Origin of the sequence: Mesorhizobium sp. B2-1-3 (genome assembly GCF_006442495.1) — a bacterium.
Classification (GTDB): Bacteria; Pseudomonadota; Alphaproteobacteria; order Rhizobiales; family Rhizobiaceae; genus Mesorhizobium.
Genome location: NZ_VFWL01000020.1, coordinates 1 through 111,702 on the forward strand (window position 1 = coordinate 1; position 111,702 = coordinate 111,702).

The following is a 111,702-nucleotide window of genomic DNA, read 5'->3' on the forward strand; positions in this document are numbered from 1 at the left end:
CCAAAGCCGACGCAGAGGGTCAAAAACAAATCCCGCAAAACCAAACACAATCCGCCCGCCAGAACCATACAAGCCAAAGCGACCAGGGGGCGGGCAAGCCGGGCCACCGCACAAAAGACAGACCTGTCGCCGAAAATAATCCAGCCGGCAAAGCAATGGCGTCCGCAGTGTAAGCCGTCAACATCTGGACCTGAACCGGCGGGTGGGTTTGTCCAACCGCCGGCATAGGTGGTTCAACTCTTGATTTCGATCCGCTTTGCCTGCGCTTGCGCTTTCGCGGTCTTCGGCAATGTAACCGTTAGGACGCCGTTCCTGAAGCGCGCTTCGACATTGTCTTGCTCTACCTCGATGCCGAGCGGAATGCGGCGCTCGAAACGGCCGTAATAGCGCTCGGAGAACTGGCGCTCCTTGTCCTCGCTCTCGGACCGCTTTTCGCCCTTCAGGGTCAGCACGTCGTCATCGAGCAGGACCTCGATGTCCTTTTCCTCCATGCCGGGCACTTCGGCCGTGACACGGACCTCCTTTCCAGTGTCGGAGATCTCGACGCTCGGCCAGCGTCCGCCGTTCGCGGCAACGGAAGGCAAGGATGGCAGACCGGAGCCGAAACCGCGGAAAACATCGTCGAAAAGACGGTTCACCTCGCGGTGCAACGACATGAACGGATCACGTTCGCCATCGCGCAGAAGGCTGGGCACCTGGCCTCGTTCCCGGCCAAAAGGAATGAGATCACGTACGCTCATTGTCTTTCTCCTCTTTGCTTGCGTCTCCACCACCGGGCGACCGGCGTCCGGTTGGTGGAAGCCCTGACCCGAATTGCCTCACGCGGCCTGTTTTTCCACTTGCACGGGCTTTGCCGCGGATTTTTCCTTGGCTTTGGCCATGCTGGTGCCGATCTCGATCTTGCGCGGTTTCATCTCTTCGGGAATCTCACGCTGAAGATCGACGGTCAGGAGACCGTTGACGAGGCCGGCGCCGGTCACCTTCACATGGTCGGCAAGTTCGAAGCGTCGCTCAAACGGCCGTCCGGCGATGCCGCGATGCAGGTATTCGCCATTGTCCTCTCCGGCACGCTCGCCGGCGATGACGAGCATGTTGGGTTCATGCACGATGCTCAATTCGTCTTGACCGAAGCCGGCTACCGCCATGGTGATGCGGTAGGCGTCGTCACCGGTCCTGGAGATGTCGTAGGGCGGCCAGTTGTCGACGTTCGCCGTGCGGCTGGCATTCTCCAGCAGGTCGAAAATGCGGTCGAAGCCTATGCTCGACCGATAGAGCGGTGAAAAGTCGAAAGCGGTTCTCATAGCCATATCCTCCTTCGCTGAGCAACATGGGTACGAGGAGTGCCAAGGATGCGGCACTCCTTGACCTGCCGGCCCTTCCGGCGCCGGCGGAATCGATCTGGGAACTGACGGGCGTGGCGTCAAGAGGCCTGATCGAACGTCTCGTCGAGATTCCGGCGGCCCTTGACGCGGCCTGAACGGCTGACCATCTCGATCACGGATGGACGGTCGCCGGTGACGCCATCCGATTGCTTACTCGCAAAAAGACGTCAAAAAACGGAGGAAGTGATGAACGATATTCGGTTTCCCCAGCCGATTACCCTCGAATTGTCGGACGCCCCGCGCAAGGTCGCCAGCAGCTTCGAGGCTCTGGAATGCCTGGATCAACAATGGCCGAAATGGGCGCGCGGACCAAGCTGGCGCGCCGCCGGCCGTGCATGCCGTGATGCGCTGGATGGCTGGCGCAGCGGGCGTGCCGCCTACAAGGCCTTCTTGAAGGCGGCCAAGCGAGCCGGCCTGACGAGGGGCCGCTCCGCTTCGCCCCAGCAATTCCGTTCCGCGGCGATGTCAAGGACGGCCCAGCCGATGGCTGTCAGAGCAGGATGACACGAATCCCATCACTCATCCTGCTCGGGAACTCTGATTTTAGGTATGCTCAATCGAGCCTTTGAGCGCGCCGCGTTGCAGGCGACGCGCTTCAGGTTTTTTGATCCGCTCAATGTGATCCGCTCAATGGATGGCAACGATGCCGTCAACGGCGCGCCATTCCGACGGTGTGATTAGACGATGATGTGCGACGCGCACGGAATGCAGCGCGCCGTCCAGTTCGCTTTCCCAATAGCCAAGGAAGCCCTTCAGCTCCGGGAAATCGGGAGCGAGGTCGTATTCCTGCCAGACATAGAGCTGCAGCAGGTTGGGGTAGTCAGGCATATGATAGTGAATCTCGGCCGTGGTCAGGCCGTAGCCATCCATCTGCAGGCGGAATTCTCTGCTGACCGCAGTCACCATATGTTTCTCCTTTCGCTTACGACCTTATGCATTCATCCTGGCGAAGTCGTGCCGGAATTCATCCGGCGTGGACCGCGGCGCCGGCACGTCGATGTCGAGCTTGCAGAAGGCCTCCATGATGTGGTCGAAGGAAACCGGCCGCTCGACTCCCGGCGGCAGGCGCAGTTCCGGCATCGACTCCACCGCGCAGGCATCCGAGGCCCAAGACGACAGGATCGCCCGCTTTTCCCAGAGGTCGAGCGCGTCGTCTTCCAATACCTCGTCAGGATGTTTGAAGTGCCTCGCCGGCGAAAGCAGCCGGTCAAGCGAGGTGTCGGGCGTGTCAGTCAGGGAAGGCATGATCGGCGGAAATTTATGTCGGTCCATCGCTGTCCTCCGTCTGCAAAAACTCCTCGATAGCGTCCAGTTTCCGGCTGTGCTTCGGCAGCGCCGGCCAGGATAATCTTGTTGGCTCTTCACCAAAATTCAAGCGGTGAAATCGTCGACCTGGCGAGAATCCCTGCATGATAACAACGCGTTGGCACTCTCATGCGACGAGTGCCAAAATTTTTGCGCGGACCTCTTGAAACCGGAAAATTCCAAAACTAGCTCGATATGCGCGCGCGATGCCTGAACAAGGGTCGCGGCACCTCTTGCCGGGCCGATATTGCCGGTCCGGCGCGGAGGAACCTCAAAAACTGTTTGTCCTTGAAGGAGAACGACATGACGTTCCGCCCATTGCACGACCGTATCCTGGTCCGCCGCATCGAAGCCGAGGAGAAAACGGCTGGCGGCATTATCATTCCCGACACAGCCAAGGAAAAGCCGCAGGAAGGCGAGGTGATCGCCGCCGGCCCCGGCGCCCGCAACGAAGCCGGGCAGCTACAGCCGCTCGACGTCAGGGTGGGTGACCGCATTCTGTTCGGCAAATGGTCCGGCACCGAGATCAAGCTCGGCGGCCAAGACCTGATCATCATGAAGGAAAGCGATGTGATGGGCGTGATCGAGCAGACCGCGACCGTGAAGAAGGCCGCCTGACGGCTTCTTGCCAGGTTACCAGTCAACGAAAGCTGCCTAAATTGAAGGAGTGATCCAATGGCTGCCAAGGAAGTGAAGTTCCATACCGAAGCCCGCGAGAAGATGCTGCGCGGCGTCGACATTCTGGCCAATGCGGTGAAGGTGACGCTCGGTCCCAAAGGCCGCAACGTCGTTATCGACAAATCCTTCGGCGCGCCGCGCATCACCAAGGATGGTGTGACGGTGGCCAAGGAGATCGAACTGGAAGACAAGTTCGAAAACATGGGCGCGCAGATGGTGCGCGAAGTCGCTTCGAAGACCAACGACATCGCCGGCGACGGCACCACAACCGCGACCGTTCTGGCCCAAGCCATTGTCAAGGAAGGCGCCAAGGCCGTCGCCTCGGGCATGAATCCGATGGATTTGAAACGCGGCATCGACAAGGCCGTGGAGGCGATCGTTGCCGAACTGAAGGCCAACGCTCGCAAGGTGACGAAAAACGATGAGATCGCCCAGGTCGGCACCATTTCGGCCAATGGCGATCCCGAGATCGGCCGGTTCCTCGCCGAGGCGATGGAGAAGGTCGGCAATGAAGGTGTCATCACGGTGGAGGAGGCCAAGACCGCCGAGACCGAACTGGAGGTGGTCGAAGGCATGCAGTTCGACCGCGGCTATCTCAGCCCGTACTTCATCACCAACCAGGACAAGATGCGCGTCGAACTTGAAGAGCCCTATGTGCTGATCCACGAGAAGAAACTGTCCAACCTGCAAGCCATGCTCCCCGTCCTCGAGGCGGTCGTGCAGTCGGGCAAGCCGCTGCTGATCATCGCCGAGGACGTGGAAGGGGAGGCGCTCGCCACGCTGGTCGTGAACAAATTGCGCGGCGGCCTGAAGGTCGCGGCCGTCAAGGCGCCTGGCTTCGGTGATCGCCGCAAGGCGATGCTGGAGGATATCGCCATCCTCACCGGCGGCACGGCGATCAGCGAGGATCTCGGCATCAAGCTCGAGAACGTCACGCTGCAGATGCTGGGCCGCGCCAAGAAGGTGGTGATCGAAAAAGAAAACACCACCATCGTCGACGGCGTTGGCCGCAAGGAAGAGATCCAGGGCCGCATCGCCCAGATCAAAGCGCAGATCGAGGAGACCACCTCCGACTACGACCGCGAGAAATTGCAGGAGCGGCTGGCGAAGCTCGCCGGTGGCGTCGCCGTCATCCGTGTCGGCGGTTCGACGGAAGTCGAGGTGAAGGAGCGCAAGGACCGTGTCGACGACGCGCTGCATGCGACCCGTGCGGCGGTCGAGGAAGGCGTGCTCCCGGGCGGCGGCGTCGCGCTGCTCCGGGCCGCCAAGGCGCTCGATGCCTTGCCGATCGACAATGCCGACCAGAGGACCGGTGTCGAGATCGTGCGGCGTGCGATCGAGACCCCGGTGCGCCAGATCGCGGAGAACGCCGGCGCCGAGGGCTCGATCATCGTCGGCAAGCTGCGCGAGAAGAGCGAGTTCGGCTGGGGCTGGAACGCCCAGACCAACGAGTTCGGCGATCTCTACGGCCAAGGCGTCATCGATCCGGCAAAGGTCGTGCGCACCGCGCTTCAGGATGCCGCTTCCGTCGCTGGCCTGCTGGTCACCACTGAGGCGATGGTGGCCGAGAAGCCAAAGAAGGAGGCCGCGACCCCTGCCATGCCCGCCGGCGCGGGCATGGACTTCTAGGACGCCGGGAGGCCGCCCGCTCCCAGAAGTGGGAGCGGGCGCTTCCCGGGGAAAGTTTGGAGAGAGACCACTATGACCGGTATCGGTTCCGTTCCGGCGCCCACGCATCCGGCAAACGAATTTCTCGCCTACGAGGCAGAATGCAGGAGCGTGCTGGGGCCATTGTTGATGCGCGTTCTCGACATGGCCGAGTCCGCAGGCTGGAGCCGCCGTACGGCGGCGTCGACGCTGATGTTCCTGGCCGCGCAGCATGTGTCGGCAGCCTCGGAAGGCTCCGGCGGCTCAACCAGGGATGGAGGACGCGATCATCGGAGCCCCACAGCAAACGATGGACCGATGTCCGGTTGGGAAGAGGACCGACATGATCGTGGGCCAATTGCGTGAATGCCTGAAAACGTTGAGGTGGAAAGCGGCAGACCTCGTCGACGAGCTTGGTTGCCCGCAAAGCCAGGTCGCCGCCTGGCTCGATGGGCGGGCGCTTCCGCCGCTTTCCGTCCTTGCCTGGCTCGAGGCGCTCGCCAGGGCGCATAGAGCGCTACCGGCGCCTGGCCGAGGCTCGCCAGTGCTCAAGCCAAGCCCGGTCGAGCCAGCCGAGATCAGGCTCGCGGCTGCCGGAAATCCGACGACACCGGCGCACCCGCCCTATCCGCGCCGACCTGTCTTCTCGCACCAGGCTGCCCGACATGCTTCGGTTCGTTTGCCATCGAATGGAGGTTTAAATCATGGCACAGATGCGCTTTGAAGAACCCGTGACCATCTTGGTCGGAATGGGGCTTCCGGTGACGATCGAGACTGCGATGGAAGCATATGCCATGCTGCAGGACTGGCCCGTTGCCAGCCGGAACGGCGCCCATGCCGTCGCCCTCAACGCTTGCAAAGCCGGCATTGCCGGCGAGATCGATGCGGAAACCGTGCGGGCGACCTTGATCGCCTTCGCGCGCCGCAATGACATTCTGGTGCCGAATATGATCTCGCCTGCCAGTATCGCATCCGGTAGCCGCGCCGTGCGAGCGGATTGAGTATCTATTTGCGACCTATCGGTGAGCGCCCCGGCGATCCAAAATGATCGGCCCGTCAGCCTCGAGCTGGCGGGCTGTCTCGTCGCCTCAGGCCGTTTCGACGAGACGCGAGCGTTTCTTCTCGGCGGCCGCCAGCAACTCGACGAAGGCGCGGACCTTGGCTGGCCGGAACCGGGCCGGAGGGAAAACGGCATGGATGCCGCCGGCAGGCAACATCCAGTCGGCAAATACCGGCACGAGACGTCCCTCGGCGATATCGTCGCCGACACTGTAGTCGGGAAATACGCCCAATCCGATACCGGCGAGCACGCAGGCAAGAGCCGCCGGGCTCTTGTCGCACATGATGACCGGGTTGAGTTCGGTCAACACCGTTTCTCCCTCTCTTGAAAACAGCCATTGGCCGATGCCGCGCAGCTGGGCGTTGCCGACCCAGGCAAGCGATCTTGCCTGGCGCGGGGCGACATCGGGCGGCAGGCTTGCGGCGAAGGTCGGGTTCGCCACCACGACCTGCTGTATCGTGCCCAGGCGCCGCGCCTGATTGGACGAATCCGCAAGCCAGCCGACGCGGATGCCGAGGTCGATCTGCTCGTCCACCAGATTGCTGACGGCGTCATCGAAAATCGCCTCGACGCGCATATGCGGATAAGTTCGGAGATAGGCGGCCATGACCGGCGCAACGATCTTCGTGCCCCCATAGTCGAGCGGCGCGGTCAGCCTCAGCATTCCCTTGGGTTCGACTGCCCCGTGCGAGATCTCGCCATAGGCCGCTTCGGCTTCGCGCAGGATGATCATCGCGCGGTCGTAGAAGAGGCGACCCTCCTCGGTCGGCGTGACACGCCGCGTCGTGCGCCGCATGAGCGTCGCGCACAATTCCTGTTCAAGCCTGCCGATCTGGTGGCTGACCACGGCCTTGGCCACGCCAAGCCGGTCCGCCGCCGTGGTGAACGAGCCTGTCTCCATCACCGTGGTGAAATAGACAAGCCGATTGAGATTGAGGAGTTCGGTCACATGCTTTGTCTGATTAGATCAGACAGTTTGTATTATTGGGCACCATTTATTGCAAGACCATCACCTGCCACATGTAAGCCAAGACATTTGGCGGACGGGGCAGCTAATGCCACCGCAACGGAGACCGGGCGACCGTGGGCAATCCAGAAGTGACCTACCTTTTCGATCCGCTCTGCGGCTGGTGTTATGGCGCAAGCCCGATGCTCGAAAAACTGTCCGCCAGCGGCGTGCGCATCGAGCTCTTGCCGACCGGCCTGTTTTCGGGGGCAGGCGCCCGGCCGATGGATGGCGGTTTTGCCGCCCATGCCTGGGCGAACGACCAGCGCATCGAGCGCTTGACCGGACAGGTTTTCACGCAGGGCTATCGGGACAACGTGCTGAATGTTCGCGGCACGTTGCTGGATTCCCATGCCGCGACCCTCGCGATCACCGCGGCGGGCCTGGAAGATCCCGAGCGCCGGCTCGCCGCGCTGAAGGCGATCCAGAACGCGCGCTATGTCGATGGGCGCGATATCGTCACGGTCGGCGGTGTCGCCGAGGTGCTCGCCGCCGCCGGCATGGCCGATGCCGGCGAACTGGTGAAGGCGCCAACCGAAGGATTGCTGACAGCTCACCGCGAACTGGTCGGCCGAGGCCGCGCGCTGTTCCAGCGCTTGCATTCCAATGGCGTGCCTTCGCTCGCCATCATCAGCAACGATGCGCCGCGCCTCATCGGTTCGAACGCGCTGTTCGGCAGTTTCGACAATCTCTTCGCTCATATCGCGGCCGCGTGATCCCCAACCGACCTCCAACAAGGAATGGAAAAAGACATGGCAAAAGTCGCTCTCATCGGCGCATCGGGCGCAGTCGGTTCGCGCCTGCTCAAGGAACTCTCCGGCCGTGGCCACACAGTCACCGGCATCGCCCGCAATCCTGAAAAAATCGCGGCGCTGCCTGGCGTGACGGCCAGGAAGGGCGATGTCTTCGACATGGAAGGCCTGGCCAAGCTGATCCGCGGCCATGATGTGGTGATCAGTTCGGTGCATTTCCTCGACAGCGATGCCGACACGCTGATCGCCGCGGTGCGAGCCTCCGGCGTGAAGCGCTACCTGGTCGTCGGCGGTGCGGGCAGCCTTGAGGTCGCGCCCGGCAAGCGGCTGGTCGACACGCCCGAATTTCCCGACATCTACAAGGCCGAGGCGCAGAAGGGCGCCGACTTCCTCGACAAGCTGAAGACCATCGATGACCTCGATTGGACGTTCCTGTCGCCATCCGCCATGTTCATCCCGGGCGAGCGGACCGGCAAGTTCCGCCTCGGCAAGGACACGCTTCTGGCTTCGGACAAGGGCAGCAGCATTTCCTTCGAGGATTACGCCATCGCGATGGTCGACGAGATCGAGAAGCCCGCCCACATAAAGCAGCGCTTCACCGTCGGTTATTGACTAGGCAGGCCAGGCCAGCTGCTTCTTGTCCACCAACATTCTAAACGTCGCCCGTCATCGTCGCTCGCAGCCATGCCGTGATGGCATCGAGGTCGATCGGTTTCGTCGTGTCGACGTCGAAGAGCGGGCCGCGCCGCAGCGGTTCGGCGCGCCTGGCGAGTTCGATCAGTTCGGGGATATAGGCCGCGCCTGGATGGCCGGGGAGACGCTGGCCGAGCCGGGCGCCGTAACGCTCGGCAAGGACTTCGCCGGGCGCATGGCACCAGATTTCGACGGTCTGTTCGACCCCGGCATTCCTGAGATGATCCTCGAGCAGCTCGCGCGGCTGGAAACCGAACCAGGCGTCGACGATGAATGTGGAGCCCGCTGGGGCTTCGCCGACGACTGACCAGATCGCCTGATAGCTGGCGCGGCCGAGCGTGCGGTTGAAGGCGCGGTCGCCGCCGCCGAGCACCTCGAGAAACGGATTCTTGATTGTGTCGAGCGCAAGCAACGGCCATCCCATGCGGTCGGCGATGCCGCGCGACACCGTGCTCTTGCCGCTGGCCGGGATGCCGTTGACCAGCACGGCGCGCCTTGCCGCGCCGGCTTGCACAAAATGCCGGCCAAAAATCGGCGCTGTCGCCATGTCTGTTCCGGCCAGCGCCTGCAATCCTGCCCCGATCACGCCGGCCTCGTCGCCGAGCTGCGCCGGCTCGACCGGGCACTGGTACCACGGCGCCAGGGCCGGCGCGCGGCCGAGCGCCTTGTGTGCCGCCCAGCCAAGACCGCCGCCGAGCAGGACGACACCGGGGTCGAACATGGCGACGCTGGTATCGATGGCGGCACGCAAAGGCATTGCCCAGGCTTCGAGTATAGCGCGCGCCTGGACGTCTCCGGCGGCGTCGCGGGCAAAGAGCTGGTCGACCGAAAGGTCGGGACGCAAGCCGGCCCGTGCGATGTGACGGCCAAGCGCGGTGCCCGAACTGGTGGTCTCGACACAACCGCGCCGGCCGCAGGCGCAGATCTCGCCATTGACGTCGACGGTGATGTGGCCGAGCTGCCCTGCCGTTGCCCGGCCACGCATGATCCGCCGATCTTGAGCGACGGCCCCGCCAATGCCCGTGCCGATGGTGAACATGGCGACGTCGTGATGGCCCCGGCCGGCGCCGAGCGCCATCTCGGCGACCAGTGCCATGTTGCAGTCATTGTCGATGACGACGGGCTTGCCGGCCATGTCTTCCAGGCGCTGCGCCAGCGAGACGGAGGCCAGATTGACATAGCCGCCGGACAGGACCGCGCGGCGATCCGCATCGACGCGACCGGGAACACCGATGCCGATGGCCGAAACCTCCGATGCATCGAGCCGGCGCACCATCCCGGCGATCCGCGAGAGCACAGCCTGCGGGTCTGGCGCGCTCTTTTCGGACAGACGTTCGAGGATTTCGCCGGTGCCCGAAATGCGGGCGGCCCGCAGATTGGTGCCGCCTATATCTATCCCTATGCTGAGAGGCATGATGTCCTGCAGGTGCCGGTGATCCAAGGCAGATATCAGGCGGCGGCCTTGCGCCGGTGATACCCGATCACCGCCTGGATCTCACGCAATCGCGGCACCGCGATGGTCTTAAGCCTTTCGCGCTGAATGTCACGATCGAGCGAGATGCAGTCCTTCCACAGCGAGCGGCCGGCGATGACGCCGGAGGCGCCGTTCTGCATGGCAATCTCGACCTGGCCGAGGAAGGTGGCGTGGTTGACGCCGGCCGAAAGCACCGCCCACGGCACCTCGCCAGCCATTCTGGTGATGTTGGCGCAGGCTTCCGGCGTTCCGGGATACGGAAGCTTCAGCACCTTTGCCCCGCACTCCAGCGATATCCTTGTGCCTTCCTCGACGAGCCAGGGGGTCTTCGCCGCATAATCTTCCGGGCTTTCGTCTTCGAGCTGATAGGTCAGGAATTCGACGACGAGCAACAAATCTTCCTGCCCGAAATCGGCGATGCATTGGCGCAGGATGGCGATGTTGTGCTCATTCGCTTCGGGCTTGTCGGCCCGCAGATACACCATGATCTTGCCGCCCGTGCCACCCAGTTCGCGCACGCGGCGCGCATCGATGCCGGGGACAAGGCGCGACAGGCGATAGCCTTCAGGCGAGACGTCGAAACCCGAGGCGTCGAGGCCGATAAGCAGCGCGGTATCGCGGTTCAGCACGCCCTCCTCGACAACCCGCGGCACCGCGCAGAGCGGGTCGAGCAGCACGCAGGACGCGGCACTTGCAAGGTAGCGCGTGATGTCGGCCTTGGTGTCGCCGAGCATGTCGTTGGTGATCCTGGCCTGTTCGGCCGGATCCGACGCCAGCAAGGTGCGCATGCCGCCGCGCTGGTCGCAGGCGATGGCCAGCATGGCCCCGTCCTTGCCGCATATCTGCTGATAGCCGCGCAGCTCCGCGGTGGTCATCTTTGTCATGGTCTCTGTCCGATGTTGGCGCTCTCTGGCCGAGGGCGCGGATCCCGTGGAAACAAGAATGTTCAGTTTTTGCCCGCCTGCCGGCAGGGGAGAATTGCCGTCTTGATGCGCCGTCCATTGCCCGGAAAAGCACACCTTGCCGGCGCCTGGGCAGGACGGCCTCAAGTTGCGAGTTCGCCGGATTTGCGCGATAACTCCCATCGGCGTATACGTGTGTAACACGTTGCTGAAAGGAATTGCAAGCTGGCTGTCCCTCCCATTCAGGATGCGACCGCATCGCGCACGATGCTGCACACGGTCGCCAAACTGCATTACGAGGCGGAGATGTCGCAGGTCGATATCGCGCGGCAGCTTGGCGTCTCCACCGCGACCATATCGCGCCTCTTGCAGCGGGCGCGGGCGGAAGGGATCGTCCGTATCGAGGTTCTCGATCTGGCGGCACCTGAGGAGATCACCGGACAGCTAATCGATAGGCTAGGCCTGCGTGACGCAGCGGTGGTCGAGACGCCGGCCGCAGGCGCGCTGACGGCGCTGGCCGGCCCGCTCGGCGGCCTTCTCAAGCAGGCGCAATTGGTGGCCGGCTCCGTGGTCGCCATCGGCTGGGGGCGCGCGGTGCGCGAGGTGATCCGCGCCGGCCTGCCGCGCATTCCGGGCGTGCTGACCGTTGCCGCCACCGGCGGCATGCAGCAGCACGCGGCGCATTTTCAGGTCAACGAATTCGTCCGCCTCGCCGCCGAGGAGTTCGGCGGGACACCGCACTTCATTCATGCGCCCTATCTGCCTTCCAGTGAATTGCGTGAAGTCTTCCTTGGTGATGCCGCCATCAGCGATGCCGTCGCGCTGTGGGACAGGACCGATGTGGCGATCGTCGGCATCGGCCTGCCGCATGCCATCAATGCACCCGAGGCGAGCGCCGCCACGCCGAGCGAGCAGGCGCTGGTCCATGCGGCCGGCGATGTCCTTCGGCATTATTTCGATGCCGATGGCGCGCTGATCGCCTGGGAAGGAGAGGGCCGGATGATCGCTATGTCGCCGGCGCAGCTCCGCGCCGTGCCGCTGGTGATCGGTGTCGCGGCGTCGCCGGAAAAGGCGACGGCCATCATCGGCGCCGCTCGCGCTCAGCTGATCAACGCCGTGATAACGGATACGAAGACGGCGCAAGCCATCCTCGCTACCCTGCCGCCGCGATAGTGCCGCCCGCCGCCCCGCCGCCGCATTCCAGTTCGCGAGGGCGATTTTACGAAATCGGTTGTGCCGCCGAGAAGTCGAGGCAATAGTTCGGCGGGACTTTGTGGAGCAGTCGGATGTTGCGTGAAAAATCCGGCGTTGCGACCCGGAAAACCGAGTTGCAATTTATTTCTGCAAAGTGTTACAAGTTTGTGAACTTGGCGTGCAATGCATGCCGGGTGCTGTGGTTCTCTGACCTCGCGGAGGCGAGGAAGTGACCGTGGCTATCGTGCCGGTCGGCTGGACCGGCTGACATATCGACTGGAGGGCGCTTGGGAGGAGCTGCCCGCGAAAAGCAAACAGGCGTTCCCGGCCGTCTTGTCCCAAGCGGACGACGGCCATTCGATGTCACTTGCAACGGCAGATCTGCCAACACAATGAGGAGGATGTCATGAAGAAGATCGTTGCCGCGCTTGCGGCTCTCGCCGTCAGCGCGACGGTGCTTATCGCGCCCGCGCAGGCGCAGGACAAGAAATACACCATCGCGCTCGTTCCGGGCCTGACCACCGACGGTTTCTACATCACCATGCGCAAGGGCGCCCAGGCCGCGGCCGACGCCCTTGGCGTGAACCTGGTCTTCCAGGGCGCTCCTGAGTTCAATCCGGTCACCCAGGTGCCGGTGCTCGACGCGGTCATCGCCAAGAAGCCGGACGCGATCCTGATCGCGCCTACCGACAAGGTCCAGCTGGTCGAGCCGCTGCGCAAGGCCAATGACGCAGGCATTCCGGTCATCACCGTGGATACGTTCATCGGCACCGGCGCCTATCAGACCGGAGCGGGTGACGCCGATTTCCCGCTGGCCTACATCGCTTCGGACAATGTGCTGGGCGGCGAAATCGCGGCGCGGGCGCTTGCCAAGGCCGTCGGCGACAAGGGCAAGGTCTACGTCTCCAACGTCAAGCCCGGCATCTCGACCACCGACCAGCGCGAGGAAGGCTTCAAGAAGGAGATGGCCAACCATCCCGGCATCACCGTTCTCGAGACCCAGTTCAATGACGACGACGCCAACAAGGCGGCCTCGCAGCTGCAGGCGGTGTTCGCGCGCAACCCCGACCTCGTCGGCGTGTTCGGCGCCAATCTGTTCTCGGCGCTGGGCGCCGCCAATGGCGTCAAGCAGGCAGGGCAGACGGGCACCGTCAAAGTGGTTGCCTTCGATGCTCCGACCAGCATCGTCGACAACATCAACACCGGCCTTGTGGATGTGGCGATCGCCCAGCATCCCGCAGAGATCGGCTATTTCGGCGTCGTCTCGGCCTATGCCCACCTGACCGGCCAATCCATCCCGGTCACGATCGGCACCGGCTTCACGATCATGGACAAGTCCAACATCGCCGATCCGAACATCTCGAAGTATCTCTACTCCGAGTAAGTCCGGACCAGCTTGGCTCTTCCCGGTGCGCCGGGAGGAGCCTGTGCCGGTCCCGCCAGGGCGGGACCTGTTTGAAGGCAGCCGCGCCGCGGAGTACTCATGACCTCGACATCACCAGCACAGCCAGCCGAGAAGCATGTCGCCCCCCAGGCTGACCACGGCGATCCCGCCAGGAGCTGGATCGCACGCATCGCCGAGGGGCGCGCCTGGCTGTTTCTCGCCGGCCTGATCATCTGTTTCGAGATCTGGTCGCGGAGCGCCTTCGGCGCCACTTTCGTGCTCAATCCGTTCAATCTGCAATCCATCGCGATTTTCGCCGTGGCGCCGCTGCTTTTGGCGACCGGGCAGACCTTCGTCATCATATCAGGCGGCATCGACCTTTCGCTCGGCTTCATCATGGGCCTTGCCGCGGTCATCGCCGCGCATGCCACCAACATGGCGGGCGCCGCCATTCCGTTGCCGTTGGCCATGCTGGCCGGCATCCTTGCCGCGGTGATCGTGGCCGGCGTGCCCGGCGTCATCAACGGCTTGCTGATCTCGCGGCTCAGGGTTCCGCCCTTCATCGGCACGCTCGGCATGTTCGGCGTCGCCCGCGGTGTCGCCTTCCTGCTTGCCGGCGGCACGACAGTGCCGGTACAGAATTCCTGGTTCGCACTGCTCGGCAACGGCAAGTTCCATGGCGTGCCCTATCTGGTGATGATCGCTGCTGTCTTCGTCGTCGTGATGCACTATCTGCTCAGCCAGACCCGTTTCGGCCAGCACAATTACGCCATCGGCGCCAATGTGCAGGCGGCGCGCCGCGCCGGCATCGACATCAGGGGCCACATCCTGCGGCTCTACGTGCTGTCGGCAATGTGCGCCGGCCTTGGCGGCGCGCTTTATGCCGCGCGCTTCACGGCGGGGGCAGCGCAGGCCGGCGAACCGCTGCTGCTCGACAGCGTCGCGGCGGTGGTGATCGGCGGCGCCAGCCTGTTCGGCGGCTCCGGCACCATCTTCGGCACCGTCGCCGGCGCGCTGGTGATCGCGGTCATCCAATACGGGCTGGTCTTCGTCAATGTGGAGCCGTTCTGGCAGTTCATCGCCGTCGGCGTCGTCATCATCATTTCCGTTCTCATCGACCAGGCGCAGCGCCGGTTCAGTGGAGCCCGTCAGGATGAATAGCACCGAGCCCCTCCTCGAAGTCCGGAACCTTTCCAAGCACTTCGGTGCGGTACGGGCGCTCAACGATTTCTCCATGGCCGTGCGGCCGGGCGAAGTGGTGGCGCTTGCCGGCGACAATGGCGCCGGCAAGACGACCCTGATCAAGGCAATATCGGGCGTGTTCCAGCCGACGGGCGGAGAAATCCTGCTCAGAGGTCAGCCGGTGGCTTTCGCCACGCCGCAGGAGGCGCGCGAAAAGGGCATCGAGACGATCTACCAGGATCTCGCGCTGGCCGACAATCTGTCGATCGGTGCCAACATCTTCCTCGGCCGCGAACCGATGCGCAAGGCGTTCGGCTTCCTGCCGGTGCTCGACCGCAAGGCCATGGCCGAGGCCGCCAGGGAGACGATGAAGCGGCTGGACTTTCACGTCAGCCGGTTGAACGCGCCGGTCAGCAATTTCTCCGGCGGCCAGCGGCAGGCCGTGGCCATCGGCCGCGCCGTCTACTGGGACGCGCAGATCCTGATCATGGATGAACCGACGGCCGCGCTCGGCGTGCCGGAGCAGCGCAAGGTGATTTCGCTCATCCATCAGCTCAAGGCGCAAGGGCGCGGCGTGATCTTCATCTCGCATAATCTGCAGGACATCTTCGCCGTTTCCGATCGCATCGTCGTGCTGCGGCGTGGGATCCAGGCCGGCGAGCGCAAGATTTCCGAGACCAACCATGACGAGGTCGTCAGGCTGATGGTCGGCGGCTAAGGCCGTCGGTTGCTAGCCGGCATCGCGGTTGGTCAGCGCGATGTGGCAGCAGCCGCTGCCGTGGCCGGGCGTCCAGGTGATATTGTCGAAACGCACGCCGGTCGCCTCGAACAGGCCACGGTCGAAGGCGCCGGCGATGCGGCAGAGCGTCGCGAGTTTTTCCTCGCCGACGCCGGCCTCGACCCAAGCATCCTTGAGGGGGCAGCGTTTCACCTTGAAGGCGATGCGGTCGGGCCCGCGTTCGACATCGGTCGGATACATCCGGCCGTCATCCGGGCTGACCGACAGGAAAGCTTCGCCGATTGAGCGCGCGTCGTTGGGACCGAATGCGGCGAAGGCGGCTGCTGCCACTTCCTTGCCGCGCTGCTCGATGGTCCGGGTCATTATCGCCTCGGCTCTTTCGGCGCCCAGCTCTCCGGTCAACTCATCCAGGAACAGGCGATAGAGGTCGGCCCGGTTGCGGAAAGCGGAATCGAGTTCGCGCGACAGTTTCTCGGCTCTGGCTTCGGGGTCGATCATGATGCTTCCTGCGTGGTTCTTCTGAGCTTTGGTGCGGCTGCCACGAGCGCCTTGCCGATAGCCGATCGCGGCGCATCGATGACGGCGCGGGCATCGCCGCTCTCGGCAATCCGCCCGCCGTCGAGAAGGATGACGCGGTGGGCGACGGCCCTGACGACGCCGAGATCATGCGAAATGAAGAGATAAGCGATCCGTTCCTGGCGTTGCAGGTCGAGCAAAAGATCGAGGATCTGTCCGCGCACCGAAACATCGAGTGCCGACACCGCTTCGTCGAGCACGATCAGCGAGGGTTTCGTGGCCATGGCGCGGGCAATCGCCACCCGCTGCCGCTGGCCGCCCGAGATTTCGTGGATGGCGCGAGAGGCGAGCTCCGCCGTAAGCCCGACGCGCTCCAGCAGGGCGGCGATACGGCGCGGGCGCTCGGAACGGGAGGCGACGCCGTGGATGCGCAAAGGGTCGTCAAGCACGCGCGCCACCGTGGCGCGCGGATTGAAGGCGGCAAGCGGATCCTGGAACACCATCTGCAAGCGAGCGCGACGCGCACGCAAGCTGGCGCCGCCCAGAGCCAGGAAATCATGGCCTTCAAACTCGATCCGGCCGGCATCCGGCTCGATCAGCCGCAACACCAGCCGGGCGATCGTCGACTTGCCGCTGCCGGAGGGTCCGGCCAGCGCCAGCGTCTCGCCGGGCCCGATTTCGAAAGAAACGTCGTCGGCCGCGGTAACTGTCTTGCCGCCACGGCGGTAATGCCTGGTAAGGTTGGAAACCGCCAGCACAGGGGCGCTCATGCCATCACACCGTGGTGCAGCGGTTCGGCGTCGAGGCCGATATGGGCCTCGAGCAGCGCGCGCGTGTAGGCTTCAGTTGGCGCACTGACGATCTGTTGCGTGGCGCCAAGTTCGATCAATTCGCCATGCCGGAACACCGCAATGCGGTCCGCCAGCTCGGCGGCCAGCGCAATGTCGTGACTGATGAACAGCAGCGTCATGCCGTCTTCTTCCACCAGCCGCCGGATCAGTGCGACGATCTCGGCCTGCACGATGGTGTCGAGCGCGCTGGTCGCCTCGTCGGCGATCAAAAGTCTCGGGCCGGCTGCGATCGCGGCTGCAATCGCCACACGCTGCTTCTGGCCGCCGGACAGCTGATGCGGATAGGCGCGCAGGGCGGAGTCCGGGTCGGGCAGGCGGACGCGTTCGAGCAGGTCCTTCGCCTTGGCGTATGCCTGAGGCCATGTGAGACCGAGATGGGTCCGGGAGACTTCGGCGATCTGTTTGCCCACGGTCATGACAGGATCGAGGCTGGCGGACGGGTCTTGAAAGATGAAGCCGATATCGCGGCCGAGGAGGGGTGTGGGGCTTGGTTTGGAAGTGGTCTTTTGGACGCTGCGTTCTATGAGGCCCCCCTCTGTCCTGCCGGACATCTCCCCCTCAAGGGGGGAGATTGCACCTTCATCTCGGCCTTCGCCAATCCCCAATGGTGCAGGGGAGCCATCGGCGAAGCTGCCAATCTCCCCCCTTGAGGGGGAGATGTCCGGCAGGACAGAGGGGGGTGCCTTCGCACCCAACGCCGGCAAAACCCAATCGATACGTCCGTCAATCCTGGCGCTCGCCTGCAACAACCCCGCAATCGCCAAAGCCAGAGTACTTTTGCCCGAACCGCTTTCGCCGATCACGGCCAGCCGCTCGCCAGCCTTGATGTCGAGGCTGATGTCTCTCAGCGCCACCACCTCGCCGTCGTCACGGCGGTAGGTCACCGCGAGGTTGCGGATCGAAGCCAGCGCGGTCACGACAGGCCTCTTCTGACCGCCGTGGTTTCAACGATGCCTTCACCGGCGAGATAGACGCCGAGCACCGTCAGGACCAGCGCTATGCCGGGCGCGATCGACAGGAAGGGCGCGGTGCGCAGCACCGCGCGGCCCTCCGCTATCATGCCGCCCCAGGTGACCCGATTGGGGTCGCCAAGGCCGAGGAAGGACAAAGCCGCCTCGGTGAGGATCGCCGCTGCCACGATCACCGAGGACAGCGCCAGCACCGGCGGCAAGGCATTGGGCAGCACCTCGCGAAAGGCGATTTCCAGCGGATGCATGCCGATGACGCGCGCGCCGGCGACGTAGTCGCGCTCGCGGATCGACAGCACTTCCGCGCGGGCCACGCGCGCGGGCCCGGTCCAGGTGCCGAGCGCTATTGCCGCCACGACGACGCCGAGCGAAGGGCCGACCACGCTGACGAAGGCTAGCGCCAGCAGAAAGCCCGGCACGGTCTGGAAGGCATCGGTGACGCGCATCAGCACCTCGTCGGTGAGGCCGCCGGCAAACCCGGCCACCGTGCCCACCATCGAGCCGATGGCCAGTGCGGCGGCGGCTGCCGCAAGGCCGACGGCAAGCGATGTGCGGGCGCCGTGGAAAAGCTCGGCCAGCACGTCGCGGCCGAGGCGATCCGTGCCGAGCGGCAGCGACCAGTCCTGGAAGGGCGGCAGCAGCGCCGGGCCGGCGATGGCTTGCGGGTCGCCCGGAAACAGCAGCGGCGCCGACAGGGCCGTGACGCACAATGCCGCCAGGAGGATGGCGCCGGCGACCGCCTCCGGCGTGCGCAGAAAGCGGCGGAGCGTGCTCATGTGCCGGCCTCGCTGGCGCCGACGCGCGGGTCGAGAAAGGCATAGGCGACATCGACGAGAAGATTGATGACGATGACCAGGACGGCGCTGACGAGAATGATGCCGAGCAGCAAGGGCGTGTCGCGCGCGGCCACTGCCTCCTGCGCCAGCCGACCCAGACCGGGCACGGCAAAAACACTCTCGATGACGACGCTACCGCCCAGCATCTGCGCCGACTGCAGGCCGAGCATCGTGACCAATGGCAGCAGCGCATTGCGGGCGACATGGGCAAGCACGATGCGGGGGAGCGACAAGCCCCTGGCGCGGGCGGCCAGCACAAAATCCTGCCGCCAGACCTCGGTCATGCCGGCACGCATCATCCGCAAATAGAGCGCCAGGTAGATGAAGCCGAGGCCTGAGACCGGCAGGACGAGATGGATGGCGATGTCGGCGGCGCGGTCGAGGCCGGCCTTGCCGGAGGCGATGGTCTCGATGCCGCCGATCGGCAGCCAGCGCAGGTCGACAGCGAAGACGACGATCAGCACCAGGCCGAGCCAGAAACCCGGCACCGCGTAGAGCGCCAGCGAACCGATGGAGAGAAAACGGTCGCGAAAACTGCCCGGCCTGGCGCCGGCATAGATGCCCAGCGCCGAGCCGAGGCCGAAGGAAAGCGCGGTGGCGCTGCCCATCAACCACAGCGTGGTCGGCAGGCGCTCGAGGATCACGTCGCGGATCGGCCGCGAAAAGGTGACGGACTGGCCGAGATCGAGATGCAGCAGCGCCCAGAGATAGTTGGCGAGCCGCGTCAGCTCCGACTGGTCGAGGCCCCAGCGATGGCGCAACAGCTCGATCATGCCGGCATCGCCGCCGGTAGAGACGATATAGGCATCGACCGCGTCGCCCGGGGCGGCCTCGAGCAGCAGGAACGTGCCGATGACGACGATCAAAAGCACGAAGACGCTGCCGACGAGGCGACGGCGGAGGAGCGTGAGGGCGCGGTTCATGCGGCCCTCGATGGGTTGGCGATACGTTGGTTAGGACCGCGCCTGGGCACCCCCCTCTGTCCTGCCGGACATCTCCCCCGCAAGGGGGGAGATTGGCTGTCATTTTTGGCTTCGCCAATCCCCAACATCGGAAAATTCGCGGGACAGACAAGTTGCCAATCTCCCCCCTTGAGGGGGAGATGTCCGGCAGGACAGAGGGGGGCCTCGTAGAACTCAACGCCTACGATGATTTCGCAAACGTTCATCCGCGAAATACTGTCACGATTCCAGATATGTGTCCGCCCAGTTCGATACCGCCCAGCGCGGATTGTTGGCGATGTTGCCGACCGTGTCGCGCGCGACGCTGATGAAGCTCCATTCGGCGACGTTGATCAGCGGCAGGTCGGCGGCCACCTCTTTCTGGAACTCCTTGTAAAGATTGGTGCGGGCCGATGTATCGAGCGTCTCGGACGCCTTGGCGATGAGCGCGTCCAGCGCATCGTTCTTGTAGCCGCCCTGGTTGGAGAACGGCACGCCGTCCGGAATGCCGCTTTGCACCAGGATGGTGGTCGAGATCGCCGGGTCGCCGCGGAACACCGGCGGGCCGACGGCGAGGTCGAAAGCGTGGTCGGTGTAGACGGCCTTGATATGCGCGGCGGAATCGTTGTTGACGAGCTGGGCGTCGATGCCGATGGCGGCGAGCGCCTGGCGCAGATAGTCGCCGAACTGCTTGGTTTCGTTGAAATAGGGAGCCGGCAACAGTTTCAGCGAAAAGCGTTTGCCGTCGGCGCCCTTCTTGTAACCCGCCTCGTCGAGCAGCGCATTGGCCTTGGCGACGTCGAAGGCATAGGTCGGGACGTCGGCGGTATAGAACTGCGGGTCGTTCTTCGGCACCGGGCCGGTGGCGGTGGCGGCATAGCCGAGGAACACCGTCTTGACGACGAAATCCTTGTCGATGGCATGCGCGATCGCCTGGCGCACCTTCAGGTCGGCGAGCTCCTTGCGACGGTGATTGATCTCGACGACGAGCTGGTAGGTCAGTCCCTCATAGCCCTTGGTGATCACCTTCAGGCCCGGCACTTTCGAGATGCGGTCAAGATCGGCCAGCGGCACGGCGGAGAAGGCGGCGAGCTGGATCTCTCCGGCCTCCAGCGCGCTCGCCGCCGAAGTGCGATCGGGCAACACCTGGTAGATGATCTCGTCGAGATAGGGTTCGTCCTTGCCCCAATAATCCGTGTTCTTCGTCAGCCGGTAGTATTGGCCGGCCTTGTATTCGGCGAACTTGAACGGGCCGGTGCCGATGGGCGCGTTGTTCGCCGGATTGTCCTCGATCTTGCCGACTTCGTAGATGTGCTTCGGCACCACGCTGCTCAGCGCCGGCAGAGCGTTGCGGATCAGCTGGAAGGGCGTCGGCTTGGCGAATTTGAACACGGCGGTCAATTCGTCAGGGGTATCGACCGCAGCCAGGTCCTTGAACACGGTGCGGCCGAGATTCTGCAGCGGCTTCCAGATCTGCAGCGCCGAGAAGGCGACGTCGGCCGAGGTGAACGGCTTGCCGTCATGCCATTTGACCCCCTCGCGCAGTTTGAAGGTCGCCGACAGCCCGTCGGCGGCACCTTCCCAACTGACCGCCAGCCGTGGCGCAAGCCCGTCCTTGCCGTCGAAGGAGGCCTCGGCCAGCGTTTCGACGATCTTGCTGGAGATGAAGAAGACGCCGTTGGAGGCGACGATGGCCGGGTTGAGGTTGCGCGGCTCGGAATCGGCCGCAAGCACCAGGCGGCCACCCTTCTTCGGCGTCTGCGCCGAGCTCAAGGCCGGCATCGCGGTGGAGGCCAGAAGCATGGCAGAGCCCGCAAGCACCGTGCGGCGTGAAATCCTGAACTCCGACATCATCCCTATTCCCCCTCTATCTCATATCTTCCATGGAGGCCTTTCGGGCGTTTCCATGCACGTTTGATTATGGGCCTTGCCGTGGCTTTCGCCAGAGACGGAATTGGCGCATCGTGGCGTGGCTTTGAAATTTTTGTTCGCTGGACCAGTTACGGGAGAGTGGTCGATAGACCTGGCTTGGTAAGACCAGATCAGGTGATGCGCCTCAAATGACTGGCATCGGTGATGCGCGCCCAGCCGGGCGACCTGTTTCTGGCTGGACCAGATACACCAAAATGGTGCAGATTTGACCCCGAAGTCGGGAGATCGGGATCAGGCGGCCGGCAGTCCAGCCGATCCGCGCGGACATTCAGGGAGAGAGACAATGAACATAGCTCCGGGGAAGAGTGCCGTCGGCGACATCCCATTCGACCACGCCAGGGTCGATGGCCTGATGGAAGAGGCCGATATCGACGTTCTGCTCGCGACATCCAAGCACAACACCCAATATCTGCTCGGCGGCTACAAGTTCATCTTCTTCGCCGCCATGGATGCGATCGGCCACAGCCGGTACCTGCCGATCGTGATCTACGAAAAAGGCGGACCGGACCACGCCGCTTATATCGGCAACCGCATGGAGGGTGGCGAACACCAGAACCACCCGTTCTGGACGCCGACGCTGCATGCCGCCTGCTGGGGCACGCTCGATGCCGCCAATCTCGCCGTCGAGCATGTGCGCAAGATCGGCAAGGGCGACGCTCGCATCGGCATCGAGCCGGGTTTCCTGCCGTCGGACGCCTATGCCCTGATCCGCAAAGCGCTCCCCGACGCCAAGCTGGTCGATGCCACCGACATGCTGGAGCGCATGCGCGCCATTAAGACCGAGGCCGAGCTGGAGAAACTGCGGATCGCCTCCGAGCTGATCACCGATTCCATGCTAGCGACCATCCAATGGGCGCGCGAAGGCACGACCAAGAGCGAGATGATCGAACAGCTTCGGCTCGAGGAAACCAATCGCGGCGCGCATTTCGAATATTGCCTGCTGACGCTGGGCTCCAGTCACAACCGCGCCGCCTCGCCGCAGGCGTGGAAAAAGGGTGAAGTGCTGTCGATCGATTCCGGCGGCAATTATCATGGCTATATCGGCGACCTCTGCCGGATGGGCATTCTGGGCGAACCGGACGCTGAGCTCGAGGACCTGCTGGCCGAAGTCGAGGCGGTGCAGCAGGCAGCGTTCTCGAAGGTGAAGGCGGGCACGCTCGGCGGCGACATGATTTCCCATGCCGAAGGCGCGCTGAAAAAATCCAGGGTCGCGCCCTATACGGATTTCTTCGCTCACGGCATGGGCTTGATCACGCATGAGGCGCCGTTCCTGATGACCAACCATCCGGTGACCTATGAAGGCACCTATGCGGGCAAGCCGCTGGAGAGAAACATGGTGCTGTCGGTGGAGACGACCATGCTTCACCCGACACGCGGCTTCATCAAGCTGGAGGATACGGTGGCGGTTACCGATACCGGTTATGTGATGTTCGGGGATCGGGGTCGGGGATGGAACCGGGGTGGCATGTAACCTGCCACGTTACAAATGAGCGTGCCGGTCTCGATTGTCTCTAAAGCGCGTCGCGTCGAAACGAATTCATGCGCGGGTCGTTGCCGCTAAACAGAAGTCACTTTTGCGCGACATGCATTAAACCATTCCTGTGCAGACGACTTCCAATCTTCCGTCGATCGTCTGGGTGCAGCATATGGTAAGCCCCTCGGATGCGGAGATCACAGCGCAATCGGAGGCAAACGTTGACGCCCAGGGACTGCCGGACTTGGTGTTGCGATGGAACCAGGAAAGTTGGTTCTGAAGCCCGGCCATGATCATAAGCAGAGCATTGATGTCACGTTGATCCGGCGAGGGCGGTGTAAAAGCGATCTTGACCAGCGGATGCTTGTGATCTTTGCAGTTGACCGTCCGTACCTGCTCGACCGTCTGGATCAAGCTCAGCGGCACGGGTATCCAGGATTCGCAGGACAAATCGGTCGAAAAGAGAAGCGTTGACGGGTCGGCGTCGTTGGCCTTGACAATACCGCCAACCGTCATGGCCGGGTTGCCGTCCAGCAGGCTGCCCGTTGCGAGCTTTTCCACGAATTCCTGGGGACTGAAACGCGTCATCGCTTCTCTCTCAAGGAGGCATGCTGGACGATAGCATATCGGAAGGGCGCCTCAAAGTCGCGAGGGAGGGGAGTTCCCGGCCGGCAGCAACCTGAAATCCGGCAGTTCGCGCAATCCCAGTTCCGGCCCTGCCGGCGAATAGACGACGAACAGCTGCATCGGCCCGTCGCCGGTGTTGAGCGTCGAGTGGAAGCGGCTCTCCGGCACGTAAATGGTGCAGCCGGGGCCGACCTTCTCGACCACCGGATTGCCTTGCTCGTCCTCGACCATCTGCTCGCCATGGCCCGAAATGACAAAGATGATTTCTTCCGCGCCCGGATGGTTATGACGGGTATGGCCCTTGCCGGAAGGCAGGTCGACGACGCCGCCGGAAAAGCGGGTCGCGCCGTTCACTTCCGGAGCGACCGTCAGCGACAATTTTCCCCAGTCGAATCCGAAGGCGCTGACATCCTTCGGGTAGACGAACACCTTGCTCTTGTCGGTCATTCTCATGATCCCTTCTTTTTCTTCGTGGTCGTCTTCAGGCCGCCAAGCGTAACGGCCTTGAAATCGGCGGTCTGCCGGGCGATCGCCGCTTCCGCCGGCAGCCGCTCCATCGAGCTCGCGCCATAAAAGCCGTGCAGGCCCTTGCAGCGTTCGAGGATGTAGCGGGCGTCGTCCGGCATCGAGATCGGTCCGCCATGGCAAAGCAGGATGACATCCTTGCGCACCGAACGGGCCGCTTCGGCGATCGCGTCGATGGCGACCACGCAATCGTCGAGCGACTTGGCAGAGGTGGCGCCGATCGAGCCCCCCGTCGTCACGCCCATATGAGCCACGACGATATCGGCGCCGGCCCTGGTCATGGCGCGCGCCTCGTCCGGGTTGAAGACATAGGGCGTGGTCAGAAGGTCGAGCTTGCGGGCTTCGGCGATCATGTCGACCTCGAGCCCAAAACCCATGCCGGTCTCCTCGAAGCTCTGTCGCATGCTGCCGTCGAACAGGCCGATGGTGGGGAAATTCTGCACCCCGGAAAAACCCATCGTCTTCAGTTCGGAGAGCAGCAGCGGCATGATGACGAACGGATCGGTGCCGTTGACACCAGCCAGCACCGGCGTCTTCCTGACCACCGGCAGCACCTCGTAGGCCATCTCCTTGACGATCTCATTGGCATTGCCATAGGCAAGCAGGCCGGCGGCCGAGCCGCGACCGGCCATGCGGTAGCGGCCGGAATTGTAGATGATGATGAGGTCGATGCCGCCGGCCTCTTCGGCCTTGGCCGACAGGCCGGTGCCAGCGCCGCCGCCGACGATCGGCACGCCCTTGTCGATCATCCCCCTGAATTTCTTCAGTATGTCCTTGCGCGGTATTGCCGGCATGTCTTGGATCTCACTGTCTGGCGATTTCGAGGAAAGCCGCGACCGCGGCCTTGGCGAATCGGGGATCATTGATGTGCAGCGGCAGGCGTGTCAGCCGGCGCGTCGCGTTCGGCTTAATCCTGCGCTCAATGGCTTCGAACAGGGCGGCATCGGCTTGCGGGTCGAAGAAGGCGCCGCCTTCGATGTCGAGCGCCGAGACGCCTTTCTCCGGGACAAGGAAATGCACGGGCCCCTTGCAGTGGGCGAGCCTTGTGCCGATCCACTCGCCGATCTTGCGGCATTCCTGCGCCGTCGTGCGCATCAGCGTGACGTTCGGGTTGTGCTCGTAGAACAGCCGCCCGCGATAATGGTCCGGAATGGTCGCAGGCGCCCAGAAATTGACCATGTCGAGCGCGCCGACCGAGCCGACATAAGGCAGGCCGGTGCGGGCAACGGCACCGAAACGATCCTCCGTCGCCGGCAGCACGCCGCCGAACAGGAGATCGCAGACCTCAGTGGTGGTGATGTCGATGGCGCCGGACAGCAGGCCGCTGTCGGCCAGTTTCTCCATGCTGCGGCCGCCGGTGCCGGTCGCGTGAAAGACCATGCAGTCATAGGTCGAACGGAGCTGATCCGCGATTGCCGTCACGCACGGCGTGGTGACGCCGAACATGGTGAGGCCGATCGACGGCTTCCCCTCGGGCGGCGGCGGCGGTCTGGCGGCCATGCCCGATATCGCCTGGGCCGCATTGTGCAGAACGACACGCGAGAGCTGGTTCAGCCCGGCCATGTCGGTCACCGACGGCATCATGACGATGTCCGAGATGTCGACATAGGGCGCGGTGTCGCCGGAAGCGAGCGTCGAGACCATGATCTTGGGCAGGCCGAGCGGCAGCGCGCGCATGCCTGCGCTAATGATCGACGTGCCGCCGCCGCCGCCGATGCCGATCATGGCGGCAATGTCGTTTCGCGATTGGACAAAGCGAGCGAAGGCAATGCCCATCGCGGCGACCGCGGTGCCGCGGTCATCGCCGGCGAGCACCGCGTCTCGCCCGCCGGGATGGTGGCCTGCCACATCCTCAGCGGCAATGTCGACCGGCACGCTCGCGCCGCGCGTTCCGACGTCGACCCGGCAGACAGCGGCACCCGTGGCGGCGATCGCGTCGGCCAGGAAGGCGAGTTCCTCACCCTTGGTGTCCGCGGTGCCCACCACATAAATGCGCTTCATCGATGCCTCCCTCTGCCGGTCCAAGTCACCCAGAGGCTCAGTGCTCTACAGAGCGTCAACCTAGCCATTCCGAAAACGAGGAGGTCATTGCAATTTTTTGAGACGCGCGTATCATATTGGTATGGATGTCTCACGTCAACACGCCGCAGCAAGCGACGACACCGCCGGGGGACCAGAGCGTGGACCGCGCGCGCGCACGAAACGGCTGATGCTGGAGACGGCGACGAAGCTGATGCAGGCAGGCGCGACACCTTCGGTCAGCGAGGTTGCCGAGGCGGCGCAGGTGTCCCGCGCCACCGCCTACCGGTATTTTCCGAGCCAGGCGGCACTGGTGCAGGCAGTGGTTAACGAGGGGCTCGGGCCGATCCTCACCTGGAAATCCACCTCTGCCGATGCCGAGCGCCGCGTCGCCGAGCTCTTCGATACGGCCATGCCGCGCATCGAGGCTTTCGAGGCCACATTCAAGGCGGCGTTGAAACTGTCGCTCGATCAGTGGGCGCGGCGCCAGGCCGGCACTTTGGGCAGCGAACCGACCTTCAAGCGCGGCCACCGCGTCGAGTTGCTTCAGGACGCGCTCGCTCCGCTCAAGGGCCGGCTGCCGCCGCGCGACCTTCAGCGGCTGGCGCAGGCGCTGTCGCTGATCTTCGGCGTCGAGGTGCTTATCGTGCTGAAGGACATCTGGGGACTGGACGGTCGCCGGACGATGTCCGTTGCCCAGTGGGCGGCGGTCGCCCTGGTGCGCGCGGCGATCGCGGAATCAGTGTCCGAAGCACAGGCAAGCCAACCAACAAGGGTCACGAAATAGCAGGTATCTGGTTCTACCAGATTTGCATACTGGTTGCCGATATTAACCGCAATGCTGAAGCATGAACAAGGCCGATGTCTATCAATGAGTAGGAAAATTTAGGAAAAACAGGCAGATAAGGCTGGAATTCGAGACTTCGAGCTGTCACCATTGCTCAAGAAAGGGCTTGACGGAGCTTCAAAATTGGTAATACCAGATCAAAGGAGAAAAGCGGATCGAAAGTGAGGGCTGCGATCCATTTCCGGACGGGCGAGGAGGCTCCAAACCGGAAGGCGCGACCAAGGGAGGAACTACCAGGGCCGGCCCAGTTTGCCGGTTCGCTTGATACGGTAGAATGCGCACAAGGGAGGAAACATCATGCGCAAGATAGTGACCAGCTTGCTTGCTGGTATCGGCTTGACACTTGCCTGCGGAACATCCGTCTACGCCCAGGACAAATCGCTCACCATCTTCTGGGCGGAATGGGATCCTGCCAACTACCTCCAGGAACTCGGCAACGAGTACGAGAAGGAAACCGGCGTCAAGATCACGGTGGAGACCACGCCCTGGGCCGACTTCCAGACCAAGGCCTTCACCGAGTTCAACGCTCATGGCGATGCCTACGACCTGGTCGTCGGCGACTCGCAGTGGCTCGGCGCCGGCTCGACCGGTGGCCACTATGTCGACCTCACCGACTTCTTCAACAAGCACAAGCTCGGCGAGGTGATGGCGCCGGCGACGGTGAAGTACTACGCCGAATATCCTGGCAACAGCGGCAAGTACTGGGCCATCCCGCTCGAAGGCGACGCCGTCGGCTGGTCCTATCGCAAGGACTGGTTCGAGGATCCCAAGGAGAAGGAAGCCTTCAAGGCCAAATACGGCTACGACCTCGACGTGCCGAAGGATTTCAAGGCGCTGCGCGACATCGCCGAATTCTTCCACCGGCCGGACCAGAAGAGATACGGCATCGCCATCTACACCGACAATTCCTATGACGCGATGGCGATGGGCTTCGAGAACGCGCTGTTCTCCTATGGCGGCGAACTGGGTGACTATTCGACCTACAAGGTCGACGGTTTCATCAACTCCGACAAGGCTGTCGCCGCGCTCGACGCCTATAAGGAGCTTTACAAGTTCACGCCTCCGGGCTGGGCCAAGTCGTTCTTCGTCGAGGACAACCAGGCGATCACCGAAAACCTGGCCGCGATGAGCATGAACTACTTCGCGTTCTTCCCCTCGCTGATCAACGAGGCGTCGAACCCGAACGCCAAGAACACCGGCTTCTTCGCCAATCCTCCCGGGCCGAACGGCGACCAGTTCGCCGCACTCGGTGGCCAGGGCATCTCCGTCGTCTCCTACTCGCAGAAGCAGGACGAGGCGATGAAGTTCCTCGAATGGTTCATCAAGGACGAGACCCAGAAGAAGTGGGCGGCACTCGGCGGCTACACCTGCAGCGCAGCCGTGCTCAAGTCCGAAGAGTTCCAGAATGCGACGCCCTACAACAAGGCCTTCTACGAGACCATGTTCAAGGTGAAGGATTTCTGGGCGGTGCCGGAATATGCCGAACTGCTCCAGCAGCTCAACCAGCGCGTCTATCCCTACATGATCGGCGGCGAAGGCACCGCCAAGGAAACGCTCGACGCACTGGCCGCCGACTGGAACGCGACCTTCAAGAAATACGGCCGCGGCCAATAATCGTTCATGTCCCACGGAGGGGGCGCTCATGCCTCCTCCGTTTCTTTTTCTTCAAGCGGGAGCAGGGTCTTGGCGACCACGATGATCACCACGCTGGACAGATCTTCACGCGCGGCCGCGCGTGGCCTTAGCGATATTTCGATCCGCAATCTTTTCATCATCCCGACGATCCTGTTCCTGATCGTCTTCAACATCTTTCCGCTGATCTATTCGCTCGGCTATTCCTTCACCGATTTCCGCGCCTCGACCAACGCGCCGGCGAATTTCGTCGGGTTGCAGAACTACCGCGACCTGCTCAGCGACCCCTATGTCTGGTCCAACTTCGCCATCACCGCCAAATACGTGATCATCTCGGTCGCCGGACAGTTGCTGGTCGGCTTCGGCGTGGCGATGCTGCTCAACCGCGACATCCCGCTGAAGGGGCTGCTGACGACCCTGCTGCTGCTGCCGATGATGCTGTCGATGGCCGTCGTCGGCCTGTTCTGGAAACTGCTCTACGATCCGTCATGGGGCGTCATCAACTATGCGCTCGGGCTTGGCAATTTCGAGTGGCTGGCCGACCCCAAGATGGCACTCTACGCGGTGGCGCTGACCGACATCTGGATGTGGTCGCCCTTCGTCATGCTGCTGTCGCTGGCCGGCCTCTCGGCGGTGCCGAAGCACCTCTACGAAGCCGCCGCTATCGACCGCGCCGGTCCGTTCTACACCTTCTTCCGCATCACCTTGCCGCTGGTCGCGCCGATCCTCATGATCGCCGTCATCTTCCGCACCATGGAAGCGTTCAAGACCTTCGATCTGGCCTACATCCTGACCACCCAGCCGACGGCTGAACTGATCTCGATCCGGCTCTACAAGATGGCGTTCCAGGAATGGCAGACCGGGCGCTCCTGCGCGCTCGCCTACATCGTGCTGATCATGGTGCTGGCCATCACCAACATCTACGTCAAATATCTCAACAAAGTGAAGGAGCGCTGAGATGGCCGCCGTCCGCACTTCTTCCGAGATCGCCCTCAACCGCGTCGCAATCGTCGCCGTGCTGGTGGCGACAGTGATCTTCCTGGCGCCGATTTACTGGATCGCCTCGACGGCGTTCAAGCCGCGCAATCTTGCCACCACCATCCCGCCGACGGTCGTGTTCCAGCCGGAGATATCGCCCTTCGTGAAGCTGTTCACCAAGCGCTCGCAATTGCGCAGCCCGCCTTCGCCGGAAGAATATGCGGCGGCGCCCTGGTGGGAACGCGTCGTCTTCGACGGCGGCGAAAAGATCGTGCGCGACGGCAAGGGCCAGGTGCAATGGTCGGGCTATCCGAACCGTTTCATGAATTCGCTGATCGTCGCGATCACCTCGACGGTGCTGGCGGTCGGCATGGGTACGTTCACCGCCTATGGCTTCTCGCGCTTCAGGGTCAAAGGCGAGGCGGACCTTTTGTTCTTCATTCTGTCGACCCGCATGCTGCCGCCCGTGGTGGTGGCGATCCCGATGTTCCTGATGTACCGGGCGGTCGGCCTCAACGATTCCCATATCGGGCTGATCATCCTCTACACCGCCTTCAACCTGTCCTTCTCGGTTTGGCTGATGAAGGGTTTCATGGACGAGATCCCGAAGGAGTACGAGGAAGCGGCGCTCGTCGACGGCTATACGCGCATGGAAGCCTTCTTCAAGATCGTGCTGCCCGAAGCCGCCACCGGCATCGCCGCCACGGCCGTGTTCTGCTTCATCACGGCATGGAACGAATATGCCTTCGCGCTGATCATGACCAATCGCCGCGCCCAGACGGCACCGCCGTTCATCCCGAGCCAGGTCGGCTCCGGGCTGCCGGACTGGACGGTGATCGCCGCCGGCACTTTCCTGTTCCTGCTTCCTGTCGCCATCTTCACCTTCCTGCTTCGTAATCACCTGTTGCGCGGCATGTCCTTCGGAGCGATCCGCAAATGAGCTTTCGCGCCATCAACCAGAAATATCTGGAACCAGGCAGCCAGGTGCTGATGGTGCTCGGCATCATTGCGCTATGCCAGCCCTGGAGCTTGCTGCTGCACAGCTATGGGCTGACCATCATCCTGATCGGCCTGATCGGCTTCAACATCACCTCCAAGATCGCACCGCAAGAGGAAGCCGGGACCGGCCAGTCAGGCGATCCGCAGCGAAATCCGGGAGCGCAGCATTGACCCAGATCGAGCTTCGCGGCGTCCAGAAGTTCTTCGGCGCCGTCCAGGTCATCAAGGACCTCAACCTCAGGATCGAAGACAACGAGTTCATCGTGCTGCTCGGCCAGTCGGGCTGTGGAAAGACGACGACGCTGCGCGCCATTGCCGGGCTGGAGACGATCGACGAGGGCGACATCCTCATCGACGGCAAGCCCATCCAGCATCTGAAGGCCGCCGATCGCGACATCGCCATGGTCTTCCAGTCGTTCTCGCTGTACCCGCATATGAGCGTCTACGAGAACATCGCCTTTCCCTTGCGCGCCACGCGAAAGAGCAAGAGCGAAATCGACCAGGAAGTTCGCTCGGTCGCCAAGACGCTGCAAATCACGGACCTGCTCGGCAAGAAACCGTCGGCGCTGTCGGGCGGCGACATGCAGCGCGTGGCGATCGGCCGGGCACTGGTGCGGCGGCCGAAGGCGATGCTGATGGACGAGCCGATCGGCGCGCTCGACGCCAAGCTGCGCGAGGAGATGCGGGCCGAGATCAAGCGGCTGCACATCAAGCAAGGCTCGACCACCATCTACGTCACCCATGACCAGATCGAGGCGATGAGCCTCGCCGATCGCATCGTCATCATGCATGAGGGGGTTCTCCAGCAGGTCGGCTCCCCCGACGAGGTCTATTCGCACCCGGCCAACCTGTTCGTCGCGCAATTCGTCGGCAGTCCGGTGATGAACGTGGCCGACGCGGCGGTGGCCGAAAAAGCCTCGTCGGCCTCGGTGACGGTGGGCGATGCGCCAACCGGTTTCGAATTCCCGCGCGCGCTCCTGTCGAAGCTCAACGGCCATGCGGGCGGCCGGCTGGCACTCGGCATCAGGCCGGAAGGCGTCCTCATCAGCCGTGAGGCGGCGGAGGGCTTCATGGCGGTCGAGACGCAGATCGTCGAGCCGCTCGGCTCGTTCGACATCGTCGACCTGAAAGTCGGCTCCAAGATGCTGCGCGCCCGCACCAAGAGCGGCTTCATTTCAGGTCCCGGCGAGAGGGTGTTCGCCAGGATCGATCCGACACAGGCGCATTTCTTCGACGCGGCGAGCGGCAAGTCGCTCGGAGTGAGACTCTGATGGCCCATATCCAGCTCAAGAACATCTCCAAGACGTTCGGCAATCACACGGCCCTGACCGGGCTCGACCTCGACATCGCCGATGGCGAGTTCTTCGTCCTGCTCGGCGAGACGGGCGCGGGCAAGACAACGACGCTGCGGCTGATCGCCGGACTGGAAAAACCGAGCGAGGGCCAGGTCTTCATCGACGGGATCGACGTTGCCGACTGGGGCGCCGCCGAGCGCGACGTGGCGCTGGTGCTGCAGCAATATTCGCTCTACCCGCGCTATACGGTGCGCGAAAACCTCGAATTCCCGCTGAAGCCGAAGATCCGGCGGCTGCCCGACGCCGAAATCAAGGACCGCGTCGACCGCGCGGCGCGGACGCTCAGGATCGAGCATCTGCTCGACCGCAAGACCGACCGGCTGTCGGGCGGCGAGATGCAGCGCGTCTCGATCGGCCGGGCCATCGTGCGCAAGCCGCGCGTGTTCCTGATGGACGAGCCGCTGTCGGCGCTCGACGCCAAGCTGCGCGAGGCGCTGCGCACGGAACTGAAGAACCTGCAGATGCAGCTCGGCGCCACCTTCCTGTTCGTCACCCACGACCAGATCGAGGCGATGTCCATGGGCGACAAGGTGGGCGTGCTCAACCATGGCCGCATCGTCCAGACCGGCACGCCGCATGAGATCTACAACAATCCGCGCGACACCTATGTGGCGAGCTTCGTGGGCTCGCCGCCGATGAACCTCATCGACGGCAGGGTGGTCAACGATCGTGCGGTCATGGCGCCGCTGAATTTCGAATTGCCGCTTTCAGGGGGAGCCAAGGCGAGTGCGGCGACCGACGGTCGCCCGCTCGTCTTCGGCATCCGCCCCGAGGACGTCTATCTCGAGAGCGGTGCGCCGGTCGAGGCGCGCGTCCACGACGTCGAAAACCATGGCGTGGAAAAGATCCTGACGCTGCGCGTGGGCGAGACCACGCTGCGCGCCACGGTGCCGGCGCGGACCGATGTCGCGATCGAGCAGCCGGTGCGCTTTGCCTGGAATCCGGACAAGGTGGTGCTGTTCGACAAGGGCAGCGGCGTGAGTTTGCGGCACGCCGGATGAGGCGAATATCGCGAATGCGATGTTCCGGACAGCGCCCTAAACAAAAAGCCCGACTTGCGGCAGGGCAAGGAATCCGGGTTAACGGGTCCCTCCGGAGCCTTCGTCGGTGCGCTGTTGATGAAGCATTGAACGGAAAAACCCGCCTGTGCGGCGGGTCCCTGGCGCAACTCAGCACCATAACCAAATATCTACCATAGTTGCCTTCACCCAGTCAAGAAAAAATTCCTATCATGGGAAACTGGCACAGCGGGACTGGCTGTGGTCAGGTCTTGTTAACCCGAGTTCTGAGCCCCCGCAGCAATGCCGGCCGGACAGCCGTCCCGCACCTCTACTTCGGCAGATAGGTCTCATAGGGCTCGGTGTTGATCAGCAGGATCACGCATTCCGTCTCCGAGAGGCAGGCGTCGGCATGCATCTCATTGGCCTTCTGGGTCCAGTAGGATCCGGGAGGCAGCTCGACCTTGCTCGCCTCGCCGCCGTCCATCTGCCAGTGCGCCCATAGGCCCTGGATCACCACGGCGCGATAATCGGCGGTGTGCGCATGAACAGGGGCGTGCCAGTTGCCCGGGACTTTCAGCAAGGTACCCGCGGGGCCCTTGGCCCTTTCTCCCCATAGCGGTCCGAGACGCTGCGGTTGGTCCGGCGCCTCAGAAACATAGGGAATCTTGCTGGCCGGCAGATAGCTGTCCTCAAGGGCGAAGGCACGGCCGGGGATAGTGAGCATTGCGGCCAGCGTCAGGATCTTTAAGTGATTTGGCATCGCTTCTCCTCTTCGGGCCGACTTGCCGCCAGCGCTCGTCTGTTGGATGACAAGCTATTGCAAATGGCCAAGCCGGGAATGGCATTCTGTCCGGAACACTTGGCAATTCATCCAGGCCGGAAATCGCCACTGCAAACAGCGTTGATTTAGCCTTTTCCCGAGGCGCCGCCCGCGGCGCGCAAATGGCTGGGCGCGCTGCCGACGATGCGCTTGAAGGCCCGGCTGAACGACGCTTCCGAATCGTAGCCCAATCTGGCGGCGATCACCGACACCCGCATCCCTTCTTCCTCGAGCCACCGCCTTGCCTGATGCATGCGTACCCCGGCGACATATTTTGCCGGTGTCTCTCCGACGATGGCCGTGAAACGTTCGGCAAAAGCCGACCGTGAGGCGCCCATCTCGCGGGCCAGCGCTTCGACGGTCCAGTTCCTGTCAGGCTGCCGATGAATGGCGACCAGCACGCGGCCGATGTCCCGATCCTTGATCGCCGAGATCCAACCCGTGATGTCACCGGCGCTGTTCTCCACCCAGGAGCGGATGATGGCTGCGGCCAATACATCGGCCAGCCGCGCCAGCATCATGCCGGAGCCGGCCCGGTTCCTCGTCGCCTCGTCGGCCATGGCTTCCAGCAAATGCGGGATGCCTGGCTCGCCGGCCATCAGCTCCTTCGCGCGCAGCATATTCGGCATCATGGCCAGCAGTGGATGCGAGCCATCGTGGTTGAAGTGCATGCTGCCGCAGAACAGCAGCGTTTTTGCACCATGGCCGCCGTTCGAGACGGCGTAGACATTGTCCTGCAGGGGCTCGACGCTGTAGCTTTCGAGCGGTTCGGCTTGTACACCGGGTGCGCTGGCAAGGATATGCTCGGCGCCGCGCGGCAACAGCAATGCATCGCCGGCTTTCAGTTCCATCCATTCGCCTAGTGGCGAAAGCAGCCAGCATCCGGCACGGCCGATGAAGTGAAACCGCGCCGCCTTCTGCACCGGAAAGAGCACGGCCCAAGGCGCGCCCAGTTCGCAGCGGCCATAGTCGACGCCCTCGAGGCGCAGCGCGCGCAACATCTCGGTCAACGCACCCCCCGGGGCCGGCACAGTGTCGTTGGGCGAGGTCAAGTCCATGCCGATTCCTACAGCAGTTCAGCGTCCCACGGAAACGCTGAACTGCTGTACCTCTTCGGGCAATTCCGGACGGAATTGCTCCAGCCTGGAGTCACGGCCTGCCGCTTCAGCCGGCCTGGCGGATCTCAGCATGTTCCTCGGCACGCAGGTGGCTGGGAGCCGAGCCGATGACGCGCTTGAAGGCCCGGCTGAAGGCGGCGTCCGACTCATAACCCAGGCGTGTGGCGACGACGGAAATCTTCTGGCGATCGCGCACCAGCCATTGTCGGGCCTGGTGCATGCGCACCTGGGTGACGTACCTGGCCGGCGTCTCGCCGACAATGGTGGCAAAACGCTCGGCAAAGCCCGATCGCGAGGCGCCCATCATCCTGGCGAGCGCCTCGACGGTCCAGTCGCGGTCCGGTTCGAGATGGATGGCGGCCAGAACGCGCCCGATGTCGGGATCCCTGACCGCCGCGATCCAACCGCTTGAATCGCCGCAGCCGCGCTCGACCCATGAGCGGATCACGGTGGCGGCAAGGACGTCGGCGAGCCGCGCCAGAATGCCGCCGGAGCCGACGCGCTCCATCGTCACTTCACGCGCCATCGAGTCCAGGAGATGCGGAATACCCGGCTCATAAGCTTCGAGTTCATGCGCGCGCATGACATCAGGCATCATGCCGAGCAGGGGATGCAGGCCATCGATGTTGAAGTACATGCTGCCGAAAAACAGCAGCGTGCCCGGACAGCGACCATCGGGGCACATGGCTTCATTGGACATGCAATAGACGTTCTTGCAGACTTCTTCGGCCGCGTAGCCCTGGATCGGCCAAGCCTTGGTGCCCGGTTCGCTTGCCAGCACATGCGCTGCGCCACGCGGCAGCAGTGCCGCGTCGCCCGCCTTGAGCTCGACCCACTCGCCCGAGGGCTGCATCAGCCAGCAGCCCTTGCGGCCGATGAAGTGGAATCGCGCCGCTGCCTGGGCCGGAAACTGGATGCCCCAAGGCTCCCGCATTTCGCAACGGGCGTAGTCGACGCCGTCGAGACGCAGCCCGCGCAATATGTCGGTCAGCGGATCGCCAGTGGTCCGAATTTTGGACGAACGGTCAAACATAATGGTGTTTCTAGCATGGAAACTCCAGGCCGTCACTCCCTATGTTGCAGTGCAGCCAAATGTTGCGCTGCAACTTCATCGGAGACTGACCATGGCCGAACCCGCGACGGGCGTCGTCGACGCCGCCCTATTGAACACTGTCGATCAGGGGGAACGAACCGAGCCGGCATGGGGCGCCGTCGTCTCGCTGGCGCTTGGTGTTTTCGGTCTCGTTACGGCGGAATTCCTGCCCGCCAGCCTGTTGACGCCGATGGCGAGCGATCTCGGCGTCAGCGAAGGCGTTGCGGGACAAGCGGTCACCGCGACCGCGATCGTCGGCGCCATTGCCGCCCCCACAATGGCGATCATGACACGGCGCATGGATCGCAGGCTGGTGATGTGGATGCTGACCGCGTTTCTGATCGCCTCGAACCTTTTGGCCGCCTTTGCCTCATCGCTGCCCATGCTTCTGCTTGCCCGCGTCGTGCTCGGCGTTGCGCTGGGCGGCTTCTGGGCGATGTCGGCGGCCATGGCGTTGCGGCTGGTGCCGATGCGGTTGATGCCACGCGCCATGTCGATCATCCTGACCGGCGTTTCGCTGGCCACCGTCACCGCCGCCCCTGTCGGCGCCTATGTCGGTGATATCTGGGGCTGGCGCACGGCTTTCATGATCGCCACGGTCGTCGCCGCGCTGGCGTTGTTGGTGCAGGTGGCCACCATTCCGAAACTGCCGCCGATGGGCGTGGCAAGTTTCCGCACTTTGCTCGAGGTGCTGGAGCGCCCGTCGATCAGGGTGGCGCTGCTGGTCGTGCTGCTGGTCGCTTCGGGGCACTTTGCCGGCTTCACCTATGTGCGCCCCTTCCTCGAGAAGATCCCGATGCTCGGCATCGAGACAATCTCGCTGGTGCTCCTGGCCTATGGCATAGGCGGCTTCTTCGGCAATATCGCCGGCGGCATCCTGGCCGAACGCAATCTCAAGGCCGCCGTCGCGCTGGCACCCCTGCTGATCGCAGTGGCCGCCGCCTCGATGCTGGTCTTCGGCGCCTCGCCGGCGATCGCCGCCGCCGCCGTGGCGGCCTGGGGCTTTGCCTTCGGCGCGGTGCCGGTCGGGCTGCAGACATGGCTGGTGCGGGCCGCGCCCGATCAAGCCGAGAGCGCCGGCGGCCTGATGGTCTCCACCTTCCAGGTGGCGATTGCGCTCGGCGCCGTCTTTGGCGGCCTGCTGGTCGATCATGCCGGCGTCGCCAGTGCCTTCGCCTATTGCGGCGTGGCGACTTTGCTGGCGGCAGTCGTGGTGTTTCTGCTCGCCCCAAAACGCGCCGAGTAGGCTCTCCCGACAACCATCCCTGACTTGCGCAACGGCCCGAGAACCATCATGGTTCTCGGGCCGTTGCCTTTGCGATGGCGGCGTCGCTGACAGGCAGACGCGGCAGGCTGCCGGCGAAATTCAGGCTGAACGCCCATCGAAGTCGAAGATCGACAAGGCGGACGGATCGACATCGGCGACACAGTTGACGTTAATGTAGGCGCTGCGTTCACTCCCCTCGCGCACATCCTCGGCGAAAGGATGGATGCCGCAGGTGCGACAGAAGCGGTGCGCGATGGCGCAGTTGCCGAATGTGTAGGTGCCGATCTCGTCGCTCCAGGCCAGCACCCGCAGCGCCTGATGCGGAACGGCGCACAGCAAGGCGCCCTTGCGCGAGCAGATCGAGCAATTGCACCGCACGGCTTCGGTCAGTTCCGCCTCGAACTCGAAGGCGACCTTGCCGCAATGACAGCTGCCTTTGTAGAGCATCGTTCTCTTCCTTGCGTCCGCCAGGGGTGCAAAACCGCCCGCGCCGGGTTAAGTCTCGGCACGCCACGCGCTGGCTGCTAAGCTTAAGACGTCCCAGAGGTCCGGAGTCCGACACCGAAGATGCAATCCGTCCGCGATCACCTGGAAACTATCCTTGCGCGTCTCGCCGCCCGTGCCGGTGAAGAACGTGTGTTCACGAAACTCTATACCGAAGCCGCACGAGCCGCAGCCGATGCCGCCGACGCGCGGCGGAGGGCCGGCGTGAGGCTCGGACCGCTCGACGGAACGATCATTTCGATCAAGGACCTGTTCGATGTCTGCGGCGAGGCGACCACGGCCGGATCACTGCTGCTCAAGGATGCTGCGCCGGCAATTGGCGACGCCATGATTGTGCGCCGGCTGCGGCAAGCCGGCGCGGTGATCATCGGCAAGACCAACATGACCGAGTTCGCCTTTACCGCCATCGGCGACAACCAGCACTATGGCACGCCTGGCAACGCGACCGATGCCGACCGCATTCCCGGCGGCTCTTCCTCCGGCGCCGGCGTTTCCGTCGGCGAGGGGACGAGCGAAATCTCCATCGGTTCCGACACTGGCGGATCGATCCGTATTCCGGCGGCACTTAACGGCGTCGTCGGCTTCAAGCCGACGGCGCGGCGGGTGCCGCTCACAGGCGCCTTTCCACTGTCGGCCACGCTGGACTCGGTCGGCCCGCTCGCCCGCACCGTGGCGCAATGCGCCGCGGCCGATGCGGTGATGGCGGGCGAGGACTTGGCGCTGCCGGCGCCACTCGCCCTTGCGGGGTTGCGCATCGGTCTCCCGCGCGGCGTGCTTTTCGGAGAGACTGAAGGCGCGGTGGCAGCAGCGTTCGAGCGCTGCCTCGGCAAGATCGAGCAGGCCGGCGCACGGGTCGCGGACCTGTCGATCGACGACCTGATCGCGGACCTTCGCGCGGTCACAAAACGTGGTTCGATCGCCGCGATGGAAGGGGCCGAAGTGCATGCAGACTGGCTGGCGGCGGGCTCTCCGGTGCCGGTTGACCCGCATGTGAGCGGACCCTTGTCGCGGGCGGCAATGCTGCCGACCCCGGTTTACATCAGGGCACTGCGTCGCCGTGCCGTGCTGGCCGCCGCCATGGATGAGCGGCTGACGTCGGTCGACGTGCTGGCCCTGCCAACCACGCCGGTGACGGCGCCGACCATCGTGTCCCTGGCGCAAGATGCCGGTCTGCGCGATCGCACGGAGGGCCTGCTGCTGCGCAACACGCAGGTGGCCAACCAGTTCGATCTCTGCGCGATCTCGCTGCCGATACCAGGCATGGCGCTGCCGGCCGGCTTGATGCTGGTGGCGCGCCACGGCCATGACCGCCGTCTGCTGAGCATCGCCGCTGAAGTGGAGAGATTGCTGGGCGGCTGATCGGGACTGAACCGAATGTCAGTGTGAAGAGCAGTGCTTGCGTTCGCTGTCCTTGGCGGCGCGCTCGACGGCCGTCGCGATCAGCCACGGCAGGCTGTATTGCTTGCCGGTGATGGTCTGGGTGCGTCGCTCGATCGATCCCCTGACGACAATCTTGCCGGCAGAGAGCGCATCCGACGCCTCGACCATCGCCTTGTCCTTCGTCGGCAATCCGCCGGTGTCGATCGACACGCCTTTGATGATCTTGCCGGTGGCGAGGTCGAGCACGCTGTTCGATGGGCAGGGAGCCTTGAAGCAGCGCAGCCCGTTGTCGCAATAGACATAGCTGCTTTCGGCCGCGGCGAGCGAGCGCAGCAGGCCCGCTGAAGTGGTGGCAAGGCAAAGGAATGCGAGGCGGAGAACGGACATGGCTCCAGCGTCGCGAAGAATTGGGGCGAAACGGCGATGGTCTAGCTGTCGGCGGGAAACCGTCGCCGATAGTGCCCGACCACTTCCGGGTTGCGCAGATTGACCGGCAATTTGCCTGCCAGCACCAGCAGGGCCTCGCCGGCCGCGCCAACGCCCATGCGCATCATCGATTCCTCGGTGATGCCGGCCATGTGCGGGGTGATGACGACATTGTCGAAGCTGAAATAGGGATGATCCGGTGGCAGCGGCTGCGTCGAGAACACGTCGAGCGCGGCACCGCCGATGCGGCGCTCCCGCAAGGCCTCGATCAGCGCGTCGTCATCGACGACGGGCCCGCGCGACACGTTGATCAGCAGCGCGTTGGGTTTCATGCGCGATATGCGTTCGCGGCTGATCAGGCCGCGCGTTTCCGGCGTCAGCGGACAGCACAGGACGATGATGTCGCTCTGCTCGACCAGCGCGTCGATCGACAGGAAGCCGACCTTGTCCGGCGCCGGCTGCATGCTGCGGGTCGTTGCGACCACTTTCAGGTCGAACCCATGCGCGGCGATATGGCCAACGGCCTGTCCGACGGCGCCGAGACCGACGATGCCGATCGTCTTGCCGGCGAGCTCGATGTTGGAATTCGCGTGCTCGCGACCGGCAAGCCAGCCCTTGGCGCGCAGGTCGCGGTCGACGACACGAAACTGCCGAAGCAGGGCGAGGGCTGCAAACATCACATGCTCGGCCACGGAGCGTGCGTTGACCGCCGGCACGTTGGCGACCAGCACACCTGCCACGGTCGCTGCTTCCATCGGGATCATGTCGAGCCCGGCGCCATGGCGGATCGCTGCCCGCAACCTAGTGGCACCCTCGAACAACAGTGGCGGCAGGGGCGCGCGCACAATGACGATGTCGGCATTCCTCGCCTCGGCGGCCAGCGTGCCCGGATCGATGGCCGAGGCGACGACAAGCTCACCCGCCCCCGCCAGCATGGCCGCGGCGCGCGGATGCAGTCTGTGCGTCGACAGGATGCGCGTCATCCCCGTCAGGCCTGTTCGAGCGTCGGGTTTTGCGACGCCGCCCCGAGGCCTTCGATCAGCCCCTTCCAGTAGCTTTCCGCGCCCTGCAGGTGGGCGCTCATCAGCGCCTGGGCGAGATTGCCGTCGCGCCGCAGCAGCGCCTCGTATATCTGGATGTGTTCGGCATGCGAGCGCACGCTGCGCTCCGGATCGTTGAAGTAGATCGGTAGGCGCTGCTCGCCCATCAAATAGTAAACGCTGCAGATGTTGTGGAAGACGCCATTCTTGGTGGCGCGCACGATCTCGAGATGGAATTCGCGGTCCTCCTTGGCGAGGCCTTCGCCTGCCGCGATGCGTTCTTCCGAGGCCTTCAGGATCTCGCGCAGCCGTTCGAAATTCTCCTCGGTGGCACGCGAGCATGCAAGTTCGGCCGCCTTGATCTCATGGATCTTGCGCAATTCGACCGTCTCGTAGATCTGCAAGGGATCGAGCGGCAGGCCGGCGCGCGCGAACAGCGCCAGCGCCTCGACGCTGGCCTGCTTGGTGTCGATATAGATGCCGGACTTGGCCCTGCGCTCGACGATGCGCATGGCCTCGAGAATGGCCAGCGCCTCGCGGATCTGGCCGCGGCTGACGCCGAAATGCTCCGCCAGTTCGCGTTCCGACGGGGTTCGGCCCGTCTCCTTGTCGGAATGGGAGAACAGATAGGCGGCAAGCTCCGCGAGAAGGTTGTTTTCTTTCATCGTCAATTGCGTTGCGCGTGCGCCTCCAGGAATCGCTCCGAAATGGTGAATCCCAATCCGGGTTTTTCGGGGATCGCTATCATACCGTCCCTGGCTTCGACAGTCTCTTCGACAAGGTCGTGGATCATCGGATTGGCACCGAGCGAATATTCGACGGTGAAGCTCGACGGCGAGGCGGCGCAGACATGCAGCCCGGCGAAGAAGCAGGGCGCGCCGGCCCATAGATGCGGCGCAAAGCGCAGGTTGAAGGCGCTGGCGATGGTTCCGATCTTCATGGCCTCGCTGATGCCGCCGCAGAAGGCGGGATCGGGCTGGAAGATGTCGGCGGCCTTGAGCACGGCGAGGTCGCGGAAGGCATAGCGGGTCGCATCGCTTTCGCCGGTGGCGATCGGTATGGCGCCGGAGGCACGGACTTCGGCAAGGCCGGACTTGTCGTCGGCGGTCACCGGCTCCTCGAACCAGGCAAGGTCGAGATCGCCGGCGAGATGGATGAAACGCTTGGCCTCCGCCACCGTATAGGTGCCATGGGCGTCGACCATCAACTCGACGTCGGGGCCGAGCGCCTCACGGGCGGCGCGAACGCGAGCGGCCGACACATGCGCGGCGCCATCCATGGCGCCGATGCGCATCTTCAGCGCCTTGAAGCCGCCCCTGGCGACATAGGATTTGAGCTGGTCGCCGATCGCGTCGGCGGACGCCCAGCCACCCGAGGCGTAGGCCGGCATGCGATCGAGCTTGCGCCCACCGATCAGCCGCCAGACCGGCTGCCCGAGCGATTTGCCCAGTATGTCCCAGAGCGCGATGTCGACGGCGCTGATGGCGGCCACGCTCATGCCGCGCCGCGCCAGCTGCGGCATGGCATGGCCGGCGCGCGCCGCGCTGTCGTGGCGCACGCCGTTGTAGAGCATTTCCCAGATGATGCCGATATCGGCCGGATCGCGGCCGACGAGCTGCGGCCCGACCTCGCGGTTCAGCATATGGACGAGCGCACCATAGCTGCCGGCGCTGCCGGCGGCGTTCTTGCCTTCGCCCCAGCCGACCAGCCCGTCATCGGTTTCGATGCGCAGGATGGCGGCGTCGAAGGTCGTCACCTGACCGAAATCGCTGCGGTGCTGCTTGGCCGCCTCGATCGGTATGCGAATCCACCAGGCCTGGACGCTTTTGATGCGCATGGTCTTCCCCGGCCCTGCCGCCGGATGGCGGGAGGGCTCATTCCCAATCGGATCGGCTACTTGATCAGCGGCAGCAGCGTTTCGGCAGTGATCCGCATCTGGTCGGTGTAGAACTTTTCCGTCAGCACGCTGGAGCCGTGATCCTGGATGAATTTGAGCTGCTCGGGCGAGATGTCGACCGGGTGGCGTTCGACCATGTCGGGGTAGGGCGCGGCCGGGGTGCGGTCGACAGGCGCGACGAACTCGTTGGTCAGCGCCCCGTCATAGCCGACCTCCCGCAAGGTCGCGACGATCTTCGGCCAGTCGATCTGGCCGAGGCCTGCGGCGAAGCGGTTGTTGTCGGCGACGTGGAAGTCGAACAGGCGCTTTCCGACCTTACGGATCGCGTCGTAAACGTTAAATTCCTCCATATGGATGTGGTAGGCGTCCAGGCAGACGCCACATTCCGGGCTGACCGCGTCGGCCAGCGCCAAGGCCTGGGCGCCGCGATTGAACAGATAGGTCTCGAAACGGTTGAGCGGCTCGACCGCGATCTTGACGCCGACCTTCTTGGCGTGGGTGAAGCACTCCCTGGTGGCATCGACCACCCACTTCCATTCCTCTTCCTCGGTGCCGTCCGGCACGACCTTGCCGACGGTCGCGGGAACCAGCGTGATGATCTCGCCGTCGAGTTCGCTGACCATGGTCAACACGTCCTTGACGTATTGCACGGAGCGCTCGCGCTGGCCCTGGTCCCGGGCGGCAAGGTTGCGTTCGCCCAGCATCAAGGTCACGGCGCCCCAGCAGCGTATGCCGTGCTCCTTCAGGAGCGCGCGCGTCTCCTTGGTCTTGTATTGGTCGGGCTCGCCGGAAATCTCGATCGACTCATAGCCGAATTTCTTGATGCGCTTGAGCGTCGTCTCCAACGGTTCCGCGCGCATCCAGTTGTGCGTCGAAAGATGCATGGTCTGTCCTTCCCGGATCGTCCCTAATGGTTCGCCTGCAACATGCCGTCACCGGATGTGACGGACGGTTCCTCCCCAGGGCGTTCCAGCATTTCTTCGCAAACTGGTTCGACCAATTGAGCCCAAGACGAGGTCTACAGCAATTTCCCACGCGCGGCAAGAACTGTGCGATGGCAACTTGATGTCTGGATTACTCCATTGATTATATTGGACTATGCTGCCCTCCCGTGGCACAGTGGAAGGCTCTGAATGTGAGTGGCAAGGCTTGACCAAATCGCCACGTTTGGTAATACCAGAATGACAATGCATGCAAGTGACCGTTGAGAACAGACCAAAGTGGCTGGCCCTGTCTTCAATCGGCGCTATGCTCGGGCGCGACAACAATGAGGGAGGATGCCGATGCCTACGACGATGAAGGGCCCTGGACTGTTCCTGGCGCAGTTCGCGGGCGATGCAGCGCCGTTCAATTCGCTTGCATCGATCACAAAATGGGCGGCCGGCCTCGGCTATAAGGGCGTGCAGATCCCGACCTGGGACGCGCGCTTGTTCGACCTCCAAAAGGCTGCGTCTTCCAAGGCCTATTGCGACGAGGTGAAGGGCATCTGTGCCGACGCCGGCGTTGAGATCACCGAACTATCGACGCATCTGCAGGGGCAATTGGTGGCGGTGCATCCGGCCTATGACGCGCAGTTCGACGGCTTTGCGCCGGCTTCGGTGCACAACAACCCCAAAGCGCGGCAACAATGGGCGGTCGAACAGATGCAGTTCGGGGCCAAGGCGTCGCGCAATCTCGGGCTCGACGTCTCGGTGAGCTTCAGCGGCGCGCTGGCTTTCCCCTACCTCTATCCCTGGCCACAGCGGCCGGCCGGATTGATCGAAGAGGCGTTCGCAGAACTAGGCAAGCGCTGGAAGCCGATCCTCGATGTCTACGAGGACAATGGCGTCGACGTCGGCTACGAAATCCATCCCGGCGAGGATGTGTTCGACGGGGCGACGTTCGAGATGTTCCTCGACGCGGTCGGCGGCCACAAGCGCTGCAACATCAATTACGATCCGTCGCACTTCCTGTTGCAGCAGCTCGACTATCTCGAATTCATCGACATCTACCACGAGCGCATCAAGGCCTTCCACGTCAAGGACGCCGAGTTCAATCCGACCGGGCGGCAAGGCGTTTATTCCGGCTACCAGAGCTGGACGAACCGCGCCGGCCGCTTCCGCTCGCTCGGCGACGGACAAGTGGATTTCGGCGGCATCTTCTCCAAGCTGACGCAGTACAATTATGATTCCTGGGCGGTGCTGGAGTGGGAGTGCTGCCTGAAGCATCCGGAAGATGGCGCGGCCGAAGGCGCGCCCTTCATCCAGCACCACATTATCCGGGTGACGGAGAAGGCGTTCGACGATTTCGCCGGCGGTGCCACGGATAAGAAGGTGCTGCGCGCCATGATGGGAATCTAGCGCGGGTTTTCCCTCTCCCTCGAGGGGGAGGTATCTCAGACACGAGGGAGACGACATGGTCGGTGCATCGAAGTCGGAAACGGGAGGCGGCCCGATCCGCTATGGCATGGTCGGTGGCGGGCAAGGCGCTTTCATCGGCGCGGTGCACCGGATCGCGGCGCGCATGGACAATGAGTTCGTGCTGGTCGCCGGCGCGCTGTCGTCCGATCCGGCGCGCGCCAAGGCCTCTGCCGCCGAGCTCGGGCTCGACCCTTCGCGCAGCTACGCGTCCTATGCCGAGATGGCCAAGGCCGAGGCAAAGCGCCCGGATGGCATCGAGGCGGTGGCCATCGTCACTCCGAACAATGTGCATGTGCCGGCGGCCAGGGCGTTTCTTGAAGCCGGCATCCATGTCATCTGCGACAAGCCGCTGGCGACGACGCTGGCCGAGGCAAAGAAGCTCGCGGCGATCGTCGAGAAGACCGGCAAGGTGTTCGTGCTGACCCACAATTACACCGCCTATCCGATGATCCGCCAGGCGCGCGAGATGGTGGCCAAGGGCGTGCTCGGCGACATCCGCATCGTGCAGTCGGAATATCCGCAGGACTGGCTGACGGAGGACCTTGCCGCCACCGGTCAAAAACAGGCGGCGTGGCGTTCCGACCCCAAGCAGGCCGGTGCCGGCGGCGCGCTCGGCGACATCGGCACGCATGCCTACAATCTTGCCCGCTTTGTCTCCGGGCTGGAACTCGACACGCTGTCGGCCGATCTCGACGCCTTCGTGCCGGGACGGCAGCTCGACGACAATGTCAACGTGATGCTGCGCTTCAAGCCGGTCGGCAAGACGCATGCGGCAAAAGGCATGATCTGGGCAAGCCAGGTGGCGCCCGGCCATGAGAACGGGCTGAAGCTGCGCATCTATGGTTCGAAGGGCGGGCTGGAATGGGTGCAGGCCGATCCGAACTATCTCTGGTATACGCCGTTCGGCCAGCCCAAGCAGCTGATCACCCGCAACGGTGCCGGCGCGTTGCCGGTTGCGGGCCGTGTCAGCCGCGTTCCTTCCGGCCATCCCGAAGGCTATCTCGAAGGCTTCGCCAACATCTACCAGGAGGCCGCGCGCGCCATCCGCGCCGCGCGGCGCAAGGGCGGCAAGCCTGCCAAGGACGTCGTGTTCCCGACCATTCAGGACGGCGTGGAGGGCATGGCCTTCATCGAGGCCTGCGTGAAATCGTCGAAGAAGAATGGAGCGTGGACGAAACTTTAAATTGACCTCGCGGGGGATCATTTTGGGGAGGGGCGTCGATGAAAATCGGCATGTGCATGTTCTTGTGGACGACGGCCGTATCGAAGAAGCACGAGCCATTGCTTCGCGACATCAAGGCCACCGGCTTCGACGGCGTCGAGATACCGATCTTTGCCGGTATGCCGGACGACTACAGAAAACTCGGCGAGTTGCTCGATCGCATAGGGCTTGAACGGACCGCCGTTTCAGCGATGGGCGATCCGGCGATGAACCTGATCTCGGCCGATGCGGCAACGCGCAAGGCCGGCGTCGACTACATGAAATGGGCGATCGATTGTGCAGATGCCCTCGGCGCCCGAACTTTGAGCGGCCCGCTGCATTCGACACTCGGCGCCTTTTCCGGGTCCGGGCCGACCGCGGCCGAGAGGAAACGTTCCGTCGCCTCGCAGCGCGCCATCGGCGATCATGCCGGCAAGCGGAACGTCACCATCGGGCTCGAGGCGCTCAACCGCTTCGAATGCTATCTCCTCAACACGATGGCCGACCTGTCGGAGCATATCGATGCCATCGACCGGCCGCACATCAAGGCGATGTACGACACCTTCCACGCCAATATCGAGGAGGCCGACCCGATCGGCGCCTATACGAAGCATCGCAGGAATGTCGTGCATATCCATATATCGGAGAACGATCGCGGCGTGCCGGGGCGCGGCAACATCCCCTGGAAGGAAACATTCTCGGCCATCCGCAAGAGCGGCTACGACGACTGGCTGACGATCGAGGCGTTTGGACGTTCGCTGAAGGATCTCGCGGCGGCGACCAAGGTGTGGCGCGATTTTTCCGAGAGCCCGGAAGCGGTTTATCGGGATGGATATAAGCATATCAAGAACGGGTGGAAGAAGGCCGCCTAGGTGCCTTGGTCGGGCGATAGTGACGCGAACAAGACCTGCGTCGGCGACCTTTGGCGGATAGAAAGAAGCCTCGGCCTAGGGCGACAGGCGTCAGCCAGGACGGCCTGGCGCCATTCCTCTCCCCCGTCGATCGGGGGAGAGGTGTCGAGCGCAGCTCGACGGAGTGGGGGTCGATCCTTGGCGCGGCACTATACGATGCCCGTGCTTATGCGTCACAAGGTTAGCCCTGCTCGGCCTGCAACCTGTTGTAGTCGTGAATCGTCCGGCTCAGCCTGCGGCGCAGGAAATTGGAAATGTTGTCGAAGATGAAGACCACGACCAGCGTCAGCAGCACCATGTAGAAGACGTTGGCCCAGTTGGAATTGGTGCGCATCGCTTCCCACAGTTTCAGGCCGATGCCGCCGGCACCGACGGCGCCGATGATGGTCGCGCCCCTGGTGTTGGATTCCCACTGATAGAGCGTCTGGCTGATGAACACCGGCACCACTTCCGGCAGTACGCCGTAGCGCTGCACCAGAAGACGGTTGGCGCCTGTCGACACAACACCCTCGCGCGGCTTGTCATCGATGTTCTCCAGCGCCTCGGAATAGGTTTTGCCGAGCGTGCCGATCTCGGTGAAGAAGATCGCGGCGCTGCCGGCCAGCGGACCCGGTCCGAAGGCGCGCGTGAAGAACAGTGCCCAGATCAGCATATCGATGGAGCGCATGAAGTCGAAGAAGCGCTTGAGCAGCTGGTTGACCAGCCGGTTGGGGGTGATGTTGCGGGCGGCGAAGAAGGCGAGCGGGAAGGCGACGATGCCGCCGAGCGCGGTGCCGAGAAAGGCCATGACGATGGTCTGCAACAGCTTTGTCCAGACATCGCCATGCTGCCACTGCGCATTGTTCCAGATGTTGTTGCCGGCGAGCGCCAGATTGGAGGTGCCCGCTTTCAGCTCGGGGCCCGACGTGATCAGTGACACCACCTCGCCGGCGGATTTTCCGAAGAAGGGCGAGCGTGTGTCGAAGACGAAGTTCGCCCAGCCGAGAAAGCGCTTGCGGATCCTGACGCGATCGGGGGCGACGCGGACCTCGCCGGCGAAGCCCATGTCGGCGACGACCTCATCCTCATGCACGGTGACCCAGTCGGGAACAGGTCCCGAGACCAGTGGCTTGCCGCTGTCCAGCGCCACCGCCACGCTCGTCCCAGCGGCGACGATCGTTGCTCGTGCCTTGTCGAAGGTGACCGACTTCGCCGTGCCGTCGATCAGGACCGTCACCGAACCGTCGGCGTTGGTCTTGACCCAATCCGGGTGGGGATTGGGGCCGAGTACAGAAAAGCGGGGGTATTTGGCCGTTATCTGCGGCTCGTCGAGGCGGAAGATCGGCTGCACGTCGTAACTGATCCACTGGGTCAGGAACAGCGGCAGCCGCTCCCAATGCGATTCCCGCAGCACTTGCGGCAGATTGAAGAACCACAGCGCGTAGAGCAGGTAGAGCAAGATGCCGCCAAGCAGCAGCAGCGGCCCGAAACGCTTGTGGAACGGCCGGCGGAACACTTGCGGGAAGCGTTCCTCGATCGACTGGATTTCGGCGGCGGTCATGATCAGGCGCTCATCACAAAGGCCTGTTCGCCGACCAGCTTGCGGCGCAGCCAGGCGGAGAACTGGTCGACGATGAAGATGGTCGTGAACAGGAGCAGCACCAAGGCTATCGTCTTGGCGCCGAAGCCGCGCGAGATCGACAGCTTCAGCTCCTCGCCGATGCCGCCGCCGCCGACCGCGCCCATGATGGTGGAGATGCGCACGTTGATCTCGATCCTGAGCAGCGTATAGGACATGAAATTGGGCAGCACCTGCGGCAGGCCGGCAAAGCGTACCCGTTCGAACCAGTTGGCGCCGACGGCCCGCAGGCCTTCCTCGGCGCGCATGTCGATGTTCTCGTTGATCTCATAGAACAGCTTGCCCAACGCGCCGATCGAATGCAGACCGATGGCGATGATGGCGGCGATCGGACCTATCGAAACGATGGCCGCGAACAGGCCGGCGATGACGATCTCGGGAAAAGCCCGCAGCAGTTCCATGAAGCGCTTGACGACAAGCCGCAGCAGCGGATGCGGCGTCAGGTTGCGCGCCGCGATGAAGGAGAACGGCACGGCGAAGACGAAACCAATTGATGTCGAGACCAGCGCCACGTTAAGCGTGGTCAGCATCAGCTCGAAATATTCGGGGATGTAGAAGCCGCCCCAGACATAGGCGCGGCCGAGCGGAAAGTTGAATTCCTGCGTGCCGGTGTCATGCGGGGAGGCGATGTCGAACAGCGCCCGCCAGACATCGTTCCAGTCCTTGGGAACGAGCCAGCTCAGGAAATCCAGTATGTGCGGAAGCCGGTCGAAGAAGTGTCCGGCGTTGGCATCGTCGGCGAACCACATGGTGCCGCCGAGTGCGACCAACAGCAGGCCGACGCCGATGGCGGTGTAGAGCCGGCGCAAGGAGGTCTGGCGACGCCAGGCGTCGGCCATCTGGTGCGTGGCGCCGGAAGGAGCTGTCAGGGAAAGGGTCATGGTCGGAGATGCAAGAAGGGCGGCGTTTTCTCGACGCCGCCCTTCCTGACTTCTGCCTTTAGCCGCCGATGGCTGCCTTACGGGCTTCGACGATGACGTTATAGAAATCCGCCTTCACCGGAACGTAGCCGGTAAAATCACCGCCTTCGACGCCTTCGAAGCAAGCCTTGTCCTTCTTGGGCAGGTCGGTGAAGAAGGCCGCCAGCTTGGCCGTCATCTCGTCGCCGAGCGCCGTGCGCACGACCAGCGGACCGTTCGGGATCAGGCCCGAGCGCCAGACCTCGACGAAGTCGTTGGGGTCGACGGCGCCCTTGGCGACTTCCTTGTGGAAGGTGCCGGAGGTGTAGCCGTCCTTGAAGTCGCCGATGCCGGAGGAATCGTCCACGGCCACGTCGACCTTGCCGTCTCGCACGGCGAGCACATTGTTCTCATGGCCGCCATTGAACTGGGTCGAGGCGAAGAAGGTCTCGTTCGACGCGCCCGTGTCCTTCGGAATCTGCGTCAGCGGGATCAGATAGCCGGAGGTCGAATCCGGATCGGCGTAGCCGAGCTTCTTGCCCTTGGCCGACTTGATGTCGGTGATGCCGGAAGACTTCAGCGCCAGGCCGATCGAATAGTAGCCGGTCGCGCCGTCGGTCTGCTGGGTGGTGAGGATCGGGGTCACCGCCTTGGGATCCTTGAGGACGACGCTGGCATAGCCGGAAGCGCCGAGTTCGGCGAAGTCGAGCGTGCCGCCGAGAAGGCCCTGGATGACGCCGTCATAGTCGGCGGCCGGGAACAGCGAGACCTTCTCGAAGCCGAATTCGGCCTTCAGGTGATCGGCCAGGCACTGGTAGTTGCGCAGCCGGTCGGTTTCGTTCTCGCCGCCGAGGATGCCGACGCGGAATTCCTTCATATCGGCGGCATGCGCCGCGCCGGTGGCCATTGCGAGCACCGAAACGGCGCTGAAAACCATCTTCCTGAACATCTGATTTTTCTCCTGTGGGTTCCGGCCCCGCGCCGGCGGCGTTGGTGATTTTGACGGGTGCCCTGACGCGGGCTGGCGATCCAGGTCGCTCTCAGTAACCAGGGAATGCGGGTTCGAGCGGTCCGGCGGATGCGGCGGTCTTTTGCTTGAAGGCAACGCTGGTGGAGGTGATGGCCTCGGAGATTTCGCCGCCATTGCTGTCGGCGCCATAGACGAGACGGACGGCCTCGCGGTTAAGCTCCTCCGGCGGCCCGTCGAACACGACCTTGCCCGCGGCCATGCCGATGATACGGTTGCAATAGGTACGGGCGGTGTCCAGCGTGTGCAGGTTGGTGACCACGGTGATGCCTTCGCGCAAATTGATGTCCTGCAGCGAATCCATCACCACCTTGGCGTTGAGCGGGTCGAGCGAAGCGATCGGTTCGTCGGCCAGGATCACCCGGGGCTGCTGCATCATGGCGCGGGCAATGGCGACACGCTGCTGCTGGCCGCCCGACAAGGTGCCTGCGGGCTGCAGCGCGGTACGGGCGATATCGAGCCGCTCGAGGGCGGCGACCGCCTGCGCACATTCGGTTCGCGAGAACATGCCGAAAAGGTTCGACAGGGTCGGACGATGGTTCAGCCGGCCGAGCAGCACATTGGTCAGCACGTCGAGGCGCGGAACAAGGTTGAATTGCTGGAAGATCATGGCGCAGTCGCGCTGCCAGCGCCTGAGCGGCGAACCGCGCAATTGCGAGACCTCGGCGCCGTCGAAGAAAATCGATCCATGGCTGGGATCGATGAGGCGGTTGATCATACGCAGAAGGGTCGACTTGCCGGCGCCGGAACGGCCGATGACGCCGACCATCTGACCCTGCGGGATCGAGATGCTGACATCGTTGACGGCGGTGTTCTTGCCAAATCGTCGGGTGACGCCGCGGATTTCGAGCGTGGCTGACATGGTGCGTTCCCGTCCAGTCGCGGTTGAAGGTCCTGTTGACCCTCGCTAGCGCAGCGCCATGAACCTGCGGTGTCGGATTGATGTCAGTTTTGTTACCACCCACAGCCGCGTCGCGCGCGATCAGGCCAGGACCATCAGTTCCTCGAAATGCTCCACGTCCCTGAAACTGCGGAAGGCAGGCGGCTTGAGAAGACAGCCCCCTGCCCGAACTCTATGTAAGGGATGCGAATAGTGAGCAGCCCTATTCCATTCACCACCGTCATCCACCGTATTTTTCCAGGAAAGCTTCGGCCTCGAGCTGACGGAAATCGTCGAGTGCGGCGCGCAGCCTCGCATGGTCCCAATCCCACCAGGCAAGCGCCTGGTAGCGCTCGGCGGTGCGGCGGTCGAAGCGCTCGCGGATCGGCTTTGCCGGCACGCCGGCGACGATGGTGTAGGGAGCGACATCCTTCGATACCACCGCTCCGGCGCCGACGGCGGCGCCATCGCCGACGGTGATGCCGGGCAGGACTGTCGAGCCATGGCCAAGCCATGTGTCGTGGCCGATTGTGACGCGCCTGGCGCGGCGCTCAGCGAAAAATTCGCTCTCGTGTTCGGCATCGTCCCAATAGTCCGATGCGCGGTAGGTGAAATGGTGCAGCGTCGGCCGCCAGGTCGGGTGGTTGGTGGCGTTGATGCGCACGCTTGCCGCGATGTTGGAGAATTTGCCGATCGTCGCACACCAGACGGCGCAGTCCTGCATCATGTAGGAATAGTCGCCGAGTTCGCTTTCCGAAACCCGACAGCGGTCGGCGATTTCGGTCCACCGGCCAAGCGTCGAATTCTCCACGTCCGCCGTCGGGTGGACCAGCGGCGTCTCCGACAATTTCCTGCTCATGCGGCGAGCTTTCCCGGGGCGAAGGCGGTGACGTCGATGATGCGGTCGGCCACCGCTTCGCGCACATCATGGTCGTGGAAGATGCCGAGCAGGGCGACGCCTGCCGCCTTCTTGGCGGCGATGAGTTCGATCACCACATCGCGGTTCCTTGCGTCGAGCGAAGCGGTCGGCTCGTCGAGCAGCAGGATCGGGTGCCCGGTGATGAAGCCACGCGCGATGTTGACGCGCTGCTGCTCGCCGCCGGAGAAGGTCGCCGGCGGCAATGCCCAGAGTTTTTCCGGCAGGTTAAGCTGCGCCAGCAGGGCGCGCGCCTTGCTTCTTGCCGCCTCGCGATCCTCACCGCGCTCTACGAGCGGCTCAGCGACGACGTCGAGCGCCGATACGCGGGGCACGGTGCGCAGGAACTGGCTGACATAGCCGATGGTCTGGCGGCGCACGGCAAGCACGGTGCGCGGGCTGGCGCTGGCAAGGTCGATCAGCCCGTCTTCGTGCGTGACGATGATCTGGCCTTCGTCGACGGCGTAATTGCCGTAGAGCATCTTCAGGATCGAGCTCTTGCCGGCCCCGGACGGGCCGCCGAGCACGGTGCATTCACCGGCGCGGATCGAGAAGGAGACACCGGCGACGACAGGCAGTTTGATGCCGTCGCGCAGATGCATGGTGAAGCTCTTGGCGACGTCGGAAACAACGAGAGGCGTCGGCATCAGAAGGTACTCCAATCGTTATTCGTTTGCGGGCAGGACAGAGGGGGGTGACTTGGCGCCATCGTCAAACCTGCAGAATCGAGGAAACAAGTAATTGCGTGTACGGCGCGCGCGGGTCGTCGAGCACGCGGTCGGTGAGGCCGCTTTCGACGACGCGGCCGTCCTTCATCACCATCATGCGCTGCGACAAAAGCCGCGCCACCGCGAGGTCATGGGTGACGACGATGGCGGCGAGGCCGAGATCGGTGACGAGGCCGCGCAAGAGATCGAGCAGGCGCGCCTGCACCGAGACGTCGAGGCCGCCTGTCGGTTCATCCATGAACACCAGCCGCGGGCCGGTGACGAGGTTGCGGGCAATCTGCAGGCGCTGGCGCATGCCGCCGGAAAAGGCGCGCGGGTCGTCGTCGATGCGGTCTTCCTCGATCTCGACGCGCGACAGCCAGTCGGCGGCGGTGGCGCGGATCTTGCCGTAGTGGCGGTCGCCCACCGCCATCAGCCGCTCGCCGACATTGGCACCGGCCGACACCGTCATGCGCAGGCCGTCGGCCGGATTCTGGTGGACAAAGCCCCAGTCGGTGCGCATCAGGAAGCGGCGCTCGGCCTCGCTCATGCGGTAGAGTTCGCGGAACTGGCCGTCGCGCATGCGGTAGCTGGCGGTGCCGGATGAGGGCAACAGTCGTGTCGACAGGCAGTTGAGCAAAGTCGTCTTGCCGGAGCCGGATTCGCCCACGACAGCCAGGACTTCGCCCGGCCACAGATCGAAGGTGACGTTGTCGCAGCCGACGCGCGAGCCGTAGAATTTGGAGAGCGCCGAAACGCGCAGCAAGGGTTCTTCGGTCATTGTATCTCCTTACCCTCCCCCTTGTGGGGAGGGTCGGCGCGCAGCGCCGGGGTGGGGGCTGCCGATGGGTCGCTACCCCCACCTTCGGCGCGACCTCCCCACAAGGGGGAGGTAGGGGCGCTGCGCCGCTTCTCGCAGTGGTCGGTGTCGGAGCAGACGAACATGTGGCCGCCGTGGTCGTCGAGGATGACCTCGTCGAGATAAACGTTCTCGGCGCCGCACAACGCGCAGGGCTGGTCGAAGGTCTGCACCTCGAACGGATGATCCTCGAAGTCGAGGCTGACCACATCAGTAAAGGGCGGCAGCGCGTAGATGCGCTTCTCGCGGCCGGCGCCGAACAGCTGCAAAGCCGGCGAGCGGTGCATCTTGGGATTGTCGAATTTCGGCGTCGGAGACGGGTCCATCACATAGCGGCCCTCGACCTTCACCGGATAGGCATAGGTGGTGGCGATGCGGCCGTGCTTGGCGATGTCCTCATAGAGCTTCACATGCATGAGGCCGTATTCCTCCAGCGCATGCATTTTGCGCGTTTCGGTCTCGCGTGGCTCGAGAAAGCGCAGGGGCTCGGGGATCGGTACCTGGTAGACCAGCACCTGGCCTGCGGCGAGCGGATGTTCGGGAATGCGGTGGCGGGTCTGGATGATGCTGGCGCTGGCGGTATCGGTCGTAACCGCCACATTGGCGACCTTCTTGAAAAAGGCGCGGATCGAGACCGCATTGGTGGTGTCGTCGGCGCCCTGGTCGATGACCTTCAGCACATCGTCGGGGCCGATGATCGAAGCGGTAACCTGGACGCCGCCGGTGCCCCAGCCATAGGGCATCGGCATTTCGCGCGAGGCGAACGGCACCTGATAGCCGGGAATGGCGATGCCCTTGAGGATCGCGCGGCGGATCATCCGCTTGGTCTGTTCGTCGAGATAAGCGAAGTTGTAGGCGGCGATGTCGGTCGGTTGCGCGCTCATTCCGCGGCCTCTTTCTTCTCTTCAATCTTGCCGGGATTTTCGCGGGCGCCGTACTCGGCGCGCATGCGGCGCACGAGGTCGAGTTCGGCCTGGAAGTCGACATAATGCGGCAGCTTCAGATGTTCGACGAAGCCGGTCGCCTGGACGTTGTCGGAGTGCGAGATGACGAATTCCTCGTCCTGGGCGGCGGCGACAATGTCCTCGCCGAGTTCGCTTGCACGAAGAGCGCGGTCGCAGAGTGCCATGGCCATCGCCTTGCGCTCGCTCTGGCCGAAGACCAGCCCGTAGCCGCGTGTGAATTGCGGTGGCGCCTTGGCCGAGCCCTTGAACTGATTGACCATCTGGCATTCGGTAACGCGCGCGGTACCGAGCGGCACAGCGAAAGGCAGTTCGGGCACGTCGAGCTCCAGCTCGACCTCGCCGATGCGGATCTCGCCGACGAAGGGATGGTTGCGGGCATAGCCGCGCTGCGTGGAATAGCCGAGCGCCAGCAGGAAGCCCTCGTCGCCGCGCGACAGCGCCTGCAGGCGGATGTCGCGAGCCATCGGGAACTCCAGCGGCTCGCGGGTAATGTCGCCGGGGACATGGTCCTGCGGCATGTCTCCGTCCGGCTCGATCAGCCCATCGCGAGCGAGGATCGCCGAGACGCGCGGCATTGGCTGCGCTTCCGTCTCGCGCCGCAAGGGCGCGGCGACATCGGCGCCGGCGGCAAGCTCGGGATCGAGCAGCCGGTGCGTGTAGTCGAAGGTGGGCCCAAGCAACTGGCCGCCGGGCAGGTCCTTGTAGGTCGCCGAAACGCGGCGTTCGACCAGCATGGTGGCGGTGTCGATGGCATTTGTATAGCCAAAGCGCGGCAGCGTGGTGCGGTAGGCCCGCACCAGGAAGATCGCCTCGATCATGTCGCCGCGCGCCTGCACGATAGCGAGTGCGGCGAGTTCGCGATCGTAAAGCGAGCCTTCGCTCATCACCCGGTCGACGCCGAGCGCCAGCTGTTCGACGATCTGGTCGAGGCGCAGTGCCGGTACCGAGCGGTCACCGCGCCGACGGTCAGCGAGCAGGCTGTGGGCGTTGGCGATCGCGGCTTCGCCGCCTTTTACCGCAACATACATCGCTAGGCCTCCGTCGTCTTGATGCGTGTCGTACGCGGCAGGCAGGCGAGGCTGTCATGTGCCGCCAGGATGATGTCGACGCCGCGCGGAAAGCGGTTGATGTTCTGCTTCCACTGCTCGATGAAATGACGCGGCATGCGGGCCGGCGCGATCGTCGCCGTCTTCTCGATGCCAGGACCTTCGAGCAGCAGCGGCGTGCCTGACGTGAGATCGCCTACCTGCAGGATCAATGTGGTCGAGCGGTCGGGATAGTCCTGCGTGCCTTGCGAGAAACCGTCGAGCGCCATCATCTCGGCCGGCGAGGCCACAAACGCGAAATGCGCGTCGGCCGGGGTGTTGGCCAGCGGCGCACCGCTGTGAAAGCCGAGCCAGGACATGACCGCTGCCGAGGCATGCAGGGCCGGGTCGAGCCAGAGCGGCGTGTCATTGTCGCACAATGCCAGCGCAACCGCGCCCGATGTCGCCGAAAGCGGCGCCGGCGGGCGGGCCAGGGCCGGCAAGGGTTGCACGCTGCCCGGCCGCGCCATTGCGTCCATGACGGCGCGAAACACCGTCTGGGCGTTGAACACCGGATCGGCGAACCCGCCCTCGATCGATTGCGCTGCGATATCCATCAATCTTCTCCGCGAACCATGGTGAAGAAATCCACCTTCGTTGCCGCCGTTTCGGCGCGGCGCCTTTCTCGTGCCGTGGTCAAGGCAGCCCGCAGCGGCGCGAGAAGGCCCGTTTCGACCGCCTCTCGGTGGGCGGGGTCCTGCCACAGCGCGTCGGCGATGGCCGCCAGCTTCGCCTTCTGCTTGTCGCGGCCGAGCGCATAGCAATGGCCGACCTGTCCGGACGGCAGGCGCACTGTGGCGCGGGTCACGGTGGCCTCGCCGACATTGAACGGCGCGCCGCCGCCGCCGATGCGGCCGCGCATGGTAACCAGGCCGGTCTCGGGACCGCGCAGCAGTTCGGCCTCGGCAGGCAGGCCGGATTCGTTCCAGAGGCGAACGATGTCGTCGCCGCTGGACTGCGCCAGGGTTGCCATGGCCGCCTTGCGTTCGGCCTGGTCGCGCGCTTCCTGTCCTCGCATGAGCAACACCCTTGCTTCTAATTTGTCTATTGATATAGACAACCATACGAATTATACCCATTACCTAACGCGAGTCCATGACGGGTGCGTGACAGGGGCCGGCCAGGGGCGAAACCGTGAACGGAAAACACGTGGCTGACGGTATCGAGCGGCGCAGCGGCGTCTCGTTGTGGCGCCAGATCGCCGACCGAATCCTGCAATCGATCGCTGCCGGCGATTTTGCCGAGAATGCCGCGCTGCCGCCGGAGGTGGCGCTGGCCGAGCGCTATGGCGTCAACCGTCACACGGTGCGCAGCGCCATCGCGGCGCTCGTGCAAGACGGGGTACTGCGGGCCGAGCAGGGGCGCGGCACTTTCGTGCTGTCGCGCAAGCGGCTGTCCTATCCGATCGGCGCGCGCACGCGATTTTCAACCGGCTTGCAGGGCCAGGCGTCGGAGCGGCATATCGTGCTGCTGGCCTCATCGGTCGAGCCCGCCAGCCGGCGCGTCGCCGAAGCCCTGGGCGTTGCCAGGGGATCGGATGTGATTCGCCTGGAGACGCGCGGCGAGGCCGATGGGAAGCCGGTGTCGCGCGCTTCCGGCTGGTTCGACGCCAGGCGCTTCGCCGGCATCGATGTGGCCATGGCCGAGACCGGGTCGATCACCGCATCGCTCAAGCGTTTCGGCATAGACGATTATCTCAGGCAATCGACGGTGCTGTCGGCGCGTCACGCCGATGCTTCCGACCTTGCCGACCTCGATCTGCAGCCGGGCGGCATCGTGCTGGTCACGGTGGCCGTCAACATGACGCCGGACGGCCGGCCGATCCAATTCGCCGAGGCGCGCTTCCCGGCGGAGCGGGTGGAGCTGAAACTGTCGGCGCTGTAGGCGTGTCGGCCTAACGCTGGAATCAGACCAGCCCGGTCGCGCGCACTTGTCAGCGGCTTGGCGTTTGGGGGTCGACCTGCGCGGGGGTGTGGTCAATTCGGGCCGGGTTCACGGCCTGCCATGTTATGCCCCTACCTCGATCACGGCCTTGATCAGCCCGGATTTCTCATGCGCCCAGCGGGCGAGGTCACGTGGCGTGTCGGCAAGCGTGGTGCGGTGGGTGACGAGCTTGGCCAGCGGCACCGCGCCATCGCGGATCGAAGCGGCGACGTGGTCAAAGTCGGCCCGCAAGGCATTGCGGCTGCCGACAAGCGTCATCTCGCGCTTGTGGAACTCGGGGTCGGAAAAGGCGATGTCGTCCTTGACGACGCTGACCAGCACCAATGTCCCGCCATGCGCGACATGAGCGAAGGCCGACCGCACCGAGCCGGTGTTCCCAGTGGCGTCGAAGACCACGTCGAAGCCTTCGCCTGATGTCGCTTCGCTGACCAGATCGGATGCCGCGCCGCGCGACCCGTCGAGGGTCTTGAAGCCGAGTTCATTGGCGGCGAAGCCGAGCCTTTCGCTGCTCATGTCGAGCAGCGTCACGTCGAGCCCGGCGATGCGGGCGAAGATGGCGGTGCCGAGCCCGATCGGTCCGGCGCCGATGACGAGCGTCCGTGCGCCGGGATCGGCACGCGAGCGCCGCACCGCATGGGCGCCGATGGCCAGGAACTCGACGGCCGCGGCATCGGCCAACGACAGGCCGTTGGCTGGATAGAGGTTTTGTTCCGGGATAAGGATCTGTTCGCACATGGCGCCGTCGCGATGCACGCCGAGCACTTCGATCCGGACACAGCAATTGGGTTTACCGTGCCGGCAGGCGATGCATTTGCCGCACGCCAGATAGGGATTGATGATGACCGGCTCGCCCGTGGCAAGACCAACGCCTTCGCCCGCCTCGACGATGGTCCCCGACACTTCATGGCCCATGATGCGGGGGTAGGCGAGGAAGGGATGCTTGCCCTCGAATATGTGGTAGTCGGTGCCGCAGATGCCGACATGGCTGACCGCCACCAGCGCCCAGCCGGGAGGCGGCGAGCCAGCCGCGGGACGGTCTTCCACGACAAGGTCGCCGGGCGAACGGCAGACAACGGCTTTCATGCTTCAATCCAGTCGGTTCATGGAATCGTCGGCCGATTTTCGACCCGGCCGGCGATCGATTTTACTTGCCACCTCGGCGGCGCAGGCCGTCGAAGTAGACGATGACGATGATCAACATGCCGGTGATGACGCGCTGCCAGAACGTGTTGACGTTGAGCAGGTTGGCGCCGTTGTTGATGGTGGAGAGGATGAACGAGCCGATCAGCGGCCCGTGCACCGAACCGATAGCGCCGAACAACGACGTGCCGCCGATCACCGACGAGGCGATGGCTTGCAGCTCGTAGGTGTCGCCCTGCGTCGGATTGCCGATGCCGATGCGGGACGCGAGCAGCACGCCGACGAAAGCCGCGCACAGGCCGGACAGCACATAGGCCATGTAGATCGTGCGCGGCACGTTGACGCCGGAGAGGCGCGCGGCTTCCGCGTTCGAGCCGACGGAGAAGAGATAGCGTCCCCATCGCGTGTGGTGCAGGAAGACGTAGGAGGGCAGCGCAACCACGATCACCATCCAGAACAGATAGGGGATCCCCAGCAGCGAGCCGCGCGAAAACGCCTGGAACGCGTCGCTGTTGATCGATATCGAATTGCCATTGGTCATCAGGAGACCGATGCCGCGCAGCGAGGTCATGGTCGCCAGCGTGATGATGAAGGGCGGCAGGCCCATCCTGACGATGCCGAAACCGTGGAACAGGCCGATGGCGACCCCCACCAGCAGCGTCGCCAGAACCGCGATCCAGACCGGCCAGCCGGCATTGATCAGCAGTGCGACGATGACGGTGGCGAAGCCGACGATGGCGCCGACGGAAAGGTCGATGCCGCCGGTGATGATGACGAAGGTCTGGCCGACGGCCAGGATGGCGATCAGAGAACCCTGGCGCAGCAGGTTGGTGATATTGAGCGCCGAAGCGAAGGACGGCGTGGCGACCGCCAGGATGACCCACATCAGAAGCAGCAGGCCAAGCAGCGTCAGCCCGAACAGGGCATTGTAGTTGCGCTTCGGCTTTTCGGCAGGGATCGCCTCGGTGCTCATGTCTGTCCTCCCGTCTTTTCTTGTTTCTCGGCCAGGGCCTGGCTCAGAATGTCCTCGTGATCGGCGGTGCGGAAACCATGCGTGGCCACCAGCTTGCCGCGCCTGAACACATGCAGCGTGTCAGCCAGTTCGTAGACCTCAGGCAGATAGGACGAGATCAGGATGATGCCCGCGCCCTTGGACAACAGCACACTGAACAGCCGGTAGATCTCGGCCTTGGTGCCTACATCGACGCCGACCGTCGGCTCGTCGAAGATGAACAGTTTGGCGCCGTGCGCCAGCCACTTGCCGATGACGATCTTCTGCTGGTTGCCGCCCGACAGGCTGGAGGCCAGCGCGCCGCGCGTCGGCGTCTTGATCCTGAGGTCGGCGATCTGCCGGTCCGCCTCGGCCTTCTCCTGCGCAGACGAGATCAGCAGATTTTTCGATATGCGCTTGTAGATCGGCAGGTTGAGATTCAATGCAACCGGCAGGTTGAGGCACAGGCCCTGGTCGCGGCGGCTTTCCGGTGCCAGCGCCATGCCGAGCTTGATGGCGTCGTGCTCGGAGTTGACCTGCACCTCCTTGCCTTCCCACAACACCTGGCCGGCCGATTTGCGGTGGCGGCCGTAGAGGGTGGTGACGAATTCGCTGCGGCCGGCTCCGATCAGGCCGTAGAGCCCGACGATCTCGCCCGCGCGCACCGACAGAGAGACATTCTCGAAACCCTTGCCGGACAGGTTCCGCGCCTCGGCGATGACGGCGCCCGGCGTGAAATGCTCCTTGTGATAGATCTGCTCGATCGAGCGGTTGATCATCAGCTTGACCAGCTCCGGCTCATTGGTCTCGGCGATGTTGCGGGTGCCGACCAGCGTGCCGTCACGCAGCACCGAGACGCGGTCGGCGAGCTCGAACACCTCCTCCATGCGATGGCTGATGTAGATGATGGTGACGCCTTCACCCTTCAGGCGGCGGATCAGCGTGAACAGCTGGTCGGCCTCCTTGCGGGTGAGGTAGGCGGTCGGCTCGTCGAAAATCAGGAATTTGGTGCCGCGCACGGTGGCTCGGGCGGCGGCGATCAGCTGCTGCTGGCCGATGGTGAGATCGCCGAGCACGACATGCGCCGGCAGGTCGAAGCCGAGACCGTCGATGATCTTCTGCGCTTCCCTGACCATGGCTCGTTGCTGGAGGATGCCGAAGCGCGAGTTCTCCTCGCCGAGGAACATGTTGGCGGCGACGGTCAGGTGACGGCAGAGCACGACTTCCTGGTGCACGGCGTTGATGCCGAGCGCCATGGCTTCGTGCGGCGTCGCCAGGGCAGCCGGCTTGCCTTCCCACACAACCTCTCCGGAGGTGCGCGGGATGACGCCGGTCAGAAGTTTGATCAGGGTCGATTTGCCGGCACCGTTCTCGCCGACGATGGCGTGGATCTCTCCCGCCTTGAAGGCCAGGGTCACAGGCTTCAGCGCATGCGTGCCGGGATACCGCTTTTCCAGACCCTGCAGCTCGAGGATCGTCCTGCCGGGCTCCAGCACGGGGGCCGGATGCAGTTCCTGCGCGGTCGACGTCATGGCAATCCTCCCTGTTGTTTCCGGGGCGCAGAGGCCCCGGAAACAGTTGCGCGTGCCGATGCTCAGTTGAGCTTCGGGTTGAGCAGCGCGTCGATCTTGGGATCCTTCATGTTGGCCTTGGTGACCAGGTTGGCGCCGGTGTCGACATTGGTCTCGACCTTTTCGCCCTTGGAGGCGGCAAGCGCGGTCTTGATGCCGTCATAGCCCATCCGGTAGGGATCCTGGACGACGAGGGCGGAAATGACGCCGTCGTTGAGGAACTTGATCAGCTTCTCGTCGCTGTCGAAGCCAACCAGCGCCAGCTTGCCGCCGAGGCTGTTTTCGGCGACAGCCTGCCCGACGCCCTGCGCCATGATCAGGTTGGAAGCGAAAATACCCTTGAGGTTCGGATTGGCGGTGATCAGGTCGGTGGCGATGTTGAGGCCGGTGGTGGCCTGGCCGTCGGCATATTTGTCGGCGACCAGCTTCAGGCCCGGATATTTCGCCTTGAGCTGTTCGATGAAGCCCTGCTTGCGCTGTTCGAGCGAGCCGGCGCCAGGCGTGTTGGTGATCAGGGCAACGTCGCCCTCGATCTTGCCGCCATTGGCTTCGCCGATGGCCGCTGCGAGGCCGTCAGCGGCGACGCGGCCGCCCTGGACGTTGTCAGTGGTCAGGAAGGAGGTGAAGGCCTTGGAGTCGGCGCCGGAATCGATGCCGATAACCTTGACCTTGGCGGCGGCTTCGTCGATCGGCTTGCCGAGCGCCTTGAACTCGGTCGGCGAGATGACGATCGCCGCCGGATTGCTGGCGACGGCGTTTTCGAGGATCGAGATCTGGCCGTTGACGTCAGTTTCTGCCTGGGCGCCGAGCTCCGGCACGTTGACGCCGAGATCCTTGCCGGCCTTGCGGGCCCCGGCCAGAACGATCTGCCAGTAGAAGGACGTGGTGTCCTTGACGATGATCGGAATGGTCACGTCCGCCGCCGAAACCGGCGCCGAGTGCATGACGCCGGCAAGCATCGACGCGGCCGCCAGCGCCATGACTGCGCGGCGATTGAGAATGCTGGTCACGAATTTCATGGAATTCCTCCCTAGGTCGCCCGGTGAACGATACGGAAGCTCGGTTCGGATAGGCGTAGCCAAACAGAACTTTATCAATAAAAAACAGTTGCAGCATTTTGATAGTGCATCGATCCGGTCGATGCAAGCGGTGTTTATGCCATCCTCGGGGCACGGCGGTCATGACCGCACTGGCGCCTTGCTCTCCCCACGCTGCCCGACGCTTCCGTTTCGCGTGACTAACGTATGGAATATTAATTCCATAAATTAGTCAACATAGAATGCCCGTTCCTTCTTCGGTTCGCGGGATCGTGAAGCCCCGCGATCGCACGCCTTCGCCCGGGCGGATCGGGCACTTCATGCCAATTCCTGCACTACGGTGTAGGGGCGGTATCTGGCGTAGTCCGCCTGAGGCACGTCGACATCAAGCAGTTCGAGATTGCGGGTCAGGTTCGCCAGCTTGGCGGTGCCGGTCAGCACGGTGGCGACCGAGGATTCCTGGAGGGGGAACTGGAACGCGGCGGCGGCGAGCGGGTAACCACCTTCGGCGGCGATCCGCTCCATCGCGCCGACGCGGTCGAGCACGTCACCGCTGGCGGGCTTGTAGTCGAAATGGGCGCCCTGCACCGGTCCGGTCGCCAATATGCCGGAGTTGAACACACCGCCGATGACCAGCGAAGTCTGTCGGGCGCGGCAGAGCGGCAAAAGTTCGGCTTCGGCGCTGCGATCGAGCAAGGAATAGCGGCTGGCGAGCAGGATACAATCGAGCGGCGCGCGACGCATCACGTCGAGACATATCCGGACTTCGTTGACGCCGAGCCCGTAGGCGGAAATGACGCCGGAGTTTTTCAGTTCTTCGAGCGCCTTGAGCCCACCGTCCATCAACTGGCGAAAGTGCATTTTGGTCTTCTCGACGCCATGCGTGTACACGCCGATGTCGTGCACAAACAGGATGTCTATCCTGTTTAGACCAAGCCGCGCATAGCTGAAGTCGACCGAGCGCATGATGCCGTCATAGGAATAGTCGTAGTCGAGCGCGAAGGGCAGCGGATCGACATAGGAGTGATCGGGAACCTGATCCTCCGGAACGGGCCGGAACAGGCGCCCGACCTTGGTCGACAGCACATAGGAATCGCGCGGCTTATAGCGCAGGAAGTCGCCGAAACGCCGCTCCGACAGGCCGAAACCATAGAAGGGCGCGGTGTCGAAATAGCGCAGGCCCGCCTCCCACGCGCCTTGCAACGTTTCCATCGCCGCCTCGCGCGAACAGGCGCGGTAGAGCCCGCCGATCGCGGCACCGCCGAAGCTTACTTCGGTGACCTCGAGCGCCGTCTGGCCGATGCGGCGTTTTTCCATGCACAACCTCCCCGTTGCCCGCCATTATCCGGCGCGGCAGATTCCAAGACCTCAAGCCGCAGCATTCCAGGAAAGTTCGCGGCCACTTTCCGGACTGCGCGACTTCAAAGAGTTAGAGCGTCGCGCCGAGATGCCAGGGCACGAACTCGTTGTCGCCGTAGCCGAAATCCTCGCTCTTGGTCTTGCGGCCGGAGGCCGTCTCGACGATCAGTTCGAAGATCTCGCGGCCCATGCCGGCGATGGTCTTCTCGCCGGAGGCGATGACGCCGCAATTGACGTCCATGTCCTCTTCCATCTGATGATACATGGTCGAGTTGGTGGCGACCTTGATCGACGGCGTCGGCCGGCAGCCAAAGCAGGAGCCGCGGCCGGTGGTGAAGACGATGATGTTGGCGCCGCCCGCCACCTGGCCGGTGGCGGACACCGGGTCGTAGCCGGGCGTGTCCATGAACACCAGCCCGCTGCCGGTGACCTTTTCGGCATAGCCGAAGACGCCGTTGAGCGGCGTCTGGCCGCCCTTGGCTACCGCGCCCAGCGATTTCTCCAGGATGGTGGTGAGGCCGCCGCGCTTGTTGCCGGGCGAGGGGTTGTTGTCGATCGAGGCGCCGTGCTTGGCGACGTGGTCTTCCCACCACTTGACGTAGCCATCGAGCTTCTTGGCGATCTCGGGCGTCGCGGCGCGATAGGCGAGCAGATGTTCGGCGCCGTAGATTTCCGTCGTCTCGGAGAGAATACCGATGCCGCCGACGCCGGCCAGAATGTCTACCGCAGCGCCCAGCGCCGGATTGGCCGTGATGCCCGACATGCCGTCGGAGCCGCCGCATTGCAGGCCGACGACGATCTCGCTCACGGGGATCGGTTCGCGCTTGAGCTCGCCGACTTCCTCGGCGATCTCGGCCAGTACGCCCATGGCCTTTTCGACCGATTTGCGCGACCCGCCGGCGTCCTGGATGTTGAAATGGCGCTTACCGGCGGCCGCACCCTTCTGGCCGTACAGCGTGAGCTGGTTGACCTCGCAGCCGAGCCCGACCATCAGCACGCCGCCGAAATTGGGGTGGCGGGCATAGCCGGCCAATGTGCGGTGCAGCACCATCATCCCGTCGCCGGTGGCGCTCATGCCGCAGCCCTGGCCGTGGACGATCGGGACGAAGCCGTCGATGCCGGGATATTTTGGCAGCAGCGTGCGGTTGGCCGCGTCGGCGATGGCGTGGCAGACGGTGGCCGAACAGTTGACGCTGGCGATGATGCCGATGAAGTTGCGCGTGCCGGCGCGGCCGTCGGCGCGGCGATAACCCATGAAGGTGCGGGCGCGGTCGGCCTCGGTCGCATGCTCGGCCTCGCTTGGCGGCACCACCGGCAGGCGGCCGGCCTCGAACACCAGATTGTGCGAATGGACATGCTCGCCGGGCGCGATGTCCTGCGTGGCGCGGCCGATCGCCTGGGCATATTTGACCACGGCGGACCCGGCGGGAATCGGCTTGATCGCCACCTTGTGGCCGGGCTCGATGACGGCGGCGGCAAGCGCGCCGCCGGGCAGCGCGGTGCCGGTCTCGATGCGGCCGTTGGCGACCGCGACATTGTCGGCTGGGGACAGAAGAATTGAGTTGGAGGCGTTCACGGGCGTTTCCTGGGGTGATCCTGGGAGGCGCGGATTGACACGCGCTTGTTAAGAGTTAATGTCTTTTATCGTGAAAAAACAGTTTTACGTCAATTGTTTTTTCCGGCAGTTCCTGTGCGCCTGGATGAGTAGCGGCGCTGCAACCGGTAAGCGAGCCCCTCGGCAAAGCGATTCCGCTTTCGAGGGTGATAGGAACGTCATATTGCGCTTCAAGCCGGCCGCCGCAAGCGCCGGCCAGCGATGGGTCAGGGCATGTCGAAGAGCAACAACGTCTACAAGGATGCCTATAACAGGTGCCTCAGGCTGCTCGACGAGACGCGCAGCCTGCCTTCGGAACCGGAGCTGGGTACGCTGCTCGGCGTCAGCCGCACCACGGTGCGCAGCATCCTTGCGCGCATGGAAGAAACCGGACTGATCGCCTGGAACAAGCGCGCCAAGACGGTGCTGCGCGAAACGCGCCCCGATGATTTCTTTCCCGAGGAAGAGACCGACACGCTGGCCGAGATCATCGAGCGGTCGTTCATGCGCAGGCTGCTCGCCGGCGGCGCCGAGGCCGGCATGCAGATCAACGAGCTCGAACTGGCGCGCGAGATCGGCGTCGGCACCACCAGCGTGCGCGAGTTCCTGATCCGCTTCTCCCGCTTCGGCCTGATCGAGAAGCGCCGTAACAGCCATTGGGTGCTGAAGGGTTTCACCCGCGCCTTCGCGCTGGAGTTGACGGAAATCCGCGAGATGTTCGAGCTGCGCTCGGCATCGGCGTTCACCGCACTGCCGCAGGACAGCGCGGTGTGGGTCGATCTCGACAATCTCGAAGAGGAACACCGCGGCCTCGCCCGTGACATCGCCACGCGCTTCAACGAGTTCTCGGAGCTCGACGAGCGCTTCCATCGGCTGATCCACCGCGCCTCGCACAACCGCTTCATCGTCGATTTCTATGATGTCATCGCCATGATCTTCCATTACCACTACCAGTGGAACAAGGCGCAGGAGCGCGAGCGCAACGAAATCGCGATCGGCGAGCATCTGGCTTATATCGCGGCGCTCAAATCACGCGACCTGGGCAAGGTCGATGCCGCCTGCCGCAAGCATTTGAAGTCGGCGCGCCAGACGCTGCTGACCTCGATCCCCGAGAGCCGGCACCCACAGAGGCCCTGATCGCGCCGCGTTGCCGCAGCACCGATTTGCCGATTTTCCGTCTCTTGCTGCCGTGGTAGACATCTTCCGGTGATCGCTTGAAGATGCAGATGGTTTGAACAGGCAAGTCATTTGACCAAAAAGGGGAGACGGTGGAGCATTCCGGTCGCGCTTGTCGCGGCCTACCTGCTGCTGCTTCAGTCGACGCTGAGCGCATTCGCCTTCGCCACCGGACCGGCCGCCTCGCAAATCGACGCCTTCGGCAACGTCATCTGCACCCACGAGGGCACTGCCCAGCTTCCCGATGGCGGCCCGCATCCGTCGCATCTGCCGGCATGCTGCATGCTGGGCTGCAGCATGGTTTCAGCGGCCTTTGCGCCGCCACCCGATGCCGGGCTTGCGCTGGCCTCGCTTTCGTTCGAAGCCGTCGTTTTCATCTTTCCGGCGGCCACGCATCTCGATTTCGCGCGCCAACGCTCGCCGTCGAATCCGCGCGCGCCGCCGCTTTCGGCCTGAGCCTGCTGTACGCCCGGCGGAACCTTCCGCCGGTGCTTTCATCCAAATAACGAATCGTTCGCGACCGGCCAACGGCGCGATCCCCTATTCATGGAGCAAACCATGTCCCAAGCTTTTCATATCGCGGCGCCTCCTTCGGGCGGCCGCACCAAATTCCCGCGCCGTTTCAATGAACGTGTCGGCCTTGCCGTGCTGGCGTTTGTGCTCTTGTTCTTCGGTGCCCAGGCCGTCTGCGCGCATGAATTCAAGGCCGGCGATCTCGAGATCGAGCATCCCTGGTCGCGCGCGACACCCACAGGCGCCAAGGTGGCCGGCGGCTATTTCACCATCACCAACAAGGGCAATGCACCCGACCGGCTGCTGTCGATTTCCTCCGACGTCTCCGAAAAAGCAGAGCTGCATGAAATGGGCGTCAAGGACGGCGTCATGACCATGCGGCCGGTGACGGTCGGCCTGGAAATCCCGGCCGGCGGCAAGGTGGCGCTAGCACCCGGCGGCTATCACCTGATGTTCATAGGCCTGAAGCGGCAACCCAAGCAGGGCGAAGAATTCGCAGCCACGCTGACCTTCGAAAAGGCTGGCGCCGTCAACGTCGAGTTCGCTGTCGAAGGCATGGGCGGTGGCATGGACGACCACGCCAATTGACCGCGCCATCCACAACTATTGAATTCAGAGGGACCATCATGAACAAGTATCTTTTGTCGGCCGGCGCGCTTCTGGCGCTGGGAACCAGTGCCGCCTTCGCGCATGTCACGCTCGAAACACAGGAAGCGGCGGTCGGTTCGACCTACAAGGCCATCCTGCGGGTGCCGCATGGCTGTGACGGCAAGGCGACGACCGCCGTGCGCGTGCAGATCCCGGAAGGGGTGATCGCGGTGAAGCCGATGCCGAAGCCCGGCTGGACGCTGCAGACCAAGAAGGGCAAGTACGAGAAATCCTACCAGCTCTACGGCCAGGCGGTCGCCGACGGCGTCAAGGAGGTCGATTGGAGCGGCGGCAATCTGCCGGACGAATTCTACGACGAGTTCGTCTTCCGTGCGATGCTGACGGCAGACCTCCCGGCGGGTCAGAAACTCTATTTCCCGGTGGTGCAGGAGTGCGATGGCGCCGCCGACCGCTGGATCGAAATCCCGGCGGCGGGGCAGGACGAAGACGCCCTGGAGAACCCCGCGCCCGGCATCGAGCTCACGCCGAAAAAGTAAGCTCTCGCGGTGCGCTCCATTGTCCGGAGCGCGCCGCATTTATGGCAATGACATGACGGTGATATTCCCTTCCAGGACGGTTCGCGCGACCGGCAAGCTCATCGGCCGAGCTGCCATAGGGCTGCTGACCTTGGCCATGCTGATTGCCGTGGCCACGACAAATCAGGCCTTTGCGCACGCCGCGCTGATCAAGACCGATCCGGCCGACGGCGCCGTGCTGTCGCAGGCCCCGGCGCAATTCGCGCTGACTTTCAGCGAACCGGTCTCGCCACTGGTGCTGACGCTGGTGAAGCCCGACGGCACGCCCGTTCCGCTGACGTCCTTCCGCCTCAGCGACCAGACCGTCGTGATCGACGATCCGCAGGCACTTGGATCGGGCACGCATGTGCTGAGCTGGCGAGTGATTTCCGCCGACGGTCATCCGGTCGGCGGCTCTCTGCTGTTTTCCATCGGCGCGGCGAGCCAGCCGCCGGCTGTTTCCGAAGCCGTCGACTGGCAATTGCGCTCGGCGATCTGGATCGGCAAGGTCTGCCTCTATATCGGCCTGTTCCTCGGCGTCGGCGGCGCCTTCGCTCTCGCCTGGCTGGCGCGGGGTGGCCGCGCCGGACAGCGCTTCGTTGCTGCCGCAATCCTGTGCGGGCTGGTCGCGGCACCCATGTCGCTTGGCTTTCAAGGGCTGGATGCGCTCGGCGCACCGCTCTCGCATATGGCGCAGCCGGCCATCTGGACCGCCGGTCTCGGCACCAGCTTCGGCTGGACGGTGTTGATCGCGTTGATCGCGCTGGGGCTCGGCCTTTTGTCGCTGGCCGGACCGCGCGCGGCCGCCAGGCCCCTCGCGCTCGCCGGCCTGGCCGGAACGGGCCTCGCGCTCGCCGCCAGCGGCCACGCGAGTGCCGCCGAGCCACAATGGCTGACGCGGCCGATGGTGTTCCTGCACGGCGCCGGCATTGCCTTCTGGGCCGGTGCGCTGGCGCCGCTCGGACTCGCGCTGAAACGGCAGGATGCCGAAGCGGTCACGTTCCTTCGCCGGTTCTCCGCCGCTATCATGCCGGTGGTGGCCTTGCTCGCCGCCGCGGGCGTGGTGCTGGCCGTCATCCAGGTGCAAACACCCGCAGCGCTGGTCAACACCGCCTATGGCCGGCTGCTGCTGGTCAAGCTTGCGCTGCTGGTCTTCCTGTTCACGCTCGCCGCCGTCAACCGCTGGAGATTGACGGCAATGGCCGAGGCGGGGGCGACGGAAGTGCGGCGCAGGCTCACCCGTTCGATCGGCGTCGAAATACTGATCGTGCTCGCCATCTTCGGTGTTGCCGCCGGCTGGCGCTTCACGCCGCCGCCGCGGGCGCTGGCGATTGCCGCGGCGCAGCCGGTGTCGGTTCATATCCACGCGCTGAAGGCGATGGCCGACCTCAGCATCACGCCCGGCCATGCCGGGCCGGTCGCCGCCTCGATGATCATCATGACCGGCGATTTCGGGCCGCTCGACGCCAAGGAGGTGACGCTGGTGCTGTCGAAGCCGGACTCCGGCATCGAGCCGCTGAAGCGGGCCGCGACAAAGCCCGGCGACGGCAGCTGGCGTGTCGACGATCTCGTCATCCCGGTCCCTGGCCGGTGGATGGCGCGCATCGACATACTGGTCTCCGATTTCGAGATGGTGAAGATCGAGGCGCCGGTAGACATCAGGCCGTGATGGCTCTCCAACACAATTCGGCGAGGCGGTTGACGCGAGCCTGAAGGCCCGTCAATCATCCTGGCAGGATGCATCTTGGCAAAAACCCGGGCAATCGCGGGCTCGAACAAACAAGATCCGAAAGCAGGGAAGAAACATGGAAAAAGCCGAAATTGGCCTGATCGGCCTTGGCACGATGGGCTCCAACCTGGCGCTCAACATCGCCGAGCACGGGCACCGCATCGCTGTGTTCAATCGCACCAAGGCGCGTACGGATGCCTTTGTCGAGAATGCCGGCGCGCTCAGGGATATGGTTGTCCCCTGCTACAGCCTGGAAGAACTCGCCGCCGCGATCCGGCCGCCGCGTCCGATCATCATCATGGTGCTGGCCGGCAAGCCGGTCGATGAACAGATCGCCGCATTGCGCGGCGTGCTGTCCCATGACGACATCGTCATCGATGCCGGCAACGCCAATTTTCGCGACACGATGCGGCGCTTTTCCGAGCTGGCGGGCTCCGGCCTCACCTTCATCGGCATGGGCGTGTCCGGCGGCGAGGAGGGTGCGCGCCACGGGCCGTCGATCATGGTCGGCGGCACCGAAGAGTCCTGGAAGCGCGTCGAGAAGGTGCTGACGGCAATCTCCGCCAAGTTCAAGGACGAGCCATGCGCGGCCTGGCTCGGCACCGACGGCGCCGGCCATTTCGTCAAGACCATTCACAACGGCATCGAATATGCCGACATGCAGATGATCGGCGAGATCTACGGCATCCTGCGCGACGGCCTGGGCATGGGGCCGAAGGAGATCGGCGCCGTATTCGCCGGCTGGAACAAGGGCCGGCTCAACTCCTACCTGATCGAGATCACCGCCAAGGTGCTGGCGTCAGATGATCCCAAGACCGGCAAGCCGGTGGTCGACATCATCCTCGACCGCGCCGGCCAGAAGGGCACCGGCAAATGGTCGGTCATCGAGGCACAGCAACTCGGCATTCCGGCGACCGCCATCGAGGCGGCGGTGGCGGCACGCGTCCTGTCGTCGATCAAGGACGAGCGGCTTGCGGCGGAAAAAGCCTATGGCAACATCGGCGTCACCAGGATTTCGGGCGACAAGGCAGACCTGCTCAAGGATCTGGAACTGGCGCTGTTCGCCGGCAAGATATCAGCCTACGCGCAAGGCTTCGCGGTGATGAGCGGCGCTTCGAAGGCGTTCAACTGGAACCTGCCGATGCCGACCATCGCCAAGATCTGGCGTGCCGGCTGCATCATCCGATCGCAGATGCTCGACACCATGGCCGAAGCCTTCGGCCGCGGCGGCGCTTCGACCAATCTCCTGATGGCGCCGGCCTTCATCACCATGATGCAGGAGGCGCATCCGTCACTGCGGCGCGTCGTGGCCAGGGCTTCCGAAGCCGGATCGCCGGTGCCGGCGCTGTCTTCCGCCCTTGCCTATTTCGACAGCTATCGCCAGGGCCGCGGGACCTCGAACCTGGTCCAGGCACAGCGTGATTTCTTCGGTGCGCATGGCTTCGAGCGTATCGATGACAAGGGCGCCTTCCATGGACCCTGGGGCAGCGGCGCGGCCGGCTAGCGGTTCAGCGTTTCGCGGAACGGCGTACCGCTCTATCTCTTTGTTTTTTGGGCAATGCCTTAGGAAAGCTACGCGGGAATTGCTCTGGCGGCGGGGCTTCAATCAGCCGCGATAGGCCACAACTTCGCCCGGCGCGCTGAGCGACTGCAGCGAGCCGGGCGCCGCGCCGCCGATCCAGCCGAGCACGGCGCGGGCGAGCTCGGAGCCGGCCAGCCGGAAGTTCTCGTTGACGATCAGCAGTTCCCGGCGGAACAGATGCAGCAGTTCCGACGACTGCTTCGACACCACGTCGATGTCGCGGCCGAGTTTCAACCCGGCGTCCTCGACGCCGGCAACAATGGCAAGCGTGGCGGCCGCGGCGCTGCTGACGATGCCGTCCGGCCTGATGTCGCGGCGCATCAGCTGCGCGGTCCTCATCCTGATCTGCTCGATGTGGTCGATCGAAACGGTGTTGAACGGCACCTCCGAGGCGCCGACTTCGCTCAGCGCGTCGGCAAAGCCGTTCACGGTGTGGCCGTGATAGGTCAGGCCGACCGGCGGCGTCACCAGAGCCAGCCGACGCCGGCCCAGGCCGGCCAGATGGCGCACCGCCTCGGCCGCGAAGGCGTAATTGTCGAAATCATGATAGGGGTGCACGAGCCCCATATCGGTGCGGCCGTGCGTTGCAAAAGGTATGCCGCGCTCCAGCATGTAGCGGGCCCTTGGATCGTTGGGCTGCGTGCGCGAAATGATGACGCCATCGGCGGAGCCGGTCTCGACGAGATAACGCACCGGATCCAGCGGATCCTGCGAGCGCGAGTAGGGCGTGACGATCAGATGGTAGGGCGTATCGGCGATGACTTCGGTGACGCCGTAGATGATGTCCGAGACAAAGCTCATGATCTCGTGCTCGGTGTTGAGCACGAGGCTGATGACGTTGGTCTTGCCGGTTCGCAGGCGCACGCCGGCGCGGTTCGGCCGGTAACCGATCTGCTTGGCCACGAGCTGGACGCGGCGCCTGGTCTCGGCGCCGATCTCCGGCGCGTCCTTCAGCGCCCGCGACACGGTGGTGACGCCGAGCCCGGTCATGAAGGCAAGCGTCTTCAGCGTCGGCCGCTCCCTGGCCGACGTCTCGTCATCGCTGTCCGTGCGCCGTCTGTCCATTCATCCCGCCCCGTCAGGCGCTTAGCAGCCGCGGGCCAGGCCGGCAATCGCCGCCGTCGCTCCCATGGCGCGTCTCCTTAGCTGAACAAACCTATACTGAAACGTTACAGATTGTCACGACCGGTGTTCGACCAGGCTGTGGCCGAGGTCGAAAGTCCGCATGGGCTCGCCGCCGAAAAGCGTTGGGAATCAGCAGGAAAGGCATTGGGAGCAAGCTTCTTGCGAGCTTTCTGTCTTGCCATGTGGGATTTTGCGTATTGCGCTGCACAACGGGCTCCATCCCGAAAGGATTTTGTTCGCGCCTCGAAAAATATCGAACTGACTTTCAAGGGAAGGGTTGCGCATATCCTGCAATTGCCGTATCGAAAATCTGTAACGTTTCAGATTCTGGGAGGAAACCGAAATGCGATACAAATTCCTGACCGCCGCGCTTGCGGCGACGGTGGCGTTGAATTTTGCCGGGCCGGCGGCCGCAACCGATCTGGAAGTCACCCATTGGTGGACATCCGGCGGCGAGGCGGCGGCGGTCGCCGAACTCGCCAAAGCCTTCGACGCAACCGGCAACCACTGGGTCGACGGCGCCATCGCCGGGTCCGGCGGCACGGCGCGGCCGATCATGATCAGCCGCATCACCGGCGGCGACCCGATGGGCGCCACCCAGTTCAACCACGGCCGGCAAGCGGAAGAGCTGGTGCAGGCAGGCCTGATGCGCGATCTCACCGATGTCGCCACCAAGGGCAAGTGGACCGAGGTCGTGCGGCCGAAGAGCCTGCTCGACGGTTGCACCATCGACGGCAAGATCTATTGCGTGCCGGTCAACATTCACTCCTGGCAGTGGCTGTGGCTGTCGAACGCGGCCTTCGAGAAGGCGGGCGTGCCGGTGCCGAAGAACTGGAACGAATATGTCGCCGCCGCCCCGGCGCTGGAAAAGGCCGGAATCGTCCCGCTCGCGGTCGGCGGGCAGGCCTGGCAGGCATCGGGCGCATTCGACGTGCTGCTCGCCGCAGTGGGCGGCACGGACACCTTCCTCAAGGTCTACAAGGACAAGGATGCGACGTTCGCCGCCGGTCCTGAAGTCGCCAAGGTCTTCAAGGCCGCCGACGATGCGCGCAAGATGGCCAAGAACACCAATGTGCAGGACTGGAACCAGGCGACCAACATGGTCATCACCGGCAAGGCCGGCGGCCAGATCATGGGCGACTGGGCGCAAGGCGAATTCCAGGTCGCCGGCAAGACAGCCGGCAAGGATTATACCTGCCTTCCCGGGCTTGGCCTGAACGAGGTCATCGCCACCGGCGGCGACGCCTTCTACTTCCCGCTGCTCAAGGACGCCGACAAGTCCAAGGCGCAGGAAGTGCTGGCCGAGACCTTGCTCGATCCCAAGACCCAGGTCGCCTTCAATCTCAAGAAAGGCTCGCTGCCGGTGCGCGGCGACGTCGACCTCAACGCTGCCAACGATTGCATGAAGAAGGGGCTCGACATCCTGGCCAAGGGCGCCGTCATTCCCTGGACGGACCAACTGCTCTCGCAGGACAGCCAGAAGCAGAAGGAGGACCTGTTCTCGGAGTTCTTCGCCAAGCCCGACATGACGCTCGAAGAAGCGCAAAAGCGCTTCGCCGACATCATCGCCTCGGCCGATTGACCGCCGACAAGCCGCCTCGCTCCCGGCCACCTCAGGGCCGGGAGCGAGGCGTGCCGACCTTGTCGCCCTTACCCGATCCAGCATGGCTGCACCGATGAGCAAGAGCGAACGCCCGAGCCAACTCTTCCGCAACCTCAATGCGAAGGTCGCCTCGATCCCGATGATCCTCACCGCGCTGGTGGTGTTCGTCGGCGGCACAGCCTGGACGGTGCTTTATTCCTTCACCAATTCGAAGCTTCTGCCGCGGCTGCATTTCGTCGGGCTCGACCAGTACTACCGGCTGTGGGCGACGCCGCGCTGGCTCGTCTCGATCGAGAATCTCTTGATCTACGGCGTGCTGTCGCTCGTCTTCTCGCTGGTAATCGGCTTCCTGCTCGCCGCCCTGCTCGACCAGAAGATCCGTTTCGAGGACACGTTCCGCACCATCTTTCTCTATCCCTTCGCGCTTTCCTTCATCGTCACCGGCCTCGTCTGGCAATGGCTGCTCAATCCCGATTTCGGCGTTCAAGGAGTGGTTCGCGACCTCGGCTGGACAAGCTTCAATTTCGATCCGCTCTACAATTCGAGCATCGTCATCTACGGCATATTGATCGCCGCGCTGTGGCAAGGCACCGGGCTGATCATGTGCCTGATGCTGGCCGGCCTGCGCGGCATCGACGAGGACATCTGGAAGGCCGCGCGGGTGGACGGCATCTCCACCTGGAAGACCTATCTCTTCATCATCATCCCGATGATGCGGCCGGTCTTCATAACCACGCTGGTGATCATCGCGTCGGGCATCGTCAAAGTCTACGACCTCGTCGTAGCGCAGACCAGCGGCGGTCCCGGCATTTCCTCTGAAGTGCCAGCCAAATATGTCTACGACTACATGTTCTTCGCCCAGAACCTCGGCCAGGGTTTTGCCGCCTCGACCATGATGCTCCTGTCGGTGATGATCGTCATCGTGCCGTGGGCCTATCTCGAATTCGGAGGCCGCAAGCGTGTCTGATCATGCCGTCTCCCTGGCCGCATCCCAAGCCGCCATCCGCGCCGATGCCTCGGGACCGAGCGGACCGAAGCCCCGGCACATGTTGTCGCGCCGCAACATCTTCCTGTACGGCACGCTCATCGTGGTGGCGCTCTATTACCTGCTGCCGCTCTATGTGATGGTTGTCACCTCGCTCAAGGGCATGCCGGAAATTCGTCTCGGCAACATCTTCTCGCCGCCGGTCGAGATCACGTTCGAGCCGTGGGTCAAGGCATGGTCGCAGGCCTGCACCGGTCTCAACTGCGACGGTCTCTCTCGCGGCTTCTGGAACTCGGTGCGCATCACCGTCCCCTCGGTGATCCTGTCGATCGCAATCGCCTCGGTGAACGGCTACGCGCTGGCCAATTGGCGCTTCAAGGGCGCCGACACGTTCTTCGTCATCCTGATCGTCGGGGCCTTTATCCCCTATCAGGTGATGATCTATCCGATCGTCATCATCCTGCGCGAGATCGGCCTCTATGGCAGCCTGAGCGGCCTGGTGATCGTGCATTCCATTTTCGGCATGCCAATCCTGACGCTCTTGTTCCGCAACTATTTCACCTCCATGCCGGAGGAACTGTTCAGGGCTGCGCGCGTCGACGGCGCCGGCTTCTGGGGCATTTATCTGCGCATCATGTTGCCGATGTCGCTGCCGATCTTCGTCGTCGCCGTCATCCTGCAGGTGACCGGCATCTGGAACGACTTCCTGTTCGGCGTCGTCTATACGCGCCCCGACACCTATCCGATGACGGTGCAGCTCAACAACATCGTCAACTCGGTGCAGGGGGTGAAGGAATACAATGTCAACATGGCCGCCACCATCCTGACCGGGCTGGTGCCGCTGGTCGTCTACTTCATTTCCGGCAAATTGTTCGTGCGCGGCATTGCCGCCGGCGCGGTGAAAGGGTGATGTCGATGGCGGCAAACGGCACCAGCGTTTCGATCCAGGACCTGTCGCTGAACTTCGGCTTGGTCTCGGTGCTGCAGACGCTCAACCTCGACGTCGCCGAGGGCGAGTTCATAGTGCTGCTCGGACCCTCGGGTTGCGGCAAGTCGACCTTGCTCAACTGCATCGCCGGACTGCTCGACATTTCGGACGGCCGCATCTTCATCAAGGGCAAGAACGTCACCTGGGAAGAGCCCAAGGACCGCGGCATCGGCATGGTGTTCCAGTCCTACGCACTCTATCCGCAGATGACGGTGGAGAAGAACTTATCCTTCGGGCTGCGCGTCGCTGGCGTGCCCAAGGACGAGATCGCGAAGCGCATAGCGCGCGCCGCCGAGATCCTGCAGATCGAGCCGCTGTTGCAGCGCAAGCCCGCAGCGCTCTCCGGCGGCCAGCGCCAACGCGTGGCGATCGGGCGCGCGCTGGTGCGCGACGTCGACGTGTTCCTGTTCGACGAGCCGCTGTCGAACCTGGACGCCAAGCTGCGCTCCGAACTGCGCGTCGAGATCAAGCTTTTGCACCGCAAATTGCAGAACACCATGATCTACGTCACGCATGACCAGATCGAGGCGATGACGCTGGCCGACCGTATCGCGGTCATGCGCGGCGGCGTCATCCAACAACTCGACGCGCCGCAGACCATCTATAACAAACCGGTCAACCGCTTCGTCGCCGGCTTCCTCGGTTCGCCGGCGATGAACTTCATTGACGGCAGGCTCGAGAAAGACGCTGGCAACTGGTTTTTCGTGGCCGACAATCTCAAGGTTCCACTCGGCACCTATCATTTCGACAAGCAACCGGAAGCCGGCCCTGCCGTGTTCGGCATCAGGCCCGAGCATGTCAGCCTGAACAGCGGCACGGGCTGGCCATTCTCGACGGCGGCCAATGTCGAGGTGGTCGAACCGATGGGGTCCGACACGCTGGTGTGGCTGAAGCTTGCAAAGCAGAATTTCAGCGTCCGGGTCACCTCGGAACGGACGCCCAAGAACGATGAGGCGGTGACGGTGGGCTTCGACCCGATGCGCGCCTCGCTCTTCGATGCCCAAACCGGCAGCCGCATCTAAAGCCCGATAACCATCCCCCAAGCAGAACGGACAAAGACGATGAACTGGTCATTCCAACTTTACAGCGCGCGCAATTTCCAGCCCTGGGAAGGCGTGCTCGAGATGCTCGGCAAGCTCGGCTACACAGAGGTTGAAGGCTTCGGCGGCGTCTATGACGATCCCAAGGCCTTCCGCGCTCAACTCGACAAAAACGGCCTTGCCATGCCGACCGGGCATTTCTCCATCGATGCGCTGGAGAAGGATTTCGACGGCGTGCGCAGGATAGCTGAAGCGCTCGGCATCAAGCTTTTGATCTGCCCCTTTCTCATGCCTGAGTCCAGGCCTTCGGACGCTGCCGGCTGGCGCGGCTTCGGCGAGCGCCTGGCCAAGGTCGGCGAGACGGCGAAGAAGGGCGGCTACGGCTTTGCCTGGCACAATCATGATTTCGAGTTCAAAAAACTCGCCGACGGCTCGCTGCCACAGGATCACATCCTGGCTTCAGCGCCCGACATCGGCTGGGAGATGGATGTCGCCTGGGTGGTGCGCGGCGGCGCCGATCCGCTGCCCTGGATCGAAAGGCACGGCAAGCGCATCGTTGCCGTTCACGTCAAGGACATGGCAAGGCCGGGCGAGGGGCTGGACGAGGACGGCTGGTCGGATGTCGGCCACGGCACGATCGACTGGGCCGGCCTGATCGAGGCGCTGCGGGCCAAGAGCGCGGCCAAATATTTCATCATGGAACAGGACAATCCCAATGACATCGAGCGCTTCGCCCGCCGTTCGATCGCAACCGTAACGGCCTATTAGGAACAAGCATCATGGCAAACAAACTTGGCGTCGGCGTCATCGGCTGCGGCAACATCTCGAAGGCATATTTCTCGCTGGCGCCGCTGTTTCGCGGCATCAAGATGCGGGCTTGCGCCGATATCAACATGGACGCCGCGAAAGCGCGGGCGAAGGAGTTCAAGCTGCGCGCCGAGACGGTCGAGGACCTGCTCAAGGCCGACGACATCGACATCATCGTCAACCTGACCATTCCGGCCGTGCACTACGAAGTGTCGAAACAGGTGCTCGACGCGGGCAAGCATGTCTATTCGGAAAAGCCCTTCGTGCTTTCGGTCAAGGAGGGGCTCGACTTGAAGAAGCGGGCGGAGAAGAAGGGACTTCGCATCGGCTCGGCACCCGACACCTTCTTCGGCGGCGCGCATCAGTTGGTGCGCAACCTGATCGATACCGGCAAGCTCGGCAGGATCACCAGCGGCACTTGCCATGTCATGGGGCACGGCATGGAGCACTGGCACCCCAATCCGGACTTCTTCTTCCAGCCGGGCGCCGGCCCCGTGCTCGACATCGGGCCGTATTACATCACCAATCTGATCCAGCTGATCGGACCGGTGAAGCAGGTGGCGGCCTTCGCCACAACCCCGGCCAAGGAACGCACGATCAGTTCGAAGCCGCGCGCGGGCGAAAGGATCCCGGTCAACACGCCGACCACCATCCACGGCCTGCTGGAGTTCGAGAACGGAGCCGTGATCACGCTCAACACCAGCTGGGACGTCTGGAGCCACGGCCATGCGCCGATGGAGCTCTATGGCGAGATGGGGAGCGTGTTCGTGCCGGATCCGAACTTCTTCGGCGGCGACGTGCGCTTCACCGAAGCGGCCAAGCCGGTCAAGAAGCTGCCGAGATGGCAGCATCCGTTCGGCGTGCCCAACGAGATGCATTCGCAGGGCATGATGGCCAATTATCGCACCGCCGGCCTCGCCGACATGGCGATTGCGATCTCCGAGGGCAGGCCGCACCGCTGCTCGATGGAGCTGGCGCTGCACGCCGTCGACGTCATGACGGGAATCCTGCGCTCGGGCGAAACCGGCAAGTTCGTCGCCATGCAGACCACCTGCGAACGTCCAGCCGCGCTCGGCATCAAGGAAGCCAAGGCGCTGATGGCGAAGAAGAGCTAGATCGCGGATTATCGATAATTTTGATGAACCCTCTCCCCGTTTTCGCGGGGAGAGGGTAAGGGTTGGGGCGCAGGGCCTGCGCGTCGCGTTCGCGATGACAGTGCCCAGTCCATCCAGCTTCGAGGATTTTCCCCATGCCCTATGTCGCCGCCGAAAACCGCTATGAAAAAATGGTCCATAACCGCTGCGGGCGGTCCGGCCTGAAGCTGCCGGCGATCTCGCTGGGGCTGTGGCACAATTTCGGCAACGACACGCCGCACAGGACCAAGCAGGCGATCGCGCGCAAGGCCTTCGACCTCGGCATCACGCATTTCGACCTCGCCAACAATTACGGGCCGCCGCCCGGCTCGGCCGAGATTGCCTTCGGTGAGATACTGCGCACCGACTTCGCCGCCTACCGCGACGAACTCATCATCTCGACCAAGGCCGGCTACGAGATGTGGGCGGGGCCCTACGGCCAATGGGGCGGACGCAAATATTTGCTGGCCAGCCTCGACCAGAGCCTGAAGCGGATGGGGCTCGACTATGTCGACATCTTCTATTCGCACCGCTTCGATCCGGATACGCCGCTGGAGGAGACGATGGGCGCGCTCGACCATGCGGTGCGCGCGGGCAAGGCGCTCTATGTCGGCATCTCATCCTACAATTCGCAGCGCACGCGCGAGGCGGCCGATATACTGAAGCGGCTCGGCACGCCTTGCGTAATCCATCAGCCGAGTTATTCGATGCTGAACCGCTGGGTCGAGGACGATGGCCTGCTCGATACGCTTGATGGGCTGGGCGTCGGCTCGATCGTGTTCTCGCCGCTGGCACAGGGCATGCTGACCGACAAATATCTCGGCGGCATCCCCGAGGGCAGCCGTGCCTCCCAGGGCAAGTCGCTGCGGCCGGCCTTCATCAACGACAACACCATCGCCAACATACAGGCGTTGAACGCGATCGCGGGCCGCCGTGGCCAGACGCTGGCGCAGATGGCGCTGGCGTGGGTGCTGCGCAAGGGCAAGGTGACATCGGCGCTGATCGGCGCCAGCCGGCCGGAGCAGGTGGAGGACTGTGTCGGCGCGCTGGAGGCGCCCGACTTCAGCGACGCCGAGCTTGCCGAGATCGACAATTATGCGCGCGAGTCCGACATCAATCTGTGGGCAGCCTCGGCCGAGCGCAACGGCCCGCCGAGGAAGTAGGCATCGGAGCCGGCAAACGACAACGGTGGGAGCCCTCCCGCCGTTGTCGTTTGCGGAATGCCGCGCTAGCGCGTTTCAACAGAGGAGTAGCAAAGACAGCGGTTCGTCGCTATCTGAATGGGACGGGCCGTTTGTATGTGACACAAGGCAGGTCGGAAACAGGATCATGGCGGCAAGGGATGTGCTGACGAAGAACCAGCTGTGCGTGCTCGAGAAACTCGAGGCCGCCAGCGGGCCGCTCAGCGCCTACACCTTGCTTGACCAGCTCCGCGAGCGGGGTTTCCGCGCGCCCCTGCAGGTCTACCGCGCGCTCGACACGCTGGTGAAGTCCGGCTTCGTGCATCGGCTGGAAAGCCTCAATTCCTTCGTCGCCTGCGTCGAACCGCACGATCACAGCCATTCCATGACCGCTTTCGCCATCTGCGACACATGTGGCCAGGTGAGCGAAATGTCCGACCATGATGTCGGTCACCGGCTGGACGAATGGGTGCGCTCCACCGGCTTTGCCGCCAAGAAGGCGGTGATCGAGTTCCGCGGGACATGTGCCAAGTGCCGGGCGCAAGCTGCCTAATCTAAGGTGTGTCGATATTCAGGTGATGCCGGCCTGGCGCTAGACTAGTGCGCCTCGTCCCAATTGTTCGCCGCTCGAGCGTCCACATGCAGCGGCACCGACATCGACACGGCCGGCATGGCCGCGTTCTCCATGACATGGCGCACGACGGGGATCGTCGCCTCCACTTCCGCCTCGATCGTCTCGAAGATCAGCTCGTCATGCACCTGCAAGAGCATGCGGGCCGAAAGCCTGGCCTTCTCCAGCGCCTCGTCCATGCGCACCATGGCGCGGCGGATGATGTCGGCGGCGGTGCCTTGCAGGCGCGCGTTGATCGAGGCGCGCTCGTTGAAGGCGCGGATCGAGGGATTGGAAGACCGGATCTCGGGGTAGTGGATGCGGCGGCCGAAGATGGTTTCGACGAAACCGTGCTCGCGGGCATAGGCCTTGGTCTCTTCGATATAGTCGCGGATGCCGGGGAAGCGCTCGAAATATTTCTTGATGTAGTTGCTGGCTTCCTCGCGCGGGATCGACAGCTGGTTGGCAAGGCCGAAAGCCGAGATGCCGTAGATGATGCCGAAGTTGATCGCCTTGGCGCGGCGGCGCACTTCCGAAGGCATGCCTTCCACGGGCACGTTGAACATTTCCGAGGCGGTGATGGCGTGGATGTCGGCGCCGTCGGCGAAGGCCTGCCGCAATTGCGGGATCTCGGCGACATGGGCGAGCACGCGCAATTCGATCTGGCTGTAGTCGGCCGAAACCAGGCGGTTGCCCTTGTCGGCGATGAAGGCCGTTCTGATCCTGCGGCCTTCGGCGGTGCGCACCGGGATGTTCTGCAGGTTCGGGTCGGAGGATGACAGGCGCCCCGTCGTCGTCGCGGCGAGCGCGTAAGAGGTGTGGACCCGCTTGGTGTCCGGGTTGACGAAGCCGGGCAGCGCATCGGTGTAGGTCGATTTCAGCTTGGTCAGCTGGCGCCAGTCGACGATCTTGCGCGGCAGTTCGTGGCCTTCGGCGGCGAGGTCTTCCAGAAGCTGCGCCGAGGTCGACCATTGGCCGGTCTTGGTCTTGGAGCCGCCGGGCAGACCCATGCGGCCGAACAGGATATCGCCGAGCTGCTTGGGCGAGCCGATGTTGATGCGCTCGCCGACGAGCTGGTAGATTTCTTCCTCGAGCCGGGCTGCGCCCTGGGCCAGTTCGCCCGACAGCCGCGACAGGATCTGCCGGTCGACCGAGATGCCGCGCTGTTCCATGCGCGCCAGCACCGGCACCAGCGGCCGTTCCAGCCGCTCATAGACCGACACCAGGCCCTTGGCGGCGAGCCGCGGCTTCAGCACCAGCCAGAGCCTGAGCGTCACATCGGCGTCCTCGGCCGCGTGGGCGGTCGCCTTGTCGACGTCGACCTGGTCGAAGCCGACGGAATTTTTCCCGGAGCCGGTCACGTCCTTGAGCTGAAGCGGACTATGGCCCAGCCATTTCTCGGCAAGCGCGTCCATGCCGTGGCCATGCGAGGTGCCGGCATCGAGCACGTAGGAGATCAGCATGGTGTCGTCGAAGGGGCCTACGTCGATACCGTAGCGGCTCATGATGACGAGATCGTATTTCAGGTTCTGCGCGATCTTGAGGACAGACTTGTCCTCGAGCAGCGGTTTCAGCACGGCCAGCGCCTCGCGCAGCGGGATCTGGTTGTCGATCGGACCACCGCCGAGCAGGTCGCCATTTCCGCTCCTGTGGGCGAACGGCACATAGGCGGCGCGACCTGGCGCCGTCGCCAGCGACAAGCCGATCAGTTCGGCCTGCATCGGATCGGGCGACGTCGCGCGGGCATCGAAGGCGACGATGCCGGTCTCCAGCGCCTCGGCGACCCAGGCCTTCAGGTTGGCGACGTCGCGGATGCACTGATAGGCCGAAATGTCGATCTTGCGGGCGGTGGCGGCCTCCAGGCGAAGCGCCGACAGAAGCGAGGGGGTGTTGCCCTCCTTGGTGCCGCCGGCTGCGGCCAGGGCCGTCTCGCCGTCCTGCTTCGCCTCGGCGCTGGGCGCGACCAGCGCGCCGGCGCCGACATCCGGCCCATGCGCGGAGTCGGCGCGTTCGACCGTCACAGCGATCGCCTGGACGTCGCTTGCCTCGGTTCCCGTCGTTTCCGCCACGCGGCGGGTCAGCGAAGAGAATTCCATGGTCTTGAGGAAGCCGATCAGCTTCGGCCCGTCCGGCGCGTGCAGGACGAACTCGTCCAGCCCCTCGGCCACCGGCACATCGTTCTTCAACGTCACCAGCTGGCGCGAGATGCGCGCCTTGTCGGCATTGGCGATGATGGATTCGCGTCGTTTCTCCTGCTTGATCTCGCCGGCGCGCTCAAGCAGTCCGTCGAGGTCGCCGAACTGTTCGAGCAGTTGCGCCGCGGTCTTCGGCCCGATACCCGGCACGCCGGGAACATTGTCGACGGAATCGCCGGTCAATGCCTGCAGGTCGATCATCTTCTCCGGCGGCACGCCCCATTTCTCGATGACCTCGGGAATGCCGATCTGGCGATCCTTCATCGGATCGTACATGCTCACCGTCGGGCCGACCAACTGCATCAGGTCCTTGTCGGAGGAGATGATGGTGGTGTCGCCGCCGGCCTCGCAGGCCAGACGGCAATAGGTGGCGATGAGGTCGTCGGCCTCGAACCCTTCCATCTCGAGGCAGGGCAGGTTGAACGCCCTGGTCGCCTGGCGGATGAGGCCGAATTGCGGGATCAGGTCTTCCGGCGGCGCCGAACGGTTGGCCTTGTATTCGGGATAGAGGTCGTTGCGGAACGTCTTCGACGAATAGTCGAAAATGACGGCGAAATGCGTCGGCACGATGCCGACATCGGTGTTGCGGGCATCCTGCATCAGCTTCCAAAGCATGTTGCAGAAGCCGGACACGGCGCCGACCGGCAGGCCGTCGGACTTGCGGGTCAGCGGCGGCAGCGCATGATAGGCACGGAAGATGTAGCCGGAGCCGTCGACAAGAAAGAGATGATCGCCTTTTTTCATGCCGGCAGGGATAGCGCGGCGCGGCGGCTTGGTCCATGCCAAAGGCAGCGCTTCCAGCAACACCCTGACAGGCAGGCGACAGGTTGGTTGGAAAGAGGTGAAATCGGCATTATTTTCGTCCGCGGGACTGCCTGGCTCCGTCCGTCCAACGGCCGCTCACGGCCATGTTACAAAAGTGTAATATTCGTGCCCTTGAATCGCCACGTTCGAGGACACAGATAAATGGCATCGGCAATTTTCGCCGACGTCCGGAGCAAGGCCCGTCCCCCGCCTATCCCGGACACCTGCGGCAGCCTATCCCCCCTCTCCGGGCTGCCGCATCGTTTCGAGTAGAAGGGCCGCCGTGGTTCCCCCTCCACCACGGCGGTCTTTTTTGTTCGAATACGCGCTTGGAGCCCGTGGTCAAATGGTCCCGGGCTTTTCGTTTGTCCGCTCTGCCTTTAGGGTTCCGGCACTGAATCGAAAGGCTCATCAATGTCAATTTCCCCCGTTCTCGACCGTCTCGACAAGAATCTCGACCAGAGCCTGGAGCGCCTGTTCGGCCTGCTCCGGATCAGGTCGATCTCCACCGATCCGGCCTATGCCGCCGATTGCCGCAAGGCGGCCGAATGGCTGGTGGAAGAACTCAAGGTGATCGGCTTCGACGCCAGCGTCCGCGACACGCCCGGCCACCCGATGGTGGTTGCGCATCATGATGGGCCGGCCGGTTCACCGCATGTGCTGTTCTATGGCCACTATGACGTACAGCCGGTCGATCCGATCGAGCTTTGGGAAAACGACCCGTTCGCGCCGGCGGTCAAGGAGATCGAGCCCGGCCACAAGGTGATCACCGGGCGCGGCTCGGCCGACGACAAGGGTCAGTTGATGACCTTCGTCGAGGCTTGCCGGGCCTGGAAGCAGGTGCATGGCAATCTGCCGTGCCGCATCACCATCCTGTTCGAGGGCGAGGAGGAGTCGGGCTCGCCGTCGCTGAAGCCCTTCCTCGAAGCCAATGCCGATGAACTCAAGGCCGATTTCGCGCTGGTCTGCGATACCAGCATGTGGGACCGCGACACGCCGTCGATCTGCGTGGGGCTGCGCGGGCTGGTTGGCGAGGAGATCATCGTGAAGGCCGCCGACCGCGACCTGCATTCGGGTCTCTATGGCGGCGCCGCTGCCAACCCGATCCGCATCCTGGCAAAGGTGCTGGCCGACATTCACGACAAGGACGGCCATATCACCATCCCGGGCTTCTATGACGGCGTCGAGGAAACGCCGTCGCAGATCCTGAAATCATGGGAAACGCTGGGCGAAACGGCCGAGACGTTCCTTGGCCCCGTCGGCCTGTCGATTCCGTCGGGCGAAAAGGGCCGCTCGCTGCTGGAACTCACCTGGGCACGGCCGACGGCCGAGTTCAACGGCATCACCGGCGGCTATACCGGCAAGGGCTTCAAAACAGTGATTGCGGCGCAGGCCTCGGCGAAAGTATCTTTCCGCCTCGTCCACAAGCAGGATCCCAAGAAGATCCGCGCCGCCTTCCAGCAATTCGTCAGGGAGCGCATTCCGGCCGACTGTTCGGTGGAGTTCCACCCGCATGGTGGCTCGCCGGCGATCCAGCTTTCCTACGACTCGCCGTTCCTGGCCAAGGCCAAGACGGCGCTGTCGGACGAATGGCCGAAGCCGGCGGTGACGATCGGCAGCGGCGGCTCGATCCCCGTGGTCGGCGATTTCCAGACCTATCTCGGCATGGAATCGCTGCTGGTCGGTTTCGGCCTCGACGACGACCGCATCCACTCGCCCAACGAAAAGTATGAGTTGAGTTCGTTCCACAAGGGCCAGCGCTCCTGGGCACGCATTCTGGACGCGCTGACGCGCTGAGCCGGGAACTCACGAAAGGCGGGAAAATCAAGTTTATGTTGATTTTTCCACCGATCACGGCAAGGACGGGTTGCCAGCGCAACGTGCTGGAGCGCGCGCGTCCGCTCGATGGACGCGCGATGCCGAAAGCGCGACCCCGGAGAAGACGATGAGCGATATCCGTTTCCACAAAAACGATCTGCCCGACCTGTCCCGCTACAATGTCGGGGCGGTTGCCATCGATACGGAAACGCTGGGCCTGAACCCGCATCGCGACCGGTTGTGCGTGGTGCAGATTTCACCCGGCGACGGCAGCGCCGACGTGATCCAGATCGCGCCGGGCCAAAAGGAAGCGCCGAACCTCGTCAAGCTCTTGGGAAACCACAGCGTGACCAAGCTGTTCCACTATGGGCGCTTCGACCTCGCCGTGCTCTACCATGCGTTCGGTGTGATGCCCGAGCCGGTATTCTGCACCAAGATCGCCTCGCGGCTGACCCGCACCTACACCGACCGGCATGGTCTCAAAGACATCTGCTTCGAGCTTCTGGGCGTCGGCCTGTCCAAGGCGCAGCAATCGTCGGACTGGGCGGCCGAAACGCTGTCGCCCGAACAACTCGAATACGCCGCATCCGACGTGCTCTATCTGCACCGGCTGCGCGACGTGCTGGCGGCGCGGCTGGCGCGCGAGGATCGCACGAAAGAGGCCGACGCCTGTTTCCGCTTCCTGCCGACACGCGCCAAGCTTGACCTCATGGGCTGGGACGAAGAGGATATTTTCGCTCATAGCTGACGGCGTCGCGGCGCTGCCGCCGATGTTCCGTCCGGGACCAGATGCCGGCCGTCGTGTTCCGTCGGCTCGAAAAGAGGGATGACATGGCGGATAGGAAGCCCATATCGACCGCGCCCACCGACGGCTCCAAGGTCACCGTGACCTGGAAGGACGGCGACGGCGTGCTCAACGAATCCATCGCGCAATACCGGGACGGCGGCTGGTGGGTCTACATCGACAGCGATACGCAGAAGAAGGTCGAGCCGATGAGCTGGCGGCCCGCCGGGAGCGACGACGGCGACCAATGAGCAGGCCGCTGGCGAGGGCGGCGGCTTTCGCATAGCCTGAAGCCGTTGATATCGAGGCCGATTCGGGGCTTTCCGCTCCGCGCTCGCCTCTTGCTCGGAGGGAAATCGCCATGGGCGTCGAAAGCCTGCTCGTCTTCATCATCATCGGTGCCATCGCCGGCTGGCTCGCCGGTCTCATCGTCTCCGGTTTCGGCTTCGGCCTGATCGGCAACATCATCGTCGGCATCATCGGCGCGTTCATCGCGGGCTGGCTGTTCCCGCGGATCGGCTTGTCCATCGGCGGCGGCATCCTCGCCTCGATCATCCACGCCACGATCGGCGCCATCATCCTGCTGATCCTGGTCAGGGTCCTGAAGCGAGCCTGAGGCCGGGCACCGAGGAGCGCGCCATGAAACAGAATACGCTTTATCTCGTCATTGGCGCGCTCGTCGTCGTGGTCATCGCGCTCGGCGTCTACGTCTACCGCGAACAGACCAAGCCGAAAGGCGTGGAGCTCAAGATCGACGACAAGGGCATCTCGATCCAGCAGAACTGAACGGTCCCTCGCCATGCTGTCACGGGGGGGCGCCACCGGAACACCCTAGTTGTTCCTGGCCTCGGCTTCAAAAAATGCATGGCAAAATCTGAGCCCGTGGCGACTGCCAGCCTGAAGTTCGATCGTTTGCCATCTTGCGTCTTTATTATTTTTGCGTGATCCTCCTTGAATACTTGGGAGGGGACAATGAGCGTTGAAGAAAAACTGCGTGTACTGGCGGACCGGATCAGAACCCATTCGAGCGCAATGCTCACGGAGGAAGCACTCAAAACGGCGATTATCCTGCCATTCTTATCTGCCCTCGATTATGATGTTTTCAATCCGGACGAGGTAATCCCTGAATTTTGCGCAGATGCTGTTGGGAAAAAAGGGGAAAAAGTCGACTATGCAATCAAGTTAGACGGAGAGATCCGGATACTTATTGAATGCAAACCTATATCTATGACGCTTGAAAAGGTCCATCTAGCTCAGCTCTATCGCTACTTTTCAGTGACGAACGCAAAATTTGCAATTCTCACAAACGGTCGAACGTTCCATTTCCATACCGATTTGGTTGCGCCCAATCGCCTCGATGATCGACCGTTTCTCACCTTCGACTTGTCCGACATGCAGGGGCAACTCGTTACCGAGCTGAAAAAATTCGCCAAAGCTGAATTCAATATCGACGGGATTCTTCAGTCGGCACATAGGCTGAAATACACGTCTGCAATCAAGAAAGAGATCGCGAACGTCATGGAGAACCCTCCCGAGGACTTTGTTCGGATGGTGACGGGAGGACTCTACCAAGGTCGCTTTACGAGCCAAGTGAAAGAACAGTTCACACCTATGGTGAAGGCCGCGTTTCGTGAAATTGTGAGGGAGTCTGTTCAGTCAAGATTGTCAACAGCGTTAGCGGAAACGGAGGTTTCCGAGATCGGCGTCGAGGGAGAAGAGGCCGAGGAGGTCGTTACAACGGAGGAGGAGCGCGAGGGATTCATGATCATAAGAGCGATCGTGCGAGACACCTTGAAGCCTGCCCGTGTAGTGATGAGGGATCAGAAAAGCTATTGCGGCATCTTGATCGATAATAACAATCGTAAACCACTCGCGCGGTTGTGGTTCAATCGCTCCATAAAATATTTGGGACTCTTTGATGGTGAAAAAGAGAATAAAGTGAAGATCGACACGCTTGACGAGATCTATGATTATTCAGATCGCCTGAGGGCTACCGCGAAGGAATACACAGCGCCTGTACATGTTTTGGCGCCGGAAGTTATTTCGTAGGGGTAGTACAGGGGGCCTCTCTGAAAAAAAAATGCCGAGGGTCGTGGTTCGACAAGTCCGCCGAATGTAGGCGTGAGATGTGACAGGCACTGCGGTGGGAGAGCTCTCGCCACCTGATATGGCTTTTGCGCAGAAGCGGGTGACTTAACCCGCCTTTAAACCGCCGCATCTACTCTGCAACCCGAACGCCATAGGCATCGGGATATCAAGCGCAGCGCATGGCGAACCGCAGAGACAGCCGCATCGAACCCAGTTTCGAGGGACCGCCACAAGCGAGATCCCAGACCGGTCTTTCGGTGAGCGAGGAGGATCGCGTCGTGCCCAGCAACCGCAAAGCCTCCGCCAAACGCAAACCGCCGAAGGCAAAATCGTCGCGTGCCAGGCGCGACCGAAGCCGGCGCGGCCTGTTCGGCGTGCTCGGCCGGCTGGTCTACTGGTGCTTCGTGCTGGCCATCTGGGGCGGCATCGCGGTGGCCGGAGTCGTCGTCTACTACGGCGCCAAGATGCCAGCGGCCACGACCTGGTCGATCCCCGATCGCGCGCCCAACATCAAGATCGTCTCCGCCGACGGCCAGCTGCTCGCCAATCGCGGCATGAGCGGCGGCGAGGCGGTCGGCCTGCACGAAATGTCGCCCTACATCCCCGAGGCGGTCATCGCCATCGAGGACCGCCGCTTCTATTCGCATTTCGGCGTCGACCCGATCGGCCTGTCGCGCGCCATGGTCGCCAATCTCGCCGGCGGGCATTTCTCGCAAGGCGGTTCGACGCTGACGCAGCAACTGGCCAAGAACCTGTTCCTGACGCCAGACCGGACGCTGGAGCGCAAGGTGCAGGAGGTGCTGCTGGCGCTGTGGCTGGAGCACAAGCACACCAAGGACCAGATCCTCGAAATGTACCTCAACCGGGTCTATTTCGGCTCGGGCGCCTATGGCGTCGAAGCGGCCTCGCGCCGTTATTTCGGCAAGAGCGCGCGCGATGTCACCTTGTCGGAGGCGGCGCTGCTTGCCGGTCTCCTGAAGGCGCCGTCGCGACTGTCGCCGGCGCGCGATCCCAAGGCCGCCGAGGACCGCGCGCAGCTGGTGCTCGCCGCTATGCGCGACGAAGGCAAGATCAGCGCCAAGGAACTGACCACGGCGATGAGCGCGCCGGCGACGCGCGCGCCGTCCTACTGGACAGGCTCGGAAAACTACGTCGCCGACACCATCATGGAAGAGCTGCCCGATCTGATCGGCGACGTGCGCGGCGACATCGTCATCGATTCCACCGTCGACCTGAACCTGCAGAAGCTCGCGGAACAATCGATCCGCCGGCTGATCGATGAAAGCGGCAAGAAGCTCAACGTCACCCAGGGCGCGCTGGTGTCGATCGACGATTCGGGCGCGGTGCGTGCCATGGTCGGCGGCTACGATTATTCGACCAGCCAGTTCGACCGCGCCTCGGAAGCGCGCCGGCAGCCCGGTTCGGCGTTCAAGCCGTTCGTCTACATGGCCGCCCTCGAGGCCGGCCGCACGCCCGACAGCGTGCGCAACGATGCGCCGATCAAGATCGGCAAATGGACACCCGACAATTACGGCGGCAAGTATTTCGGGAAGGTGACGCTGGCAACCGCCTTGGCGAAGTCGCTGAACTCGGTGGCGGCCCAGCTGACCATGGAAGTGGGGCCGGACGCAGTGGTCGAGGCGGCGCATCGCATGGGCATCCAGTCCGATTTGCAGGCCAACACCTCGATCGCGCTCGGCACGTCGGAAGTGACGCCGCTGGAGCTGACCTCGGCCTATGTGCCTTTCGCCAATGGCGGCTACAAGCCGGATATTCATTTCATCCGCCGCGTGACATCAGCCGAGGGCAAGGTGCTGTACGACGCCGGCAGCGGCAGCGCGCCACGCGTGGTGAAGCCCGAGATCGTCGGCATGATGAACTCGATGATGACCGGGACGGTGGAGATCGGCACGGCCAGGAAGGCGGCCTTCACCTGGCCGTCGGCCGGCAAGACCGGCACCAGCCAGAATTCGCGCGACGCCTGGTTCGTGGGCTACACCGCCAATCTCACCACCGGCGTATGGTTCGGCAATGACGACGGCAGCCCGATGAAGAAGGTCACCGGCGGCGCGCTGCCTGCGCAGGCCTGGCACGAGTTCATGGTCGCCGCGCATGAGGGTGTGCCCGTGCGGCCGCTGCCCGGCACCTGGAAGTCGACGCCGGCCGATAGGATCGTGCCGGACGAAATCCCGTCGGCCGATGCGACGCAGCCGGCTCCGAAGCCGCAAGCGCCTGTCGGCCAGTCGGCGCCCGCTGCCGTCGCGGCGCAGCCAGCGCCGGTTCGCGCGCCCCGCCCGGCCCAGACCGTCGACGCCGACGGTTTCGATATGCCGGGCGATTCCGGAACCACCGCGTCGGTCAGACATCCGGTGCCGCCGGGCAGCGTCGGCGGTCCGCTCAAGAAGCGGCAGACCTCGATCCTCGACATTCTCGGCGGAGGCTAGCGGCAACTCGCCTCTCGCCAGCGCCACACCGTTCGGCTACACCTCCCGACATGGCTGAGATCGACACCAGGAAGACCATTGTGCTGACCGGCGCCAGCCGTGGCATCGGCCATGCCACGGTCAAGCGTTTCTCGCGCGAGGGCTGGCGCGTCATCACCTGCTCGCGCCAGGCGTTTGCCGAGGATTGCCCGTGGCCGGCCGGGCCCGAGGACCACATCAAGGTCGATCTCGCCGACCAGGAGGATGTCGGCATCGCCGTCTCCGAAATCCGCCACCGGCTTGAGGCGCATGGCGGGCAGCTGCACGCGCTGGTCAACAATGCCGGCATTTCGCCAAAGCTCAAGGACGGCAACAGCCGCATGAACTCCATCGACACGCCGATGCATGTCTGGCGCGACGTGTTCCAGGTCAATTTCTTCGCGCCGATCATGCTGGCGCGCGGGCTGTTCAAGGAACTGGCATCGGCGAAAGGGTCGATCGTCAACGTCACCTCGATCGCCGGCACCCGGGTGCACCCCTTCGCCGGCACCGCCTATGCGACATCGAAGGCGGCGCTCGGCTCGCTGACGCGCGAGATGGCGCATGATTTCGGCCCGCACGGGATCCGCGTCAACGCCATTGCGCCGGGCGAAATCGACACCGCGATCCTGTCGCCGGGCACGGACAAGATCGTCGAGACCATTCCGCTCAGGCGGCTGGGCACCACGGCCGAGGTCGCCGACATCATCTTCTTCCTGTGCTCCGGGCAGGCGTCTTATGTGACCGGCTCGGAAATCCACATTAATGGCGGCCAGCACGTGTGATGGGGCAGGTCTCAGCCTAGGGATCGTTCATCCGGTCATGGTGAGAACGGCCTTGCCGCTGAAGCTGCGCTGTCGCAGCGCATCCAGGGCTTGGGCGATGTCGGTCCATGGCATGGTCAGGGCGACGCGGGTTTCCAGCCGGCCGGCCGCAACGAGAGCGAGCAGCGAGGCGATGTCCGAGCCAATGCCCGCGCCAGACGTGTAGTAGGCGAAAGTCTGAAGCCTCGCCCCCTCGTGACCCGGAACGAACTGGCGGAACCCAATTGGCGTGAGTTCGCCACTGCTTGAGCCGAACATGACGATCGTCCCGCCAGGAGCGACGCGTTCGATCGCGTGGGCGAGGCTTTGGCCACCGACCGATTCGGTAATCAGCGAAAACGCCCCCTCAGCCAGTTCGATCGACTCGACGACTTGCCCGGCACCCAGGCGGCGGAGATCCTCGCCATGCCGGGAGGCCGCGACCGCGGTCACGCTCGCGCCCTGTTCGCGCGCGATCTGGATCTGGAAACGGCCGACCGCTCCACTTGCGCCGGTGATCAGGACCCGTTGGCCGGCAAGGTCGCCGCCATGGCGCAAAGTCCTGAGCGCGGTGGTGCCCGCGACCGGAAGCGTGGCCGCGGAAACGAAGCTGACCTCATCCGGCAGGACGGCGAGGCGGTCGGTCGAAACCGCGACGCGTTCGGCCCAGCCGGCCTGGTCGACCAAGGCCGCGACGTGGGCGCCCACGGCTGGCCCGGAGCCGTCGGCCGCTGGCCGTTCGACGATCCCGACGATGTCCTGGCCGGGTATCCAGCCGTCCGGGCGTATGGTGAGCAGGCGCAATTCGCCGCGATTCAACGAGGTTGTGTGGACCGAGACAAGCGCCTCGTTTGCGAGAGGCCGTGGGTCCTCGACCTCGGCAAGCGTCAGTCCGGCGGGGCTGTCGGAAGATATGGCTAGGGCGAGCATGAGACGTACCTTCCTGCTGGTTTGTGGATGCAAAGCGCGGTGGCATCCTGATCAACCGGGTGCATGGGCAAGCTGGAACCTATCGACTTCCCAGCTTGAAGAATTTAGCTATCGTGGCGTTTAATCGCTAAAAGCCGTCAATCATGAGACAACCTCTTCGTTACCCATGGCTCGATTTCAATGTGGATGACGTCCTCGCACCGGCAATCGCCGTGCGCGTCGACGTTACCGAAACCAGGGCCGAAGTCCCCTCCCATCGGCATCGCAAAGGCCAGCTCGTCTTCGCGCTCGGCGGTGGCGTCACATGCCGCGTCCCGAGCGGCCTGTGGATGGTGCCGCCGCATTGCGGGGTGTGGATTCCCGGCGACATGGAGCACAGCAATATCGCGACCGCCAACGCCCGGATCTTCTTCGTCTACATCGAGCCGGGAGCCGCCGAATTGCCGGACCGGTGCTGCACCCTTTCGGTCTCGCCGCTGCTGCGCGAACTGATCATCGAACTGTCCGATGGCGTGGGGGATGATGAGGCGAGGGATGCGCTTTTGATCAGGATGCTGCTTGCTGAGCTGCCGCGCATGCCTGTCCAGCGGCTGCATCTGCCGATCTCATCCGAGCCGCGATTGAGGCGGATCGCCGAAGCGTTGGCGCAGGATCCCGCCGACCGCAGCACATTGTCGGAATGGGCCAGCCGGGTTGCGCTCAGCGAGAGCAGTCTCGCCCGTCTCGTCGTGAAGGAGACTGGCTTAAGCTTCGGACGCTGGCGCCAGCAGTTGCATCTGATCGTCGCAATTCGAGAACTTGCCTCCGGTGCGAGCGTGCAGCAGGTCTCCGGCGATCTCGGCTATGATTCCGTCACCGCCTTCATCACCATGTTCAAGAAGGCGCTTGGCAAGCCGCCGGCAAAATACCTCGGCAGCGTCGCGCAAAATGGCGGCTCTGCCTTCGTGGCGTGATCAACCTGGCTGCAGGCGGAGCACCTCGAGCATCCATTGTTGGACCAGGCGACGCCTTGTAGATTCGAACGACACCTTGGAGATGGAAACATGGCGCTCAAGCGGATGGACAACGTAGGAATCGTCGTCGAAGACCTCGGAGAGGCGGTTGATTTCTTTCGCGAACTCGGCCTTGAGCTTGAAGGACGGGCCACGATCGAAGGAGAATGGGCCGGACGTGTCACTGGACTGGGCGATCAGCATGTCGAGATTGCCATGATGCGCACACCGGACGGCCATAGCCGGCTCGAGCTCTCCCGCTTCCTCAGGCCGCCTGTCGTCGCAGATCACCGGAACGCCCCGGTCAACGCCCTAGGGTACCTGCGCGTCATGTTCACCGTGGATGACATCGACGAGACGCTTGAAAGGCTCCGCACGCGCGGCGCGCAGCTCGTAGGCGAAGTAGTCCAGTATAAAGACGTGTATCGGCTCTGCTACATCCGTGGGCCTGAGGGGTTGCTCATCGGACTCGCCCAAGAACTCGGTTGAGCGCGATACGAAGACAAATGGCAGGAGTGACCGATGTCAGCGGGCGCGTCCAAGGCCGCCCCACCTGTTCGAGGTCCAGCCCTCCGGGGTCGGCCGCGTTCTCGCTAAGCACGGATTAGGTCCGTGCAGGATCGGCTCAGGCGGCGGACGGTTCAGCCGCCCGCGGCTTGGGACCAAGCACCTCTTCCACGATGCCGCGCGCGATCTCGCGTTCGCCCATGATCACCGTATCGGCGCCGAGCCCCTTGAGATGCTCGACCTCGGCATCGGAATGGGCGCGGGCGACGACGTTGATGGCGGGATTGGCGGCGCGCGCACGCAGCACGATCTGACCGGCCTCGAAGGCATTGGGGATGGCCAGGATCAGCCGTTTCGCGCCTTCGGGGTTGGCGGCTGCAAACACTTCGGCATTGGCGGCGTTGCCGGCCACGGTCTCGATGCCCTCGGCCCTGAGCTTCACCAGTGTCTTGTCGGCATCCTCGACCACCAGGAAGGGCAGGGCGGCTTCGTTCAACGCAGCGCCGACGAGACTGCCGACACGGCCGTAGCCGATCAGGATCGCGTGGCCGCTAAGGGCTGTTCTTGGCGGCGGCCCATCTTCCTGCTTCGCCGCCGAGGCGACGGAAGCCACCTGGCCGGGCTCCGTCGCCAGGCCGACCGGTTTGGGCTCCACAGGCGGCGCCGTCCTGGCGGCGCGGGCCTCGAGCCATGGCTTCATCCAGTCGATGACCAGGAACATCACCGGGTTGAGCACGATCGAAAGGATGGCGCCCGCCAGGATGAGATCGCGCCCCTGTTCGGGCAGCAGTTTCAGCCCGACGCCGAGTTCGGCCAGGATGAAGGAGAACTCGCCGATCTGGGCAAGGCTCGCCGAAATCATCAGCGCCGTCGCCAGGGGATAACCGAAGGCGACGACGATGAGGAAGGCCGCCAGCGACTTGCCGACGACGATGATGGCGAGCGTTGCCAGAATCGGCAAGCCGTTGCTGAACAGGCTGAACGGGTCGAACAGCATACCGACCGAGACGAAGAACAGCACCGAGAAGGCATCGCGCAGCGGCAGCGATTCCTCCGCGGCGCGGTGGCTGAGTTCGGACTCGCTCATGATCATGCCGGCGAAGAAAGCGCCCAGTGCCAGCGAGACGCCGAACAGCTTGGCCGCGCCGAAGGCGACGCCAAGCGCTATCGCCAGCACCGAAAGCCGAAACAGCTCGCGCGAGCCGGTATGGGCGACATAGTGCAGGATCCAGGGAATGACGCGGCGGCCGACCACCAGCATGACGATAACGAAGGCGGCGACCTTGGCCAGCGTGATGCCGACGACGCCCCAGATGCCGTAGCTCGCGGGCAGCGACAGCAGGCCGCTCGCATGGGCATCCGCCTGCTCCTGGCCGCCAAGCACGCCGGCAAGCGCCGGCAAAAGCACCAGGGCCAGCACCATGGCCAGATCCTCGACGATCAGCCAGCCGACGGCAATGCGGCCGCGCTCGGTCTCGATCAGGCGGCGCTCCTGCAGGGCGCGCAGCAGCACCACGGTCGAGGCCACCGACAGCGCCAGGCCGAAGACCAGTCCTGCTCCCGCCGACCAGCCGAGCATCCAGGAAAGCCCCGCGCCGAGTGCCGTGGCAAAGCCGATCTGGACGATGGCGCCGGGCACGGCGATGGCGCGGACCGACAGGAGATCCTTCAGCGAAAAATGCAGGCCGACGCCGAACATCAACAGGATGACGCCGATTTCGGCGAGCTCATTGGCAAGGCCGGCGTCAGCGACGAAACCGGGCGTGTTCGGCCCAACCAGCACGCCGGCCACGAGATAGCCGACCAGCGGCGGAATGCGGAAGCGGTTGGCGAGAGCGCCGAAGACGAAAGCGAGCCCCAGACCGGCTACGATGGTGGCGATAAGGGGAGTGTCATGCGGCATTGTCTATGGAGCGCCTTTCAAGCCAGCGATGCAGGATATGCGCCGCCCGAAGCCGCCGCCTGTTTGCAATATGGTGGATTGGGTGTCGGCCACGCAACCCCGCAAAACCGGGAATTGCCGGTGAAGCGACAAATACCTCGCCGGTGGGCAAGCAAGCCGGAATTCGAGGTCAGCCGAAATCATGCGCCGCAACGGCGGCGCTCGATCGCCAACGATCAAGCTGCCCGCAACAGGGCCTCGATCTCGAATACCGCGTGGTTGGTCAGCGTCTTGGGAATTTCCGCGCTGACTTTGTCGCTGACTTCCTTGTGCAGGATCTTGCGCATCGCGCCGAGCACGAGCGGCGGCGCGATGAGGATGATTTCGTCAAAAGAGCCTCGATGAGCCAGCTTGTAGAGCCGTTCGGCGAGTTCGTCGGCAAAGCGCTCCTTGCCGATCCGATGCCAATCCGTCTCCTCGACCGCGCTGCGGTGAACCGAGGGACCGTCATTGTAGCGACCGGGACTGTCGCTGCCTTGCTCGCGCGTTGGCGGGTTGTCCTGCCTCACTTCCTGCACCACTTCGAGGTTCGGAAATTTGGTGTCACCTGCATTTCTGAGGAAGAGCGCTTTTTCTCCGTCGGCCACCATGATCCAGATGCCGTGCTTCAACTTGATCGCGCTCATGACGCCGGGCTCCTTCCTTCGCTGCCGCCACGCTTGGCTTCACGCCGCGGCCAGGTATGATTTTGAATTGCGCATGCGGAAGGAACGCGCCTCGATCCGGTAATGTTCCAGCCAAAAAGCCAGGTCATACGGGCGCTCCGTCGAGGTGGAGGCGCGCGCACGACCGCCAGGCAGCTTTAATCTACTAAATTAGTAGAATTTAGAAAAAACGGTTTTGTCATAAAGCGCGTTCGGCCCAAAAAAGAGGAGAAATCAAGGCCCGCGACAGCGGCTTGATGCCGGTCTCCGCAACAAGGTGGAATATTTTTCTCTTGGCCGCGGCCCTTTAGAAAAAGCGATTGCATCCCGGAAGGTGATGCGCGAGTGGGTTTCTTCAGCTTTTTCGCGCCCACGCGTAGAAGTGAAGACCAGATCAGGATTCCGTTCGTATCCATGCCGCAGCCCGCCCCCAAGCTCAATGCCTTCCCCGTCTTCGTACGGGTCGAGGACGAAGCCGTAACGATCGTCGGCGGCGGCGACGAAGCGTTGGCCAAGGCACGATTGCTTGGGCAGTCCAGCGCTACGCTGCGCATCGTCGCGGAGAGCGCCTCACCGGACATGCTCGGCTTCATCGCGCAGAGCGGCGCCACCCACATCGCGGCCTATGAGGCGAGCCGGCTGGAAGGCTCGGTGATGGTGTTCGCTGCCAGCGGCGATGAGGCGCTCGACCGGCGCGTTGTCCAGGATGCGCGCCGGCTCGGCATCCCCGTCAATGCGGTGGACCGGCCGGAGCTTTGCGATTTTTTCACCCCGGCGCTGGTCAATCGCGCACCGGTCGCGATCGCCATCGGCACGGAAGGCGCTGGGCCGGTGCTGGCGCAGATGCTGCGTGCCCGCATCGACCGCATGCTGTCGCCCTCGTTGGGCAGGTTGGCGGCTCTCGCCGCGTCCTTCCGGGCCGCCGCTGAAAGCCTGCCCAGGGGCAATTCGCGCCGCCGGTTCTGGAGCGAGTTCTTCGGCGGTGCGCCGGCGCGCGCCGTCGAAGCGGGCAAGCTTTCGCAGGCGCATGACGCAGCCGCCGATCTTCTGCGTTCGGCTGCATCCGCTTCAGGCCATATCGCCCTGGTTGGCGCGGGCCCCGGTGCCGAGGACCTTTTGACGCTGCGTGCGCATCGCCTGCTGATGGAGGCCGATGTCATCGTCCACGACGCGCTGGTGCCGGAGGCTGTCGTCGCCATGGGCCGACGCGACGCCGAGCGGCTGGCGGTCGGCAAACGCAAGGGCTGTCACACCAAGAGCCAGGCCGAGATCAATGCGCTGCTGGTCGAGCTTGGCCGCGAAGGCAAGCGTGTGGTGCGGCTGAAGTCGGGCGATCCCCTGGTGTTCGGCCGGGCCGGCGAGGAGATGGCGGCGCTGCGTGATGCCGGCATCGCCTATGAGGTGGTTCCGGGCGTTACCGCTGCTTTCGCTGCCGCCGCCGATTTCGAATTGCCGCTGACGCTGCGTGGGGTTTCCTCCTCGATGGTGTTCACCACCGGTCATGATCTCAAGGGCAATTCGCTGCCCGACTGGGCCAAGCTTGCCATTTCGGGTGCCACCGTTGCTGTCTATATGGGCCGCTCGGTGGCCGCGGAGGTTGCCGGCCGGCTGATCGAGGCCGGGCTTTCGCCCGATACGGCGGTAGCCGTGGTCGAGAATGCCAGCCTCGGCAATCGCCGCCGTTTCCACGGCACGCTTGCCGACCTGCCGTCGTTGGAAGCGCGCTCCGATCTCTCAGGTCCGGTCATGACCATCATCGGCGATGCGGTCGCCGGCGCCAATTTCGAACGGTCCGAACCGCTCGCGGCACACAGGCATGAAGGTGCGCCCATAGCTGCCACCGAGGGAGTTCAGCAATGAAGATACTGACCGCCAACCGGCTCGCCGACGGCATCGCCGTCTGGTACGCAGACGGCGGCTGGGCCGAGAGGGCGGACCATGCCGACCTCGCCCATGACAAGGCGGCCGAGGATCGCCTGGAAGCGATCGGTGCCAAGGCCCACGCCGACAACGAAGTCCTCGACGTCAACCTCATCGATGCCGAAATCGTGAACGGCGTTGTCGAGCCGGTGCGGTTGCGCGAGAAGATCCGCGCCGCGGGCCCGACCATTCGCAACGATCTTGGCAAGCAGGCCTCCCGGGCGGCGTAAGCCCAGACCAGAAGTGAACACGGGCGGACGCGCCCTGAAAGACGAAGCATGTACCGCTACGATGAGTTCGATCACGATTTTGTCCAGGCCCGCGTCGCCGAGTTCAGCGACCAGGTCCAGCGCCGGCTCGCCGGCGAGATCACCGAGGACCAGTTCCGGCCGCTCAGGCTGATGAACGGCGTCTACCTGCAATTGCACGCCTATATGCTGCGCATCGCGGTGCCCTATGGCACGCTGAACAGCAAGCAGTTGCGCATGCTCGGCCACATCGCGCGCAAATACGACAAGGGCTACGGCCATTTCACCACGCGCCAGAACATCCAGTTCCACTGGCCGGCGCTGTCCGACATTCCTGCGATCCTGGCCGATCTGGCGAGTGTCGAGATGCACGCCATCCAGACCAGCGGCAATTGTATCCGCAACGTCACCGCGGACCATTTCGCGGGTGCGGCGGCCGACGAGGTCGCCGATCCGCGTCCCTATGCGGAAATCCTGCGCCAGTGGTCATCTGTTCATCCGGAGTTTTCCTACCTGCCGCGCAAGTTCAAGATCGCGGTAACCGGCGCGGAGCGCGACCGCGCCGCCATCCAGACCCACGACATCGGCCTGCACCTGAAGAAGAACGCGGCCGGCGAGCTCGGCTTCGCCGTCTATGTCGGCGGCGGCCAGGGGCGCACGCCGATGGTCGCCAGGAAGATCCGCGATTTCCTGCCGGAAGCCGACCTTTTGTCCTACTGCACGGCGATCCTGCGCGTTTACAACCTGCATGGCCGCCGCGACAATAAGTTCAAGGCGCGCATCAAAATCCTGGTCCATGAGACCGGCGTCGAGGAGATCACGCGCCAGGTCGAGGCGGAATGGCAGCAATTGAAGGACGCCGAGTTGAAGCTGCCGGAAGCAGACATCCGCGCCATCGACGCCTATTTCGCGCCACCAGCGCTGACCGCGCGGCCGGACGGCGACGAGGCTGTAAAGCTGGCACGCCTCGATTCCAAGGGCTTCTCGGATTGGCTCGACCAGAACGTGGTGACGCATCGCCACCCCGACTATGCGGCGGTGACCATCTCGCTGAAGGGTATCGGCGAAGTGCCGGGCGATGCGACCGACAGCCAGATGGAAGCGATTGCCGATATCGCCGAGAAGTATGGATACGACGAGTTGCGCGTCAGCCACGAGCAGAACCTGATCCTGCCGCATGTGGCGCGCGCCGACCTGAAGGCGGTCTATGACGCGCTGGTCGATATCGGCCTGGCGACCGCCAATTCGAACCTGATATCGGACATCATCTCGTGCCCGGGCCTCGACTATTGCGCGCTGGCCACAGCGCGTTCGATCCCGATCGCGCAGGAGATCTCGCGTCGCTTCGCCTCGCTGGAGCGGCAGCGCGAGATCGGCGAGTTGAAGCTGAAGATCTCCGGCTGCATCAATGCCTGCGGCCATCACCATGTCGGACATATCGGCATTCTCGGAGTCGAAAAGAAAGGCACGGAGCTGTACCAGGTGACGCTTGGCGGTTCGGCCGACGAGAACACTTCGGTGGGCGAGATCATCGGCCGCGGCTTCTCGTCGGAAGAGATCACCGACGCCATCGAGCAGATCGTTGAGACCTATCTCGGCCTTCGGCTCAACTCACAAGAGAAATTCATCGACGCCTACCGCCGTGTCGGTCCCGCGCCGTTCAAGGAGGCGCTCTATGCTGGCGAAGCCAAGGCCGCTTGACCCTATCGTCGACGCCGATGACGGCATCGCCGCCAAAGCGGCGGGGTTTGACGCGCTTTACGGCCACCTGAATCCGCTCGACATCATCGAACGCGCGGCAGGCGACCTGTTTCACGATGAGATTGCCGCGGTGTCTTCCTTCGGTGCCGATTCGGCCGTGCTACTGCACATGATTTCCGAAGTCGATCGCTCGCTGCCGGTCATCTTTCTCGATACTGGCAAGCATTTCGAGGAGACGCTCGGCTATCGCGACGCCCTGGTCGCCGATTTCGGGTTGACCAACATCCAGGTGATCAAGCCCGACGAGGCAGCACTCGAGCGGATCGATCCGACCGGCAATCTGCACCAGACCAACACCGACGCCTGCTGCGACGTGCGCAAGGTCGAGCCGCTGGCACGGGGCGTGGCGCCTTTCCGCGCCTGGTTCACCGGCCGCAAGCGCTTCCAGGCTTCGACGCGCGCAGCACTTCCAGTGTTCGAGGCGGTCGGCCCACGTATCCGCATCAATCCGCTGGCGCACTGGACGACGTCGGACCAGGCGGACTACATGCGCGCGCATGCACTGCGGGAAAATCCGCTGGTCGCCTATGGCTATCTGTCGATCGGCTGCTTCCCGTGCACCCAGCCGGTGCAGCCGGGCGAGGACGCGCGCAGCGGCCGCTGGGCCGGCCATGCCAAGACCGAGTGCGGCATTCACCTGTCGGGACTGGAGAAGTCGCTGACCGACGCATCGTTATAGGGTATGCTGATATTCAGGTGAGGCCGGCCTGCAAACGGCGGCTTCGGGGGCTCACGTACTACAAGTACGCTCCGCTCCGGCTCTCGGAAGCTACCGTTTCGACTAGGGCCTGCTTGAATCTCAACACACACCTTGAGCTCTTTGAATTTTAGGAAATTTCGATGACTGAACCGACGATACCGGAGACCCGCCTCTGGACCCCGACGGGTTTTCGCGAGGATGAGTGGGCTCATGCCGAAGGCGCGGAAGCACTGTCCGGCAATGGCCGCTTCATCCTGCCGCTGCAGGCGTTTCTCGATCTCGATCCGGAGGTGCGCCGGTCGACCAAGGAAAGGATCGGTGTCGTGCTGCAACCCGGCGATCAGCTCGAAAGGATTGCTGGCCTGCTCGACCAACTGTCGCTGGTGGCGCTGGCTTTTCCGTCGTTCAGCGATGGCCGCTCCTTCTCAAAGGGCGAATTGCTGCGCAGCCGACATCATTTCGAAGGTGCCGTGCGCGCCACCGGCCAGGTGCTGGTCGACCAGCTGCCGCATATGCTACGGCTCGGTTTCGATGAATTCGAAATCTCCAATCCCGTGCTCTTGAAGCGGCTGGACGAAGGCCGCACCGGCGGATTGGGACTCTACTACCAGCCTGCCGCCGTGCCGAAGCCCAAGGGACCAAAATACTCCTGGCGTCGGCTGCGTGCCGGCTGACGTCACGACACTTCCAGCGACAGGTTTGCGGCCGCCTGTCCTCTCCCGTCACGACGACAGGAGGTGCCCGCCGGCGGATCGGGGACAGCAGAGCCAGGCAGAAGATGGCTACGCCGCCATCCGTGCCTGGCGAAAAGACACCAGCTTGCCGCTGTTTTCATCCCACAGCGCCAGCTTGACGCAGCGCAGGCTCTCAAGAAGGGTGATGCGGCCTATGCCGCGCAGTTCCGGATAATCGCGCAGCACTTCCTGCAGGCGGTAGCCTGGCACCTTCGCGGAGAGGTGATGGACATGATGGACACCGATGTTGCCGGTGAACCAGTTCAGCACCGGCGGCAGGTCATAATAGGAGGATCCGTGCAAGGCGGCACGCTGGAACTCCCACTCATCGTCCTTCGCCCATTCGGTCTCCTCGAACTGGTGCTGGACATAGAACAGCCAGATGCCGGCCGACCCGGCAAGGATGACGATCGGCAGGTGGACGACCAGAAAAGCGCCAATACCGACGAACCATATCAGGATCGACGCTGCCAGCACGATGGCGAGGTTGGTGGCCATCGAGGATACCCAGGGCTTCAGGCCACCGCGCATCATCCCGACCGGCAGCCTTTGCTCGAAGATGAAGAGCCATATCGGTCCCAGTCCGAACATGACCAGGGGATGGCGATAGAGACGATAGGCGAGGCGACCTCTCCAGGACATCCGCCGGTACTCCGCGACCGTCAACGTCTTGATATCGCCAACGCCGCGCTCGTCGAGATTACCCGCGCTGGCATGATGGGTGGCATGAGCACTCCGCCAGCAATCATAAGGCGTCAGCGTAAGCACGCCCAGGACGCGGCCTATCCAGTCATCGGCGGTGCGGTTGGCGAAGAAAGATCCGTGCCCGCAATCGTGCTGGATCATGAAAATCCGCACCAGGAAGCCCGCCGCCGGCAAGATCAGCACCAGCCCCCACCAATGGCCATAGGCAAAGGCGATCGAGGACAGCGCCCAGAGTGCTGCGAAAGGGATCAGGGTGATCGCCAGTTCGACGGCGCTGCGCCGCCTGTCCGGCTTCTTGTAGCGCGCCAGGATCTTCAACCAGGCGCGCTTACTGTTGGCGGCAGTCTCAGGGGAAATCATGTTCATCATGAAGCATAGGCGGAGGGGCCCGGCTCCCGCAAGGCTAATCACGAGAAATTACCGCGCGTAATTGTCGCGATGGGGCGCGGGATCCTCGATCCAGGCCGCGACTTCAGGTTCTGTTCTAACCCTTGCAACTCTGCCAACCCGGATCGCATCCGGTCACATGCATCAATGGCGCGCGCCGCCAGCCATGCTGTTTTCCAGGCCGTCGAGACGTTCGAGCTGGTCCCGGAAGCGGTCGGGAATGTCTTTCTCGGCGCGAAAGGCCGGCAGCGCATGCAGAAAGCGTCTCACCGCCGCCGTGCCTAGCTGGCGCCGGATTTCGGCGGCGATCCGATCTTTCTTTTCGCCCTTGTCGCGGGGTGTCATTTCAAAAATCCTGTGTCGGTTCGAAAATCCTCCAGCCAGCAAATGGTTCCCCGATCGCGCCGCCGGGGCAAGCAAAGGTGGAAGCTATGGTAAAGTTTGAATTAAAATCGAAGCATCGCACTGATCGCCATCCGGTTTGAACGGCTGGGCCTGTGCCTTCGCTTACCCCTTGATTTTTGCCCACCAAACCTCGATATCGGGCTCAAAATCCACACTATTCGAGATGATGGGAAACGGCGATGAGCGACCAGGCAAAAGACGAACGCGCGCCCGACGAAATTGAGGCGACCGAAGCCAATGCCGAGCGCACGGAAGGTGGCGTCGATGGCGATTATGAAGCGGTTGTGCGGCTCCTGAAGGAGAATGAAGAGCTGAAGGACAGGGCGCTTCGCGTTGCGGCCGAGATGGAGAACCTGCGTCGCCGCACCGCGCGCGACGTGCATGACGCGCGTACCTATGCGGTCGCGAACTTCGCCCGCGACATGCTGTCGGTTTCGGACAATCTGCGCCGCGCGCTGGACGCTATTCCCGCCGAGGCCAAGGCGTCCGGCGATGCGGGTTTCAAGGCGCTGATCGACGGCGTCGATCTCACCGAGCGTGCCATGCTGTCCGCACTGGAGCGGCACGGCGTCAAGAAGCTCGCGCCGGAAGGCGAGAAGTTCGATCCCAATTTCCACCAGGCCATGTTCGAAGTGCCCAATCCCGATGTGCCGGCCAACACGGTGGTGCAGGTCGTGCAGCCGGGCTATTCGATCGGGGAGCGGGTGCTGCGCCCGGCCATGGTCGGCGTTGCCAAGGGCGGCCCGAAACTCGCCGCTGGCGAAGCGCCGGTCGAGCCGGGGCCCGTCAACGAGCAGGCGGAGAAGGACGCGTAGTTAGGGGAATAGGGAATAGGGCAAGGCAGTAAGGCAGTAAGGCAGTAAGGCAGTAAGGCAGTAAGGCAGTAAGGCAGTAAGGCAGTAAGGCAGTAAGGGGCGTATCAACAGTACGGCTTCGTGCTAAACATACTCCCCTACTCCCCTGCTGCCTTACTCCCTGGTCCCGCCCTTGAACCCCATCGCGCTTCTCGACTATGCCGGCGTTGCGGTCTTCGCGGCGACAGGTGCGCTTGCCGCGTCGCGCAAGCAGCTCGACGTTATCGGCTTCCTTTTCCTGGCGTGCGTCACCGGCATCGGCGGCGGCACTCTTCGCGACGTCGTCCTTAACCTGCCGGTTTTCTGGATCGCCAATTCCAGCTATGTGCTGATCTGCGCGGCGGTTGCGGTGCTGGTGTTTTTCAGCGCACACCGTGTCGAATCCCGCTGGAAGTGGCTGCTCTGGCTCGACACCGTCGGGCTGGCCGCTTTTTCGGTGATGGGTGCGGCCAAAGGGTTGGCCATCACCGGTTCGCCGGTCGTTTCCGTCATCACCGGCGTGCTGACCGCCACATTCGGCGGCATCCTGCGCGACGTGCTGGCAGGGGAGCCTTCGGTGCTGCTGAGGCCGGAAATCTATGTTACGGCCGCCCTGGTTGGCGCGTCGATCTTCACATTGGGCGATGTCGCCGGACTGCCGCAGATCGTGTCAGGCTTGGCCGGTTTCGCCGCGGCATTCGCCGTGCGCGGCGGCGCGCTCAAATTCGGCTGGTCGTTTGCGTCCTACAAGAGCCGGCCCGGCAGGCGGCCGGAGGATATTTCGTGAGAGAAGGGATTAGGGATTAGTCAGTGGATGAATCATGATGTCTTCACTACTGCCTACTGCCTACTGCCTACTGCCTACTGACTACTGTTCACGCCGCGAAGCGCTGCGCTTCCCCGCCGTAATAATTGACGTAGCGGGCGCCGATCTCCTTGACCGGCATCACCACGAACACATCGACCGTCGAGAATTCACGATCGATGACGCAGCCGTCGCCGATGCGGGCGCCGACCCTGAGATAGCCCTTGACCAAGGGCGGCATCGCAGCGATCGCTGCCTTGGCATTGACCGCCTCGATCGGCATCAGGTCCATGGAACAATAGCGCCCGGCGACGGCGCGCACGTCCCAGGCCGAATTCGTGCGGCAGTGATGCGCCAGATAGGTGAGCGCCTCGGCATGGGCCGCCGGCACCGTGCCCTGGAAAGACGCACAGCCGGTCATCACGCCAATGCCGTAGTGGTTGATGTAGGCCCAGATGCCTTGCCACAATGCCTCGATGGTGCGCTTCGAACGGTATTCCGGCAGGACGCAGGAGCGGCCGAGCTCGAGAAAGCGCTGGCCGGGGTGACGGGCGATGAGCTTGGTCAGCTCGAACTCGCCTTCGGAATAGAAGCCGCCGGCGGCCGCAGCGATTTCTTGCCGCAGCAGCCGGTAGGTCCCGACGATGCGGCGATGTTCGGGGCCGGAAAGCGAGGTATCGAAGACGAGCAGGTGATCGCAGTGCGGATCGAAGCGGTCGGCATCACGGCGGTCCTGCACCTGAAACAGGTTCTTCCTGGCGCCAAGCTCGTCGTAGAATACCCGGTAGCGCACTTCCTGCGCGGCCGCGATCTCGGCCTCGTTGCGGGCCAACCGCACTTCGAGGTTGCCGATACGGCCGAGCGCTGCGCCCTTTGTGACGGAATCGACATTGCGCCCGGCAAGCAAGGCGCCGCCAGCGTTCGGCCGAGTGTCACATTCCGGCATAACTGTATGCACGAGTGATTCTCCTTCGAGCCATCCCTCTTGGCACGGGGATACGGTGTAGGTGCAACAGGATTGTGACAGTACCGTGATACGGCGTCGCGGGCAATACTTCGTCGGCTGGCGAATACGGTCAACCGGCTACGTTATGCAAAAGCAAGGTGGCGCCGCTCGGCAGGAGATTGATGAAAAAAAGGCTCAGGCGGCGACCTGCCCCTCGATGGCGTCGACCAGTGCATCGGGGTCGAGCGGCTTGGTGACAAAGCCGCTGGCGCCGTGGGCGAGCACCGCATGGCGGGTCTTTTCCTGGCTGTCGGCCGACAGCACCATGATGGGCACTGGCGGCACGGCCGTCTCCTCCTCATGGCGGCGGATGGCGGCGATGGCGTCCATCCCATCCATCACCGGCATGTGCAGGTCCATCAGCACCACGTCGAAGCGGTGTTTGTGTCCGGCACCGGTAACGGCCTCGACCGCCGCCTTGCCGTTGCCGACAACCTTGACGCGATGACCGGCCTTCAGCAGCGTGGCGCGAGCGAGCATGGCGTTGATGTCATTGTCCTCGGCGATCAGCACCGACAGGCCACGCTGGCGATCACTGGCGGCGCGAAGCGCCGGCGGGTGGGGCTTTTCCGGCCGTGTCGGGGCAAGCGCCGGCGCATGACTGCTCAGAAGCACACGCAAAAGTGTTCCGCCTCGCACCGGTCTGGCGAGGAAGGTCGCGTAGCCGCTGGCGCGGAACTCGCCGAGCATGCCGCGATCGGTCGGGGCGATCAGCGTGATGGCTTCGCAATCGGAAAAACCGCTTTGGCGCAGCCGCTTGAGCAGTCTTCCGTCGCCCTCTTCCATGGCCGCGTCGACCAGCAGCACGTCGCAATCGCCGGAGAACGATGCCGCCTGCGCCACGGTGGTGGCGATATCGACCGCGCCGCCGTTGGCGCGGATGCTGCGGGCGATGGCGTCGGCCTCGACGATATTTCTCGACAGGATTACCGCGTGCCTGCCCTGAAGCGCGTCCATCCGGCCCGGTGGTGGCTCGCTCGCGGAGATGGCCGGGATATCGAAGACGAATTCCGAACCCTGCCCCAGCCGGCTGGAGACGGAAATCGTGCCGCCCATGGCGGTCACCAGGCGCTTGGAGATGGCAAGACCGAGACCGGCTCCGCCATGCGCGCGCGTCGAGGTACCGTCGGCCTGCTCGAACTCCTCGAAAATGCGCTCCATGTCGTCTTCATGCAGGCCTGGCCCGGTATCCGCGATGGTGAAGCATATGCGGTCGGTGGTTTCAGTGCGGGCGCGCGCTATACTCACCAGCACCCCGCCGCTGTCGGTGAACTTGATGGCGTTGCCGATCAGGTTGAGCAGCACCTGCCTGACTCGGCCCGGATCTGCGGTGATCAATTGCGGCACGTCGGGCTCGACATGGCAGCCGAGGCCGATATCCTTGGAGAAGGCGCGCGCGGCGAGGAGCTCGACAACGTTGTCGGCGATCTCGCGCACCGACATTGGCTGCGGTTCGGGATCGAAGCGTCCCGCCTCGATCTTGGAATAGTCGAGCAGGTCCTCGATGAGGGCCAGCAGCGCGCTGGCCGAGGTCGAAATGGCGCCGACATAGGTCTGCTGCTCCGGCGACAGGCTGGTATCGGCCAACAGCCTGGCCATGCCCATGATGCCGTTCATCGGCGTGCGGATTTCATGGCTGACGGTGGCGAGGAAGCGCGATTTGGCCTGGCTTGCGTATTCGGCCCGCTCGCGCGCGGTGATCAGCGAGGATTCGGCACGCTTGCGGGCGGTGATGTCGCGGGCGATGGCGCGATGCGAGACAGAACCGCTGTCCTTGTCGCGCACCGACAGTTCGATCCACGAGAACCAGCGCGAACCGCCAGGGGTGCGGATGGCGACGTCGGTGGAACTCAGGCATTCATGGTCGGAAAAGGCGGCGTCGGGAACGATACCGACTTCGATGCCAAGTTCCGCCAGGGTTTTGCCGGCGAGGTCGCGCTGGTCGACCTCGACGAGATCGGCGAACACCTTGTTGGCATAGACGATATAGCCGTCGCGGTCGCGGTGGATGACGAGATCGCCAAGCGCGTCGATCAGGCCGCGAAAGCGCTCTTCGCTCTCCTGCATCTCCCACATGCGATCGGCCAGCGTCTCGATCTCGGCACGGCTGCGAGCCGTGGTTTCATCAAGCAGCGCGGCGGTGCGGGATTCGTTCCTTCTGGCGCGCAGGTGCAGGCCGAAGCCGGCAAGGCCGGTCGCCAGCAAAGCGAGGCTGATGAAGATCGGCGCGCCGGTCAGGTGCGTCAGCCCCGCCAGCATGATGATGGCGACGAAGGTCAGCAGCGGCAAGCCTTCGCGGGCGGCCAATCGCGGCTGATTCCTGGCCTGTTGCGGCTCAGGCGCCAGCGGCGGTGCGGCGACGAACCGCCGCGCCGACGCCGGCGGGGGTACCGCATCGACGTCTTCGCCAGTCTCCGCTTCCTGGATGCCGGATTCCGCGACCATGCGAAAATCCTACCGGACAGAAATTATGGAAGCCTGCGGGGGATCGTTCGAATTTTAGCGGATAGGTTGTTTTACCCCGGCGAACTCACTGCATGTCTACGACGACGCGGCCGCGGATCTTGCCGTCGACGATGTCGCGCGCGGCGTCGATGATGTCGTCGAAGCCGATGGTCGTGGACAGGCTGGCGAGCTTGCGCAGATCCAGGTCGGCGTCGATGCGGCGCCAGGCCTCGAGCCGCACCGGTTTCGGCGCCATCACCGAATCGATGCCGAGCAGCGAAACGCCGCGCAGGATGAAAGGTGCCACGCTCGACGGCAGGTCCATGCCGCCGGCCAGGCCGCAGGCCGCGACGGCACCGCCATAGGAGGTCATAGAGAGCACATTGGCCAGTGTGTGGCTGCCGACGGAATCGATGCCGCCCGCCCAACGCTCCTTGGCGAGCGGCTTGGTCGGCTGGCTGAGTTCGTCACGCGATATCACCTCCGCGGCGCCAAGATCGATGAGATACGGGCTTTCGGCATTGCGCCCGGTCGAGGCAATGACGTGATAGCCCAGGGTGGACAGGATGGAGACCGCGACCGAACCGACGCCGCCGGCCGCGCCCGTCACCACCACGGGCCCGCGATCGGGCACGATGCCGTGCCGCTCCAGTGCCATGACGCACAGCATTGCGGTATAGCCGGCGGTGCCGACCGCCATCGCGTCATGCGCGCTGATGCCGTCGGGGAGCGGCACCAGCCAGTCGCCGTTGACGCGGGCGCGCCCGGCATAGGCGCCAAAATGCGTCTCGCCGACACCCCAGCCGTTCAGGATGACCTTGTCTCCCTTGCGCCAGTCGGGATGGGAAGAGGATAAGACCGTTCCGGCGAAATCGATGCCTGGCACCAAGGGCCAGCGGCGAATGACCGGCGCCTTGCCTGATATTGCGAGCCCATCCTTGTAGTTCACCGTCGTCGCTTCGACTGCGACGGTGACGTCACCGTCCATGAGATCGGCTTCGGTGAGGTCGGTCACCGCCACCGACTGTTTCTTTTCGGCGTCGCGCGAAACGAGGATGGCTTTGAAGGTTTCGGGCATTTTTCTCTCCTCGATCTATCGACGTTTGGACTCTGCTGCGGCGGCCGCGCCGGGTCAATCGGTCAGGCGTCGGGACCCTGGGGCTTGGGCTGGCGCCGCCAGCCCAAAACTTCGTCAAGCACGACCAGCGCGGCGCCGACCGAAATGAAGGCATCGGCGAGATTGAACACGGCGAAGGACCAGACCGGAGTGTGGAACAGGATGTAGTCGATGACGTGGCCGTAGACGGCGCGGTCGATCAGATTGCCGAGCGCGCCACCGATGATCAGGGTAAAGCCGGTGCGGGCAATAACATGGCCCGCTGGCGTGTGCGTGGCCAGATAGAGCACGAAGGCGACGACGAGAACGGCGATGATCACCAGCCCGGTATCGCCGAAGGATGAGAACATCGAGAAGGCGATGCCGGTATTATAGGTGCGAAACAGCGCCAGGAAGGGCAGGAGATCGAGCTTTTCCTGAAAGGGAAGGCCGATCTCGACCAAATGTTTTATCCACTGGTCGAGCGCGATGGCCGCGACGACCAGCAGCGCATAGGGAGACCATGATTTCACGATTGGGCAACCCTCATTGCGAATCCACCATAGGGTCCAGTTTCAGCGCGCCGCGGCGGATCTCGAACAGCATGACGCCGGTGGCGACGGCAAGATTGAGCGAATCGGCACGCCCTGCCTGCGGAATCCTGAGCAGCCTGTCGCAACTCGCCGCCAGGCTTTCGGGCAGGCCTTGCTGTTCATTGCCCATCATCAGCAGCACCGGCCCCCGGGAAAAATCGACCGAGCGGTAGTCGACCGCGCCTTTGAGGTGTGTGCCGGCGACGAGACCCGAAAACCCGCCGCGCCAGGCGAGGAATGCCTCGGTCGTCGCCTTGGCCACCGGAACGGCGAAGATAGAGCCCATGGTGGCGCGCACCGTCTCCACCGAAAAGGGATCGGTGGTGTCTCCGACCAGGATCACGCCCTTCGCGCCTACGGCGTCCACCGTGCGGATGACGGTGCCGAGATTGCCGGGATCACGCACCCGGTCGAGCGCCACCCAGACATCGCCATTGTCGGCGCGGATATCCTTCAGGGCCAGGAATTTCTGCGAGAAAACGCCGATCACCATTTGCGGATTGTCGCGGCGGGTTATGGCGACAAGCACTTTTTCCGAGACTTCAAGCACCGTGCCGCCGGAAGCCACCGTGCGCGCAGCGACCTTCTCCACCGCCGCGTTGCCGCGTCCGGCCTTGGCGAAGACCAGGGTCCTGATATGCCAGCCGAGGTCGAGCGCATCGATGACCAGCTTCAGTCCCTCGGCCATGAAGGCGTTCTGCTGGTCGCGGAATTTTTTCAAGGCTAGCGCCTTGATGTCCTTGACCAGCGGATTGGCGAGGCTGGTGACCTCTTTCACCTGCCCGACCGGACGGGCGCCGTTATATCCACTCATCAGGCCACCCAGCGCGAGAACAGCGAGGTCGACAGCGCGCGGCCCGCCGATTTTTCGCGGATGATCAATTCGCCCGATTCAACCCTGCCGCCCATGCCG

Annotated in this window: 113 protein-coding genes (1 of these 113 only partly in view); 57 read left to right on the top strand and 56 right to left on the bottom strand. The window is 63.8% G+C overall.

Features of this window, described 5'->3' with window-relative positions:
• Positions 1–233 precede the first annotated feature (233 nt).
• Positions 234–740, bottom strand: coding sequence for an Hsp20/alpha crystallin family protein (locus tag FJ973_RS25790; protein WP_140558300.1), 507 nt, complete (start codon positions 738–740; stop codon positions 234–236).
• Between the two features lie 78 nt (positions 741–818).
• Positions 819–1,301: an Hsp20 family protein gene (locus tag FJ973_RS25795; protein WP_140500457.1), complete on the bottom strand. Its 483-nt coding sequence runs from the start codon at positions 1,299–1,301 to the stop codon at positions 819–821.
• A 26-nt stretch (positions 1,302–1,327) separates the two neighbouring features.
• Between FJ973_RS25795 and FJ973_RS31035 the strand changes: the two genes are divergently transcribed.
• Positions 1,328–1,477 carry a hypothetical protein gene (locus FJ973_RS31035; RefSeq protein WP_181165362.1) on the top strand — a complete coding sequence of 50 codons (150 nt, stop codon included), beginning with the start codon at positions 1,328–1,330 and terminating at the stop codon, positions 1,475–1,477.
• Between the two features lie 37 nt (positions 1,478–1,514).
• The gene (locus FJ973_RS25800; RefSeq protein WP_224671551.1) at positions 1,515–1,886 is read left to right on the top strand and encodes a DUF982 domain-containing protein; all 372 of its coding nucleotides are present in this window, start codon (positions 1,515–1,517) and stop codon (positions 1,884–1,886) included.
• A 123-nt stretch (positions 1,887–2,009) separates the two neighbouring features.
• Here FJ973_RS25800 and FJ973_RS25805 read toward each other — a convergent pair whose 3' ends face one another.
• Positions 2,010–2,288 (bottom strand): usg protein, encoded by a 279-nt coding sequence (locus FJ973_RS25805; RefSeq protein ID WP_140549407.1) that lies wholly within the window; start codon positions 2,286–2,288, stop codon positions 2,010–2,012.
• A 24-nt stretch (positions 2,289–2,312) separates the two neighbouring features.
• The gene (locus FJ973_RS25810; protein ID WP_246675950.1) at positions 2,313–2,654 is read right to left on the bottom strand and encodes a hypothetical protein; all 342 of its coding nucleotides are present in this window, start codon (positions 2,652–2,654) and stop codon (positions 2,313–2,315) included.
• 336 nt (positions 2,655–2,990) lie between these two features.
• On the opposite strand from FJ973_RS25810, the gene FJ973_RS25815 reads away from it, so the two are divergent.
• From FJ973_RS25815 to FJ973_RS25830, 4 genes are all read left to right on the top strand, one after another.
• Positions 2,991–3,305 carry a co-chaperone GroES gene (locus tag FJ973_RS25815; protein ID WP_140500451.1) on the top strand — a complete coding sequence of 105 codons (315 nt, stop codon included), beginning with the start codon at positions 2,991–2,993 and terminating at the stop codon, positions 3,303–3,305.
• A 57-nt stretch (positions 3,306–3,362) separates the two neighbouring features.
• Entirely contained in the window at positions 3,363–4,994 is a 1,632-nt protein-coding gene (groL, locus tag FJ973_RS25820) for a chaperonin GroEL (RefSeq protein WP_140558302.1), read from the top strand.
• 72 nt (positions 4,995–5,066) lie between these two features.
• Positions 5,067–5,378, top strand: coding sequence for a hypothetical protein (locus FJ973_RS25825; protein WP_246675951.1), 312 nt, complete (start codon positions 5,067–5,069; stop codon positions 5,376–5,378).
• A gap of 338 nt (positions 5,379–5,716) precedes the next feature.
• The gene (locus tag FJ973_RS25830; protein ID WP_140558304.1) at positions 5,717–6,013 is read left to right on the top strand and encodes a DUF982 domain-containing protein; all 297 of its coding nucleotides are present in this window, start codon (positions 5,717–5,719) and stop codon (positions 6,011–6,013) included.
• Positions 6,014–6,100: 87 nt separating this feature from the next.
• Here FJ973_RS25830 and FJ973_RS25835 read toward each other — a convergent pair whose 3' ends face one another.
• Positions 6,101–7,021 carry a LysR family transcriptional regulator gene (locus FJ973_RS25835; protein ID WP_140558306.1) on the bottom strand — a complete coding sequence of 307 codons (921 nt, stop codon included), beginning with the start codon at positions 7,019–7,021 and terminating at the stop codon, positions 6,101–6,103.
• A 134-nt stretch (positions 7,022–7,155) separates the two neighbouring features.
• Here FJ973_RS25835 and FJ973_RS25840 point away from each other — a divergent pair, with 134 nt between their 5' ends.
• Together FJ973_RS25840 and FJ973_RS25845 are read left to right on the top strand one after the other, a co-directional pair.
• Positions 7,156–7,794 (top strand): DsbA family protein, encoded by a 639-nt coding sequence (locus FJ973_RS25840; RefSeq protein WP_140558307.1) that lies wholly within the window; start codon positions 7,156–7,158, stop codon positions 7,792–7,794.
• Between the two features lie 36 nt (positions 7,795–7,830).
• Positions 7,831–8,442: an NAD(P)-dependent oxidoreductase gene (locus FJ973_RS25845; protein WP_140558309.1), complete on the top strand. Its 612-nt coding sequence runs from the start codon at positions 7,831–7,833 to the stop codon at positions 8,440–8,442.
• A 40-nt stretch (positions 8,443–8,482) separates the two neighbouring features.
• Here the strand turns inward: FJ973_RS25845 and FJ973_RS25850 are convergent, their stop codons facing one another.
• Positions 8,483–9,937 carry an ROK family protein gene (locus tag FJ973_RS25850; RefSeq protein WP_140558311.1) on the bottom strand — a complete coding sequence of 485 codons (1,455 nt, stop codon included), beginning with the start codon at positions 9,935–9,937 and terminating at the stop codon, positions 8,483–8,485.
• A gap of 35 nt (positions 9,938–9,972) precedes the next feature.
• Positions 9,973–10,881: a tagatose-bisphosphate aldolase gene (locus tag FJ973_RS25855; RefSeq protein ID WP_140558312.1), complete on the bottom strand. Its 909-nt coding sequence runs from the start codon at positions 10,879–10,881 to the stop codon at positions 9,973–9,975.
• Positions 10,882–11,166: 285 nt separating this feature from the next.
• Here FJ973_RS25855 and FJ973_RS25860 point away from each other — a divergent pair, with 285 nt between their 5' ends.
• From FJ973_RS25860 to FJ973_RS25875, 4 genes are all read left to right on the top strand, one after another.
• Positions 11,167–12,072: a sugar-binding domain-containing protein gene (locus FJ973_RS25860; RefSeq protein ID WP_140500440.1), complete on the top strand. Its 906-nt coding sequence runs from the start codon at positions 11,167–11,169 to the stop codon at positions 12,070–12,072.
• 427 nt (positions 12,073–12,499) lie between these two features.
• Positions 12,500–13,477, top strand: a complete 978-nt coding sequence (locus tag FJ973_RS25865) for an ABC transporter substrate-binding protein (protein WP_140500438.1) — start codon at positions 12,500–12,502, stop codon at positions 13,475–13,477.
• A gap of 99 nt (positions 13,478–13,576) precedes the next feature.
• Positions 13,577–14,638 carry a ribose ABC transporter gene (locus FJ973_RS25870; protein ID WP_140500436.1) on the top strand — a complete coding sequence of 354 codons (1,062 nt, stop codon included), beginning with the start codon at positions 13,577–13,579 and terminating at the stop codon, positions 14,636–14,638.
• A complete protein-coding gene (locus FJ973_RS25875; RefSeq protein WP_140500435.1) occupies positions 14,631–15,377 on the top strand; it encodes an ATP-binding cassette domain-containing protein in 747 nt (248 codons plus the stop codon). Before FJ973_RS25870 ends, FJ973_RS25875 begins: the two co-directional genes overlap by 8 nt.
• Positions 15,378–15,389: 12 nt before the next feature.
• On the opposite strand, the gene FJ973_RS25880 is transcribed toward FJ973_RS25875, so the two are convergent.
• From FJ973_RS25880 to FJ973_RS25910, 6 genes are all read right to left on the bottom strand, one after another.
• Positions 15,390–15,896 (bottom strand): L-2-amino-thiazoline-4-carboxylic acid hydrolase, encoded by a 507-nt coding sequence (locus FJ973_RS25880; protein ID WP_140558314.1) that lies wholly within the window; start codon positions 15,894–15,896, stop codon positions 15,390–15,392.
• Positions 15,893–16,684 (bottom strand): ATP-binding cassette domain-containing protein, encoded by a 792-nt coding sequence (locus FJ973_RS25885; protein WP_140558316.1) that lies wholly within the window; start codon positions 16,682–16,684, stop codon positions 15,893–15,895. Before FJ973_RS25885 ends, FJ973_RS25880 begins: the two co-directional genes overlap by 4 nt.
• A complete protein-coding gene (locus tag FJ973_RS25890) occupies positions 16,681–17,682 on the bottom strand; it encodes an ABC transporter ATP-binding protein (protein ID WP_181170959.1) in 1,002 nt (333 codons plus the stop codon). Before FJ973_RS25890 ends, FJ973_RS25885 begins: the two co-directional genes overlap by 4 nt.
• Entirely contained in the window at positions 17,679–18,509 is an 831-nt protein-coding gene (locus FJ973_RS25895; RefSeq protein WP_140558318.1) for an ABC transporter permease, read from the bottom strand. Before FJ973_RS25895 ends, FJ973_RS25890 begins: the two co-directional genes overlap by 4 nt.
• Complete coding sequence (locus tag FJ973_RS25900; protein WP_140558319.1) at positions 18,506–19,492, bottom strand: ABC transporter permease; 987 nt, start codon at positions 19,490–19,492, stop codon at positions 18,506–18,508. The genes FJ973_RS25895 and FJ973_RS25900 overlap by 4 nt, the downstream gene beginning before the upstream one ends.
• A gap of 258 nt (positions 19,493–19,750) precedes the next feature.
• Positions 19,751–21,361 (bottom strand): ABC transporter substrate-binding protein, encoded by a 1,611-nt coding sequence (locus FJ973_RS25910; protein ID WP_140558323.1) that lies wholly within the window; start codon positions 21,359–21,361, stop codon positions 19,751–19,753.
• A 364-nt stretch (positions 21,362–21,725) separates the two neighbouring features.
• Here FJ973_RS25910 and FJ973_RS25915 point away from each other — a divergent pair, with 364 nt between their 5' ends.
• A complete protein-coding gene (locus tag FJ973_RS25915; protein WP_140558325.1) occupies positions 21,726–22,913 on the top strand; it encodes a Xaa-Pro peptidase family protein in 1,188 nt (395 codons plus the stop codon).
• 117 nt (positions 22,914–23,030) lie between these two features.
• Here the strand turns inward: FJ973_RS25915 and FJ973_RS25920 are convergent, their stop codons facing one another.
• Genes FJ973_RS25920 through FJ973_RS25935 form a run of 4 tightly spaced genes read right to left on the bottom strand, consistent with a single transcriptional unit; the run spans position 23,031 to position 26,069 of the window.
• A complete protein-coding gene (locus FJ973_RS25920; RefSeq protein ID WP_140558327.1) occupies positions 23,031–23,504 on the bottom strand; it encodes a hypothetical protein in 474 nt (157 codons plus the stop codon).
• Positions 23,505–23,555: 51 nt separating this feature from the next.
• Positions 23,556–23,990 carry a cupin domain-containing protein gene (locus FJ973_RS25925; protein WP_140522601.1) on the bottom strand — a complete coding sequence of 145 codons (435 nt, stop codon included), beginning with the start codon at positions 23,988–23,990 and terminating at the stop codon, positions 23,556–23,558.
• A gap of 2 nt (positions 23,991–23,992) precedes the next feature.
• The gene (locus FJ973_RS25930) at positions 23,993–24,862 is read right to left on the bottom strand and encodes a phosphoenolpyruvate hydrolase family protein (protein WP_140500416.1); all 870 of its coding nucleotides are present in this window, start codon (positions 24,860–24,862) and stop codon (positions 23,993–23,995) included.
• A 10-nt stretch (positions 24,863–24,872) separates the two neighbouring features.
• Complete coding sequence (locus tag FJ973_RS25935; protein ID WP_140558328.1) at positions 24,873–26,069, bottom strand: Tm-1-like ATP-binding domain-containing protein; 1,197 nt, start codon at positions 26,067–26,069, stop codon at positions 24,873–24,875.
• Between the two features lie 121 nt (positions 26,070–26,190).
• Between FJ973_RS25935 and FJ973_RS25940 the strand changes: the two genes are divergently transcribed.
• The 7 genes from FJ973_RS25940 to FJ973_RS25970 all read left to right on the top strand — a co-directional run bounded on the left by FJ973_RS25940 (position 26,191) and on the right by FJ973_RS25970 (position 32,899).
• Positions 26,191–26,874 (top strand): TetR/AcrR family transcriptional regulator, encoded by a 684-nt coding sequence (locus tag FJ973_RS25940; protein ID WP_140558330.1) that lies wholly within the window; start codon positions 26,191–26,193, stop codon positions 26,872–26,874.
• A gap of 357 nt (positions 26,875–27,231) precedes the next feature.
• Positions 27,232–28,548: an ABC transporter substrate-binding protein gene (locus FJ973_RS25945; protein ID WP_140500410.1), complete on the top strand. Its 1,317-nt coding sequence runs from the start codon at positions 27,232–27,234 to the stop codon at positions 28,546–28,548.
• 69 nt (positions 28,549–28,617) lie between these two features.
• Positions 28,618–29,523 carry a sugar ABC transporter permease gene (locus FJ973_RS25950; RefSeq protein WP_140500408.1) on the top strand — a complete coding sequence of 302 codons (906 nt, stop codon included), beginning with the start codon at positions 28,618–28,620 and terminating at the stop codon, positions 29,521–29,523.
• 1 nt (position 29,524) lies between these two features.
• The gene (locus tag FJ973_RS25955) at positions 29,525–30,484 is read left to right on the top strand and encodes a carbohydrate ABC transporter permease (protein ID WP_140500406.1); all 960 of its coding nucleotides are present in this window, start codon (positions 29,525–29,527) and stop codon (positions 30,482–30,484) included.
• A complete protein-coding gene (locus tag FJ973_RS25960; protein ID WP_140500404.1) occupies positions 30,481–30,714 on the top strand; it encodes a hypothetical protein in 234 nt (77 codons plus the stop codon). Before FJ973_RS25955 ends, FJ973_RS25960 begins: the two co-directional genes overlap by 4 nt.
• Positions 30,711–31,814, top strand: coding sequence for an ABC transporter ATP-binding protein (locus tag FJ973_RS25965; protein ID WP_140558332.1), 1,104 nt, complete (start codon positions 30,711–30,713; stop codon positions 31,812–31,814). The genes FJ973_RS25960 and FJ973_RS25965 overlap by 4 nt, the downstream gene beginning before the upstream one ends.
• Positions 31,814–32,899: an ABC transporter ATP-binding protein gene (locus FJ973_RS25970; protein WP_140513807.1), complete on the top strand. Its 1,086-nt coding sequence runs from the start codon at positions 31,814–31,816 to the stop codon at positions 32,897–32,899. Before FJ973_RS25965 ends, FJ973_RS25970 begins: the two co-directional genes overlap by 1 nt.
• A 328-nt stretch (positions 32,900–33,227) precedes the next feature.
• Here the strand turns inward: FJ973_RS25970 and FJ973_RS25975 are convergent, their stop codons facing one another.
• The 3 genes from FJ973_RS25975 to FJ973_RS25985 form a co-directional block, all read right to left on the bottom strand.
• Positions 33,228–33,659, bottom strand: a complete 432-nt coding sequence (locus FJ973_RS25975) for a DUF4437 domain-containing protein (RefSeq protein WP_140558334.1) — start codon at positions 33,657–33,659, stop codon at positions 33,228–33,230.
• Between the two features lie 146 nt (positions 33,660–33,805).
• Positions 33,806–34,777, bottom strand: coding sequence for an AraC family transcriptional regulator (locus FJ973_RS25980; RefSeq protein ID WP_140558336.1), 972 nt, complete (start codon positions 34,775–34,777; stop codon positions 33,806–33,808).
• A 106-nt stretch (positions 34,778–34,883) separates the two neighbouring features.
• Entirely contained in the window at positions 34,884–35,870 is a 987-nt protein-coding gene (locus tag FJ973_RS25985) for an AraC family transcriptional regulator (RefSeq protein ID WP_140558337.1), read from the bottom strand.
• 91 nt (positions 35,871–35,961) lie between these two features.
• Between FJ973_RS25985 and FJ973_RS25990 the strand changes: the two genes are divergently transcribed.
• Positions 35,962–37,176 (top strand): MFS transporter, encoded by a 1,215-nt coding sequence (locus tag FJ973_RS25990; RefSeq protein ID WP_140558339.1) that lies wholly within the window; start codon positions 35,962–35,964, stop codon positions 37,174–37,176.
• A gap of 120 nt (positions 37,177–37,296) precedes the next feature.
• Here the strand turns inward: FJ973_RS25990 and FJ973_RS25995 are convergent, their stop codons facing one another.
• A complete protein-coding gene (locus tag FJ973_RS25995) occupies positions 37,297–37,644 on the bottom strand; it encodes a GFA family protein (RefSeq protein WP_140547393.1) in 348 nt (115 codons plus the stop codon).
• Positions 37,645–37,764: 120 nt separating this feature from the next.
• Between FJ973_RS25995 and FJ973_RS26000 the strand changes: the two genes are divergently transcribed.
• A complete protein-coding gene (locus FJ973_RS26000) occupies positions 37,765–39,060 on the top strand; it encodes an amidase (protein WP_140558341.1) in 1,296 nt (431 codons plus the stop codon).
• An 18-nt stretch (positions 39,061–39,078) separates the two neighbouring features.
• On the opposite strand, the gene FJ973_RS26005 is transcribed toward FJ973_RS26000, so the two are convergent.
• From FJ973_RS26005 to FJ973_RS26025, 5 genes are read right to left on the bottom strand one after another with little or no spacing between them, the layout of a single operon-like run.
• Entirely contained in the window at positions 39,079–39,468 is a 390-nt protein-coding gene (locus FJ973_RS26005) for a hypothetical protein (protein ID WP_140558342.1), read from the bottom strand.
• Positions 39,469–39,509: 41 nt separating this feature from the next.
• Positions 39,510–40,490 carry a hydroxyacid dehydrogenase gene (locus tag FJ973_RS26010; RefSeq protein ID WP_140558344.1) on the bottom strand — a complete coding sequence of 327 codons (981 nt, stop codon included), beginning with the start codon at positions 40,488–40,490 and terminating at the stop codon, positions 39,510–39,512.
• A 5-nt stretch (positions 40,491–40,495) separates the two neighbouring features.
• Positions 40,496–41,212 carry a FadR/GntR family transcriptional regulator gene (locus FJ973_RS26015; RefSeq protein ID WP_140500383.1) on the bottom strand — a complete coding sequence of 239 codons (717 nt, stop codon included), beginning with the start codon at positions 41,210–41,212 and terminating at the stop codon, positions 40,496–40,498.
• Positions 41,213–41,214: 2 nt separating this feature from the next.
• On the bottom strand, positions 41,215–42,384 hold the full coding sequence (locus FJ973_RS26020) for a mandelate racemase/muconate lactonizing enzyme family protein (protein ID WP_140558345.1): 1,170 nt from the start codon (positions 42,382–42,384) through the stop codon (positions 41,215–41,217).
• A gap of 56 nt (positions 42,385–42,440) precedes the next feature.
• Positions 42,441–43,328: a sugar phosphate isomerase/epimerase gene (locus tag FJ973_RS26025; protein ID WP_140513800.1), complete on the bottom strand. Its 888-nt coding sequence runs from the start codon at positions 43,326–43,328 to the stop codon at positions 42,441–42,443.
• A 399-nt stretch (positions 43,329–43,727) separates the two neighbouring features.
• Here FJ973_RS26025 and FJ973_RS26030 point away from each other — a divergent pair, with 399 nt between their 5' ends.
• The 3 genes from FJ973_RS26030 to FJ973_RS26040 are packed head-to-tail and all read left to right on the top strand — an operon-like array spanning position 43,728 to position 46,916.
• Positions 43,728–44,783: a sugar phosphate isomerase/epimerase gene (locus tag FJ973_RS26030; protein WP_140513799.1), complete on the top strand. Its 1,056-nt coding sequence runs from the start codon at positions 43,728–43,730 to the stop codon at positions 44,781–44,783.
• Between the two features lie 55 nt (positions 44,784–44,838).
• A complete protein-coding gene (locus tag FJ973_RS26035; RefSeq protein ID WP_140500376.1) occupies positions 44,839–46,026 on the top strand; it encodes a Gfo/Idh/MocA family oxidoreductase in 1,188 nt (395 codons plus the stop codon).
• Between the two features lie 38 nt (positions 46,027–46,064).
• Positions 46,065–46,916, top strand: coding sequence for a sugar phosphate isomerase/epimerase (locus FJ973_RS26040; RefSeq protein ID WP_140558347.1), 852 nt, complete (start codon positions 46,065–46,067; stop codon positions 46,914–46,916).
• 220 nt (positions 46,917–47,136) lie between these two features.
• Here FJ973_RS26040 and phnE (FJ973_RS26050) read toward each other — a convergent pair whose 3' ends face one another.
• The 11 genes from phnE (FJ973_RS26050) to phnG form a co-directional block, all read right to left on the bottom strand.
• Positions 47,137–48,495 (bottom strand): phosphonate ABC transporter, permease protein PhnE, encoded by a 1,359-nt coding sequence (gene phnE, locus FJ973_RS26050; RefSeq protein WP_140513797.1) that lies wholly within the window; start codon positions 48,493–48,495, stop codon positions 47,137–47,139.
• Positions 48,496–48,497: 2 nt separating this feature from the next.
• Positions 48,498–49,454 (bottom strand): phosphonate ABC transporter, permease protein PhnE, encoded by a 957-nt coding sequence (phnE, locus tag FJ973_RS26055; RefSeq protein WP_140558348.1) that lies wholly within the window; start codon positions 49,452–49,454, stop codon positions 48,498–48,500.
• A gap of 58 nt (positions 49,455–49,512) precedes the next feature.
• Positions 49,513–50,421 carry a phosphonate ABC transporter substrate-binding protein gene (gene phnD / locus FJ973_RS26060; protein WP_140500369.1) on the bottom strand — a complete coding sequence of 303 codons (909 nt, stop codon included), beginning with the start codon at positions 50,419–50,421 and terminating at the stop codon, positions 49,513–49,515.
• A 91-nt stretch (positions 50,422–50,512) separates the two neighbouring features.
• A complete protein-coding gene (phnC, locus tag FJ973_RS26065; RefSeq protein ID WP_140558350.1) occupies positions 50,513–51,361 on the bottom strand; it encodes a phosphonate ABC transporter ATP-binding protein in 849 nt (282 codons plus the stop codon).
• 259 nt (positions 51,362–51,620) lie between these two features.
• Positions 51,621–52,238 (bottom strand): DapH/DapD/GlmU-related protein, encoded by a 618-nt coding sequence (locus tag FJ973_RS26070; protein ID WP_140500366.1) that lies wholly within the window; start codon positions 52,236–52,238, stop codon positions 51,621–51,623.
• Complete coding sequence (gene phnL / locus FJ973_RS26075; protein ID WP_140500320.1) at positions 52,235–52,942, bottom strand: phosphonate C-P lyase system protein PhnL; 708 nt, start codon at positions 52,940–52,942, stop codon at positions 52,235–52,237. The genes FJ973_RS26070 and phnL overlap by 4 nt, the downstream gene beginning before the upstream one ends.
• A 64-nt stretch (positions 52,943–53,006) precedes the next feature.
• A complete protein-coding gene (gene phnK / locus FJ973_RS26080) occupies positions 53,007–53,783 on the bottom strand; it encodes a phosphonate C-P lyase system protein PhnK (RefSeq protein WP_140558352.1) in 777 nt (258 codons plus the stop codon).
• Positions 53,780–54,745 carry an alpha-D-ribose 1-methylphosphonate 5-phosphate C-P-lyase PhnJ gene (locus FJ973_RS26085; protein WP_224518920.1) on the bottom strand — a complete coding sequence of 322 codons (966 nt, stop codon included), beginning with the start codon at positions 54,743–54,745 and terminating at the stop codon, positions 53,780–53,782. The genes phnK and FJ973_RS26085 overlap by 4 nt, the downstream gene beginning before the upstream one ends.
• Complete coding sequence (locus FJ973_RS26090; RefSeq protein WP_140500316.1) at positions 54,742–55,854, bottom strand: carbon-phosphorus lyase complex subunit PhnI; 1,113 nt, start codon at positions 55,852–55,854, stop codon at positions 54,742–54,744. The genes FJ973_RS26085 and FJ973_RS26090 overlap by 4 nt, the downstream gene beginning before the upstream one ends.
• A gap of 2 nt (positions 55,855–55,856) precedes the next feature.
• Positions 55,857–56,468 carry a phosphonate C-P lyase system protein PhnH gene (gene phnH, locus FJ973_RS26095; protein ID WP_140500314.1) on the bottom strand — a complete coding sequence of 204 codons (612 nt, stop codon included), beginning with the start codon at positions 56,466–56,468 and terminating at the stop codon, positions 55,857–55,859.
• Positions 56,468–56,929: a phosphonate C-P lyase system protein PhnG gene (phnG, locus tag FJ973_RS26100; RefSeq protein ID WP_140500313.1), complete on the bottom strand. Its 462-nt coding sequence runs from the start codon at positions 56,927–56,929 to the stop codon at positions 56,468–56,470. The genes phnH and phnG overlap by 1 nt, the downstream gene beginning before the upstream one ends.
• A 116-nt stretch (positions 56,930–57,045) precedes the next feature.
• Here phnG and phnF point away from each other — a divergent pair, with 116 nt between their 5' ends.
• Positions 57,046–57,795, top strand: coding sequence for a phosphonate metabolism transcriptional regulator PhnF (gene phnF, locus FJ973_RS26105; protein ID WP_140513789.1), 750 nt, complete (start codon positions 57,046–57,048; stop codon positions 57,793–57,795).
• Between the two features lie 123 nt (positions 57,796–57,918).
• Here phnF and FJ973_RS26110 read toward each other — a convergent pair whose 3' ends face one another.
• From FJ973_RS26110 to FJ973_RS26135, 6 genes are all read right to left on the bottom strand, one after another.
• On the bottom strand, positions 57,919–58,938 hold the full coding sequence (locus FJ973_RS26110; protein WP_140558354.1) for a zinc-binding alcohol dehydrogenase family protein: 1,020 nt from the start codon (positions 58,936–58,938) through the stop codon (positions 57,919–57,921).
• 61 nt (positions 58,939–58,999) lie between these two features.
• Positions 59,000–59,968: an ABC transporter permease gene (locus tag FJ973_RS26115; RefSeq protein WP_140500307.1), complete on the bottom strand. Its 969-nt coding sequence runs from the start codon at positions 59,966–59,968 to the stop codon at positions 59,000–59,002.
• Entirely contained in the window at positions 59,965–61,518 is a 1,554-nt protein-coding gene (locus FJ973_RS26120) for a sugar ABC transporter ATP-binding protein (RefSeq protein ID WP_140500305.1), read from the bottom strand. Before FJ973_RS26120 ends, FJ973_RS26115 begins: the two co-directional genes overlap by 4 nt.
• 62 nt (positions 61,519–61,580) lie before the next feature.
• Positions 61,581–62,576 carry an ABC transporter substrate-binding protein gene (locus FJ973_RS26125; RefSeq protein WP_140513786.1) on the bottom strand — a complete coding sequence of 332 codons (996 nt, stop codon included), beginning with the start codon at positions 62,574–62,576 and terminating at the stop codon, positions 61,581–61,583.
• A gap of 336 nt (positions 62,577–62,912) precedes the next feature.
• Positions 62,913–63,911, bottom strand: coding sequence for an aldo/keto reductase (locus FJ973_RS26130; RefSeq protein WP_140522562.1), 999 nt, complete (start codon positions 63,909–63,911; stop codon positions 62,913–62,915).
• Positions 63,912–64,023: 112 nt separating this feature from the next.
• The gene (locus FJ973_RS26135; protein ID WP_140558355.1) at positions 64,024–65,529 is read right to left on the bottom strand and encodes an altronate dehydratase family protein; all 1,506 of its coding nucleotides are present in this window, start codon (positions 65,527–65,529) and stop codon (positions 64,024–64,026) included.
• Between the two features lie 252 nt (positions 65,530–65,781).
• On the opposite strand from FJ973_RS26135, the gene FJ973_RS26140 reads away from it, so the two are divergent.
• The 6 genes from FJ973_RS26140 to gndA all read left to right on the top strand — a co-directional run bounded on the left by FJ973_RS26140 (position 65,782) and on the right by gndA (position 71,632).
• Positions 65,782–66,684: a GntR family transcriptional regulator gene (locus tag FJ973_RS26140; protein ID WP_140558357.1), complete on the top strand. Its 903-nt coding sequence runs from the start codon at positions 65,782–65,784 to the stop codon at positions 66,682–66,684.
• A 138-nt stretch (positions 66,685–66,822) separates the two neighbouring features.
• A complete protein-coding gene (locus tag FJ973_RS26145; RefSeq protein WP_140549462.1) occupies positions 66,823–67,179 on the top strand; it encodes a DUF2946 family protein in 357 nt (118 codons plus the stop codon).
• A gap of 102 nt (positions 67,180–67,281) precedes the next feature.
• The gene (locus FJ973_RS26150) at positions 67,282–67,824 is read left to right on the top strand and encodes a copper chaperone PCu(A)C (RefSeq protein WP_140558358.1); all 543 of its coding nucleotides are present in this window, start codon (positions 67,282–67,284) and stop codon (positions 67,822–67,824) included.
• 38 nt (positions 67,825–67,862) lie between these two features.
• On the top strand, positions 67,863–68,381 hold the full coding sequence (locus FJ973_RS26155) for a YcnI family protein (RefSeq protein WP_140500293.1): 519 nt from the start codon (positions 67,863–67,865) through the stop codon (positions 68,379–68,381).
• 52 nt (positions 68,382–68,433) lie between these two features.
• The gene (locus FJ973_RS26160; RefSeq protein WP_140558360.1) at positions 68,434–70,068 is read left to right on the top strand and encodes a copper resistance CopC/CopD family protein; all 1,635 of its coding nucleotides are present in this window, start codon (positions 68,434–68,436) and stop codon (positions 70,066–70,068) included.
• A 115-nt stretch (positions 70,069–70,183) separates the two neighbouring features.
• On the top strand, positions 70,184–71,632 hold the full coding sequence (gene gndA / locus FJ973_RS26165; protein WP_281407027.1) for an NADP-dependent phosphogluconate dehydrogenase: 1,449 nt from the start codon (positions 70,184–70,186) through the stop codon (positions 71,630–71,632).
• Positions 71,633–71,734: 102 nt separating this feature from the next.
• Here gndA and FJ973_RS26170 read toward each other — a convergent pair whose 3' ends face one another.
• Positions 71,735–72,775, bottom strand: coding sequence for a LacI family transcriptional regulator (locus tag FJ973_RS26170; RefSeq protein WP_140558363.1), 1,041 nt, complete (start codon positions 72,773–72,775; stop codon positions 71,735–71,737).
• A gap of 403 nt (positions 72,776–73,178) precedes the next feature.
• Between FJ973_RS26170 and FJ973_RS26175 the strand changes: the two genes are divergently transcribed.
• From FJ973_RS26175 to FJ973_RS26210, 8 genes are all read left to right on the top strand, one after another.
• On the top strand, positions 73,179–74,417 hold the full coding sequence (locus tag FJ973_RS26175; protein WP_140558365.1) for an ABC transporter substrate-binding protein: 1,239 nt from the start codon (positions 73,179–73,181) through the stop codon (positions 74,415–74,417).
• A gap of 94 nt (positions 74,418–74,511) precedes the next feature.
• Positions 74,512–75,405, top strand: coding sequence for a sugar ABC transporter permease (locus FJ973_RS26180; protein WP_140558367.1), 894 nt, complete (start codon positions 74,512–74,514; stop codon positions 75,403–75,405).
• Positions 75,398–76,333 carry a carbohydrate ABC transporter permease gene (locus FJ973_RS26185; protein ID WP_140513776.1) on the top strand — a complete coding sequence of 312 codons (936 nt, stop codon included), beginning with the start codon at positions 75,398–75,400 and terminating at the stop codon, positions 76,331–76,333. Before FJ973_RS26180 ends, FJ973_RS26185 begins: the two co-directional genes overlap by 8 nt.
• Complete coding sequence (ugpC, locus tag FJ973_RS26190) at positions 76,333–77,433, top strand: sn-glycerol-3-phosphate ABC transporter ATP-binding protein UgpC (RefSeq protein ID WP_181165360.1); 1,101 nt, start codon at positions 76,333–76,335, stop codon at positions 77,431–77,433. Before FJ973_RS26185 ends, ugpC begins: the two co-directional genes overlap by 1 nt.
• 39 nt (positions 77,434–77,472) lie before the next feature.
• Positions 77,473–78,219, top strand: a complete 747-nt coding sequence (locus FJ973_RS26195) for a sugar phosphate isomerase/epimerase (protein WP_140500279.1) — start codon at positions 77,473–77,475, stop codon at positions 78,217–78,219.
• Positions 78,220–78,230: 11 nt separating this feature from the next.
• Positions 78,231–79,373 carry a Gfo/Idh/MocA family oxidoreductase gene (locus FJ973_RS26200; protein ID WP_140558368.1) on the top strand — a complete coding sequence of 381 codons (1,143 nt, stop codon included), beginning with the start codon at positions 78,231–78,233 and terminating at the stop codon, positions 79,371–79,373.
• Positions 79,374–79,507: 134 nt separating this feature from the next.
• A complete protein-coding gene (gene mgrA, locus FJ973_RS26205) occupies positions 79,508–80,554 on the top strand; it encodes an L-glyceraldehyde 3-phosphate reductase (RefSeq protein ID WP_140558370.1) in 1,047 nt (348 codons plus the stop codon).
• 166 nt (positions 80,555–80,720) lie between these two features.
• Positions 80,721–81,125 carry a Fur family transcriptional regulator gene (locus tag FJ973_RS26210; protein ID WP_140500273.1) on the top strand — a complete coding sequence of 135 codons (405 nt, stop codon included), beginning with the start codon at positions 80,721–80,723 and terminating at the stop codon, positions 81,123–81,125.
• Positions 81,126–81,169: 44 nt separating this feature from the next.
• On the opposite strand, the gene polA is transcribed toward FJ973_RS26210, so the two are convergent.
• A complete protein-coding gene (gene polA / locus FJ973_RS26215; RefSeq protein WP_181170960.1) occupies positions 81,170–84,121 on the bottom strand; it encodes a DNA polymerase I in 2,952 nt (983 codons plus the stop codon).
• A 474-nt stretch (positions 84,122–84,595) separates the two neighbouring features.
• Between polA and FJ973_RS26220 the strand changes: the two genes are divergently transcribed.
• The 8 genes from FJ973_RS26220 (at position 84,596) to FJ973_RS26255 (ending at position 92,118) form a co-directional block, all read left to right on the top strand.
• Positions 84,596–85,978, top strand: a complete 1,383-nt coding sequence (locus FJ973_RS26220; RefSeq protein WP_140500268.1) for a M20/M25/M40 family metallo-hydrolase — start codon at positions 84,596–84,598, stop codon at positions 85,976–85,978.
• 148 nt (positions 85,979–86,126) lie between these two features.
• Positions 86,127–86,747, top strand: a complete 621-nt coding sequence (locus FJ973_RS26225; protein ID WP_140500266.1) for a ribonuclease D — start codon at positions 86,127–86,129, stop codon at positions 86,745–86,747.
• Between the two features lie 83 nt (positions 86,748–86,830).
• Positions 86,831–87,034, top strand: a complete 204-nt coding sequence (locus FJ973_RS26230) for a hypothetical protein (protein ID WP_140500264.1) — start codon at positions 86,831–86,833, stop codon at positions 87,032–87,034.
• 110 nt (positions 87,035–87,144) lie between these two features.
• Positions 87,145–87,399, top strand: a complete 255-nt coding sequence (locus tag FJ973_RS26235) for a GlsB/YeaQ/YmgE family stress response membrane protein (protein ID WP_140500262.1) — start codon at positions 87,145–87,147, stop codon at positions 87,397–87,399.
• Between the two features lie 23 nt (positions 87,400–87,422).
• Positions 87,423–87,569: a hypothetical protein gene (locus tag FJ973_RS26240; protein ID WP_140500260.1), complete on the top strand. Its 147-nt coding sequence runs from the start codon at positions 87,423–87,425 to the stop codon at positions 87,567–87,569.
• A gap of 186 nt (positions 87,570–87,755) precedes the next feature.
• Entirely contained in the window at positions 87,756–88,832 is a 1,077-nt protein-coding gene (locus FJ973_RS26245; protein WP_140558373.1) for a type I restriction enzyme HsdR N-terminal domain-containing protein, read from the top strand.
• Between the two features lie 218 nt (positions 88,833–89,050).
• A complete protein-coding gene (locus FJ973_RS26250; protein ID WP_140558375.1) occupies positions 89,051–91,315 on the top strand; it encodes a transglycosylase domain-containing protein in 2,265 nt (754 codons plus the stop codon).
• 50 nt (positions 91,316–91,365) lie between these two features.
• Positions 91,366–92,118, top strand: coding sequence for an SDR family oxidoreductase (locus FJ973_RS26255; protein WP_140500256.1), 753 nt, complete (start codon positions 91,366–91,368; stop codon positions 92,116–92,118).
• Positions 92,119–92,145: 27 nt separating this feature from the next.
• Here FJ973_RS26255 and FJ973_RS26260 read toward each other — a convergent pair whose 3' ends face one another.
• Positions 92,146–93,066, bottom strand: a complete 921-nt coding sequence (locus FJ973_RS26260; RefSeq protein WP_140558377.1) for a zinc-binding dehydrogenase — start codon at positions 93,064–93,066, stop codon at positions 92,146–92,148.
• 143 nt (positions 93,067–93,209) lie between these two features.
• Here FJ973_RS26260 and FJ973_RS26265 point away from each other — a divergent pair, with 143 nt between their 5' ends.
• Together FJ973_RS26265 and FJ973_RS26270 are read left to right on the top strand one after the other, a co-directional pair.
• Entirely contained in the window at positions 93,210–94,019 is an 810-nt protein-coding gene (locus tag FJ973_RS26265) for a helix-turn-helix transcriptional regulator (RefSeq protein WP_140558379.1), read from the top strand.
• A gap of 90 nt (positions 94,020–94,109) precedes the next feature.
• Positions 94,110–94,547, top strand: a complete 438-nt coding sequence (locus tag FJ973_RS26270; protein WP_140500250.1) for a VOC family protein — start codon at positions 94,110–94,112, stop codon at positions 94,545–94,547.
• Positions 94,548–94,683: 136 nt separating this feature from the next.
• On the opposite strand, the gene FJ973_RS26275 is transcribed toward FJ973_RS26270, so the two are convergent.
• Positions 94,684–96,468, bottom strand: a complete 1,785-nt coding sequence (locus tag FJ973_RS26275) for a cation:proton antiporter (RefSeq protein WP_140558380.1) — start codon at positions 96,466–96,468, stop codon at positions 94,684–94,686.
• Between the two features lie 215 nt (positions 96,469–96,683).
• The gene (locus FJ973_RS26280) at positions 96,684–97,133 is read right to left on the bottom strand and encodes a host attachment family protein (protein ID WP_140500246.1); all 450 of its coding nucleotides are present in this window, start codon (positions 97,131–97,133) and stop codon (positions 96,684–96,686) included.
• 432 nt (positions 97,134–97,565) lie between these two features.
• On the opposite strand from FJ973_RS26280, the gene cysG reads away from it, so the two are divergent.
• From cysG to FJ973_RS26305, 5 genes are all read left to right on the top strand, one after another.
• A complete protein-coding gene (gene cysG / locus FJ973_RS26285) occupies positions 97,566–99,011 on the top strand; it encodes a siroheme synthase CysG (protein WP_140558382.1) in 1,446 nt (481 codons plus the stop codon).
• Complete coding sequence (locus tag FJ973_RS26290) at positions 99,008–99,301, top strand: DUF2849 domain-containing protein (protein WP_140500242.1); 294 nt, start codon at positions 99,008–99,010, stop codon at positions 99,299–99,301. The genes cysG and FJ973_RS26290 overlap by 4 nt, the downstream gene beginning before the upstream one ends.
• A 48-nt stretch (positions 99,302–99,349) precedes the next feature.
• Positions 99,350–101,020: a nitrite/sulfite reductase gene (locus tag FJ973_RS26295; RefSeq protein WP_140500240.1), complete on the top strand. Its 1,671-nt coding sequence runs from the start codon at positions 99,350–99,352 to the stop codon at positions 101,018–101,020.
• Positions 100,995–101,759: a phosphoadenylyl-sulfate reductase gene (locus FJ973_RS26300; protein ID WP_140500238.1), complete on the top strand. Its 765-nt coding sequence runs from the start codon at positions 100,995–100,997 to the stop codon at positions 101,757–101,759. Before FJ973_RS26295 ends, FJ973_RS26300 begins: the two co-directional genes overlap by 26 nt.
• Positions 101,760–101,920: 161 nt before the next feature.
• Entirely contained in the window at positions 101,921–102,454 is a 534-nt protein-coding gene (locus FJ973_RS26305) for a DUF934 domain-containing protein (RefSeq protein WP_140558384.1), read from the top strand.
• Positions 102,455–102,562: 108 nt separating this feature from the next.
• Here FJ973_RS26305 and FJ973_RS26310 read toward each other — a convergent pair whose 3' ends face one another.
• Positions 102,563–103,585 carry a fatty acid desaturase gene (locus FJ973_RS26310; protein ID WP_140500460.1) on the bottom strand — a complete coding sequence of 341 codons (1,023 nt, stop codon included), beginning with the start codon at positions 103,583–103,585 and terminating at the stop codon, positions 102,563–102,565.
• 165 nt (positions 103,586–103,750) lie between these two features.
• Complete coding sequence (locus FJ973_RS26315; protein ID WP_140500234.1) at positions 103,751–103,951, bottom strand: hypothetical protein; 201 nt, start codon at positions 103,949–103,951, stop codon at positions 103,751–103,753.
• A gap of 239 nt (positions 103,952–104,190) precedes the next feature.
• On the opposite strand from FJ973_RS26315, the gene grpE reads away from it, so the two are divergent.
• Together grpE and FJ973_RS26325 are read left to right on the top strand one after the other, a co-directional pair.
• The gene (grpE, locus tag FJ973_RS26320; RefSeq protein WP_140549492.1) at positions 104,191–104,826 is read left to right on the top strand and encodes a nucleotide exchange factor GrpE; all 636 of its coding nucleotides are present in this window, start codon (positions 104,191–104,193) and stop codon (positions 104,824–104,826) included.
• 172 nt (positions 104,827–104,998) lie between these two features.
• Positions 104,999–105,631 carry a trimeric intracellular cation channel family protein gene (locus FJ973_RS26325; protein ID WP_140558385.1) on the top strand — a complete coding sequence of 211 codons (633 nt, stop codon included), beginning with the start codon at positions 104,999–105,001 and terminating at the stop codon, positions 105,629–105,631.
• Positions 105,632–105,719: 88 nt separating this feature from the next.
• Here the strand turns inward: FJ973_RS26325 and FJ973_RS26330 are convergent, their stop codons facing one another.
• From FJ973_RS26330 to FJ973_RS26355, 6 genes are all read right to left on the bottom strand, one after another.
• Complete coding sequence (locus FJ973_RS26330; RefSeq protein WP_140500229.1) at positions 105,720–106,607, bottom strand: GNAT family N-acetyltransferase; 888 nt, start codon at positions 106,605–106,607, stop codon at positions 105,720–105,722.
• Between the two features lie 183 nt (positions 106,608–106,790).
• A complete protein-coding gene (locus FJ973_RS26335; RefSeq protein WP_140558387.1) occupies positions 106,791–109,100 on the bottom strand; it encodes a PAS domain-containing hybrid sensor histidine kinase/response regulator in 2,310 nt (769 codons plus the stop codon).
• A gap of 85 nt (positions 109,101–109,185) precedes the next feature.
• Complete coding sequence (locus FJ973_RS26340; protein WP_140558389.1) at positions 109,186–110,178, bottom strand: MDR family oxidoreductase; 993 nt, start codon at positions 110,176–110,178, stop codon at positions 109,186–109,188.
• A gap of 62 nt (positions 110,179–110,240) precedes the next feature.
• On the bottom strand, positions 110,241–110,729 hold the full coding sequence (gene lspA / locus FJ973_RS26345) for a signal peptidase II (protein WP_140558391.1): 489 nt from the start codon (positions 110,727–110,729) through the stop codon (positions 110,241–110,243).
• Positions 110,730–110,742: 13 nt separating this feature from the next.
• Entirely contained in the window at positions 110,743–111,603 is an 861-nt protein-coding gene (locus tag FJ973_RS26350) for an RNA methyltransferase (protein WP_140558393.1), read from the bottom strand.
• Positions 111,603–111,702: the end of a class I SAM-dependent rRNA methyltransferase gene (locus FJ973_RS26355; protein ID WP_140558395.1), read on the bottom strand. 974 nt of this gene lie beyond the right edge of the window; only the last 100 of its 1,074 coding nucleotides appear in the window; the start codon falls outside the window, past its right edge; the stop codon is at positions 111,603–111,605. The genes FJ973_RS26350 and FJ973_RS26355 overlap by 1 nt, the downstream gene beginning before the upstream one ends.

Coding starts and splice junctions, on each gene's coding strand:
- FJ973_RS26260 (WP_140558377.1), bottom strand. CDS start 93,066: ATGCTCGCCCTAGCCATATCTTCCGACAGCCCCGCCGGACTGACGCTT.
- FJ973_RS25825 (WP_246675951.1), top strand. CDS start 5,067: ATGACCGGTATCGGTTCCGTTCCGGCGCCCACGCATCCGGCAAACGAA.
- FJ973_RS26295 (WP_140500240.1), top strand. CDS start 99,350: ATGTACCGCTACGATGAGTTCGATCACGATTTTGTCCAGGCCCGCGTC.
- FJ973_RS26195 (WP_140500279.1), top strand. CDS start 77,473: ATGAACTGGTCATTCCAACTTTACAGCGCGCGCAATTTCCAGCCCTGG.
- FJ973_RS25930 (WP_140500416.1), bottom strand. CDS start 24,862: ATGCCGGCAATACCGCGCAAGGACATACTGAAGAAATTCAGGGGGATG.
- FJ973_RS26255 (WP_140500256.1), top strand. CDS start 91,366: ATGGCTGAGATCGACACCAGGAAGACCATTGTGCTGACCGGCGCCAGC.
- FJ973_RS25865 (WP_140500438.1), top strand. CDS start 12,500: ATGAAGAAGATCGTTGCCGCGCTTGCGGCTCTCGCCGTCAGCGCGACG.
- FJ973_RS26275 (WP_140558380.1), bottom strand. CDS start 96,468: ATGCCGCATGACACTCCCCTTATCGCCACCATCGTAGCCGGTCTGGGG.
- groL (WP_140558302.1), top strand. CDS start 3,363: ATGGCTGCCAAGGAAGTGAAGTTCCATACCGAAGCCCGCGAGAAGATG.
- FJ973_RS26235 (WP_140500262.1), top strand. CDS start 87,145: ATGGGCGTCGAAAGCCTGCTCGTCTTCATCATCATCGGTGCCATCGCC.
- FJ973_RS25885 (WP_140558316.1), bottom strand. CDS start 16,684: ATGAGCGCCCCTGTGCTGGCGGTTTCCAACCTTACCAGGCATTACCGC.
- FJ973_RS25875 (WP_140500435.1), top strand. CDS start 14,631: ATGAATAGCACCGAGCCCCTCCTCGAAGTCCGGAACCTTTCCAAGCAC.
- FJ973_RS26265 (WP_140558379.1), top strand. CDS start 93,210: ATGAGACAACCTCTTCGTTACCCATGGCTCGATTTCAATGTGGATGAC.
- FJ973_RS26210 (WP_140500273.1), top strand. CDS start 80,721: ATGGCGGCAAGGGATGTGCTGACGAAGAACCAGCTGTGCGTGCTCGAG.
- FJ973_RS26175 (WP_140558365.1), top strand. CDS start 73,179: ATGCGATACAAATTCCTGACCGCCGCGCTTGCGGCGACGGTGGCGTTG.
- FJ973_RS26140 (WP_140558357.1), top strand. CDS start 65,782: ATGTCGAAGAGCAACAACGTCTACAAGGATGCCTATAACAGGTGCCTC.
- FJ973_RS25990 (WP_140558339.1), top strand. CDS start 35,962: ATGGCCGAACCCGCGACGGGCGTCGTCGACGCCGCCCTATTGAACACT.
- FJ973_RS26315 (WP_140500234.1), bottom strand. CDS start 103,951: ATGACACCCCGCGACAAGGGCGAAAAGAAAGATCGGATCGCCGCCGAA.
- FJ973_RS31035 (WP_181165362.1), top strand. CDS start 1,328: ATGGGTACGAGGAGTGCCAAGGATGCGGCACTCCTTGACCTGCCGGCC.
- FJ973_RS26150 (WP_140558358.1), top strand. CDS start 67,282: ATGTCCCAAGCTTTTCATATCGCGGCGCCTCCTTCGGGCGGCCGCACC.
- FJ973_RS25850 (WP_140558311.1), bottom strand. CDS start 9,937: ATGCCTCTCAGCATAGGGATAGATATAGGCGGCACCAATCTGCGGGCC.
- FJ973_RS26335 (WP_140558387.1), bottom strand. CDS start 109,100: ATGGTCGCGGAATCCGGCATCCAGGAAGCGGAGACTGGCGAAGACGTC.
- FJ973_RS25925 (WP_140522601.1), bottom strand. CDS start 23,990: ATGACCGACAAGAGCAAGGTGTTCGTCTACCCGAAGGATGTCAGCGCC.
- FJ973_RS26225 (WP_140500266.1), top strand. CDS start 86,127: ATGAGCGATATCCGTTTCCACAAAAACGATCTGCCCGACCTGTCCCGC.
- phnG (WP_140500313.1), bottom strand. CDS start 56,929: ATGCGAGGACAGGAAGCGCGCGACCAGGCCGAACGCAAGGCGGCCATG.
- FJ973_RS25970 (WP_140513807.1), top strand. CDS start 31,814: ATGGCCCATATCCAGCTCAAGAACATCTCCAAGACGTTCGGCAATCAC.
- FJ973_RS25795 (WP_140500457.1), bottom strand. CDS start 1,301: ATGAGAACCGCTTTCGACTTTTCACCGCTCTATCGGTCGAGCATAGGC.
- FJ973_RS25945 (WP_140500410.1), top strand. CDS start 27,232: ATGCGCAAGATAGTGACCAGCTTGCTTGCTGGTATCGGCTTGACACTT.
- phnC (WP_140558350.1), bottom strand. CDS start 51,361: ATGTCAGCCACGCTCGAAATCCGCGGCGTCACCCGACGATTTGGCAAG.
- FJ973_RS26155 (WP_140500293.1), top strand. CDS start 67,863: ATGAACAAGTATCTTTTGTCGGCCGGCGCGCTTCTGGCGCTGGGAACC.
- FJ973_RS26125 (WP_140513786.1), bottom strand. CDS start 62,576: ATGAAATTCGTGACCAGCATTCTCAATCGCCGCGCAGTCATGGCGCTG.
- cysG (WP_140558382.1), top strand. CDS start 97,566: ATGCCGCAGCCCGCCCCCAAGCTCAATGCCTTCCCCGTCTTCGTACGG.
- FJ973_RS26110 (WP_140558354.1), bottom strand. CDS start 58,938: ATGAAAGCCGTTGTCTGCCGTTCGCCCGGCGACCTTGTCGTGGAAGAC.
- phnH (WP_140500314.1), bottom strand. CDS start 56,468: ATGGATATCGCAGCGCAATCGATCGAGGGCGGGTTCGCCGATCCGGTG.
- FJ973_RS26010 (WP_140558344.1), bottom strand. CDS start 40,490: ATGACGCGCATCCTGTCGACGCACAGACTGCATCCGCGCGCCGCGGCC.
- FJ973_RS26115 (WP_140500307.1), bottom strand. CDS start 59,968: ATGAGCACCGAGGCGATCCCTGCCGAAAAGCCGAAGCGCAACTACAAT.
- FJ973_RS26015 (WP_140500383.1), bottom strand. CDS start 41,212: ATGAAAGAAAACAACCTTCTCGCGGAGCTTGCCGCCTATCTGTTCTCC.
- FJ973_RS25985 (WP_140558337.1), bottom strand. CDS start 35,870: ATGTTTGACCGTTCGTCCAAAATTCGGACCACTGGCGATCCGCTGACC.
- ugpC (WP_181165360.1), top strand. CDS start 76,333: ATGTCGATGGCGGCAAACGGCACCAGCGTTTCGATCCAGGACCTGTCG.
- FJ973_RS25955 (WP_140500406.1), top strand. CDS start 29,525: ATGGCCGCCGTCCGCACTTCTTCCGAGATCGCCCTCAACCGCGTCGCA.
- FJ973_RS26120 (WP_140500305.1), bottom strand. CDS start 61,518: ATGACGTCGACCGCGCAGGAACTGCATCCGGCCCCCGTGCTGGAGCCC.
- FJ973_RS26085 (WP_224518920.1), bottom strand. CDS start 54,745: ATGAGCGCGCAACCGACCGACATCGCCGCCTACAACTTCGCTTATCTC.
- FJ973_RS25915 (WP_140558325.1), top strand. CDS start 21,726: ATGAACATAGCTCCGGGGAAGAGTGCCGTCGGCGACATCCCATTCGAC.
- FJ973_RS25960 (WP_140500404.1), top strand. CDS start 30,481: ATGAGCTTTCGCGCCATCAACCAGAAATATCTGGAACCAGGCAGCCAG.
- FJ973_RS26000 (WP_140558341.1), top strand. CDS start 37,765: ATGCAATCCGTCCGCGATCACCTGGAAACTATCCTTGCGCGTCTCGCC.
- FJ973_RS26300 (WP_140500238.1), top strand. CDS start 100,995: ATGCTGGCGAAGCCAAGGCCGCTTGACCCTATCGTCGACGCCGATGAC.
- FJ973_RS25790 (WP_140558300.1), bottom strand. CDS start 740: ATGAGCGTACGTGATCTCATTCCTTTTGGCCGGGAACGAGGCCAGGTG.
- FJ973_RS25880 (WP_140558314.1), bottom strand. CDS start 15,896: ATGATCGACCCCGAAGCCAGAGCCGAGAAACTGTCGCGCGAACTCGAT.
- FJ973_RS25975 (WP_140558334.1), bottom strand. CDS start 33,659: ATGCCAAATCACTTAAAGATCCTGACGCTGGCCGCAATGCTCACTATC.
- FJ973_RS25895 (WP_140558318.1), bottom strand. CDS start 18,509: ATGAGCACGCTCCGCCGCTTTCTGCGCACGCCGGAGGCGGTCGCCGGC.
- FJ973_RS26245 (WP_140558373.1), top strand. CDS start 87,756: ATGAGCGTTGAAGAAAAACTGCGTGTACTGGCGGACCGGATCAGAACC.
- FJ973_RS26220 (WP_140500268.1), top strand. CDS start 84,596: ATGTCAATTTCCCCCGTTCTCGACCGTCTCGACAAGAATCTCGACCAG.
- FJ973_RS26250 (WP_140558375.1), top strand. CDS start 89,051: ATGGCGAACCGCAGAGACAGCCGCATCGAACCCAGTTTCGAGGGACCG.
- grpE (WP_140549492.1), top strand. CDS start 104,191: ATGAGCGACCAGGCAAAAGACGAACGCGCGCCCGACGAAATTGAGGCG.
- FJ973_RS26025 (WP_140513800.1), bottom strand. CDS start 43,328: ATGCATCTTTCGACGCACAACTGGATGCGCGCGGAACCGTTGGAGACG.
- FJ973_RS25935 (WP_140558328.1), bottom strand. CDS start 26,069: ATGAAGCGCATTTATGTGGTGGGCACCGCGGACACCAAGGGTGAGGAA.
- phnE (WP_140513797.1), bottom strand. CDS start 48,495: ATGACCGCCGCCGAAATCCAGTCGATCGAGGAACGCTTCCCGCAAGTG.
- phnD (WP_140500369.1), bottom strand. CDS start 50,421: ATGTTCAGGAAGATGGTTTTCAGCGCCGTTTCGGTGCTCGCAATGGCC.
- FJ973_RS26070 (WP_140500366.1), bottom strand. CDS start 52,238: ATGAGCAGGAAATTGTCGGAGACGCCGCTGGTCCACCCGACGGCGGAC.
- FJ973_RS26240 (WP_140500260.1), top strand. CDS start 87,423: ATGAAACAGAATACGCTTTATCTCGTCATTGGCGCGCTCGTCGTCGTG.
- FJ973_RS26005 (WP_140558342.1), bottom strand. CDS start 39,468: ATGTCCGTTCTCCGCCTCGCATTCCTTTGCCTTGCCACCACTTCAGCG.
- FJ973_RS25830 (WP_140558304.1), top strand. CDS start 5,717: ATGGCACAGATGCGCTTTGAAGAACCCGTGACCATCTTGGTCGGAATG.
- FJ973_RS26170 (WP_140558363.1), bottom strand. CDS start 72,775: ATGGACAGACGGCGCACGGACAGCGATGACGAGACGTCGGCCAGGGAG.
- FJ973_RS25870 (WP_140500436.1), top strand. CDS start 13,577: ATGACCTCGACATCACCAGCACAGCCAGCCGAGAAGCATGTCGCCCCC.
- FJ973_RS25900 (WP_140558319.1), bottom strand. CDS start 19,492: ATGAACCGCGCCCTCACGCTCCTCCGCCGTCGCCTCGTCGGCAGCGTC.
- polA (WP_181170960.1), bottom strand. CDS start 84,121: ATGAAAAAAGGCGATCATCTCTTTCTTGTCGACGGCTCCGGCTACATC.
- FJ973_RS25845 (WP_140558309.1), top strand. CDS start 7,831: ATGGCAAAAGTCGCTCTCATCGGCGCATCGGGCGCAGTCGGTTCGCGC.
- FJ973_RS26020 (WP_140558345.1), bottom strand. CDS start 42,384: ATGCGCATCAAAAGCGTCCAGGCCTGGTGGATTCGCATACCGATCGAG.
- phnK (WP_140558352.1), bottom strand. CDS start 53,783: ATGACCGAAGAACCCTTGCTGCGCGTTTCGGCGCTCTCCAAATTCTAC.
- FJ973_RS26040 (WP_140558347.1), top strand. CDS start 46,065: ATGAAAATCGGCATGTGCATGTTCTTGTGGACGACGGCCGTATCGAAG.
- FJ973_RS25805 (WP_140549407.1), bottom strand. CDS start 2,288: ATGGTGACTGCGGTCAGCAGAGAATTCCGCCTGCAGATGGATGGCTAC.
- FJ973_RS26180 (WP_140558367.1), top strand. CDS start 74,512: ATGAGCAAGAGCGAACGCCCGAGCCAACTCTTCCGCAACCTCAATGCG.
- FJ973_RS26030 (WP_140513799.1), top strand. CDS start 43,728: ATGCCTACGACGATGAAGGGCCCTGGACTGTTCCTGGCGCAGTTCGCG.
- phnE (WP_140558348.1), bottom strand. CDS start 49,454: ATGACCCTTTCCCTGACAGCTCCTTCCGGCGCCACGCACCAGATGGCC.
- FJ973_RS25920 (WP_140558327.1), bottom strand. CDS start 23,504: ATGACGCGTTTCAGTCCCCAGGAATTCGTGGAAAAGCTCGCAACGGGC.
- FJ973_RS25815 (WP_140500451.1), top strand. CDS start 2,991: ATGACGTTCCGCCCATTGCACGACCGTATCCTGGTCCGCCGCATCGAA.
- FJ973_RS26280 (WP_140500246.1), bottom strand. CDS start 97,133: ATGAGCGCGATCAAGTTGAAGCACGGCATCTGGATCATGGTGGCCGAC.
- FJ973_RS25980 (WP_140558336.1), bottom strand. CDS start 34,777: ATGGACTTGACCTCGCCCAACGACACTGTGCCGGCCCCGGGGGGTGCG.
- FJ973_RS25810 (WP_246675950.1), bottom strand. CDS start 2,654: ATGGACCGACATAAATTTCCGCCGATCATGCCTTCCCTGACTGACACG.
- FJ973_RS26350 (WP_140558393.1), bottom strand. CDS start 111,603: ATGAGTGGATATAACGGCGCCCGTCCGGTCGGGCAGGTGAAAGAGGTC.
- FJ973_RS25855 (WP_140558312.1), bottom strand. CDS start 10,881: ATGACAAAGATGACCACCGCGGAGCTGCGCGGCTATCAGCAGATATGC.
- FJ973_RS25940 (WP_140558330.1), top strand. CDS start 26,191: ATGGATGTCTCACGTCAACACGCCGCAGCAAGCGACGACACCGCCGGG.
- FJ973_RS25910 (WP_140558323.1), bottom strand. CDS start 21,361: ATGTCGGAGTTCAGGATTTCACGCCGCACGGTGCTTGCGGGCTCTGCC.
- FJ973_RS26200 (WP_140558368.1), top strand. CDS start 78,231: ATGGCAAACAAACTTGGCGTCGGCGTCATCGGCTGCGGCAACATCTCG.
- FJ973_RS26270 (WP_140500250.1), top strand. CDS start 94,110: ATGGCGCTCAAGCGGATGGACAACGTAGGAATCGTCGTCGAAGACCTC.
- FJ973_RS26230 (WP_140500264.1), top strand. CDS start 86,831: ATGGCGGATAGGAAGCCCATATCGACCGCGCCCACCGACGGCTCCAAG.
- mgrA (WP_140558370.1), top strand. CDS start 79,508: ATGCCCTATGTCGCCGCCGAAAACCGCTATGAAAAAATGGTCCATAAC.
- FJ973_RS26035 (WP_140500376.1), top strand. CDS start 44,839: ATGGTCGGTGCATCGAAGTCGGAAACGGGAGGCGGCCCGATCCGCTAT.
- FJ973_RS25995 (WP_140547393.1), bottom strand. CDS start 37,644: ATGCTCTACAAAGGCAGCTGTCATTGCGGCAAGGTCGCCTTCGAGTTC.
- FJ973_RS25860 (WP_140500440.1), top strand. CDS start 11,167: ATGCTGCACACGGTCGCCAAACTGCATTACGAGGCGGAGATGTCGCAG.
- FJ973_RS26340 (WP_140558389.1), bottom strand. CDS start 110,178: ATGCCCGAAACCTTCAAAGCCATCCTCGTTTCGCGCGACGCCGAAAAG.
- FJ973_RS26090 (WP_140500316.1), bottom strand. CDS start 55,854: ATGTATGTTGCGGTAAAAGGCGGCGAAGCCGCGATCGCCAACGCCCAC.
- FJ973_RS26160 (WP_140558360.1), top strand. CDS start 68,434: ATGACGGTGATATTCCCTTCCAGGACGGTTCGCGCGACCGGCAAGCTC.
- FJ973_RS26130 (WP_140522562.1), bottom strand. CDS start 63,911: ATGGAAAAACGCCGCATCGGCCAGACGGCGCTCGAGGTCACCGAAGTA.
- FJ973_RS26305 (WP_140558384.1), top strand. CDS start 101,921: ATGACTGAACCGACGATACCGGAGACCCGCCTCTGGACCCCGACGGGT.
- FJ973_RS26310 (WP_140500460.1), bottom strand. CDS start 103,585: ATGAACATGATTTCCCCTGAGACTGCCGCCAACAGTAAGCGCGCCTGG.
- FJ973_RS26290 (WP_140500242.1), top strand. CDS start 99,008: ATGAAGATACTGACCGCCAACCGGCTCGCCGACGGCATCGCCGTCTGG.
- phnL (WP_140500320.1), bottom strand. CDS start 52,942: ATGCCGACGCCTCTCGTTGTTTCCGACGTCGCCAAGAGCTTCACCATG.